This is a genomic window from Serratia proteamaculans, assembly GCF_949794035.1.
GTDB lineage: Bacteria > Pseudomonadota > Gammaproteobacteria > Enterobacterales > Enterobacteriaceae > Serratia > Serratia proteamaculans.
Genome location: NZ_OX461105.1, coordinates 2,400,758 through 2,516,100 on the forward strand (window position 1 = coordinate 2,400,758; position 115,343 = coordinate 2,516,100).

General features: G+C 55.8%; 102 protein-coding genes and 3 pseudogenes (1 of these 105 cut by a window edge). 43 read left to right on the plus strand and 62 right to left on the minus strand.

What is annotated here, in order from left to right; translation table 11 throughout:
* Positions 1-119 precede the first annotated feature (119 nt).
* Positions 120-1,394 (plus strand): tyrosine--tRNA ligase, encoded by a 1,275-nt coding sequence (gene tyrS / locus QOT07_RS11330; RefSeq protein WP_085116600.1) that lies wholly within the window; start codon positions 120-122, stop codon positions 1,392-1,394.
* A gap of 83 nt (positions 1,395-1,477) precedes the next feature.
* On the opposite strand, the gene QOT07_RS11335 is transcribed toward tyrS, so the two are convergent.
* Both QOT07_RS11335 and QOT07_RS11340 read right to left on the minus strand, forming a co-directional pair.
* Positions 1,478-4,624 (minus strand): DUF4214 domain-containing protein, encoded by a 3,147-nt coding sequence (locus QOT07_RS11335; RefSeq protein WP_283603131.1) that lies wholly within the window; start codon positions 4,622-4,624, stop codon positions 1,478-1,480.
* A gap of 69 nt (positions 4,625-4,693) precedes the next feature.
* Positions 4,694-7,771 carry an autotransporter outer membrane beta-barrel domain-containing protein gene (locus QOT07_RS11340; protein ID WP_283603132.1) on the minus strand — a complete coding sequence of 1,026 codons (3,078 nt, stop codon included), beginning with the start codon at positions 7,769-7,771 and terminating at the stop codon, positions 4,694-4,696.
* Positions 7,772-8,293: 522 nt separating this feature from the next.
* On the opposite strand from QOT07_RS11340, the gene pdxY reads away from it, so the two are divergent.
* Positions 8,294-9,154: a pyridoxal kinase PdxY gene (gene pdxY / locus QOT07_RS11345; RefSeq protein WP_283603133.1), complete on the plus strand. Its 861-nt coding sequence runs from the start codon at positions 8,294-8,296 to the stop codon at positions 9,152-9,154.
* 51 nt (positions 9,155-9,205) lie between these two features.
* On the opposite strand, the gene gstA is transcribed toward pdxY, so the two are convergent.
* The 5 genes from gstA to QOT07_RS11370 form a co-directional block, all read right to left on the minus strand.
* Positions 9,206-9,811: a glutathione transferase GstA gene (gstA, locus tag QOT07_RS11350; protein ID WP_283603134.1), complete on the minus strand. Its 606-nt coding sequence runs from the start codon at positions 9,809-9,811 to the stop codon at positions 9,206-9,208.
* 92 nt (positions 9,812-9,903) lie between these two features.
* Positions 9,904-10,788: a 4-hydroxy-tetrahydrodipicolinate synthase gene (gene dapA / locus QOT07_RS11355; RefSeq protein ID WP_129934808.1), complete on the minus strand. Its 885-nt coding sequence runs from the start codon at positions 10,786-10,788 to the stop codon at positions 9,904-9,906.
* 197 nt (positions 10,789-10,985) lie between these two features.
* Complete coding sequence (locus QOT07_RS11360) at positions 10,986-12,323, minus strand: IS4 family transposase (RefSeq protein ID WP_219017319.1); 1,338 nt, start codon at positions 12,321-12,323, stop codon at positions 10,986-10,988.
* Between the two features lie 109 nt (positions 12,324-12,432).
* Positions 12,433-12,699: a DUF3811 domain-containing protein gene (gene yjbD / locus QOT07_RS11365; protein ID WP_085116604.1), complete on the minus strand. Its 267-nt coding sequence runs from the start codon at positions 12,697-12,699 to the stop codon at positions 12,433-12,435.
* Between the two features lie 97 nt (positions 12,700-12,796).
* Complete coding sequence (locus tag QOT07_RS11370) at positions 12,797-13,462, minus strand: HD domain-containing protein (protein WP_099061835.1); 666 nt, start codon at positions 13,460-13,462, stop codon at positions 12,797-12,799.
* Positions 13,463-13,695: 233 nt separating this feature from the next.
* Here QOT07_RS11370 and QOT07_RS11375 point away from each other — a divergent pair, with 233 nt between their 5' ends.
* Positions 13,696-14,091 (plus strand): nuclear transport factor 2 family protein, encoded by a 396-nt coding sequence (locus QOT07_RS11375; protein ID WP_099061836.1) that lies wholly within the window; start codon positions 13,696-13,698, stop codon positions 14,089-14,091.
* Here QOT07_RS11375 and QOT07_RS11380 read toward each other — a convergent pair.
* Positions 14,088-14,357 (minus strand): hypothetical protein, encoded by a 270-nt coding sequence (locus QOT07_RS11380; RefSeq protein WP_129934806.1) that lies wholly within the window; start codon positions 14,355-14,357, stop codon positions 14,088-14,090. The two genes, QOT07_RS11375 and QOT07_RS11380, sit on opposite strands and share 4 nt — an antisense overlap.
* A gap of 114 nt (positions 14,358-14,471) precedes the next feature.
* Complete coding sequence (locus QOT07_RS11385; protein ID WP_261417606.1) at positions 14,472-14,849, minus strand: RidA family protein; 378 nt, start codon at positions 14,847-14,849, stop codon at positions 14,472-14,474.
* 143 nt (positions 14,850-14,992) lie between these two features.
* Between QOT07_RS11385 and QOT07_RS11390 the strand changes: the two genes are divergently transcribed.
* Positions 14,993-15,847: an aminoglycoside phosphotransferase family protein gene (locus QOT07_RS11390; protein WP_261417607.1), complete on the plus strand. Its 855-nt coding sequence runs from the start codon at positions 14,993-14,995 to the stop codon at positions 15,845-15,847.
* Here QOT07_RS11390 and QOT07_RS11395 read toward each other — a convergent pair.
* From QOT07_RS11395 to QOT07_RS11405, 3 genes are all read right to left on the minus strand, one after another.
* On the minus strand, positions 15,812-16,312 hold the full coding sequence (locus QOT07_RS11395) for a cupin domain-containing protein (protein ID WP_207977080.1): 501 nt from the start codon (positions 16,310-16,312) through the stop codon (positions 15,812-15,814). The two genes, QOT07_RS11390 and QOT07_RS11395, sit on opposite strands and share 36 nt — an antisense overlap.
* A gap of 70 nt (positions 16,313-16,382) precedes the next feature.
* Positions 16,383-16,862: an MEKHLA domain-containing protein gene (locus tag QOT07_RS11400; protein ID WP_099061841.1), complete on the minus strand. Its 480-nt coding sequence runs from the start codon at positions 16,860-16,862 to the stop codon at positions 16,383-16,385.
* Positions 16,863-16,978: 116 nt separating this feature from the next.
* Entirely contained in the window at positions 16,979-18,160 is a 1,182-nt protein-coding gene (locus tag QOT07_RS11405) for a benzoate/H(+) symporter BenE family transporter (RefSeq protein ID WP_283603136.1), read from the minus strand.
* Positions 18,161-18,273: 113 nt separating this feature from the next.
* On the opposite strand from QOT07_RS11405, the gene QOT07_RS11410 reads away from it, so the two are divergent.
* Positions 18,274-18,837 (plus strand): helix-turn-helix domain-containing protein, encoded by a 564-nt coding sequence (locus tag QOT07_RS11410; RefSeq protein WP_099061843.1) that lies wholly within the window; start codon positions 18,274-18,276, stop codon positions 18,835-18,837.
* A 164-nt stretch (positions 18,838-19,001) separates the two neighbouring features.
* Positions 19,002-21,092, plus strand: a complete 2,091-nt coding sequence (locus tag QOT07_RS11415) for a prolyl oligopeptidase family serine peptidase (protein ID WP_283603137.1) — start codon at positions 19,002-19,004, stop codon at positions 21,090-21,092.
* Between the two features lie 81 nt (positions 21,093-21,173).
* On the opposite strand, the gene dtpA is transcribed toward QOT07_RS11415, so the two are convergent.
* The 5 genes from dtpA to rsxD form a co-directional block, all read right to left on the minus strand.
* Positions 21,174-22,694 carry a dipeptide/tripeptide permease DtpA gene (gene dtpA, locus QOT07_RS11420; protein WP_099061845.1) on the minus strand — a complete coding sequence of 507 codons (1,521 nt, stop codon included), beginning with the start codon at positions 22,692-22,694 and terminating at the stop codon, positions 21,174-21,176.
* Positions 22,695-23,298: 604 nt separating this feature from the next.
* Positions 23,299-23,940 carry an endonuclease III gene (nth, locus tag QOT07_RS11425; protein WP_099061846.1) on the minus strand — a complete coding sequence of 214 codons (642 nt, stop codon included), beginning with the start codon at positions 23,938-23,940 and terminating at the stop codon, positions 23,299-23,301.
* Positions 23,940-24,638: an electron transport complex subunit E gene (locus QOT07_RS11430; RefSeq protein ID WP_099061847.1), complete on the minus strand. Its 699-nt coding sequence runs from the start codon at positions 24,636-24,638 to the stop codon at positions 23,940-23,942. The genes nth and QOT07_RS11430 overlap by 1 nt, the downstream gene beginning before the upstream one ends.
* Positions 24,635-25,264, minus strand: a complete 630-nt coding sequence (rsxG, locus tag QOT07_RS11435; RefSeq protein WP_283604348.1) for an electron transport complex subunit RsxG — start codon at positions 25,262-25,264, stop codon at positions 24,635-24,637. Before rsxG ends, QOT07_RS11430 begins: the two co-directional genes overlap by 4 nt.
* A 9-nt stretch (positions 25,265-25,273) precedes the next feature.
* On the minus strand, positions 25,274-26,359 hold the full coding sequence (rsxD, locus tag QOT07_RS11440; RefSeq protein WP_099061849.1) for an electron transport complex subunit RsxD: 1,086 nt from the start codon (positions 26,357-26,359) through the stop codon (positions 25,274-25,276).
* Between the two features lie 379 nt (positions 26,360-26,738).
* Here rsxD and QOT07_RS11445 point away from each other — a divergent pair, with 379 nt between their 5' ends.
* On the plus strand, positions 26,739-27,632 hold the full coding sequence (locus tag QOT07_RS11445) for a helix-turn-helix domain-containing protein (protein ID WP_099061850.1): 894 nt from the start codon (positions 26,739-26,741) through the stop codon (positions 27,630-27,632).
* Positions 27,633-27,726: 94 nt separating this feature from the next.
* Here QOT07_RS11445 and rsxC read toward each other — a convergent pair whose 3' ends face one another.
* From rsxC to QOT07_RS11475, 6 genes are all read right to left on the minus strand, one after another.
* Positions 27,727-30,183 carry an electron transport complex subunit RsxC gene (gene rsxC, locus QOT07_RS11450; protein WP_283603138.1) on the minus strand — a complete coding sequence of 819 codons (2,457 nt, stop codon included), beginning with the start codon at positions 30,181-30,183 and terminating at the stop codon, positions 27,727-27,729.
* Entirely contained in the window at positions 30,176-30,748 is a 573-nt protein-coding gene (gene rsxB, locus QOT07_RS11455; RefSeq protein ID WP_085116623.1) for an electron transport complex subunit RsxB, read from the minus strand. Before rsxB ends, rsxC begins: the two co-directional genes overlap by 8 nt.
* Positions 30,748-31,329: an electron transport complex subunit RsxA gene (gene rsxA / locus QOT07_RS11460; RefSeq protein ID WP_085116624.1), complete on the minus strand. Its 582-nt coding sequence runs from the start codon at positions 31,327-31,329 to the stop codon at positions 30,748-30,750. Before rsxA ends, rsxB begins: the two co-directional genes overlap by 1 nt.
* 271 nt (positions 31,330-31,600) lie before the next feature.
* A complete protein-coding gene (locus QOT07_RS11465; protein ID WP_099061852.1) occupies positions 31,601-32,041 on the minus strand; it encodes a DUF2569 domain-containing protein in 441 nt (146 codons plus the stop codon).
* Between the two features lie 160 nt (positions 32,042-32,201).
* Complete coding sequence (gene araA / locus QOT07_RS11470) at positions 32,202-33,707, minus strand: L-arabinose isomerase (RefSeq protein WP_099061853.1); 1,506 nt, start codon at positions 33,705-33,707, stop codon at positions 32,202-32,204.
* 165 nt (positions 33,708-33,872) lie between these two features.
* Positions 33,873-35,546 carry a ribulokinase gene (locus QOT07_RS11475; RefSeq protein WP_283603139.1) on the minus strand — a complete coding sequence of 558 codons (1,674 nt, stop codon included), beginning with the start codon at positions 35,544-35,546 and terminating at the stop codon, positions 33,873-33,875.
* A gap of 361 nt (positions 35,547-35,907) precedes the next feature.
* Here QOT07_RS11475 and QOT07_RS11480 point away from each other — a divergent pair, with 361 nt between their 5' ends.
* The 6 genes from QOT07_RS11480 (at position 35,908) to QOT07_RS11505 (ending at position 42,694) form a co-directional block, all read left to right on the plus strand.
* On the plus strand, positions 35,908-36,891 hold the full coding sequence (locus QOT07_RS11480) for an arabinose ABC transporter substrate-binding protein (protein WP_085116628.1): 984 nt from the start codon (positions 35,908-35,910) through the stop codon (positions 36,889-36,891).
* Between the two features lie 60 nt (positions 36,892-36,951).
* Complete coding sequence (araG, locus tag QOT07_RS11485; protein WP_129938031.1) at positions 36,952-38,487, plus strand: L-arabinose ABC transporter ATP-binding protein AraG; 1,536 nt, start codon at positions 36,952-36,954, stop codon at positions 38,485-38,487.
* Between the two features lie 17 nt (positions 38,488-38,504).
* On the plus strand, positions 38,505-39,488 hold the full coding sequence (gene araH / locus QOT07_RS11490) for an L-arabinose ABC transporter permease AraH (RefSeq protein ID WP_112347485.1): 984 nt from the start codon (positions 38,505-38,507) through the stop codon (positions 39,486-39,488).
* A gap of 102 nt (positions 39,489-39,590) precedes the next feature.
* The gene (gene araC, locus QOT07_RS11495) at positions 39,591-40,508 is read left to right on the plus strand and encodes an arabinose operon transcriptional regulator AraC (RefSeq protein ID WP_283603140.1); all 918 of its coding nucleotides are present in this window, start codon (positions 39,591-39,593) and stop codon (positions 40,506-40,508) included.
* A gap of 81 nt (positions 40,509-40,589) precedes the next feature.
* Entirely contained in the window at positions 40,590-41,630 is a 1,041-nt protein-coding gene (locus QOT07_RS11500) for an oxidoreductase (RefSeq protein WP_099061857.1), read from the plus strand.
* A gap of 65 nt (positions 41,631-41,695) precedes the next feature.
* Positions 41,696-42,694 (plus strand): bile acid:sodium symporter family protein, encoded by a 999-nt coding sequence (locus QOT07_RS11505; RefSeq protein WP_261284468.1) that lies wholly within the window; start codon positions 41,696-41,698, stop codon positions 42,692-42,694.
* Between the two features lie 250 nt (positions 42,695-42,944).
* Here QOT07_RS11505 and add read toward each other — a convergent pair whose 3' ends face one another.
* The 9 genes from add to QOT07_RS11550 all read right to left on the minus strand — a co-directional run bounded on the left by add (position 42,945) and on the right by QOT07_RS11550 (position 50,151).
* Positions 42,945-43,943, minus strand: a complete 999-nt coding sequence (gene add, locus QOT07_RS11510) for an adenosine deaminase (protein ID WP_207977059.1) — start codon at positions 43,941-43,943, stop codon at positions 42,945-42,947.
* A gap of 188 nt (positions 43,944-44,131) precedes the next feature.
* Entirely contained in the window at positions 44,132-44,728 is a 597-nt protein-coding gene (locus QOT07_RS11515) for a P-loop nucleotide/nucleoside kinase family protein (RefSeq protein ID WP_283603141.1), read from the minus strand.
* Positions 44,725-45,162 carry a PTS sugar transporter subunit IIA gene (locus tag QOT07_RS11520; protein ID WP_207977234.1) on the minus strand — a complete coding sequence of 146 codons (438 nt, stop codon included), beginning with the start codon at positions 45,160-45,162 and terminating at the stop codon, positions 44,725-44,727. Before QOT07_RS11520 ends, QOT07_RS11515 begins: the two co-directional genes overlap by 4 nt.
* Positions 45,163-45,171: 9 nt before the next feature.
* Positions 45,172-45,441, minus strand: a complete 270-nt coding sequence (locus QOT07_RS11525; RefSeq protein ID WP_219016078.1) for a hypothetical protein — start codon at positions 45,439-45,441, stop codon at positions 45,172-45,174.
* 74 nt (positions 45,442-45,515) lie between these two features.
* Positions 45,516-46,358 carry a class II fructose-bisphosphate aldolase gene (locus QOT07_RS11530; RefSeq protein WP_219016079.1) on the minus strand — a complete coding sequence of 281 codons (843 nt, stop codon included), beginning with the start codon at positions 46,356-46,358 and terminating at the stop codon, positions 45,516-45,518.
* Positions 46,345-47,712: a PTS sugar transporter subunit IIC gene (locus tag QOT07_RS11535; protein ID WP_283603142.1), complete on the minus strand. Its 1,368-nt coding sequence runs from the start codon at positions 47,710-47,712 to the stop codon at positions 46,345-46,347. Before QOT07_RS11535 ends, QOT07_RS11530 begins: the two co-directional genes overlap by 14 nt.
* Positions 47,705-48,019: a PTS sugar transporter subunit IIB gene (locus QOT07_RS11540; protein WP_085116639.1), complete on the minus strand. Its 315-nt coding sequence runs from the start codon at positions 48,017-48,019 to the stop codon at positions 47,705-47,707. The genes QOT07_RS11535 and QOT07_RS11540 overlap by 8 nt, the downstream gene beginning before the upstream one ends.
* A 10-nt stretch (positions 48,020-48,029) precedes the next feature.
* Positions 48,030-49,010, minus strand: coding sequence for a 6-phosphofructokinase (locus tag QOT07_RS11545; protein ID WP_283603143.1), 981 nt, complete (start codon positions 49,008-49,010; stop codon positions 48,030-48,032).
* Between the two features lie 385 nt (positions 49,011-49,395).
* On the minus strand, positions 49,396-50,151 hold the full coding sequence (locus QOT07_RS11550; RefSeq protein ID WP_099061864.1) for a DeoR/GlpR family DNA-binding transcription regulator: 756 nt from the start codon (positions 50,149-50,151) through the stop codon (positions 49,396-49,398).
* 100 nt (positions 50,152-50,251) lie between these two features.
* Between QOT07_RS11550 and QOT07_RS11555 the strand changes: the two genes are divergently transcribed.
* Together QOT07_RS11555 and QOT07_RS11560 are read left to right on the plus strand one after the other, a co-directional pair.
* A complete protein-coding gene (locus QOT07_RS11555; RefSeq protein WP_283603144.1) occupies positions 50,252-50,848 on the plus strand; it encodes an NUDIX domain-containing protein in 597 nt (198 codons plus the stop codon).
* Positions 50,845-51,206: pseudogene (locus tag QOT07_RS11560) on the plus strand (NUDIX hydrolase). Before QOT07_RS11555 ends, QOT07_RS11560 begins: the two are co-directional and overlap by 4 nt.
* A 67-nt stretch (positions 51,207-51,273) precedes the next feature.
* Here QOT07_RS11560 and QOT07_RS11565 read toward each other — a convergent pair.
* Both QOT07_RS11565 and malX read right to left on the minus strand, forming a co-directional pair.
* Positions 51,274-52,455 (minus strand): MalY/PatB family protein, encoded by a 1,182-nt coding sequence (locus tag QOT07_RS11565; protein ID WP_283603145.1) that lies wholly within the window; start codon positions 52,453-52,455, stop codon positions 51,274-51,276.
* A complete protein-coding gene (malX, locus tag QOT07_RS11570) occupies positions 52,448-54,067 on the minus strand; it encodes a maltose/glucose-specific PTS transporter subunit IIBC (RefSeq protein ID WP_085116642.1) in 1,620 nt (539 codons plus the stop codon). Before malX ends, QOT07_RS11565 begins: the two co-directional genes overlap by 8 nt.
* A gap of 225 nt (positions 54,068-54,292) precedes the next feature.
* Here malX and QOT07_RS11575 point away from each other — a divergent pair, with 225 nt between their 5' ends.
* On the plus strand, positions 54,293-55,324 hold the full coding sequence (locus QOT07_RS11575; RefSeq protein WP_099061871.1) for a Mal regulon transcriptional regulator MalI: 1,032 nt from the start codon (positions 54,293-54,295) through the stop codon (positions 55,322-55,324).
* An 8-nt stretch (positions 55,325-55,332) separates the two neighbouring features.
* Here QOT07_RS11575 and QOT07_RS11580 read toward each other — a convergent pair whose 3' ends face one another.
* The gene (locus QOT07_RS11580; RefSeq protein ID WP_198404387.1) at positions 55,333-56,220 is read right to left on the minus strand and encodes a LysR family transcriptional regulator; all 888 of its coding nucleotides are present in this window, start codon (positions 56,218-56,220) and stop codon (positions 55,333-55,335) included.
* Between the two features lie 192 nt (positions 56,221-56,412).
* On the opposite strand from QOT07_RS11580, the gene ampC reads away from it, so the two are divergent.
* On the plus strand, positions 56,413-57,549 hold the full coding sequence (gene ampC / locus QOT07_RS11585; protein WP_099061872.1) for a class C beta-lactamase: 1,137 nt from the start codon (positions 56,413-56,415) through the stop codon (positions 57,547-57,549).
* 9 nt (positions 57,550-57,558) lie between these two features.
* Here ampC and QOT07_RS11590 read toward each other — a convergent pair whose 3' ends face one another.
* Positions 57,559-58,488, minus strand: coding sequence for a LysR family transcriptional regulator (locus tag QOT07_RS11590; RefSeq protein ID WP_283603147.1), 930 nt, complete (start codon positions 58,486-58,488; stop codon positions 57,559-57,561).
* A 102-nt stretch (positions 58,489-58,590) separates the two neighbouring features.
* Here QOT07_RS11590 and QOT07_RS11595 point away from each other — a divergent pair, with 102 nt between their 5' ends.
* A complete protein-coding gene (locus QOT07_RS11595; protein ID WP_283603148.1) occupies positions 58,591-59,748 on the plus strand; it encodes a serine hydrolase domain-containing protein in 1,158 nt (385 codons plus the stop codon).
* A 45-nt stretch (positions 59,749-59,793) separates the two neighbouring features.
* Here QOT07_RS11595 and QOT07_RS11600 read toward each other — a convergent pair whose 3' ends face one another.
* On the minus strand, positions 59,794-61,323 hold the full coding sequence (locus QOT07_RS11600) for a YdgA family protein (RefSeq protein ID WP_283603149.1): 1,530 nt from the start codon (positions 61,321-61,323) through the stop codon (positions 59,794-59,796).
* Between the two features lie 141 nt (positions 61,324-61,464).
* On the minus strand, positions 61,465-62,643 hold the full coding sequence (manA, locus tag QOT07_RS11605; protein WP_099062079.1) for a mannose-6-phosphate isomerase: 1,179 nt from the start codon (positions 62,641-62,643) through the stop codon (positions 61,465-61,467).
* A gap of 465 nt (positions 62,644-63,108) precedes the next feature.
* Here manA and QOT07_RS11610 point away from each other — a divergent pair, with 465 nt between their 5' ends.
* From QOT07_RS11610 to QOT07_RS25900, 4 genes and pseudogenes are all read left to right on the plus strand, one after another.
* Positions 63,109-63,447 carry a hypothetical protein gene (locus QOT07_RS11610; RefSeq protein ID WP_099061876.1) on the plus strand — a complete coding sequence of 113 codons (339 nt, stop codon included), beginning with the start codon at positions 63,109-63,111 and terminating at the stop codon, positions 63,445-63,447.
* Between the two features lie 251 nt (positions 63,448-63,698).
* Positions 63,699-65,096, plus strand: a complete 1,398-nt coding sequence (fumC, locus tag QOT07_RS11615) for a class II fumarate hydratase (RefSeq protein WP_207977028.1) — start codon at positions 63,699-63,701, stop codon at positions 65,094-65,096.
* 59 nt (positions 65,097-65,155) lie between these two features.
* Positions 65,156-65,602, plus strand: a complete 447-nt coding sequence (locus QOT07_RS11620; protein ID WP_283603150.1) for a helix-turn-helix transcriptional regulator — start codon at positions 65,156-65,158, stop codon at positions 65,600-65,602.
* A pseudogene (locus QOT07_RS25900) lies at positions 65,603-65,740 on the plus strand (VOC family protein); the annotation flags it as partial.
* Here QOT07_RS25900 and tus read toward each other — a convergent pair.
* Positions 65,730-66,668 (minus strand): DNA replication terminus site-binding protein, encoded by a 939-nt coding sequence (gene tus, locus QOT07_RS11625; RefSeq protein ID WP_283603151.1) that lies wholly within the window; start codon positions 66,666-66,668, stop codon positions 65,730-65,732. The pseudogene QOT07_RS25900 and the gene tus overlap by 11 nt on opposite strands.
* A gap of 155 nt (positions 66,669-66,823) precedes the next feature.
* On the minus strand, positions 66,824-68,089 hold the full coding sequence (locus QOT07_RS11630; protein WP_219016097.1) for an MFS transporter: 1,266 nt from the start codon (positions 68,087-68,089) through the stop codon (positions 66,824-66,826).
* Between the two features lie 149 nt (positions 68,090-68,238).
* On the opposite strand from QOT07_RS11630, the gene QOT07_RS11635 reads away from it, so the two are divergent.
* The 3 genes from QOT07_RS11635 (at position 68,239) to bioD (ending at position 71,329) form a co-directional block, all read left to right on the plus strand.
* Entirely contained in the window at positions 68,239-69,129 is an 891-nt protein-coding gene (locus QOT07_RS11635) for a LysR family transcriptional regulator (protein ID WP_129934770.1), read from the plus strand.
* A 159-nt stretch (positions 69,130-69,288) separates the two neighbouring features.
* The gene (gene mlc / locus QOT07_RS11640; RefSeq protein WP_099061881.1) at positions 69,289-70,506 is read left to right on the plus strand and encodes a sugar metabolism global transcriptional regulator Mlc; all 1,218 of its coding nucleotides are present in this window, start codon (positions 69,289-69,291) and stop codon (positions 70,504-70,506) included.
* A gap of 151 nt (positions 70,507-70,657) precedes the next feature.
* Positions 70,658-71,329 (plus strand): dethiobiotin synthase, encoded by a 672-nt coding sequence (gene bioD, locus QOT07_RS11645; RefSeq protein ID WP_099061882.1) that lies wholly within the window; start codon positions 70,658-70,660, stop codon positions 71,327-71,329.
* On the opposite strand, the gene clcB is transcribed toward bioD, so the two are convergent.
* Complete coding sequence (gene clcB / locus QOT07_RS11650; RefSeq protein WP_099061883.1) at positions 71,326-72,606, minus strand: voltage-gated ClC-type chloride channel ClcB; 1,281 nt, start codon at positions 72,604-72,606, stop codon at positions 71,326-71,328. The two genes, bioD and clcB, sit on opposite strands and share 4 nt — an antisense overlap.
* Positions 72,607-72,881: 275 nt before the next feature.
* Here clcB and QOT07_RS11655 point away from each other — a divergent pair, with 275 nt between their 5' ends.
* Complete coding sequence (locus QOT07_RS11655) at positions 72,882-74,369, plus strand: MDR family MFS transporter (RefSeq protein WP_283603152.1); 1,488 nt, start codon at positions 72,882-72,884, stop codon at positions 74,367-74,369.
* Positions 74,370-74,405: 36 nt separating this feature from the next.
* Here the strand turns inward: QOT07_RS11655 and QOT07_RS11660 are convergent, their stop codons facing one another.
* Positions 74,406-74,705 carry a DUF1161 domain-containing protein gene (locus QOT07_RS11660; protein ID WP_283603153.1) on the minus strand — a complete coding sequence of 100 codons (300 nt, stop codon included), beginning with the start codon at positions 74,703-74,705 and terminating at the stop codon, positions 74,406-74,408.
* A gap of 89 nt (positions 74,706-74,794) precedes the next feature.
* Positions 74,795-75,163, minus strand: coding sequence for a DUF1283 family protein (locus QOT07_RS11665; protein ID WP_099061886.1), 369 nt, complete (start codon positions 75,161-75,163; stop codon positions 74,795-74,797).
* Between the two features lie 148 nt (positions 75,164-75,311).
* Between QOT07_RS11665 and QOT07_RS11670 the strand changes: the two genes are divergently transcribed.
* Entirely contained in the window at positions 75,312-75,638 is a 327-nt protein-coding gene (locus tag QOT07_RS11670) for a YnfA family protein (RefSeq protein ID WP_099061887.1), read from the plus strand.
* A gap of 34 nt (positions 75,639-75,672) precedes the next feature.
* Here the strand turns inward: QOT07_RS11670 and ydfG are convergent, their stop codons facing one another.
* From ydfG to QOT07_RS11710, 8 genes are all read right to left on the minus strand, one after another.
* On the minus strand, positions 75,673-76,422 hold the full coding sequence (ydfG, locus tag QOT07_RS11675) for a bifunctional NADP-dependent 3-hydroxy acid dehydrogenase/3-hydroxypropionate dehydrogenase YdfG (protein WP_099061888.1): 750 nt from the start codon (positions 76,420-76,422) through the stop codon (positions 75,673-75,675).
* 185 nt (positions 76,423-76,607) lie between these two features.
* Positions 76,608-77,129 carry a GNAT family N-acetyltransferase gene (locus tag QOT07_RS11680; RefSeq protein WP_283603155.1) on the minus strand — a complete coding sequence of 174 codons (522 nt, stop codon included), beginning with the start codon at positions 77,127-77,129 and terminating at the stop codon, positions 76,608-76,610.
* A gap of 97 nt (positions 77,130-77,226) precedes the next feature.
* Positions 77,227-78,669, minus strand: coding sequence for an MFS transporter (locus QOT07_RS11685; RefSeq protein ID WP_283603156.1), 1,443 nt, complete (start codon positions 78,667-78,669; stop codon positions 77,227-77,229).
* 177 nt (positions 78,670-78,846) lie between these two features.
* Positions 78,847-79,926 (minus strand): ABC transporter ATP-binding protein, encoded by a 1,080-nt coding sequence (locus tag QOT07_RS11690; protein WP_207977016.1) that lies wholly within the window; start codon positions 79,924-79,926, stop codon positions 78,847-78,849.
* Complete coding sequence (locus tag QOT07_RS11695; protein WP_283603157.1) at positions 79,926-80,879, minus strand: carbohydrate kinase family protein; 954 nt, start codon at positions 80,877-80,879, stop codon at positions 79,926-79,928. The genes QOT07_RS11690 and QOT07_RS11695 overlap by 1 nt, the downstream gene beginning before the upstream one ends.
* Positions 80,880-80,898: 19 nt before the next feature.
* Positions 80,899-81,738, minus strand: coding sequence for a carbohydrate ABC transporter permease (locus QOT07_RS11700; protein ID WP_085116666.1), 840 nt, complete (start codon positions 81,736-81,738; stop codon positions 80,899-80,901).
* The gene (locus QOT07_RS11705; RefSeq protein WP_283603159.1) at positions 81,728-82,636 is read right to left on the minus strand and encodes a carbohydrate ABC transporter permease; all 909 of its coding nucleotides are present in this window, start codon (positions 82,634-82,636) and stop codon (positions 81,728-81,730) included. Before QOT07_RS11705 ends, QOT07_RS11700 begins: the two co-directional genes overlap by 11 nt.
* Positions 82,637-82,645: 9 nt before the next feature.
* The gene (locus tag QOT07_RS11710) at positions 82,646-83,896 is read right to left on the minus strand and encodes an extracellular solute-binding protein (RefSeq protein ID WP_283603160.1); all 1,251 of its coding nucleotides are present in this window, start codon (positions 83,894-83,896) and stop codon (positions 82,646-82,648) included.
* Positions 83,897-83,996: 100 nt separating this feature from the next.
* Between QOT07_RS11710 and QOT07_RS11715 the strand changes: the two genes are divergently transcribed.
* Positions 83,997-85,169 (plus strand): ROK family transcriptional regulator, encoded by a 1,173-nt coding sequence (locus QOT07_RS11715; protein WP_261417128.1) that lies wholly within the window; start codon positions 83,997-83,999, stop codon positions 85,167-85,169.
* Between the two features lie 117 nt (positions 85,170-85,286).
* Here QOT07_RS11715 and QOT07_RS11720 read toward each other — a convergent pair whose 3' ends face one another.
* Complete coding sequence (locus QOT07_RS11720; protein ID WP_157765413.1) at positions 85,287-85,499, minus strand: hypothetical protein; 213 nt, start codon at positions 85,497-85,499, stop codon at positions 85,287-85,289.
* On the opposite strand from QOT07_RS11720, the gene guaD reads away from it, so the two are divergent.
* The 6 genes and pseudogenes from guaD to QOT07_RS11750 all read left to right on the plus strand — a co-directional run.
* Positions 85,483-86,814, plus strand: coding sequence for a guanine deaminase (guaD, locus tag QOT07_RS11725; protein ID WP_283603163.1), 1,332 nt, complete (start codon positions 85,483-85,485; stop codon positions 86,812-86,814). The two genes, QOT07_RS11720 and guaD, sit on opposite strands and share 17 nt — an antisense overlap.
* On the plus strand, positions 86,811-88,241 hold the full coding sequence (gene xdhA, locus QOT07_RS11730; RefSeq protein WP_283603164.1) for a xanthine dehydrogenase small subunit: 1,431 nt from the start codon (positions 86,811-86,813) through the stop codon (positions 88,239-88,241). The genes guaD and xdhA overlap by 4 nt, the downstream gene beginning before the upstream one ends.
* The gene (gene xdhB / locus QOT07_RS11735) at positions 88,234-90,636 is read left to right on the plus strand and encodes a xanthine dehydrogenase molybdopterin binding subunit (RefSeq protein ID WP_283603165.1); all 2,403 of its coding nucleotides are present in this window, start codon (positions 88,234-88,236) and stop codon (positions 90,634-90,636) included. Before xdhA ends, xdhB begins: the two co-directional genes overlap by 8 nt.
* Positions 90,620-91,387 carry a xanthine dehydrogenase accessory protein XdhC gene (gene xdhC, locus QOT07_RS11740; RefSeq protein ID WP_283603166.1) on the plus strand — a complete coding sequence of 256 codons (768 nt, stop codon included), beginning with the start codon at positions 90,620-90,622 and terminating at the stop codon, positions 91,385-91,387. The genes xdhB and xdhC overlap by 17 nt, the downstream gene beginning before the upstream one ends.
* Positions 91,388-91,886: 499 nt before the next feature.
* Complete coding sequence (locus tag QOT07_RS11745; protein WP_488175596.1) at positions 91,887-92,348, plus strand: hypothetical protein; 462 nt, start codon at positions 91,887-91,889, stop codon at positions 92,346-92,348.
* Positions 92,324-93,196 (plus strand): annotated as a pseudogene (locus tag QOT07_RS11750) (ATP-binding cassette domain-containing protein); the annotation flags it as partial. The gene QOT07_RS11745 and the pseudogene QOT07_RS11750, both read left to right, overlap by 25 nt.
* A gap of 609 nt (positions 93,197-93,805) precedes the next feature.
* Here QOT07_RS11750 and QOT07_RS11755 read toward each other — a convergent pair.
* The 4 genes from QOT07_RS11755 to QOT07_RS11770 are packed head-to-tail and all read right to left on the minus strand — an operon-like array spanning position 93,806 to position 97,172.
* Positions 93,806-94,711, minus strand: a complete 906-nt coding sequence (locus QOT07_RS11755) for a thioesterase domain-containing protein (protein ID WP_283603167.1) — start codon at positions 94,709-94,711, stop codon at positions 93,806-93,808.
* Between the two features lie 6 nt (positions 94,712-94,717).
* The gene (locus QOT07_RS11760) at positions 94,718-95,722 is read right to left on the minus strand and encodes a fumarylacetoacetate hydrolase family protein (RefSeq protein ID WP_283603168.1); all 1,005 of its coding nucleotides are present in this window, start codon (positions 95,720-95,722) and stop codon (positions 94,718-94,720) included.
* Positions 95,719-96,300, minus strand: coding sequence for a VOC family protein (locus QOT07_RS11765; RefSeq protein WP_283603170.1), 582 nt, complete (start codon positions 96,298-96,300; stop codon positions 95,719-95,721). The genes QOT07_RS11760 and QOT07_RS11765 overlap by 4 nt, the downstream gene beginning before the upstream one ends.
* A gap of 26 nt (positions 96,301-96,326) precedes the next feature.
* Positions 96,327-97,172 (minus strand): alpha/beta fold hydrolase, encoded by an 846-nt coding sequence (locus QOT07_RS11770; protein ID WP_283603172.1) that lies wholly within the window; start codon positions 97,170-97,172, stop codon positions 96,327-96,329.
* A gap of 379 nt (positions 97,173-97,551) precedes the next feature.
* Here QOT07_RS11770 and dcp point away from each other — a divergent pair, with 379 nt between their 5' ends.
* Positions 97,552-99,753: a peptidyl-dipeptidase Dcp gene (dcp, locus tag QOT07_RS11775; RefSeq protein ID WP_283603173.1), complete on the plus strand. Its 2,202-nt coding sequence runs from the start codon at positions 97,552-97,554 to the stop codon at positions 99,751-99,753.
* A 168-nt stretch (positions 99,754-99,921) separates the two neighbouring features.
* Complete coding sequence (locus QOT07_RS11780; protein WP_283603174.1) at positions 99,922-101,085, plus strand: serine hydrolase domain-containing protein; 1,164 nt, start codon at positions 99,922-99,924, stop codon at positions 101,083-101,085.
* A 30-nt stretch (positions 101,086-101,115) separates the two neighbouring features.
* On the opposite strand, the gene QOT07_RS11785 is transcribed toward QOT07_RS11780, so the two are convergent.
* The 5 genes from QOT07_RS11785 to QOT07_RS11805 form a co-directional block, all read right to left on the minus strand.
* Complete coding sequence (locus tag QOT07_RS11785) at positions 101,116-102,423, minus strand: MFS transporter (RefSeq protein WP_099061905.1); 1,308 nt, start codon at positions 102,421-102,423, stop codon at positions 101,116-101,118.
* A gap of 145 nt (positions 102,424-102,568) precedes the next feature.
* Positions 102,569-103,204, minus strand: coding sequence for an N-carbamoylsarcosine amidohydrolase (locus tag QOT07_RS11790; protein WP_112347446.1), 636 nt, complete (start codon positions 103,202-103,204; stop codon positions 102,569-102,571).
* A gap of 9 nt (positions 103,205-103,213) precedes the next feature.
* Positions 103,214-103,966 (minus strand): maleate cis-trans isomerase family protein, encoded by a 753-nt coding sequence (locus tag QOT07_RS11795; RefSeq protein ID WP_099061907.1) that lies wholly within the window; start codon positions 103,964-103,966, stop codon positions 103,214-103,216.
* A gap of 16 nt (positions 103,967-103,982) precedes the next feature.
* Positions 103,983-104,777 (minus strand): alpha/beta fold hydrolase, encoded by a 795-nt coding sequence (locus tag QOT07_RS11800; protein ID WP_129934742.1) that lies wholly within the window; start codon positions 104,775-104,777, stop codon positions 103,983-103,985.
* Positions 104,774-105,925 carry an FAD-dependent monooxygenase gene (locus QOT07_RS11805; RefSeq protein ID WP_283603176.1) on the minus strand — a complete coding sequence of 384 codons (1,152 nt, stop codon included), beginning with the start codon at positions 105,923-105,925 and terminating at the stop codon, positions 104,774-104,776. Before QOT07_RS11805 ends, QOT07_RS11800 begins: the two co-directional genes overlap by 4 nt.
* 329 nt (positions 105,926-106,254) lie before the next feature.
* Between QOT07_RS11805 and QOT07_RS11810 the strand changes: the two genes are divergently transcribed.
* From QOT07_RS11810 to QOT07_RS11825, 4 genes are all read left to right on the plus strand, one after another.
* Positions 106,255-107,313, plus strand: coding sequence for a 2,5-dihydroxypyridine 5,6-dioxygenase (locus tag QOT07_RS11810; protein WP_261284509.1), 1,059 nt, complete (start codon positions 106,255-106,257; stop codon positions 107,311-107,313).
* A gap of 66 nt (positions 107,314-107,379) precedes the next feature.
* Entirely contained in the window at positions 107,380-107,853 is a 474-nt protein-coding gene (locus tag QOT07_RS11815) for a MarR family winged helix-turn-helix transcriptional regulator (protein ID WP_099061911.1), read from the plus strand.
* A gap of 85 nt (positions 107,854-107,938) precedes the next feature.
* A complete protein-coding gene (locus tag QOT07_RS11820; protein ID WP_099061912.1) occupies positions 107,939-108,481 on the plus strand; it encodes a (2Fe-2S)-binding protein in 543 nt (180 codons plus the stop codon).
* On the plus strand, positions 108,474-112,049 hold the full coding sequence (locus QOT07_RS11825) for a molybdopterin cofactor-binding domain-containing protein (protein WP_283603178.1): 3,576 nt from the start codon (positions 108,474-108,476) through the stop codon (positions 112,047-112,049). Before QOT07_RS11820 ends, QOT07_RS11825 begins: the two co-directional genes overlap by 8 nt.
* A 22-nt stretch (positions 112,050-112,071) precedes the next feature.
* Here the strand turns inward: QOT07_RS11825 and QOT07_RS11830 are convergent, their stop codons facing one another.
* Entirely contained in the window at positions 112,072-112,953 is an 882-nt protein-coding gene (locus QOT07_RS11830) for a LysR family transcriptional regulator (protein WP_099061914.1), read from the minus strand.
* Between the two features lie 112 nt (positions 112,954-113,065).
* Between QOT07_RS11830 and QOT07_RS11835 the strand changes: the two genes are divergently transcribed.
* The 3 genes from QOT07_RS11835 to QOT07_RS11845 form a co-directional block, all read left to right on the plus strand.
* A complete protein-coding gene (locus QOT07_RS11835) occupies positions 113,066-113,812 on the plus strand; it encodes a sulfite exporter TauE/SafE family protein (RefSeq protein ID WP_283603179.1) in 747 nt (248 codons plus the stop codon).
* 321 nt (positions 113,813-114,133) lie between these two features.
* Positions 114,134-114,505 carry a hypothetical protein gene (locus QOT07_RS11840; protein ID WP_283603180.1) on the plus strand — a complete coding sequence of 124 codons (372 nt, stop codon included), beginning with the start codon at positions 114,134-114,136 and terminating at the stop codon, positions 114,503-114,505.
* Positions 114,506-114,546: 41 nt separating this feature from the next.
* A protein-coding gene (locus QOT07_RS11845; RefSeq protein ID WP_430523274.1) for an HlyD family secretion protein crosses the window boundary here: on the plus strand, positions 114,547-115,343 show its 5' portion. The gene runs 109 nt beyond the window's last position; the window shows 797 of its 906 coding nt (coding positions 1-797); the start codon lies at positions 114,547-114,549; its stop codon lies off the right edge, out of view.

The window sequence follows — 115,343 nt, forward strand, 5'->3', positions numbered from 1 at the left end:
CCGCCTTGATGCAACCCCAATTATTTTGGGTATAGTCGTTATTCTGAATTTAATATTTCGCCAGTGGGCGAAAGGTCGTGTACCGACAAAGGTGCATTCGTTTATACATGGAGTCATTGATGGCAAGCAGCAACTTGATTAAACAACTGCAAGAGCGGGGCCTCGTTGCCCAGGTTACGGATGAAGAAGCGTTAGCAGAGCGACTGGCGCAAGGGCCAATTGCACTGTATTGCGGTTTCGATCCGACCGCTGACAGCTTGCATTTGGGCCATCTGGTTCCTCTGTTGTGCCTGAAGCGCTTCCAGCTCGCCGGGCACAAGCCGGTAGCCTTGGTTGGCGGTGCCACCGGTCTGATTGGTGACCCGAGCTTCAAAGCGGCTGAGCGCAAGTTGAACACCACCGAGACGGTGAATGAGTGGGTGGATAAAATCCGCAAACAGGTTTCTCCGTTCCTCGATTTCGACTGCGGCAGTAACAGCGCAATTGCCGCCAACAACTACGATTGGTTCGGCGGTATGAACGTACTGACCTTCCTGCGTGATATTGGCAAGCATTTCTCCGTCAACCAGATGATCAACAAGGAAGCGGTGAAGCAGCGTCTGAACCGTGACGACTCGGGCATTTCTTTCACCGAGTTCTCCTACAACCTGTTGCAGGGCTATGACTTCTCCGAACTGTACAACCGTCATCAGGTTGAACTGCAGATCGGCGGTTCCGACCAGTGGGGCAATATCACCTCCGGTATCGATCTGACTCGCCGCATGCACCAGCAACAGGTATTTGGCCTGACCGTACCGTTGATCACCAAGGCTGACGGGACCAAATTCGGTAAGACCGAAGGCGGCGCAGTCTGGCTGGCACCAGAAAAAACCAGTCCGTACAAGTTTTACCAGTTCTGGATCAACACGGCCGATGCCGACGTATACCGTTTCCTGAAGTTCTTCACCTTTATGGATCTGGCCGAGATCAACGCGCTGGAAGAAGAAGACAAGAACAGCGGTAAAGCGCCACGCGCCCAGTATGTTCTGGCAGAAGAAGTGACCGGTATGGTACACGGGGCGGAAGGTTTGGCCGCGGCCAAGCGTATCACCCAGAGCCTGTTCTCTGGCGCGCTGCACGAGATGACCGAAGCAGACTTCGCCCAGTTGGCGCAGGACGGCATGCCGACCATCAAGCTCGATGGCGACGCCGATCTGCAACAGGCGCTGGTAAATGCCGAACTGGTGCCTTCCCGTGGCCAGGCGCGCACCATGATCGGTTCCAATGCGGTGACCATCAACGGTGAGAAGCAGTCCAACGCCGAATACAGCTTCAGCGATACCGATCGCCTGTTCGGTCGCTACACGCTGCTGCGCCGCGGCAAAAAGCATTACTGCCTGGTCGATTGGAAGTAAACTCGTCTGTCTGAATGAAAAAGCCCGAGGAGTAATCCCCGGGCTTTTTCATTTTCAGCGGGCTGAGGCCGGTTAGCTGAAGGTTAGGCGAAAATTTCTGAATCGCTTGTATGGCTGGCAACGCCGTTTATTGTTGGCGATTGGTAGTGCAGGCTAAGCGCAGTTTGATAAATATCCAACTCAGCTTTTTGGTTACCCAAGGCAAAAACAATGTCTTGTTCATCGAACGATTGATTGTGATTTTTATCAATAATGACATACAAAGTATGGTCTAATTTTATCGCACCGACCTCAGCGAGTTGACCTTGGCTAGCCCCGTTAGACACGGTTTCCAAAACCTTTGAAAATAGGGTGTTTGCCGTATTTATCTCTGACATATCAATACTACCGAACAGGGTGTTTAAGTCTGCTGGCTTAGTTACGCTACCGTAGACTTGCATGCTTTTGTCGCCTGTTGCAGAAAATACCCACTGCTGGTCATTGTCACCTGCTCGTATTTTCGTCGTATTTGTTAGCGTCAATAAGGAAACCAGGCTATCAACACGGCTATCGGTAAAACTTAGATCTACGGCCGCTTCGAGCGTGCTATTTCCCTGTACCTTGGCCTGATTAATGTGAATAGATGCGCTGCTGAACCCTCCGGGATTCTGTACGTTTCCGACACAAAGTTGATCCCCTGCGAGTTGCGCCTCTATTTCAGAGAATGCAGATGTATCTGTCAGACTCAGTAATGTGTCATAAAAGCTACCGCCACCGGTGCCGCCTTTCTCTGCGGTTAAATTCAGGATTGTGTCCGATGAACGATGATCAACATAAGGAATTGCATTGATGGTTTTTAGTGAGTCACTGAAATCGTGCGAAATAGTCAGGTTGAGCGTATTGAATGTCATGCCATCCAGCTCAATTCTTTGTATATGATTATCCGATCCTGAAAGAATGAGGCTTTTTTCCGTACGATTCCCTTCGGCTATAATAACCAGAGCGCCGGTATAATTCCCTTTGGCCGAAATATCGACAGTGCCTGCATTTAATGTCTTTAACTCAGGTGCAGACAAGCGAATACCAAACCCTTGAAGGTCTGTTCCGGTAGAGTTATTCTGAGCATAGTTCAAATAAATCTTACTGGCTGATGTAACATCGCCATTAAATGCCAAGCTGTAGGGGCTGTAGTCATATGGCATTGGTGCGATGTTTATTACGTGGATTTCACCAGAGTACTCTGAGATAGTAAGACCGAAGTTGCCAGTATAGTTTCCATCAGTGACTGATGCCTGTGTTAGCGTATTCACATTGGCAAACTGTGGATTATAAATGCTTGCTGTTTTATTGGATACGCCAATATCTAAAATTTTTGTCCCTTCGGTTGCAACCAATGTCCCATCAAGATAAATGCTACCGGTTCCTCTAAAGTGTGTTAAGTCTATATATTGGAAACCGAAAAATTGGTCATAGCTACTTTTTATTTCCGCATTAATCGAGCTATCTTGCTGGGTAGTCAGGAGAATATCCTTGGTGATGAAATTTGCAGAAATGGATGTGGTCGTTCTGTCATACCCATTTGTTTTAGCGGTAAACAGGGCGCTTACTTGATTCGCATCGTTATTTTGGCCATTACCGTCCCAATAAAGGCCTTGTTTATTCGAGTTGCTGTTTCCTGGAGAAAACAATAATTGTGTATTTGCTTTGGCGATGTCAGCGTCCGGTTTAACAATGACATCAATATTTCCATTTCCAAGGTTAACGGTTGAACTAGCATGTTGGAGACCTTCATTACTGAGTAATAAAGTAATGTCTTTTCCGTATTTAGTTAAGGAATCTAAAACAATATTGCTGGTGGAGAACTCTCCAGTGAGTGTAACTGAGGTTATTTTACTGAATGAAAGATCAACGCTTTTCTCAGCACTGGCATTCAGAGTGATCTCTGTTATTTTTGATAGTTCTGCATTGGTTAGTTGATGCATTTCGCCGGTGTTTAAAGATCCTGACGGGTTGCCGCCATTCGCTGAAATATCTAAAGATGCTGGGCCAGTGGCATAATTTAATGAGGAGTTAATCTCGCGCTCAAAATTTATGACCAGGTTTTTATCAAGGGGAGTGCTGTGATTATCCAACGGATAATCACCTGCCCGGAAGGCTTCAATGATAAGGTTAGTTGCCTGATATTTATTGTTGCCAGCTTTTAAAAGGATAGCCTGAGACTCTATTTGTGTCAGTTTTTCACCATAAAGATACTGATATACTACATTATAGTTATCTGCCAGGCTAAATTGAGTAGAGTTAGCCAGTACTTTCAATAAATCCAATTCCGTGTTACCACTGGCTAAATACTTACTGTATGTATCCAGCGCAGATGCCGGGACAGTGCTTTTGGCAATGGCCAGGTAGAAGGAGGCCACAACTTCTTGGTATTTCAAATCGGGCATTTCACCAGAAAGGTAGACCTTGGTCGCTTGATTAAAATTCACACTGGCTTGAGAGTTGCTATCGTCATTGCGTATATCATTAATCATTCTGACAACAACATCCCCACGAGTTTCTGTACTGTCATTTAACCCAGTAATATAGTTTGATATATCCTGCGAAGATGGCTCTTTATCAAAGGTATTTTTGAATATGGTCTTTATAAAATCCTCGTTGTTTAAATTATCTAACGAGGGGCGGGTGCTGATGAAGTTTTGAGCAATTTTATCAAGTTTATCGGGGTTATTAATCAAGTCGTTAGCCCAAAAGTTAATTCCGCTTGATACCATTGCGCCGCCAATTACATAATAAATTGCTTGAATATCAGATGCATAAGAGCCATATTCAATGGTTTTGTCGAACGCAGGGTAAAGGGTTGTGATAATGGCCTTTTCCAGGTGAATTTGCTGCTGCAGCAAATTCTGATCTGTACCATTGTAATTTTCTGTTTTATTTATAATGCTTACGGTGATAGAGCCCAGTGTTTTTCCATTTTCAGCGTCTAAAACTAGCGCTGATAATGTAGTGCTATCAGGTTCCGTTCCGGTGATGTTTTTAAAAATATAACTGATTTTCTCGCTATTGTTCAGGCCATCGTAACGATTATGCCCATCATGTGAGTTAATTAATGCGTTGGCGAGCGTGGTGGGGTTGGTTTTATTGCTGTCTAATTGCCTTCCAAAATAATCAAGTGTGGCAATATCGGCTTTTTTGCCTAATGTAGCCAGGTAAATGGCGGAAAAAATATGTTGTTCTTGTAGTAAGCTCATGAAACCCTCTCATCAAAAAAATTATTTTAAAACTATGATTTTCTATGTTTTCATCACTTAAATGGTGTATTACAGCACTTCGCTTATCATATGGTTTTCCGCCGTCAATTGTATAGGAGGGGATTTATAATGAAGACTAACTGCAGTCTGGTAGGGATCTTTGTTACCCAAGGAGAACACAATGTCATTATCATCAAATGACTGATTATGGTTTTTATCTATGATTACATAAAGCGCTTTATCGAGTTTCAACATGCCGACTTCAGAAAGTTGACCTTGGCTTTTTCCTTCAGTTACACTTTCCAGTATTGCACTAAACATGTTTTGCGCAGAGCCAGATTGGCTGGAGTCTAAGGAGTGAAATAGTGTATTCAGGGCACTGCTACCGACAACACTGCCATACACAGCCATTTCTTTATAGCCGCCGGTGCCAAATATCCATTGGTGGTTTTCCGCGCCAACGAGTATTTTGTCTCGATTACCCGGAGCTAAGGTGGTAACCAGGTTGTCGATGCTACTGTCGGCAAAGCGATAAATATCTGCGGCATCATTCCTAGTGTCATCGATAATAGTTGTATTTCCCATCACCTGAAGGTTATCCCCTGAATTTCCGCCAGAAACGAGCAGTTGCTCACCTGATAATTCATCAATGACAGCCTGAAAAGGAGAGTTGTTATTGAGAGACACTAATGTCTGATAAAATGAACTACCACCGGAACCTCCCTTCTCCATATGCAAATTAATAATATGGTCTTGATAGCGGTCGGCAGTAGGTTCTATACCGACATAGTTTAGCGAGTTACTAAAGTCTTCAGAAATAGTCAAATTTAAAGTGTGGGAATGTATGGTGGCTCCATTTATGTTAATATCTGTAATGTTATTATCACCACCGGCCAACCTCAAGGTACCATTCTCACCTCGTGACTCAATGTTAATTGATCTATGATTAACCGTCCCCTGATAATGGGTTGTCAGGCTGAGAGTACCAGCATTGATGTGGTCAGTTTCATTTTCGCCCAGACGCACCGTCAGAGCGATGTCCGATATGGTGCTCTGGGTTGATGGGGCCATTTCGATATGTAATGTGCTGGCTGTACCGGCATCCTCTCGGTAGCGAAGAATATTACTGTCACCATTGCCATATCCATAGCCTTTATGAAAATTAATGACATGTACATTATTTACTGCTCCAGACACAGTTAGCCCGTCCCAACCATTCACCGTACCGGACTGCGTCGCAAGACCGAAATCAAAGACTTTACTGTCTTGGGTTCCTGTCAATAAACCGTCGCGATAAATATTTGTTTTTCCGATATAGTTAGTCAGGTCAAAGGCGGAGAAGTAATTATAACTCCCACTATTTCCGCGTATTTCTGTGGTGGTATCACCATTTTGTTCTGTAATGGTGTAGATTTTTTTAGTAAAAAAGTTAGCTGAAATCAAGTAGTCGCTGTAAATAGAGTATGAGTGATTTGTCTGCGCGGTCAACTTATCGCTGACCATATTTCCTGCGGTGGCTGTCGCATTTCCATTCCAAAATAACAGGCTGTTTCCACTTGATCCGAAAACAAGGTTAAATGTGACATCAGTAATGTCGGCTCCATCTTTTATAAACACCTTCTTGTCAACTATGAAGCTTGTTAAGTCAACTTCTCCTCCAGCGTTTACAATATTTTTTTCATCAAGAATAAGTGTTGGTGAGAGCCATGCTGCAGAAATTGAACTCAATAGTGTTTTATTACTGGCATAATCTCCGATTAGAGTGATTTTATTTATTCCATTTAATTCTGAGAGGTCAAGGGATTTCTGTAAGTCAGCGTTGGCATTTATCGTTATTTCTTTAAGGGATGTTATTTCTGCAGGTGATAACACATGTAATTTATCTGAGTTAATTGTTCCTGTAAGAACGCCACCATTACTGTCTAGCGTCAATATAGCCTTTTCTTTATAACCCAACGCTTCTCCAATACTTGCATTGAATTTCTTCACTAATGAATCGCTCGGAATTTGACCATTATCTAATGGATACTTCCCGCTACGTAGAGAGTCAATGATAAGCAGCGTCGCTTTCAATGGGTCATTCCCACTTTTTAGCAGAATGGCCTTATATACTTGCTCGGAAGTGGAGCCGCCAGCGTTATACAACTCGTTATATATCTGTTTGAAATTACTGGCCTCACTAAATTGAGGTGATTTGGCTAGCATCTTCAACAAGGCTAATTCAGAGTTGCCGCTAGCCAAAAACTTACTATAGGTATCAATAGCTGATGCTGATGCGTCACTTTTCGCGATGCCCAAGTATAACGCGGCGACAGTTTCTTTGTATTGGGCCGTTGGAAGTTGGCCGGCAGCGTAGACATGAGTTGCGCCAAGGAAGGTTTCCTTAGCGTGGGGGTGTGTCGTATCATTTCGAATATCTTCGATCATTCTTGCGACGACTTCGCCGCGACTCTCTGTGTGAGAGCCAAGACCAGCAAGATACTTGGCCAATTCAGCATCGTTAGGGGGCGTTTTGAACGTCAGGTTGAATATTTTTTTAACGAAATCTGCATCACTTAACCCGGCCGTTTTAGGTCTGGTTTCTATGAAGTGCTGGGCGATTTGGCTTAGTGTGCTTTGGCCACTGTATAATGCCTGAGCCCAAAAATTGATGCCCTCAGCGACCATGCTCCCACCAATTACATAATAGATCGCTTGGATATCGGCCGCGGAGGCGTAAACTTCGGGTCCTTGGTTGAAAGCAGGGTAAAGTGTTGCGTTGATGGTATTTTCCAACTGTGTTGCACCCTCTATAAGCTCTGTATTACTCCCGTTATAATCTCGAAATTCGCGCACAAGATTCTGAACCATATAACCTATTGAGTGGCCTTGATTTAGCTCATTTGACCAATGGGCTACCACGTTTCCGGGGGCAGGGGCGCCGGTTATATTTTGGTAAACATAGCTGACCTTTTCCTCATTATTGAGATGTTGATAGCGTGATTGACCATCCAATGCGGCAACGAACGTATTGACCAAGAGAGTTTGATCAACTTTGCCGCCAGATAAAACATCGGCATAAAAAGTCAGTGTGGCGGAGTCTGCTTTTTTCCCCAGACAGGCATAATAAAGAGCGGCAACGTCTTTTTGATATTTAATTTTACTCATGTTACCTCCAGATTTAAGTTGTGATATGCAAGCTATAGATGGCTGAGCGCAAAAAATTCCATTACGATAAAGTGATATAAAATCACCTATTATGACTACTGGTATAGTTGATTTAGTTGATTATTATCGTGCTATGTATTTCATTTATTGATATGTTAATAAGTAAAAGCCAAGCTAATTTATTCAAAGTTGAAATTAAACGTAGCTGCAATGGAGAATTAGTTCAAGTGGATGAAATAGCAAGTATTCTCTAGCTGACTGATAACAATGTATTCTGGGTTTTTGAGAGTCGAATTTTTAGGAAAAGTACCATGGATGTTGCTAAAGTTTGTATGAGCGATTGCAACCGTAACTTTTATTGTTAATAACCTAACTTGTTATTTTTAAAGTTTTTATTGTACTTTATTATTTAAATTCTAACGTTTGGAGTATGATGTGTTCAGTGAACGACTGCACATCTGTGGCGTTTGTTTCGTTTAATTTTCCATGGTCAGGTTTTGGTAAGGTTGCAACCTAATTAAAATGAAAAACATTCTTTCTATTCAATCCCATGTGGTATTTGGCCATGCAGGCAACAGCGCGGCAGAGTTTCCGATGCGCCGCATGGGTGTTAACGTTTGGTCGCTGAATACCGTGCAGTTTTCCAATCATACCCAGTACGGCAAGTGGACCGGTTGCGTGATGCTGGCCAGCCACCTGACGGAGATTGCTCAGGGTATTGCGAATATTGACCAACTGAAGCATTGCGATGCGGTGTTGAGTGGTTATATCGGTTCGCCGGAGCAGGGCAGCCATATCCTGGAGATTGTGCGTCAGGTCAAGCTGGCCAATCCGAACGCCTGGTACTTCTGCGATCCGGTGATGGGTCACCCGGAAAAGGGCTGTATCGTGGCGCCGGGTGTGGCAGAGTTTCACTGTCAGCAGGCGTTGCCGTGCAGTGACATGATTGCCCCCAACCTGCTGGAACTGGAGTTGCTGAGCCAGCGCACCGTGACCAACGTGGAGCAGGCGGTTAGCGCTGCACGCGAGCTGATTGCCAAAGGGCCGAAAGTGGTGCTGGTCAAGCATCTTAGCCGCGCCGGTTACCATCTTGACTGTTTCGAGATGCTGTTGGTTACGGCAGACCAAGCCTGGCACATCAGCCGTCCGCTGGTAGATTTCGGCGAGCGTCAACCGGTCGGTGTCGGTGATCTGACCAGCGGTCTGTTGTTGGTTAATTTGCTGAAGGGCGAGGCGTTAGACAAAGCGCTGGAGCACGTGACGGCGGCGGTGTATGAGGTGATGCTGACGACTCAGGCTATGGGTGAGTATGAATTGCAGGTGGTCGCGGCTCAGGATCGTATTGTGCAGCCGGGCTGTGAGTTTAAGGCGGTAAAACTGTAACTTTGCTGGCAAAGTGCCCCGGCGGCGGATTGTCTCGCCGGGGCGCAGATCTTATTTCAAACCTTCCGCGTTCAAGGTTGCATCTACGGCTGGCCGTGCGGCCACGCGATCAAAATAGGCCGAAAGCTGCGCGCGCTTTTTGATATCAAACTGCAGGGCAATTGCCCAACGCATCACGGTGAACAAATAGGCGTCTGCCACGCTGAACCGGTTTCCCAACAAGAAATGCTGCTTCGCCAGCACCGAGTCCAGATAGTCGAACTGTTTATCCAGCTTTTCCCGCGCGATGGTTTTGTATTCTTCCGGCGTTTTTGGGTTAAACAGCGGGCTGAATCCCTTGTGCAACTCAGTGGCGATATAATTCAGCCATTCAATCGCATGGTAACGCGACAAGGTCCCCGCAGCGGGGATCAGGCCACGGTCCGGCACGCGGTCCGCCAGGTATTGCACAATCGCCACGCCTTCGGTCAACAGGCTGCCATCATCCAGCAGCAGCGCCGGTACTTGTCCTTTAGGGTTGATGGCCAGGTAGTCCGCGCCGCTTTCGGTCTTTTTCAGCGCCAGATCAACCTTTTCCGCTGTGAAATCCAGGCCCGCTTCGCGCAGAACAATATGGGGAGACAGAGAACAGGCACCGGCTTTATAGAACAGTTTCATCGAAAGCTCCTTGATAGTGATGAGTGACAGGCATGCTTAACCTGTGATCCTAGCTCTATAACGTCAAAATTACAGCGGTTTAATCGACAAATTTAACTTATCAGTTCGGCCTGCGGCTGCAACTGCGCCAGGGTATCGGCAATTTGCTGTTGCAACGCCTGCGGCACGGCCTGCATGGGGGAGCGCAACTCGTTGTGGATCAAGCCTTGTTGCGCCAGCGCCGCTTTGACCGGTGCCGGGTTAGGGAAGCTGAACATCTGGTGGATCATCGGCAGCAGGGCATAGAAATTTGCCCGGGCGGCAATCAAATCTCCCTCTGCGACCTGTTGTACCAGCTGTACAAAGCGCTGCGGGTGAATGTGTGCAGAGGCAGAAATTGCGCCGGTGCCGCCCAGGCACAGCGTAGTGAGGATCAGGTTATCTTCACCGGTCAGTACGTCGATGTCACCGTCATTAATCAGCGCCATCATGGTGTCAGGATTACCACTACACTCTTTGATCGCTTTCACTTGCGGGTGACGCGCGATCTGCCGCAGGGTAGCCAGCTCGATCACAATACCGGTGCGTTGCGGAATGTTGTACAGGATCACCGGCACGCTTGAGGCATCGGCAAGCTGGGTGAAGTAGTCCACCAGGCCGCATTGCGATGGGCGAATATAATAAGGGGCAGGGATCAATACGCCGGCGATATCACGCAGCTGGATCGCCTGCTGCATTTGCAAGGTGTCGACCATGTTATTGCCGGACAGGCCCATAACCACCTGATGAGCCGGGGTGACGGCCAACACTGCATCGAGCACTGCCAACTGCTCGTCCTGGCTTAACGCGGCTGCCTCACCGGTAGTGCCACAGACCACCAACCCATCGACGCCAGAGGCGATCAGATGTTGAGCCAGTCGTTGGGTCGCAGGCAGGTCGACGGCGTGATGATTAAATGGGGTAACCAGCGCCACCCAAATACCGGAAAATGAGGCCATAGTAAGTTCCTTCAGTGCGAGCAATAAGAAGCCAGATAAGAAAACAAGCGAGGAGATGATGCGCTGATAATGAATATTCTGCATGAGGCTGTCAATTTACAACCGCTTGATAACATGGTTATTCATGATTAAGTCTTGCAGATGAGTTTGGCTAATAAAAAAGGGAAATAAAAAACCCCGCCTTGGCACAATGCCGTTCACTTAAGTGGTGAGGCATAACGATTCACCGGATAACGGGTTTTTGATATCTTAACCGCCCTCGGCCTTGATGGTCGGGGGCGTTTTGTTATGAACATCGCCTCCAAACTCCCCCTCAGGTGCATCAGCCGTTTCGGTATCGTTCCGGGGGATACCGTATTACCCAGCACTATCAGTTCCGTCGCTATTACCCCAAAAGCAAATTTAAAACTCATCTCCGACGGCGCTCTTTTATACTGTTTTGCCGTCAGCGCCGCTTCCCGCCTGATAAGGTTGTAAGCCAGCAGCAACCCCCACACTTCCTGATGCAGCAACTCCACTTTGCGGCTTCTCAGCACCATCGCATTACTCTGCAGGCTGCTTTTGATATTGCGAAAACCCACTTCGATTTCCCATCGGGAATGATAAAGCTCCGCCACCGCTTTGGCCGGATAACGATCCGCAGGCAATGAAGTCAGCACGGTTTTCTCCACACCGCCGATATCGTAACTGACCGCCCGGGCATACCAGGACTCAGGAAGGGCCGGGTTTTGCTTTCGAGCCTGCGCAGAGACTTTCATTTTTAGCAGACGGTCGCCCGCTCCGTAGCTTTCCTGCACGTCTGCGACCATCCCTTTGCGGGCAGGCAGTAGCCAGTGGCGATTTTCGCCGCCATGGTTCACCCCTGTTAGTAAATCCGCACTAAAAAATAGCTTATCAAACAGGGTGATGGAGTTATCCGGTAACGCCTTAATCAGGTCATGCGCCAACCGGGTCTCGCTACACCGGTAAGGCCCGGTGACCGCATCCAGCAGAACATGACTGCTCAGGTTCATCAACGCCACCAGACGCATCACCGGAAAAGGACTCTGTCGGTCTGTAGAGGTGTTACTGGAACCAAAATGCGCACGAAGTTCCGGTTCATCGGGCGTACGCAGTTGTGCACCGTCGACGGCAAAGAGCTGCAATCCTCTCCAGTCATCTTTGGGATAGCGTTCAGTCCCCCAGGTTCGTGCTGTCTGGCGAAACAGCCATTCAACAGGGGCAGCACCGACACGCTGGCGTGCCTGTGTAATGGCGCTGCGTGCCAGAAGCTGCGTGCCGGCTTCGCCATCGGCACTGAGGTTAAGGCGGCGGACAATATCGGTAATGGGCTCATTACGAAAGAAGGCCATACAAACGACCATCCAGACCACCATGTCCCCGGGCAGGCGGCGGCGTCTGACGGTGGCATGGGTAGACAGAGAAAGGCAATGCTGGAGCCATTCAACAGGAAGATGTTCAGCAAAAATCTGCGCAGAAGGTGGCGGTAACAAAGGCTGGTCGCTAAAACTGAGCAGGTCATCGAGAAGTGGCATAAGAAAACGGCTCCCTGTAATGGAAGCCGTTATATTGCCGCAGATTAAGGATCGGTCAACCGATCCTTAACTGATCGGCATTGCGCCTTGGCAGGGTTTTCTGGCGGTCTTAGCGGGGGCGGCGGGTGCTGTTCATCGAGGCCGTCCAGTTGAAGGTTTCACCGGTGGGCTGGATGCGATTGGCTTTACGCTCGGCTCGGGTGGCTTTTTCAATTTTCGCACGGGCGGCAGTAATGCGTGCCACCACTTCATCTTTGATCTTGTTATTTTCGGCGTTGGTTAATGCACGACCGAGGTTTTTGCGTGCTTTATCCAGCTCGGTTTTAACTTCACGTTGCTCGCTTTCCGTCATGTCTTTCAGCGTCAGTTTTTTCATTGTTGTAGCCTGGTCAGTGAAGATGACAACCAGTGTACAGCAATTAAAGGCCCGAAGATGCCGCTGCCGTAACCTAAATGCCGAGAGAGCCAGCTTGTCACATCTCTTCCTGCAACTCGCTGAGAAAACGCCGCATGCGCTCGGTGCGTTCCAGCGCCATTTTCTTGCCGGTCGCGGTTTGAAAACCTTCCTGCAACTTGAACAGTTTGGTTTCGAAGTGATCCAGACAAAAACGCTTGTCGTCATATTGGCGCTGCTGCGCCAGCGGATCGGCAGCATCGTACAATGCGCTGCGCATACGCCCGCCAATATAGAAACAGCGCGCCACGCCAATCATGCCGATGGCGTCCAGGCGGTCGGCATCCTGAAGTATTTTGGCTTCCAGCGTTTCCGGGGTAATGGCGGCGGAGAAACTGTGGGCCTCGATAGCATGGGCGGTTTTGGCGATCTCCTGCGGCTCCCAGCCCAGTTGCGTCAACATCAGGGTGGCTTTTTCCGCCGCCATGCGTGAGGCCAGATGGCGCTGTGGCGAGTTCTTTTCCACCGCCACACAATCATGTAACAGCACGGCCGCACAGAGCACGCGGCGGTTACCGCCTTCCTGCTGGCTGATAGTGTGAGTATTTTTCCACACGCGGTGCAAATGAGCCACGTCATGTGAGCCGTCATCGGAATCGAGAGTCAGTGGCAACAGTGCCTGGGCCAATTCCTGATGAGGTGAAAACGGCTGCAGCAATTCCTGCGCCAGGGTTGAAAAATGCACGCTATGCTCCTTATGGGTGGCAAACCTAAAATCATAGCAGCCGACGATGAGGCGGTTATGACAGATCTGTAAAAGGATTGTTTACTGTATTGCAACAGACTATTGTCGTAATCGCGGTTTTTATACCGGAATAAGCAACCTAGAATGTTCCTATTCCGGTCATCCCCGCTTGGTGTAAGCCTGTGTCCGTGGGGTTGGCCGGAGTATCCCGCTTATGCAACTGGAGAAAAGCCATGTCAACGAATCTTGAAATCGTACGCGCTACCTATGAAGGCGGCAGTGCCGAAGAGAATGGCCGCAACCTGCTGGCGGCATTGGCGCCAGACGCGCAATGGACCGAAGCCGCAGGCTTTCCCTACGCCGGCACCTATATTGGCCCAGAGGCGATCTTCAAAAATGTTCATCAGCGCCTGGGAACGGAATGGCAGGGTTATCGCGCCGAAGTCGATCACTTCTATGATGCCGGTGAGAACGTCATCGCCCAGGGCTTCTACCATGGCACCTATGGCGCGACCGGCAAATCATTCACCGCATCCTTTGCACATATTTATCAGTTGCGCGCCGGAAAAATCATCAAGTTTGTGCAAATCGTTGACAGTGCAAAAGTGCTGGAAGCCATGCAGGGCTAAAGGCCGCTGTGTTTGCCAAATTTGCGATCGTACTCCCGTCGGTAAGCGCGTGCCTTGTTGCGATCGCGGATCCACAAATAGCCGCATACCAGTGCGACAGCGCCTGAAAAGGTAATGTTGCGCATATCCCGGTCATAAAAAAACACCAGCACCGCGTCCATCGCCGCGATAAAGGCAATCCACTTGTACATATGGGATTGCCGTCGCGTGGCGGCGTTGAGGCGCTTTAACTGTCTGGCTTCGTGCATAACCGGCTTTTGTTGCATAACGTCTCGTCGGTAATAAATTTCTTAGGATAAATTAACAGAAGTCTCCTGAAGGTGGTAAAGACAAACGTGCGCCGGGTCGGTTTTCATAGGGCGGGCTATAGCGCCCTTATCTTATAACGCCAGGACGGCTTCGATCTCAACGCTGACCTGCGGTGAGAACAATGCGCTGACCGCGACCAGTGAACAGGCCGGTAGCGCCCCATCAAAATAATCAAACAGCACCGGTCGTATGGCCTGCAGATCGTCGATATCGGTTAAAAACACCGTTATTTTAATCAGCGCCTTGAGATTGGTCCCTTCGTCGGCGGCGATAGTCGCCAACTGCTCAAGAATCGCCTGCGCCTGTTGTGCCGTGCTTTGCCCCTGAGCCTCAGTGGCAAATGCCGTCAGTCCGGAAATATACAGCGTATCGCCATGGCGCACCGCATGGACATAGGGCCCGCCCGGCGTCGGCAACTGCGGATAATTAATGCGCTTCAATGATGTCATGGTAAAAACCCCGAGAGATTAATTAAAAAAGTAAACAAACTTGGTTAGGATGGAGTAGTGAACATCGGAAGTACGCTGAGACTTATTGCTTTTAAATAATATCACTAACATTCATTTATAACTGTGAAGGACGTTTCAGGGTAATGAATCAGACCTTAATTCCCTATATGCAACGCTGGCAGTTGCAACCCGACGGCCCGGCATTTGAAACTCACAGCAGCCTGCTGATGCCGGTACGCTATCAGGGGGTCGCCGCCATGCTGAAAATTGCCCGCGAACAGGAAGAGAAGTTCGGCGGACTACTGATGTGCTGGTGGCAGGGCGAAGGCGCTGCGCGAGTGCTGGCCTGGCATGACGACGGTATTTTGCTGGAGCGCGCGCAAGGTGGCCTCTCACTGCCGCAGATGGTGCGAGACGGCGACGATCGGCAGGCGACGGCGATCCTGTGTCAGGTGATTGCCCGTCTGCATGCGCCGCGCGCTCAGCCTTTGCCGGAGCTGATCCCTTTAGATCAGTGGTTTAACTCGTTGTGGCCGGCGGCGCAGGCGCACGGCGGCATGCTGCGTCTCAGTGCCACGGTGGCGGCGGAGCTGCTGACCAGTCCGCGTGAACTGAGCGTGCTGCATGGCGACATTCACCATGACAACGTGTTGGACTTCGGCGAGCGCGGCTGGTTGGTGATCGACCCTAAACGTCTGTATGGCGAACGCGCCTTCGACTACGCCAATATCTTCTGTAACCCCAATTACGGTATTGCTACCGACCCCGATATTTTTCTCCGCCGGGTAGAGCAGGTCTGCCAACTGGCCGGGCTGGATCGCCAGCGTCTGCTGCAGTGGATCCTCGCCTGGGCCGGGTTGTCCGCGGCCTGGTTTATGGAGGATGGAGAGGCAGCGGATATCGATTTCCGTGTCGCAGAACAGGCCGCACGCGCGTTGGACCTCCCGCTACCGGAAGGGGACTCAGGGTTCATCCTGCCAATAATCGAGCGAGGCTGAAGGACGTTGCACATAGCGCACCGGTTCACCCTCATGCAGCGCCGTCGCCTGAAACTTGCCTGAGTCCGGGTACTCCACCAGTTCTGGCTGTTCGCGGGTGCTGATGGAGAGGTATTTCAACGGCGCGTCCGAACTGTTGATGATCTGATGTGGGTATTCCGGCCCCGGCGGGATAAAAATCATGTCACCGCTTTTAATTGGCAGGTGTTCGCCAGCCACCCGTAAAGTGCCAGTTCCCTCCAGTACGATAAACATTTCTTCCTGTGCATAGTGAAAGTGATAAGGGCAGGAACGCATGCCCGGTGCCACGATATCGATGGAAGCCCCCAGCTTGCTGGCGGCAGTGCCGGTACCCAAACGGGCACCTATGCTGTCATACAGCGGCGGGCGGGAATCGTGCGTTTTTTCAACCTGTTCGAAGTTACGGATCAGGCGCTGGGCAAGCAGCGCGGCAGGGTCATTCATGACTATCCTCGTGACATTGTCACTTAATCGTTAACAATGGCGAAACCGGCAGCAGCACGGCCTCCAGCCTTTATCGATTTGCATGTTCCGGGTGGTTATACCAGCCCGGTCGGCGTTTGGGTTGTGGCCAGAACAGCGCGGCCTGACCTCCATTTGGGATCTGCCACACCTCGCAATCATAAATAGTAAAGGTGTCACCGAATTTATCGACGCGCAGGCCGCGATAGCCTTGAGCAATACCTTGCCGAGTCACCGTATCCAGTAATTGCTGGCGCTCTGCGCGGTCCGCCGGGGATGCACTTAACCGCGAAGGCAACGCGATAAACTCATCGAAGGAATAGCCAAAGCACTGCTGAGCACAGTGGTTGGCATAGATAAACACCGGGTCACCGCCGCCGGTGTGAGCCAGCAGGCTGTAGGGGGCCTGCTGATGTAGCCAGGGGAAGCGTTCGGCGGTAGCCGCCTGTGGGCCGGGCAGGCCTTCGCCAGTCCAGTGTTGGTACGCGACATCTATCTGTTGAATCAGGTCAATCTGCGCGGAAGATGGCATAAAGGCTCCCTTAACGGTCCCGAGGGGCAACAATCGTTCCCCCTCTCAGTTAAGCAGAAGATCGCCGAAGGGGGAACATATTGCCGGGTGAACCGAGACTTAAACACAGTTTGGGGCTATTTTGCCCGCTGCGGCAGCGACAGGATGATATGAGCAACCGCACCGCCAATAATCCCCCAAAAGGCAGAGCCGACGCCGAACAGCGTCACGCCGGACGCGGTGATCAGGAAGGCGATCAGCGCGGCGTCGCGCTGTTTTTCATCCTGCAGTGCGCGTTGCAGACTACCGGCGATAGTGCCCAGCAGGGCCAGCCCGGCAATGGTGTGGATCAAGGCGACGGGTAATGCACTGAACAACATACCGATAACGCCGCCGAACACGCCGGCCAGCAGATAAAATACCCCGGCGGCGACGGCGGCCATATAGCGGCGTTGTGGATTGAGATGCACGTCCGGCCCCATACAGATAGCCGCGGTGATGGCGGCGATACACACCGAGAACCCACCGAACGGCGCCAGCAAGAGTGCTGTCAGCGCCGTCCAGCTAATCAGTGGCGAAGTCGGGACGTTGTAGCCGGCCGCCTTTAGCGTGGCGATGCCGGGGGCGTTTTGTGACGCCATGGTGACCACAAAGAACGGCACGCCAATGCCCAGCAGTGTCGACCAGCTAAAGTGGGGCGTAATAAATTCCGGCATGGCGAACGCCAGCGGTTGCGGTGAAAGATGAATATTGCCCTGCAGTGCCGCAATCGCCAGCCCGACCAGCAGCGTCAGCACAATCGCATAACGCGCCAGATAGCGCCGTGTCATCAGATACACCAGGCCCATTCCGGCACTGAGCACGAAATTGACCTGCAGCGAGGCAAAAGCATCCAGGCCAAAGCGCAGCAGGATCCCCGCCAGCATCGCTGCCGAAATGGCCTGCGGAATATAATCCATCAGCCGGGCGAACAGCCCGGTTACGCCGCATAGCAGGATCAGCCCGGAGGCGAAGATGAATACGCCAATCGCTTCGTTAATCGGCGTGCCGGGCAGGCTGGTGGCCAGCAGGGCGGCACCGGGGGTCGACCAGGCCGTCAGAATGGGCGTACGGTAATACAGCGACAGCCCGAGCGAGGTAATGCCCATCCCCAGCCCTAACATGCTCAACCAGCCGCCGATCTGCAACGGCGTGGCGCCGGCCGCGGCGGCAGCCTGAAAGATAATCGCGGCAGAACTGGTGTAGCCGACCAATACCGCAACAAAGCCAGCCATGACGGCAGACAGGGACAGATGACGTAAAGAGATAGCAGGGCGCATGGCACACTCCGGCAACGGTTGTGCGTTATAACGCACGATGAACGGCGAGCATAGCACCGTGCGTTATAGCGCACAAGTGGCTATAATCAGCCGCACTATCAGGGGAGAAAAACATGCAGGAATTGTCTGGCCATCTGGCACAAACGCTTCGATCGCTGCGCATGCAGCGCGGCTGGAGCCTGGCGCAGGCGGCCGAAAACACCGGTGTCAGCAAGGCGATGCTGGGGCAGATCGAACGGGGGGAGTCCAGCCCGACGGTGGCTACCTTGTGGAAAATCGCTACCGGTTTTAACGTGGCTTTTTCTGCCTTTCTGGAGATCTCGCCGCTGCAACAGCAGGCCACACTGCATCGCTATGGCGATGCTCCGGTGTTCAATCAATACAATGCCGATATGCGGGTGGTGCCGTTGTTCCCATTCGATCGGCAACTGGGTTTTGACCTGTTCGTTATCGATCTGGCGCCGGGCGCGCTAAGCGAATCTTCGGCCCACGAGCCGGGCGTGATTGAGCATGTGATTGTCATCAGCGGTGAGCTGGAACTGGCGGTAGACGGCGAGTGGCACCACCTGACCCACGGTGAGGCGATGCGCTTTCAGGCCGATCGGCCCCATGCCTACCGTAATGCCAGTCAACAGACGGTGCGCATTCACGATTTGATTCACTACCCTAAATTCTGACTCAACGGCATTGGCGCAGGCTTTGACTCCGCCTCACCAAACGCCTACCTTATTGAAAATGATTCTTATTAACTATCAAAGGGAGCTTGATTTTGCCAATCACCCACCGCAATCGACGCCAGTTTCTTAAACTCAGCGCACAAACCGCAGGAGCCGTATTCGCAATGACTTCATTACCTAACAGTATCCGCCTGGCGATGGCGGCAGAAGGCGGCGCCAGCGCCACCGATGAATTTTTATGGCTGGAAGAGCTGCAGGGCAAGGCCGCACAGGCGTGGATCAAGCAGGAAAATCAGCGGACCACCGCGCGTTTCGCTCAGGGCGAAGGCTTCCGGCAGGTAGAAAAGCAGGTGCTGGATATTCTGAATAAAGACAGCCAAATCCCGTGGGTCGCCAAGCGCGGCGATTACTATTACAACTTCTGGCAGGATCAAACCAACCCACGTGGCTTATGGCGACGCACCACGCTGCAGGAGTACCGCAAAGCCAAACCAGCCTGGGAAACCGTGCTGGATATAGACGCGTTGGGTAAGGCCGAGGGCAAAGACTGGGTGTTCCATGGTTCGCAGTCACTGGCACCGGAATACCGCTATTGTCTGCTGGAGTTGTCGCCGGATGGCGGTGACGCGACGGAGATCCGCGAGTTTGATCTGGTCAGCAAGCAGTTCGTCAAAGATGGCTTTGTGCTACCGGTGGCGAAAAGCCAGGCTTCGTGGATCGATAAGGACACGCTGTTTATCGCGACTGATTTCGGCGCAGGTTCGATGACTCAGTCCGGCTATGCGCGCATAGCCAAACGCTGGCGGCGTGGTACACCGCTGAGTGCCGCTCAGACGCTGTATGAGGCGCAACCGCAGGATATGACGGTGTTTGCTTATCATGACCAGACGCCGGGCTTTGAACGCAACTACGTGGGACGCAGTCTGGATTTTTACCGCCGTGAAACCTATCTGCTGAATGAGCAAGATCAACAAGTCAAAATCGACATTCCCGCCGATGCCGAGTTCAGCACGCACCGGGAGTGGATATTGATTAAACCGAGCAGCGACTGGGAGGTGGGGGGAACTCATTATCCTTCAGGCTCACTGCTGGCCGCCCATTTTGACGATTATCTGGCGGGTAAGCGTGAGCTGACGGTGTTATTTACTCCGACGGCCCAGGCGGCCCTGAGTGGCTACAGCGGCACGCGTGACCATCTGATCCTCAGCATCATGGACAATGTGGTCAACCGGCTGGAAGTGCTGACGCCGCAGGGCAAAAGCTGGCAGCGTAAGCCATTGGGTAACCCGGGGGCGATCAGCACTATTTCTGCCGGTGGCGTCGATGACGAAACCAACGATTATTTCCTGACGCTCAGTGGGTTCCTGCAACCGACCTCGCTGTACCTGGGTAATCTCGACGGCGGTGAGGCGGAATTGCTCAAGCAGGGGCCGCAGGACTTTGACGCCAGCGGCTATCAGGTCAGTCAGCACTTCACGGAGTCTAAAGACGGGACGCGCGTGCCGTATTTCCAAATCTCGGCCAAGGGCATTAAGCTGGATGGCAGTAATCCCACGCTGCTGTACGGCTATGGCGGATTCGAGGTGTCGTTGTTACCGGGGTATATGGGAGCCAAGGCACCGGCCTGGCTGGAGCGCGGCGGGGTGTATGTGGTGGCCAATATCCGCGGCGGTGGTGAGTATGGCCCAGCCTGGCACCAGGCGGCGCTTAAGCAAAACCGTCATCGTGCCTATGAAGACTTTGCTGCCGTGGCGCAGGATCTGATCACCCGTAAAGTGACATCGTCACAACATCTGGGGGCGCGGGGTGGCAGCAACGGCGGCTTGTTGGTGGGCAATATGCTGACGCTGTACCCGCAGCTTTTCGGCTGCATCGTCTGTGAAGTGCCGTTACTGGACATGCAGCGTTATACCCAGCTTTCTGCCGGTGCTTCCTGGATTGCCGAATACGGCGACCCAGGCAAAGCGGAAGAGTGGGCGTACATCAAAACCTTCTCGCCGTATCACAACATCAAAGCGGGCGTATCCTACCCGCCGGTGCTGTTTTACACCGCCACCAGTGACGATCGGGTCAATCCGTCGCACGCCCGTAAAATGGCGGCACGCATGCAGCAGATGGGCTATCCGCAGGCCTACTTCTATGAGAATACCGAGGGCGGACACAGCGCCGCAGCGGACAAGAAACAGGCCGCGTTCCACGGTGCACTGGTCAGTGAGTTTATGTGGGTCAATCTGAGCGTTAAATCCACCGCCTGAGCCACGTGGGTATGACGTAAAAAAGCCTGGGCACATTAATGCCCCGGCTTTCTTTTACCTGTCTGAAACCCTTGTCAGCGATCAGTTGGCGATAGCGGCCGCCTGAGCTTTCTTCTCGGTATCTTCTGCGGTGTCCAGCGTCATGCGATACAGCTTCGGTGCAGTCAGCATCATCAGGATGGCGATCACGGCGGTGGCGATACCGATCTGCATAAACACGTGGCTGTAGATAGCCAGTGAAGCGTGCGCATCGTTGATGTTGGCAGGCACGGCAGTCAGCCCCGCGACCTTACCGGCAATCAGCGCAGCAGCAGCCGTGGTCAGGAACCAGGACCCCATGATAAAGCCCATCAGGCGTTGTGGCACCAGTTGCGCGACCATTGCCAGACCCAGACCGGAGATCATCAGCTCGCCGATACTCTGCAGTGCATAACTCAGGATTAGCCAGTTAACCGAAACGATGCCCTGTTCATTGGCGAAGCTGGCACCCCATGGCAATACCAGGAAAGCGCCGGAGCACAGGATCATACCGAAAGCGAACTTGTGTGGCATCGGCAGACGGTCACCCATCTTGTTATACAGTGCTGCCAGAATCGGGCTGGCCAGCATGATCCAGAACGGGTTCAACGCCTGATACTGCTCAGGTTCGAATGCCAGGCCCAGGATGTTGTGCTCAACGTTATGGATAGCGAAGAAGTTCAGTGAGGTTGGCATCTGGGCGTACAGCACGAAGAACACCACTGCTTCCAGCATCAGCAGGAAAGCAACGATCATCTTGCGGCGTGCCGCACCGTGCAGAGCAAAGGCTTCCTTGGCGAACACGATCACGATACCGATGGAAATAAGCGCCAGCGCCCAGCGAGCTACCACCTGGTTGTGCAACAACCAGCTTGAAAGGGCGACCAGCGCAACCACGCCAACCAGCACCATCAGCAGTTTCTGCACTTGCAGCGGTTTAAAGTCAGGCTTGGAACCGTGATTCTTCACCCACTTGTGGCAAACCATAAAGTTGACCAGGGTGATCAGCATGCCCACCACGCTCAGTGAGAACGCGACGCTCCAGCCATATTTCACTGCCAGCCAAGGCGTGGCCAACATCGACAGGAAAGACCCGATATTGACGGACATATAGTACATGGTGAATGCACCGTCCAAACGCGGATCGTCTTTCTCGTAGCAGGTTGACAGCAGGGAGGACGGGTTGGCTTTGAACAGACCACTACCCACGGCGATGGTCGCCATCCCCAGATACACCCAGAAAATTTCATGGCCGGAGTAGGCCACCATGGCATAACCGACGGCCAGCACCAGCGCACCCAGCACGATCACGCGCTTGGAGCCCAGCACTTTATCGCCGAGCCAGCCGCCGATGGCAACGAAGCCATACACCAGCGCACTGAAGGAGGAGAACAGGGTAATGGAGTCGGCTTCGCTCAGGCCAAGCATCTTGACCAGATAAACCGCCATGATGCCTTGCAGGCCGTAATAACCAAAACGTTCCCAGAGCTCGATGGAGAAGATCAGGTAAAACGCCTTAGGCTGTTTGAAGGCGTTGAGACTGACGCTTTCAGGATGTTCGCTGTTGTTGTTTGCAGTTGACACTGGTACCTCTGATTTTTCACTGCCCCGACTCAGAAAGACGGGAAATTGCAAAAGGTGATGCAGGACTGCATCCTTCTGCGTTGTTATAGGATGGGATGACGGCGGTTAATGTTCACTATCTTTGTCAACGAGGCAAGACGTTTGTCATATCCTGTTACATATAACGCTCGTGAAGTGAAACGACCATGTTACAAATGTTATGCAGCATTAACTTTCGACTTTGTTTGCTTTGCCGAGTTTTTGTTTTGATTAAAAGGGATACAGAATTTAAACAGTGAGATATTCTGCTGTAATGACTTTTAATGGTTCATATCAATAGGTGTGGTGAATAATCCATTGGATTGTTGTGCATATGGCGGCTTTTGTAAAATTATAGAAATTTGAGAAAACGGCCCTGACGGTTGTGACGACAATGTGATCGTCAAAACGTGAGGTTTACCGCAATTTTTGACTAATTTTTCGCTTGAAAATAAGCGAGAAGTGAGTTTTTCACTGAAACCCGTGGAAACACCAAGGTTACTGCTGCTTGATATCACATTTCCGATAAAAAATAGGTCAGTGCGGTGGGGACCCGAAACGGGGTGCTGCGTTGCACCCATCGGGTTCAGGCGTCGGGATAAACTTTCTCTTTAAACTCGCAGAGGTCTTCAATCATGCAGGAACCGCAGCGGGGTTTACGCGCGATGCAGGTATAGCGGCCGTGCAAGATCAACCAGTGGTGGCAGTCGACCTTGAATTCGGCCGGCACCACCTTCAGCAGTTTCTCCTCCACCAGATCGACGTTCTTGCCCGGTGCGAAATTCGTGCGGTTACAGACGCGGAAGATATGGGTATCGACGGCAATGGTTGGCCAGCCGAAAGCGGTATTGAGCACCACATTGGCGGTTTTGCGGCCAACGCCGGGCAGGGCCTCCAGCGCAGCGCGGTCTTCCGGCACCTCGCCGTCGTGCAGTTCCAACAGCATACGGCAGGTTTTGATCACGTTCTCGGCCTTGCTGTTAAACAGGCCGATGGTCTTGATGTAGCCTTTAACGCCGTCGACGCCCAGTGCCAGCATGGCGGCCGGCGTATTGGCCACCGGATAAAGCTTGGCGGTAGCCTTGTTGACGCTGACATCGGTCGCCTGTGCAGAAAGCAGCACGGAGATCAGCAGCTCAAACGGCGTGGTATACACCAGCTCGGTGGTCGGGTGCGGATCGTTATCACGCAGGCGGGTAAGAATTTCCAACCGTTTTTGCTTGTTCATTACGCTTTCTCTGCCTGTCCTTGTCCCTGCGCCGGTTCAGCCCGTAACGCCCTGGCCGTGCGCGCTTTCATCCTTTCATCAATCAGGTATTTTACCGCCAACAGCAGACCCAGGCCAATAAAGGCCCCCGGTGGCAGCATTGCCAGCAGGAAAGGGCTGTCGAAGTGAACCACCTCAATACGCAGTACCTTGGCCCAACTGCCCAGCAGCATGTCGGCCCCGTCGAACAGGGTGCCGTTGCCCAGCAGTTCGCGCATTGCACCCAGCGTCACCATCACGCCGGTGGCGCCCAGACCAATAGCCAGGCCATCCAGAGCGGACAGGCCGACCGGTTTTTTAGAGGCCACCGCTTCGGCGCGACCGACCACGATGCAGTTGGTGACGATCAGCGGGATAAAGATCCCCAACGACTGATAAAGGCCGAAGGCATAGGCATTGATTAACATTTGCACGATGCTCACCGCAGCCGCGATGATCATCACGTATATCGGGATGCGCACTTCATTCGGCACCCAGCGGCGCACCGCAGATATCGAGGTATTGGTCAGTATCAAGACCAGCGTGGTCGCCAGCCCCAGACCGAGGGCGTTAGTGACGGTGGAGGTGACGGCCAGCAGCGGACACATCCCCAGCAGTTGCACCAGCGCGGAGTTGTTCTTCCACAGCCCCTGGACAATCAGATCTTTGGCTTCACTCATTCGCTGGCTCCACAGGCAGGTAAGCTATCAAGTTTAGGCGGCAGCGTTTCCATATACAATGTCGTACGCCGAACGGCGTTGACCACGGCGCGCGGTGTGATGGTCGCGCCGGTGAATTGGTCGAACATACCGCCGTCTTTCTTCACCGCCCAACGTTTATCGTCCGGGCCGTCGATCTTTTTGCCGCTGAAGAACGAGATCCAGTTCGAGATACGCAGTTCAATTTTATCGCCCAGCCCCGGGGTTTCGTGATGTGAGACGACCCGGGTACCCAGCACGTTACCGTTGAAATCGGCACCAACCAGCAACTGAATGGCGCCGGAGTAACCGTCCGGTGCGGTGGTTTCCAGTGCGGCTGCGGTGGGTTGACCGTTTTTGCGTGCCAGATACAAACGGTGCGGCGAGCCATTGCCCAATGCCGGATCGCTGACCAGGAAACACTCGGTCTGCATGTTGTTGTCGTAGTGTTCCGGTGGCACCACCTGATCAAGCAGCGTTTTTTGTTGTAACGCCGCCTGATGGGCGATGGTGTTCTGCGTCAGGCTATGAACTACCGCAGTCAGGCCGGTGGTCACGGCGGCAAATACCGCAAGCGTGGTGCCATGCTTTCTCATTGAATTTAGCATCATGGCTCCTTAGCGATGGCCATACACGCGGGGCTGCGTGTAGTGGTCGATGAGCGGAACGGTAATGTTGGCCAGCAATACCGCGAAGGCCACGCCATCCGGATAACCGCCGTAAACGCGAATCAGCCACACCAGCACGCCCACCAATGCGCCGTAAATCAGGCGACCTTTCGGGGTGGTGGAGGCGCTGACCGGGTCGGTGGCGATAAAGAACGCACCCAGCATGCTGGCGCCGGAGAACAGGTGGATCAGCGGCGAGGCCTGCTGCGCCGGATCAAGCCACCAGGCCAAACCTGAGCACAGGGCGATGGCCGCCAGCATACTGAACGGGATCTGCCAGTGGATCAGGCGACGGCCCAGCATAAACAGGCCACCGGCCAGGAAGCCCAGGTTAACCCATTGCCAGCCGATACCGGCCAATGCACCACCGAACAGCGGTTGTTGCAGTACCTGCTCAACGCTATGGCCGCTGCGCAGGCCGGTTTTGAAGCCGTCCAGCGGGGTGGCCTGGCTGATGCCGTCGATGCCCATTTGCAGTTCATGGATGGTGGCACCCTGACCGGTATGACCGCTGAAAATGGCCAGCAGGGTATCCTGGAACGACAGCGCGGTGGCGCGCAGCTCATCCGGCGGCAACCAACTGGTCATCTGCACCGGGAAGGCGATCAGCAACACCACGTAACCGACCATCGCCGGGTTGAACGGGTTTTGCCCGAGACCACCGTACAGCTGTTTGGCGATGACGATGGCAAAGAAGGTGCCGATGACAATCATCCACCAGGGGGCCAGCGGCGGCAGGCTGATCCCCAGCAGCAGGGCGGTCAGCAGGGCGGAGTTATCCGCCAGTCGGGTCCGTACCGGCAGCTTGCGTAGCGCAAGGATAGTGCCTTCTGCCAACAGGGCGACGATCATTGCCAGCGCGGTCTGAACCAGCGTGCCATAGCCAAAAAACCATACCTGCGCAGCGATACCGGGAATGCAGGCCAACATCACCCACAGCATGATACGGCTGGTGCTTTGCTGGTTATGGGTGAAGGGGGAGCTGGCGATGTGCAAGCCTTTGGCGGCTGTGGGTTGTACCGGCCTGAACTTCATAGAATAACTGTACCTATCTTTGCCGGACATCGGCAGGTTCAACGCGCCTCTCAGCGGAGACGCAGGAAAAATTATAGCGCTGCATTCTACCTGAATCACCGCAAGGGTAATACGTCTTAATGGTAGGGTTATTAGCCTTATAGCACGGGGTGTACGCTGTGGTTTGAGCGTCATATGGCGCGATCGGATTTTTTTTGCTGATAAAATCGGGTTAGTTTGGTGATGCAGCTGTAAACTGTCGGCATTAACTCCCGGCGCATAACGATAACCGCTGGATTAACATGGTATTTTTGGTTCGTTTTTTCGCACAAAATAACAACTTTTACATAATCTATGTGGGTTATTATCCCGAGTATTATTGAGTTAGTGAATGTAAATAATGACAAATGAAGATGTCTTTTTTATTGAAGAATTGATTGAATGGGTTGAGATACATCTGGAAACACGGCCAAACCTGGATGAAGTCGCGCGCATTTCCGGCTACTCCAAATGGCACCTGCAACGCAAGTTCAAACGTATCACCGGTATTCAGCTCGCCACCTATATTCGCTCACGTATCCTGACGCGTGCCGCAGTGGCGTTGCGTATTACCCACCGTTCCATCATCGATATTTCAGACGAACTGGGCTTCGATTCCCAACAAACCTTCACTCGCATGTTCAAACAGCGTTTCGACACCACGCCTAACCGTTACCGTTCGATGGAAAGGTGGGACGTGAAGAATTTGATGCCGCGTTTCAGTTTTGATGCCAACTTTGCGGCCGATTACTACCCAGAGATCAAACGCCTGACGCTGCCCGATATGCAGCTTGTGGGTTACTCGCGGCAGTTGGATTTTGCCGGAGAGACGGAGATTGAACATTCGTCCTGTATGGCGATGAAGGACGAGATCTTTACCGATTTTTTCCGTGGGTTGAATGTGGATTGCCGCCGGGTGTACAGCATCCATTCTGTCCGTAATCGGGGAGGTAACGAATGTTCGGCGACTCATATCATGGCGGTGGATCCTGAGAACAAAAAGGATATTCTGTCGGGCTACCAGATCGACGATATTCCCATTGCCGGGCGTGAATATATCTCTATCAATCATTTGGGGACTGCCAAAGAATGCTCGCAGTTCTTTGCCTATCTGAGTACTCATGTGATGCCGGGGTTGCGTCATGAAGTACAGGGGAGCGTGGAGATGGAAATTATTCAAACCAAGGAATGGAATCAGGACTCGAAGATGCGCCAGATTGACGTTGATTACACCTACCTGATTTCTATCGATTAGTAGGCTGCGTCCCTCAAATGACCCCAGCGGTGCTGACTTATCATTGAGGGACACAACCTGTGCCGCCTTGCTTCCTGCAAGGCTTCTGCATTAATTACTCTTTATCCGTATCCGCCGTGGTCAGGCTTTGTGCCGCTTTTTTGGCTTTGACGCGGGCGATGGCTGCCGCCACTGCCGCCTTGCGCGGATCTTCTTCCGTTACCGCCGCGGGTGGCTCGGCCGGGGTTTCCACCGCCGTCTGCTGTGCGGCTTTCTTGGCTTTTGCGCGGGCAATGGCTGCTGCCACTGCCGCCTTGCGCGGATCTTCTTCCGTTACCGCCGCTGGTGACTCGGCCGGAGTGTCCACCGTCGCCGCCTGCTGTGCGGCTTTCTTGGCTTTAGCGCGGGCAATGGCTGCTGCCACTGCGGCCTTGCGCGGATCTTCTTCCGTTACCGCCGCGGGTGACTCGGCCGGAGTTTCCACCGTAGTCGCCTGTTGCGCGGCTTTCTTGGCTTTGACGCGCGCCAATGCTGCCGCCACTGCCGCCTTGCGCGGATCTTCTTCCGTTACCGCCGCTGGTGACTCGGCCGGAGTGTCCGCCGTCGCCGTCTGCTGTGCGGCTTTCTTGGCTTTAGCGCGGGCAATGGCTGCTGCCACTGCCGCCTTGCGCGGGTCTTCTTCCGTTACCGCCGCTGGTGGCTCGGCCGGAGTGTCCGTCGCCGCCTGTTGCGCGGCTTTCTTGGCTTTGACGCGCGCCAATGCTGCGGCCACTGCCGCCTTGCGTGGATCTTCTTCCGTTACCGCCGCTGGTGACTCGGCCGGAGTATCATTCGTAGTCGTTTGTTGTGCGGCTTTCTTGGCTTTGACGCGTGCCAGTGCAGCGGCCACCGCCGCTTTGCGTGGATCTTCATCTTCGCTAGCCGATGCCGTTACCGGTGCTACAGCAGTTTCCTGCTGTGCACGTCGTTCACGCGCCTGTGCCTTGCGGGCCTCGCGGGCAGCGATCATCTCGCTGTTGTCCGGTGCATCGCCGCTGATGGTGCCGGTCGCCGGTGCTGTGTTTTTACTGCGAACCCGAGCGAGGGCGGCCTGAACGGCATCCTGATCGCCATCGGTCAGCTTGACCGCCGCTTTCTTATGGCGCTCTTCACGCGCCAGTTTTTCACGTTCCAGGCGCGCCAGTTTGGCTTCGTAACGTGCCTTGGCTTCGGCGGTGCGAGCGGCTTCCTGATCGATGGCTTTGATCTCGGCCTTTTCCTGGCGGTAGTACTGCACCAGCGGGATATTGCTCGGGCAGACAAAGGCGCAGGCACCACATTCAATGCAGTCAAACAGATTGTGATTGCGGGCTTTCTCGTGCTCTTCGCCGCGGCTGAACCAGTAAAGCTGTTGCGGTAACAGGCCTGCCGGGCAGGCGTCAACGCACAAACCACAGCGAATACAGGACTGCTCCGGCTCCTGCGGTGCCATTTCGCTGACCGACGGTGCCAGAATACAGTTGCTGATCTTGACGATCGGTACGTTGAGTGCGGGCAGGGTAAAGCCCATCAGCGGGCCACCCATCACCACCATTTGCTGAGCCTGCGGCTGGAAACCGGCAAATTTCAACAGGTGCTGTACCGGCGTGCCGATGCGCGCCCACAGGTTGCCCGGTTGGCTGAGGGCCTCACCGGTCAGGGTCACCACGCGCTCGATCAAGGGTTCGCCGTCGACAATCGCGCGCTTAATGGCAAAGGCGGTGCCGACGTTCTGCATCAGCACACCGATAGCGGAGGAGTGCTTGCCGTGCGGGACTTCTTTACCGGTCAGGATCTTGGTGAGCTGCTTGGCGCCGCCAGAAGGGTATTTGGTCGGAACCACCCGCAGAGCGATGCCGGGCTGGTCGCGCAGTGCCAGTTTCAAGGCGGCGATCGCTTCGGGTTTATTGTCCTCGATGCCAATCAGCGTGACCTTGGGTTGCAGCAGGTGGCGCAGGATCTGCGTACCTTCAATGACTTGATCGGCATGTTCCTGCATCAAACGGTCATCGGCAGTGATATATGGCTCGCATTCTGCGGCGTTGAGGATCAGGGTTTCCACCCCGTTCATGCCGCCCTGCAGCTTGCTGGCGGTCGGGAAACCGGCACCGCCCAGTCCAGCGATGCCGGCCTGATGAATACGTTGGATCAACTCGCTGGTGGCCAGTTGACGGTAGTCTGCCACCGGTGCACGCTCGCACCAGCGGTCTTCGCCGTCTGGCTGAATGATCACGCACAGTTCCGCCAACCCGGAAGGGTGAGCGGTGATATGCGGTGTGATGGCGCTGACAGTTCCTGAAGTCGGTGCGTGCACCGGTACGGTACGGCCCCGACCGACGGTCAGCGGCTGGCCTTTCAGCACCGGGTCGCCGACCTTGACGCACAGTTCGCCTTCCGGGCCCAAATGCTGTTGCAGTGGGATCACAAAAATATCGGGCAGTGGGGCGGTACGCAACGGCACGCCGCTGGACAGGGTTTTCATTTCCGGCGGATGGATCCCGCCGTCGAAATCCCAAATCCGGTCTTTTTTGAAGGCGGCGAACAGATTAAGCATGTTGCTCCACGTGGATCACTTGCACCGGGATCGTCTTCATGTCCCACTTCCAGTTGGCGGTAGTGGTGGCGACCGGTCTCATTTCAATACAGTCGGTAGGGCACGGCGCAACGCACAGGTCGCAGCCGGTACAAAGGTCGGTAATGACGGTGTGCATGGCGCGGGTAGCCCCGACGATGGCGTCCACCGGGCAGGCCTGAATGCACTTGGTGCAGCCAATGCAGTTGGCTTCGTCAATGTAGGCCACCTGGCGCACCGGTTCGACGACGGCTTCGCTGCCCAGGGGTTGCGGCTCGACGTTGAGCAATTCGGCCAGCTTCAGCATCACCTGCTCGCCACCCGGCGCGCATTTGTTGATCATCTCACCGTTGGCGACCGCTTCGGCATAAGGACGACAGCCGGGATAGCCGCACTGGCCACACTGGCTCTGCGGCAGGATCTCGTCGATCTGCTCGGCCACCGGATCTTCTTCTACTTCAAAACGGCGTGCGGCAAAGCCCAGCACCAGCCCGAACAGCAGTCCAAGGGCACTTAACGCAGCAATCGCAATCCATAACGCGGTCATTAGAATTTCACCAGCCCGGTAAAGCCCATAAAGGCCAGCGACATCAGCCCGGCGGTGATCAGCGCGATGGAAGAACCGCGGAAGGGTGCAGGCACGTCGGCAACCGCCAGACGTTCACGGATCGCGGCGAACAGCACCATCACCAGCGAGAAGCCCGCGGCGGCGCTGAAGCCATATACCGCAGACTGCAGGAAATTGTAGCCCAGGTTGACGTTAAGCAACGCAACGCCGAGCACCGCACAGTTGGTGGTGATCAGCGGCAGGAAAATGCCCAGCAGGCGATACAGCGCCGGGCTGGTTTTGCGGACCACCATCTCGGTGAATTGCACCACCACGGCGATCACCAGAATAAATGACAGCGTGCGCAGATACACCAGATCCAACGGAACCAGAATAAAGGTATTGATCACCCAGGCGCTGACGGAGGCCATCGTCATCACGAAAGTGGTGGCCATTCCCATACCAATGGCACTTTCCAGCTTCTTGGAAACGCCGAGGAACGGGCACAGGCCAAGGAACTTCACCAGGACGAAGTTATTCACCAGTACGGTGCCGACAAACAGGAGCAGGTATTCGGTCATTGCGATGCCTAAAAAAATAAAAGCCGCCTATTATCGGGAATTGGCGGCCTGATCACAACATAGGGAAAGCAGGGTTATTGCCCTTTTTGCCACTTTTTGCCCATTTTTGTTGAATATTTACACAACCAGGCCCTATGAATTTCAAATCGCAGCTAGGCGCCCAGCTCACTCATCCCCAGGCGCTTACTTAAGTAAGTAACTGGGGTGAGCGAGTGCAGGTAACAACGCTGCGGTTTGAAAGGCGACGGGCCATATTTATGTACAACGTGGTTTAGTTCTCGGTGAAGGTGCCTTTGACTCGCTTGGAACGCTTCATATAGGGCACCAATAATGCCGCCATCAACAGTGGCCAGCCGAGACTGCGTACCGCCAATTCATCCGGCACCGGCGCAAAGGCAAAGGCTTTCACCGCCAGCAGCACGGTAATCAACAGCCACAGCAGGAACAATTTGGGGAACCGTTGTGCGCGGTGGCAGAACAACCACAGCAGCCACAGGGTAAAGCACCACATCGCCAGGGTGGTCAGCACCGAGAAATACCACTGCATGCTAAACGCCTGGGCGTTGGTGAGCAGATATTCGCGCGATTCCGGTACGAAAATCGCCATGCCATACAGGAGCAGCATCAGACTGGCGCTAAGCAGGGTGACAATCAGATAGGCCATCGGGGCCAGCAACCAACCGCCAATACGGGTGTATTCAGCTTGAGACATAAACGGCTTCCTGGGTAAGACATGATCCAATGTGACAGCCGCATAGCTTAGCGGGTAATGCAGGCTTCGTCATCAATATCAAACGGATGGTCGGACTCAGGCGGGGGGGTGCAGCACGTTTGGCTACCGACAGCCCAATGTGCTGCCGGTAGCCGGCCGATTAACGGCGGTTAAGTTGATAGTAGGCTTCGTTCCAGCGCAGCTCGTTTTTGAACGACGGCAGGGTGGTATCCTGATCGATTAACAAGAACTCGATGTTATGCATTTCGGCATACAGCCGCAGCATATCGGCATCCAGCGCCTGCGAGAACACCGTATGGTGCGCGCCGCCTGCCAGGATCCAGGCTTCGGCCGCAGTCGCCAGGGTGGGTTGGGCCCGCCAGATGGCACGGGCCACCGGCAATTTGGGCAGCGGATGCGGCTGTTCCACGGTATCCACCTGATTGACCAGCAGGCGGAAGCGATCCCCCATGTCGATCAGGCTGGCATTGACGGCCGGACCGGCAGGTGTCGAGAAAATCAGTCGCGCCGGGTCGGCCTTGCCGCCGATACCGAGCGGTTGAATATCCAGCAGCGGCCTGGATTCTTTGGCGATCGACGGGCAGACCTCCAGCATGTGCGAGCCGACCACCAGATCGTTACCCGGCTGGAAATGATAGGTGTAATCCTCCATAAACGAGGTCCCGCCGTGCAACCCACCGGCCATCACTTTCAGGATGCGCAGTAACGCTGCGGTTTTCCAGTCGCCTTCGCCGCCAAAGCCGTAGCCTTGCTGCATCAGGCGTTGCACTGCCAGCCCCGGCAATTGCTTCATGCCGTGCAAGTCTTCAAAGTTGGTGGTGAAGGCCTGAAAGTGACCCTGTTCGAGGAAACGTTTCATCCCCAGTTCGATGCGCGCCGCGTCAATCAGGTTTTCACGTTTTGCGCCGTTGATTTTCGCCGCGTCGCTCAGCACATAGCTGGCTTCATACTCTTCAATCAGCGTATCCACATCGCCACGGCTAACTTCATTGATCACGCTGACCAGGTCGCCGATGCCATAGGCATTGACCGAGTAGCCGAACTGGATCTGTGCGCCAACCTTATCGCCATCGGTCACCGCAACCTCACGCATGTTGTCGCCAAAACGTGCCACTTTCAGTTGCTGACTGGCCTGCTTGGCGGTGGCGACTCGCATCCATTGGGCAATGCGTCGGTGTGCCTCGGGATCCTGCCAGTGGCCGGCAATCACGCTGTGCTGTTGACGCATACGGGCGCCGATAAAGCCGAACTCACGGCCGCCGTGGGCGGTCTGGTTGAGGTTCATAAAGTCCATATCCATGCTGTCCCATGGCACCTGGGCGTTGAACTGGGTATGGAACTGCAGCAGCGGCTTGTGGAGCACGGAGAGCCCGGCGATCCACATTTTTGCCGGTGAGAAGGTGTGCAGCCAGGCCAGAATGCCAACGCACTGTGGCTGATAGTTGGCGTCACGGCACAGGGCGGTGATTTCATCCGGCGTGGTGACCAGCGGTTTCAGCACCAGTTTTACCGGTAACCCGGCTTCGCGGTTGAGGCTTTCCACCACCTGTTCGGCGTGCGCCTTGACCTGCTGCAGGGTTTGCGGGCCGTACAGGTGCTGGCTGCCGATGGCGAACCAGACTTCGCGCTGCTTGAATGCGTCCATTAAAAACTCCTGAATTGTGTATTGGGACTTGACTTGCTGAACCGCTGATTAGGATCGATACCCAAATAATTGGAGTTGCATCGCGGCGGCAACCAAGCGCATCCCCGGGAGCGTACAAGTAGTACGTAACCGGGGGCAGCGCCGGAAGCCAACAAAGATGCAGCTTCAAGTATGCAGGGTATAGCGCGGCTCGGCGGCCTGGCACCACTGTTGATAGCGTTGGTAAAGCTGTTGGTAGCGAGCGACGTGTTGCGGGCTCGGTTGCAGGGTGCGTTCGATACCGCAGGCCATCTGGCGCTGGGCTTCGGGCACGCTGCCAAATTGACCGGCGGCCACGGCGGCGAAGATCGCTGCACCCAGCGCGCAGCACTGATCGGAAGCAACGATTTGCAGCGGCCGGTTCATGACGTCGGCGCAGACCTGCATGATCGCTGGTGATTTACGCGCAATACCGCCCAGCGTCAGCACGTTATCGACCGGAATATCCTGCTGTTCAAAGCACTCCATAATCGCGCGGGCACCAAAGGCGGTGGCGGCGATAAATCCGCCGAACAGCGTCGGCGCATCGGTACCGAGGTTCAGATCGGCGATCACGCCTTTCAGCCTCTGGTTGGCGTAGGGGGTGCGGCGGCCGTTAAACCAGTCCAGCACCACCGGCAGATGATCCAGTGACGGGTTTTCAGCCCAGGATGCGGTTAGCGCCGCCAGCAGGCCGGCTTCAATCTGTTGTAGCTGGGCTTGCAGTTCAGGCTGATTTTTCGCGGCTTCGCGCAGTGGCCAGCTCAGCAGGCGGCTGAACCAGGCGTACATATCGCCAAAGGCCGACTGGCCTGCTTCCATGCCGATCATTCCCGGCACCACGCTGCCATCGACCTGACCGCAGATCCCCTCGATGGCGCGTCCGTCCACCCGCTGACGATCGGCGATCAGAATGTCGCAGGTGGAGGTACCAATCACCTTCACCAGAGTGTAAGGCTGGGCACCGGCACCGACGGCACCCATATGGCAGTCGAAAGCGCCGCCGGACAGCACCACCGTGGCGGGGAGCCCGAACCGTGTCGCCCATTCGGCGCTCAGGGTGCCTACCGGCAGGTCGGCGGTGTGGCAGTCCTCAAACAGCGGCCAGGGCAGATGTTCAACCAAGAGCGGATCGAGTGCGGCAAAAAACGCCTTCGGCGGCAGGCCACCCCAGTCCGGGTGCCACAGGGTTTTGTGGCCGACGCTACAGCGCCCGCGTTTTAACTGATGCGGCGCGCAGGTACCGGACAGCAGCGCCGGTACCCAATCGCAGAGTTCAACCCAGGAGGCGGCGGCCTGACGGACTTCGGCGTCCTGGCGCGTGACGTGCAGGATCTTGGCCCAGAACCACTCAGAGGAGTAAACGCCGCCGATATAGCGGGAATAGTCGGGGAATTCGCCGCTGCGGCACAGCCGGTTGATGGCGTCTGCCTCTTCAATGGCGGTGTGATCCTTCCACAGCACAAACATGGCATTCGGGTTGTCGGCAAACTCCGGGCGCAGTGCCAACACCTGGCCTTGCTCGTCGATCGGCGCCGGCGTGGAGCCAGTGGAGTCAACGCCGATACCAATCACCTGTAGCCGCTGCTGCGGTGACATGCGTTGTACCAGACTGACGATCGCCTGTTCCATGGCTTCAATGTAGTCGAGCGGATGGTGGCGGAAACGGTTCTCCGCCGCATTGCAGAATTCGCCGCGTTGCCAGCGGGGGTAATAGACCACTTCGGTATCCAGCTCAGTACCCTTATGGCAATCGACCGCCAATACCCGCACCGAGTCGCTACCGAAGTCCAGTCCCAGGGCAATAGCACCTGCCGTCATGATGTTGACTCCTGATGTGTTAATACGCTGTGACAACCATAGGAGCCGAAGCGCGGTGCAGGTGAGGAGCCGTTAGCTGGAAGTATGCACTTTTCTGCTTCCCGCAGTGGTTTTGTGACGGCTGTCATAAGTTATCGCTTGGCGGAATTCGCTAAATATATGCACATATCAGCTGTATTCCACGGATGTGATAGCGCTCTACATTTCAGTAACAAATACCCGCTAAAACTTATGCCGTCTTACCCCCGTTGTGGATGAATGCCGCGAGATAAGCGCCACACCGACAACGGATACCCTAATGATAACGTTTTCACCGCGAGCGGGTTTCGTCGCCACAGAGAACAAAATAGCGGAGAGCATCATGCATAAATTCACTAAGACGCTGGCGACACTGGGGCTGGCGGCCGTTATGTCACATTCAGCTATCGCCGAGACCATGAAGCTGGGTTTTTTGGTCAAGCAACCGGAGGAACCCTGGTTCCAGACCGAATGGAAGTTTGCCGACAAGGCCGGTAAGGATCTCGGTTTTGAAGTGATTAAAATCGCCGTGCCGGACGGGGAGAAAACCCTCAATGCCATCGACAGCCTGGCAGCCAGCGGGGCCAAGGGTTTTGTTATCTGCACGCCGGATCCGAAACTCGGCTCGGCGATTGTCGCCAAGGCGCGCAGTTACAACCTGAAAGTGATCGCCGTGGATGATCAGTTTGTCACTGCCAAGGGCAAGCCTATGGACAGCGTGCCGTTAGTGATGATGGCCGCCACCAAAATCGGTGAACGTCAGGGCCAGGAACTGTGGAAAGAACAGAACAAGCGTGGCTGGAAATTACCGGAAACCGCGGTGATGGCGATTACCGCCGATGAACTGGACACTGCCCGTCGCCGCACCGGTGGCTCGATTGCCGCGCTGAAAGCGGCCGGCTTCCCGGAAAAGCAGATTTATCGGGTACCGACCAAGTCTAACGATATCCCTGGGGCGTTTGACGCTGCCAACTCGATGCTGGTGCAGCATCCTGAAGTGAAAAACTGGCTGATTGTCGGCATGAACGACAACACCGTACTGGGTGGCGTACGCGCTACCGAAGGCCAGGGCTTCAAGGCACCGAACGTGATCGGCATCGGTATCAACGGGGTGGATGCCGTCAGCGAGCTTTCCAAAGCGCAGGCCACCGGTTTCTACGGGTCGCTGCTGCCAAGCCCGGATATCCATGGTTACAAGAGCATCCAGATGCTGCATGACTGGGTCGAAAAGGGCGTAGAACCGCAGAAATTTACCGAAGTGACCGACGTGGTGCTGATCACCCGCGACAACTTTAAGACCGAACTGCAGAAAAAAGGCCTGATGTAATTAGCGAGCCGCCCACAGCAGGTTGTCGGGCGGCATTTTTAACTGCTGGAGGAGTGCACTATGACCGCCGCACTGCCATATTTGGCGTTTAAAGGCATCGGTAAAACCTTCCCGGGCGTGAAGGCGCTGGATGACATCAGCTTTAGCTGTCAGGCCGGGCAGATCCACGCCCTGATGGGGGAAAACGGTGCCGGGAAATCCACGCTGCTGAAAATTCTCAGCGGTAACTACGCGCCGACCCAGGGGGAAATTCAGTTACAGGGGCGATCGGTGCAGTTCGCCAACACCACCGATGCGTTGAATGCCGGGGTGGCGATTATCTATCAGGAACTGCATCTGGTGCCGGAAATGACGGTGGCGGAGAACATTTATCTTGGCCAACTGCCGACCAAACGCGGGCTGGTGGATCGCAAACTGCTGCGCTACGAATCCCGATTACAGTTGGAACATCTTGGGCTGGATATTGATCCGGATACGCCGCTGAAATACCTGTCGATCGGCCAGTGGCAAATGGTGGAAATCGCCAAGGCGCTGGCGCGTAACGCCAAGGTGATTGCCTTTGACGAACCGACCAGTTCGCTGTCCGCCAGAGAGATTGAGCAATTGTTCCGGGTGATCCGTGAATTGCGCGCCGAAGGGCGGGTGATCCTGTATGTCTCGCACCGTATGGAGGAAATCTTTGCCCTCAGCGACGCCATCACCGTGTTTAAAGATGGTCGCTACGTGCGCACCTTTGACGATATGCAACAGGTGGATAACGCGCAGTTGGTGCAGGCGATGGTCGGGCGTGACCTGGGGGACGTGTATGGCTATCAACCGCGTGAGCTGGGGCCGGTACGTCTGGCGCTGGAAGGGCTGAAGGCGCCGGGGGTCAAAACGGCGATCGACCTGAGCGTGCGGGCCGGCGAAATCGTCGGACTGTTCGGCCTGGTCGGTGCCGGGCGCAGTGAGCTGATGAAGGGCATCTTTGGTGCCACCCGAATCAGTGCCGGTCAACTGGTGCTGGATGGACAAGCCATTGCTATTCGTTCACCGATTGACGCTATCCGCGCCGGTATCATGCTATGCCCGGAGGATCGCAAGGCGGACGGCATCATCCCAGTGCATTCGGTACGCGACAACATCAACATCAGCGCACGGCGTAACAGCATTCGTGCCGGTTGCCTGATCAACAACGGTTGGGAGGCCAGCAATGCCGAGCATCATATCCGTGCATTGAATATCAAAACGCCGAGTGCTGAGCAGTTAATTATGAATTTGTCCGGCGGCAACCAGCAGAAGGCCATTCTGGGCCGCTGGCTGTCGGAAGAGATGAAAGTGATCCTGTTGGATGAACCGACACGCGGCATTGACGTCGGTGCCAAGCATGAAATCTACCACGTGATTTACCAACTGGCGCAGCGGGGCATTGCCGTGCTGTTTGCCTCCAGTGACTTGCCCGAAGTGCTGGGATTGGCGGACCGCATCCTGGTGATGCGTGAAGGCGCGCTGTCCGGCGAATTACACCATGACGAGGCCAGCGAGGAAAAAGCCCTCAGCCTGGCGATGCTGCGCACCCCTGATATAGCCCCTGATGCCGCTGCGGCGGTGGCCTGATGGTGAAGGAGAAAGAGATGTCGACCATAACGACCCATTCTGTGAAAAAACGCAGCGGCCTGGGGCTGGCGCGAATTTGGGACAGCTACGGCATGCTGGTGGTGTTCGCGGTGCTGTTTATCGCCTGCGTGCTGTTTGTGCCCAACTTTGGTTCTTTTATCAATATGAAAGGGCTGGGGCTGGCGATCTCCATGTCCGGCATGGTGGCCTGCGGCATGCTGTTTTGCCTGGCCTCCGGGGACTTTGATCTGTCGGTCGCCTCGGTGATTGCCTGCGCCGGGGTGACGACGGCGGTAGTGATCAACATGACCGAAAGCCTGTGGATCGGCGTGGCGGCTGGTCTGTTACTGGGCATGGTTTCCGGACTGATTAACGGCTTTGTTATCGCCCGGCTGAAAATCAACGCGCTAATCACCACCCTGGCCACCATGCAGATTTTCCGCGGGCTGGCCTACATTATCTCCGACGGTAAAGCGGTGGGGATTGAGGACGAACGCTTCTTCGCACTGGGTTACGCCAACTGGCTGGGGCTGCCGGCACCGATCTGGATCACCGTCGCCTGTCTGATCCTGTTCGGTTTCCTGCTCAATAAAACCACCTTTGGCCGCAATACGCTGGCGATTGGCGGTAACGAAGAGGCTTCGCGGCTGGCCGGGGTGCCGGTAGTGCGCACCAAAATCGTGATCTTTATGCTGTCCGGGCTGGTTTCCGCTGCCGCCGGCATCATTCTGGCTTCGCGCATGACCAGCGGCCAGCCGATGACCTCAATCGGCTATGAGCTGATCGTGATCTCCGCCTGCGTGCTGGGTGGGGTGTCATTGAAGGGCGGCATCGGCAAAATCTCCTACGTGATCGCCGGTATCCTGATCCTGGGCACGGTGGAAAACGCCATGAACCTGCTGAATATCTCGCCGTTCTCACAGTATGTGGTGCGCGGTGTGATCCTGCTGGCCGCGGTAATTTTCGACCGTTACAAACAGCAGGCTAAACGCAGCGTTTAAATTGCCAGCCCTGCTCACAGTTCTGTTATCGGCCCGGGCAGTAATCCGCCGGGCCGCTAAGCTAGGATTGATATCCAAGCTATAAGATTGCCGGGAGGACCGATGTATCATCGCATGGCACAGGAACCGCAACCGAACCCGCTGTTGCCGGGTTACACCTTTAACGCTTATCTGGTGGCGGGGCTGACGCCGATCATGGCGGATGGCCCGCTGGATTTCTTTATCGATCGCCCCGGCGGCATGAAGGGCTATATTCTCAACCTGACCATCAAGGGCCAGGGCAAGGTGTTTGACGGTGAAGATACCCTTTACTGTAATCCGGGCGATCTGCTGCTGTTTCCGCCCAAGGCGGCGCATTACTATGGCCGTTCACCGGACAGCGACTGTTGGTATCACCGTTGGGTGTATTTCCGTCCGCGCGCCTACTGGGCCGACTGGCTGGAATGGCACAGCAAAACCCATGAGGTGGGGCGGCTGACTCTGCCAAACAATAACCTGCTGCTGGAGTTTGACCGGCTGTTTGCCAATATCGAACAGACCCAGCGTTCCGGCCGCCGCTTTGCCGAAGAGTTGGGGATGAACCTGCTGGAACGACTGCTGTTGCGCGCGATGGAGGAAGATCCGCTCAGCCCACAGAAAATCATGGATCCGCGGGTGATCGAAGCCTGCCAGTTTATTACCGGCAATCTGGCCGGCGAGTTGCGAATTGACGAGGTGGCACGCCATGTCTGCCTGTCGCCATCGCGGTTGGCGCATCTGTTCCGTGAGCAGGTGGGCATCAATATTCTGCGTTGGCGAGAAGACCAGCGGGTGATCCGCGCCAAGCTGCTGTTACAGACCACACAGGAGTCGATCGCCACTATCGGCCGGGTGGTGGGCTATGACGATCAGCTCTACTTTTCCCGGGTGTTCCGCAAGCGGGTGGGTGTCAGCCCGAGTGATTTCCGGCGCCGCAGCCTGGAGATAAATTATCCCGCCAGAAATCAGCGCGATCAGCCTTATATGACGGTCACCAATTAACATTAAATTTACTTCTTGTTCCTGCCTGCGTCATGGTGTCAAATCTGATGGGTCTATTGCGAGCCAGTAAGAGGAAACACCATGGCAGAAAAAATTCGGGTTGGGCTGGTCGGTTACGGCTATGCCAGCAAAACCTTTCATGCGCCGCTGATTGTCGGCACCCCAGGCGTAGAGCTGGCTGCCGTTTCCAGCAGTGATGCCGGTAAAGTGCACGCCGACTGGCCGTCGATGACGGTGGTCAGCGATCCGCAGGCGCTGTTTAACGACCCCTCTATCGATCTGATCGTCATTCCTACCCCCAACGATACCCACTTCCCGCTGGCACAACAGGCAATGGCCGCCGGTAAGCACGTGGTGGTGGACAAACCGTTTACCGTGACGTTGTCACAGGCTCAGGAGTTGAAACACCAGGCGGAGCAGAGCGGCAAGCTGTTGTCGGTATTCCACAACCGTCGCTGGGACAGTGATTTCCTGACGCTCAAGGCGCTGCTGAAAGAAGGCGTGCTCGGCGAGGTGGTTTACTTCGAGTCTCATTTCGATCGCTTCCGGCCGGAGGTGCGTCAGCGCTGGCGTGAGCTGGGCGGCGCGGGCAGCGGGATTTGGTACGATTTGGGGCCGCACCTGATCGATCAGGCGTTGCAATTGTTCGGCAAGCCGGAAACGCTGTTTGTCGATTTGGGCGAACTGCGTCCGGGCGCACAGTCGGTCGACTATTTCCACGCGGTGCTTAACTACGGTCAACGTCGGGTGGTGCTGCATGGCACGGTGTTGGCGGCGGCAGAAACCGCGCGTTATATCGTGCATGGCACCCAGGGCAGCTTTATCAAATTTGGCCTGGATCCGCAGGAAGACCGGTTGAAGGCAGGTGAGCGCCTGCCGCAGGCTGACTGGGGTTACGACATGCGCGACGGTGTGGTGACGTTGTCACGTGATGGCGTGCTGGCGGAAAAACCGCTGCTGAGTATTCCGGGCAATTATCCCGCTTATTACGCGGCAATCCGCGATGCGATTAACGGTGAGGGTGAAAACCCGGTGCCGGCCGCCGATGCCATCCAGGTGATGGAATTGATCGAGCTGGGCATTGAGTCTGCCAAACAGCAAAAGGCGCTGCCGGTAGCCTGACCGCCAGGCTGCTTATCCGGGTTCGGCTGACCGAACCCGCCTAACTTCTCGAGGTATCCGGATCCATGTCCTGGTTGCAACGTCTGCGCATTGATAAATTTTTGCTGGTCTTGATTCTGGTGGTGATCGTCGCCTCGGTTTTCCCCTGTGAAGGGGTATGGAAAACCTTCTTTGATCGCCTGACCACTGCCGCCATCGCGCTGTTGTTCTTTATGCATGGCGCCAAGTTGTCGCGTGAGGCGATTATCGCCGGGATGGGCCACTGGAAGCTGCATCTGGTGGTGTTTCTCAGCACCTTTGCCTTGTTCCCGCTGCTGGGGCTGGCGATGAATCTGATGGTGCCGGGGCTGATGACACCGACGGTGTATATGGGTTTCCTCTACCTGTGTGCGCTGCCGGCGACGGTTCAGTCGGCCATTGCCTTTACCTCGGCGGCGGGCGGTAACGTGGCGGCAGCGGTTTGCAGTGCTTCGGCATCCAGCATTCTCGGCGTTTTCCTCTCGCCGTTGCTGGTGGGCGCGCTGATGCATACTCAGGGTGGCGATACTGATGTATTGCACGCCATTGGTTCGATCATTTTGAAACTGATGGTACCGTTTGTGGTGGGGCATTTGGCAAGGCCGTTGATCGGTAAATGGGTCGATCGCCACCGCAAGCTGATTAATCTCACTGACCGGTCATCGATTCTGCTGGTGGTGTATACCGCCTTTAGCGCCGCGGTGGTCGAAGGCATCTGGCACAAGATTGACGGTTGGTCGCTGCTGACTATTTTGGTGATGTCATTGGTGTTACTGACGGTGGTGCTGATTATCAATACCTATGCTGCACGTTGGCTGGGATTCAATACCGCGGATGAGATCACCATTGTGTTCTGCGGTTCGAAAAAGAGCCTGGCGAACGGCATTCCGATGGCTAACGTGCTGTTCCCGGTGGCGGCGGTGGGTGCAATGGTGCTGCCATTGATGATATTCCATCAGGTACAGTTGATGGTGTGCGCCGTGCTGGCCCAGCGCTATGCGCGCAAAACCGCCAAACAACGCGCAGAAGTGCTGACGGCAAAGTAAAAAATGGGCGCGGTATTATTGTTTCCAGTGAACTGAGTAACTCGTTATTAGGGAGAGCGTGCCGAAGGGGTCGTAGCGGCTTTAGCTGCCGACCAATTTGCCGGGAGCAAATTGGAACGACTTTCAGTCGGCCCGGAGGGTGGGACACACGGATGTGTCCCATAATAGCCCCTCGGTGCGCTAGGCCCGGGTATCTCGACCTTCAAGACAACGTTAATGGGCGCTAAATCGCGCCCATTATTCAATGCAATCAGCCGCGAACTTTATCGCGCAAAGCCTGTTTTTCCTGCTCGCTGAGGAACGCCATTTTCAGGCCGTTTTCCTGAGCGGTGCGGATCTCCGCCGGTGTCAGCCCGGCCTGTGGTGCTGCCACCCGGTATTCGTGTTCAATTTCGATACCCTGAACAGCCGGATCGTCGGTGTTGATCGACGCCATGACGCCGTGGCGCAGGAACTTCGCCAGCGGATGCTGTGCCAGAGAAGGCACGGTGCTGGTCTGAATGTTGGACGTCAGGCAGGACTCGATGCCAATGCCGTGCTCCGCCAGGAAGTCCATCAACGCCGGATCTTCAATCGCTTTCACCCCGTGGCCAATACGCTCGGCGCCCAGCTCGCGGATTGCCTGCCAGATGCTTTCCGGACCGGCTGCTTCGCCTGCGTGTACGGTGATGCGTAATCCGGCGTCACGGGCGCGGTTGAAGTGGTTGAGGAACAGGCCACCTGGGAAGCCCAGTTCGTCACCGGCCAGATCCAGCGCGGTGATGCCATCGCGGTGTGCCAGCAGGCCTTCCAGCTCTTGCAAACAGGCCGCTTCGCCGAAGGTGCGGCTCATGATGCCGATCAGGCGCACATCAATGCCAAAATCACGGGAGCCGGAACGAATGCCATCAATCACCGCTTCCACCACTCCAGCCACCGGCAACTGGTGCTTCATCGCCATGTAATACGGCGAGAAACGCAGTTCGGCATAGTGCAGACCGGCGTTGGCCGCATCCTCGACGTTTTCGTAAGCTACGCGGCGGCAGGCTTCCAGGTCGCCCAGCACGGCGACGCCCCAGTCCAGCTTTTGTAAAAAGCTGACCAGATCCGGTTCGGCATGGGTAATTTGCACGTGTGGACGCAGCGCTTCCAGTTCGTCGGCAGGCAGGGCAAGGTTAAACTGACGGCCCAGATCGAGAATGGTTTGCGCACGGATGTTGCCGTCGAGGTGACGGTGGATGTCGGTCAGCGGTAGGCGGGAGTCAATCATGATGTGCACTCGTTAGTTTGTTGTAGGTAAAGTGCAGATCAGTATAAAAACAAAATGATGAAAATTGCCATTTCGTTGCATAAAAAAGTGATGAAAATCACATTAATTGCGGGTGGTGCCGCATTTTCAGGCGAGTGCGGGAGAGAAATACCCCCGCGACCTGGCAGGCAAACGGCGGCCAAACCTCATCAACCCACCCTCAGTTTAGTGATATTTTCATCGTCGTTATCGGCTACGCCGTGCAGTGCCAGCCAATCTGCAATCTTGCCGATCTCCAGCGGCAGTGCTTGATCAACGCGGATCACCGGACCAATGGCCATCGGCATGGCGCGTTCGGCCAGCGCCCGCAGCTCAGGCAAGTATTCTGCGCCGGGATGGCCAGCAGAGCGCTGGCCAATACGGGCAGCATAGCGATCGGTCGCCAGTTCAGCGGAGATCTGGTTCCACACCTCCAAAACCTGGACCACGCCCGCTTCGCGCAGATATTGACGCAACAGTTCTCTGGGCTGAAAGCCGAACCAGGCATCGATAATGTAGATACAGCGCGACGGAGCCTGCGCCACCGTCGACCAGACCGCCTGATAGGCGGCGTAGCCAAGCCGACGGTTAAGCTCACGATCCACGTTGTCCAATCGGGCCATAAAAGGCTCTTTGATGCCGTCGAGGCTCAGATAAGGCAAACCAAAGTGCTGCGCCAGCGCACGGGCGAGGGTGCTCTTGCCAGAAGCCGGAATGCCATTAACCAAAATAACGGTTTTACCACCGTTGTCAGTGAGCACAGTCATAGGATTTCTACCACCTCTTGCCACAGTTTGGCGGCGCGCAGCTTATCGAGCCGTTGTTTATTATCGAGCAACTCGACAATCGCCCGGATACCTTCTTCAATATGTCGGTTGCTGTCCGTCGCGCCGAACAGGATGACGATGTCAGCCTTTTCACTGTCCTGAAAGGTAATCGGCTGCTCCAGCAATACCATACTGAAGCAATTTTTGATCACGCCACACTCAGGCCGCGCATGGGGGATGGCAATACCCTCGTCAAACACATAATAAGCACCATGGGCCAGCGTATTGCTGATCACCGCCTGATAATAGGAGGGGTGAATATAGCCGTTATCGACCAAAGGCTGCGCCGCCAGCTCAATCACTTTTTTCCAGTCCGTTTCCTGCACGCCGACCTGTATTGCGCCGGCCTCGATCAACAGTTGTTTAATGGTCATCATGTTCCCTCAAAGAGACTTCCTGATAATATTGCGCAGCTCGTCAATCTTGATAAAAACCGTATCGATATGTTGGCGATGGTTTTTATTTTTGGCATAAATCTTTAATGCTCGATTATAGGTCAGCATTAAGGTTTTATGTATTTCGCTATTGGTCGGCGTGGCCGCCAACTGCTGCTCCAATACGCTTATTTCGGCTGATATATCATTGGCTTCAGCATCATTTTGCACATCGGGCGCGGCCTTTTTATTTCGCTTCAATTTCATAAAATCAAGCATAATATTCTCCAGCCCCGACGGGCGCCGGGGCACCAGGGTTGTAGGGTTATATTAAAAAGAAAACGGGGCAGTAATTATTTAAACAGGCCGATCTTTTCCGTTAATACCTGGGTGACGGCATTATTGGCGGGGATCAGGAATTTGCGCACGCTGTCATTCACCTTACCCTTTTCAAATGTCTGCATGCAACGACCGACCCATTGCACGTTCATCTCGGTACCGACGTTGACCTTCTCAATGCCGCCGGCCACCGCGCGTCGCATATCCTCATCGCTGACCCCGGTACCGCCGTGCAGCACCAGTGGGGTTTGGGTGGCTTCGGTGATTTCCGCCAGGCGCTGGTGCTGAATATGTGCCTTGCCGGTGTACATGCCGTGAACGGTACCGACCGAAACGGCCAGCATGTCGACTCCGGTTTCATCGACAAAGCGTTTGGCGTCTTCCACCGTGGTAAAGGTGATGTCTTCTTCCGCCACGGCCTTGCCGTCTTCCGAGCCACCGATGGCGCCCAATTCGGCCTCAACCGACACATTGCGCTGGCGTGCAATGTCGATCACCTTGCGGGTATTGGCGATGTTCTCGTCCATTTCCAGGTGTGAACCGTCATACATCACCGAACTGAAACCGGCGTCGATCGCGGTAACGATAGAGGCGATGTCTGCACAGTGATCCAGGTGCAGGCAGGTTGGCACCTGTTCGCTTTCTGCCAGTGAGCGCACCGAATCAACCAGCAGCTTGTAGCCCAGATACTCGGCGGTGCCGGTCGAAATCTGGATCATCAGCGGGCTGTGGGTGTCCTTGGCCGCTTTGAAGAAGGCCGGCAGCATTTCCAGGCAGTGGAGATTGAATGATCCAATTGCCTTGAAGTCACGCGCTTTGGCCACGGACAACAGCTCGTTGAAATTATAGAGTTTCATGGACTTTTTCCTCATGGTGTTTGGTTGATTTACCGTTAACAAACCACGCAATCAGCGTGACGAAGACGATGAACAGGGCGATGAACAGCCAGTTGCCCTGAAAGGCATGGCCCATCACCAGACCGCTACTGATGACGTCGGAGTCGCTGAAGGTCACGCCGACAAAGCCGTAGCTCTCCAGCATCGGCACCAGAATGGCCGGCAGGAAGGTGATAAACAGGCCGTGGACCACGCCGCCGATCATGGCGCCGCGGCGACCACCAAGCGCATTGCCGAAGATGCCTGCGGTACCGCCGGCGAAGAAGTTGGTCAACAGACCGGGCAGGATCATCGCCAGACCGAACATAGGGAAAACGATCATGCCGATGATGGAGCCGAGGGTGGTGGCCAGGAAACCGACGATCACTGCGTTAGGGGCGTAGGGGAACAGCACCGGGCAGTCCAGCGCCGGTTTGGCGTCCGGCACGATGCGCATGGCGATACCGCGAAAGGCGGGGACCAGTTCGTTAAGCAGCAGGCGCACGCCGCTGTAGAGAATAAAGACTCCGGCGACAAACTGAATGGCCTGCATAAAGGAGTACATCAGGTAGTTCATACCGCCAGCATATTGGGCAATATATTGCGGACCGGCCGCCAGCGCGGGGATCAGATACATCGGGATCATCACCACCGCCATCGACAGGTAGGTATCCTGCAGGAACTTGAAGTTGTCGGGCAGCTCCAGATCTTCGGTTGAGCGGGAACCTTTACCAACCACCTTGGCGACTGCCGCCTGAACCAGATAGCCAATGGTGCAAAAGTGCCCCAGCGCCACCTCATCCGACCCGGTGATTTTGCGCACCACCGGTTGGGCCAATGCCGGCATTAACACCGCCATTACGCCGCCAAAGATGCCGCCGGTCAGGATCAGCGGCAGGCCGGTTAGGCCAGCCTTGTAGCCGATCACCGCCCCGATGGTGGCCATCCACAGCAATGCCTGGCCGGTCAGGAAGATGTACTTGAACGGGGTGATACGGGCAATGATGATATTCACCGCGAAAATCACCATCAGGGTCATCGCCACTTCCGAGCCCAGCTCACGGTTGGCCAGGCCGGCAATGGCGGCGACGTCGGTGATGTAGCCGGTCATGCCGAAGCTGTGAGTGAAAATGCTGTTCAGGTAGGTCAGGGCACCGACAATAATGTTGATGCCTGCCATCATGATCAGAAAGCCCAACAGGGTTTTAAAGGTGCCCTCGGCCACTTTCCCGGTGGATTTTTTCTGCAGTATTAGCCCCAGCATGGCGATAAAGGCGATCAGGATCGAAGCCTGACCGAGCAGGTCTTTGACAATAAAGTCAATCAGACTATTCATGGTGGTTTTCCTTCATGTCGCGCTCTTTTAAAAAGGCCACAATCTTTTGCTCAATTTCCACTTTATCGGTGAGCCGGTGGAGAATAATTACCCGTTTCTTTTCCTCTTCGCTGGCATCAGCATTTAAAATATCGGCGAAGGTTTTTTGGGTGAGAATAATATCTGATTTAAAGGCGCTGGCCTCAGAGATAGTGGTGTGATCAATGTCTGCCTCAATCTCTAATTTTTTCAGCACCGCTCTTGCGCTCATTTCGATGGCAAAGCTGGAGCCGAGGCCACAGCCACATACGCACAGTATTTTAAGCATGGGTATCTCCTCAGATTATATTTAATTGCCTGGCGAGTTTGTAATGGTGTCCTTCGGTATCAATCAATCGTTTTTGCATGCTGATTAAATCAATCGGAATGGGTTGGTTGCTGGCATTAATAATAATGGCTTTGTTTTTCATGCCGGAATGAATACAACGAACCACTTCGCTGGCCATAATGGTTCCCTGATAAATCTCTTCACAGGTAGGATCGCCATTGCGCAAACCATAACCCATAATGGTTTTACGGATGCGTACACCAATTTTTGGTTCAAGCTGTTTAATCATGGTATCAATGGCACCCTGAAAGCCGGGCGAATATTCTTTGGTATATCCCTCGGAACATAAAATAATGACGCTATTTTGTTGTTCCAGCCGCTGGGATATTTTCTCTGCCAACTGGCTTAAGGCATGTTGGCATTCCGGGATCAGGGCAAAGTCGGCATTGGATTTGATCGCCGTCTGCAGCGTCAGCTCCCCGCAGTAGCCGCCCAACAGTTCAATCATAAACACGCGTCCGGGCAGGGCGCGCCCGGTGTTGCGCAGCTTGGAGACCTCTTTGATCACCTGCTCGCAGGCGGTGGAAAAGCCAATGCTGTAATGGCTGCCAAACACATCATTGTCGATGGTCATGCCCACGCCAAAACAGTTAACGCCAAATTCGCTGAGGGTATTTAAAAACTGCAGCGAACCGTCGCCACCGGCCATAATAAGCACCTCAATGTGTAAGGTTTTAAGCTGCTTGCTGATGGTTTCATATTCACCGGACACCAATTTCTTGGCCGTGCGGCCGGAAGACATTATCGGCATCGATGAAATAGAGTAATCAACCAGGTCGCGCTGACTGACAGATTGATGTTGATTAGCCAATAATCCGGGTATTCCGCCGTTAAACAGAACGATATCGGCCTGCGCCAGTCTGGCGACCTGGAAAATAAAGTTATTGATGCCGGTGACGTCGCCGCCGCTTATTACCACACCGATTTTCATATACTGGCCTCCAATCTGTTCCGTGGAGCTCATTGTCATTTTTGGCATCGCTAAAATTTGCAGGCGACATCACAAAACACTCACAAATATTTCCGTGATTGACCTTGACAGACTGGCGATAGGTAATGTTTTTGAGAAGTAGATCTCATTTTAATTTAAGCGCCTCAGCAGCGTTAAAACGACTATTTATTAATAATCATAATGTTACATCTATATTGCCGTGGGATTATTAGTAAGGGGGGAAATGATTGGCTGGGAGGAAATAAGTTTAACGAAGTGTGATTTCTCTCGCATTTTTATCCGATTCGCGGAGATTAATCGTAATAAATACGCGGAGAAGATTAATAACCGCGTATTTATTACGTTATTTAATTCAGGATACCACTCAGGCTTTGATAACGGTCAACCCGGCCTGTTCCAGTGGGGCCGTTAGCGCGGCGTCGGTCGAACGTTCGACAATAATACTCTGCGCCAGCGTGATATCGCCAATCGCATACTGCGAGGCGGCATTCAACTTGGCGGCAGAGGCCAACACCACGGTTTCGGCTGCCCGCGCCGCCAGAGCGCGCTTGATGTAGGCCTCTTCCAGATCGCCGGTGCTCAGGCCGGCGGTCGGGTGCACGCCGGTCACGCCCATAAAGTAGAGGTCGGCGCGGATGTGCGACATGGCTTCCACCGCTGCCGCGCCCACGCTGACGATCGAGTGTTTGTACAGCCGCCCACCGATCAGAATGACTTCCACTTTGGGGTGCTCAACCAGGCCAACCGCCACGCTGGGGCTGTGGGTGACGATAGTGGCCTCCAGCGTGGCGGGAAGCTGTTTCACCAATTCGGCGGAGGTGGTACCGCCGTCGATGATCACCACCTGACCGGGTGCGATCATTGCCGCTGCGGCTTTGGCAATGGCGCGCTTGGCGGCAGATTCCTGCCCGTTTCTTTCGGCGAAGGTGGCAATCGCCGGAGAGACCGGCAGCGCGCCACCGTGCACCCGTTGCAATAGGCCTTCACTGTCCAGCTCGCGCAAGTCACGCCGCAGGGTATCCTCGGACAACCCGAACATCTCGCTGAGCTGTTTGGCCAGCACCTGTCCGTCCTGGGCCAGTTTTTCCAGAATGATTTTTTTACGTTGGCTGGTGAGCATGACGTTCTCCCGTTAAATTTATTCTGCACGAAATATCTTGATCATACACGAAGCTGCACGATAGTATCGCTTTCCTTTCCTGGTTGTGGAGTTGACCAACATGATCGCCACTAAAGATCGGGTTCGTATTATCGAAACCCGGGTGCTGTCCGATGACTGGTATCTGCTGAAAAAAACCACCTTTGATTTTTTACGTCGCGATGGCGTCTGGCAGCGGCAAAGCCGTGAAACCTACGATCGCGGCGACGGTGCTACCATTTTGCTGTTTAACCGCCAGGCGCAAACGGTGGTGCTGACGCGCCAGTTTCGCTTCCCGGTGTTCGTCAACGGTCACGACGGCATGCTGATCGAGGCCGCCGCCGGTCTGTTGGACAACGCTTCGCCTGAAGAGCGTATCCGTGCGGAAGCGGAGGAAGAAACCGGCTATAGGGTGCAAAACGTGCAAAAGGTATTTGAAGCTTATATGAGCCCCGGTTCCGTTACCGAGAAGCTGCACTTCTTTGTCGGCGAGTATCATGCCGCCGGGCGGGTCAGCGACGGCGGTGGGGTGGAAGCGGAGGGCGAAGATCTCGAGGTGATTGAACTGCCGCTGGCGGAGGCGCTGAGCGCCATTGTTCAGGGGAGTATTGTCGATGCCAAAACCATCATGCTGTTGCAGTTTGTCGCCCTGAATCACACCCTGGAGAATGCGCTATGAAAGCTCAACTGATATTAATTGCCGGCCCTTACCGCAGCGGTACCGATGGCGATGCACAGCGCATTGCCGATAACCTGCAACGTCTGGAGCAGGCGGCGCTTGAGGTGTACCAACGCGGGCATGTACCGGTGATTGGCGAATGGCTGGCGTTACCGCTGGCGGCAGCGGCAGGCTCAACCCGCCATGGCGATGCCATTAGCGAGGAATACCTCTATCCGGTGGCCCATCGGCTGATTGCCCAGTGTCAGGCGGTGTATCGCATTGAGGGGGTGTCGGCGGGGCCGATAACGACGTACGCCTGGCTCATGAGCGCGGCCTGACGGTTTATCAGCGTCTCGCAGAGATCCCACAGGTTTAAGCCTTAGAGGTGACGTAGCAAAGGTGAAATAGGCCCTCTCCTGGTGAGAGGGCTTGAGGTGAACAGACTAAGCTGGGCCCAGCACAAATTTCAGTCCGTTAATCAACTTGTCCATACCGGCCTCAACCTTGCTGCGCGGGCAGCCGACGTTCAGCCGCAGGAAGCCACGGCCTTCTTCGCCGTAGGTGAAGCCCGGCATGATGGCAACCTTCTCCCGCTCGATCAGCACCTGTTGTAACTGACGGTCGTCAATGCCCAGCGGGCGCAGATCGATCCAGGCCAGGTAAGTGGCCTGTGGCGGTTGCCAATTCAGTATCGGGAACGCCTGATTCAACCGCTCGGCAACGTAGGTCAGGTTGTCCTGCAGGTAGTCGCGCAGTGCGTCCAGCCAGGGCTCGCCGTGGCGATAAGCGGCAATATGCGCGACAACCGCCAGTACTGCCGGAGAAGACAACCCGTCGCGGGCCTTAAGTTGCTGAGTGTAGGCCTCACGCGCGGCATCATCGCTGATAAACCCGTAGGCCCCGGTCAACGCCGGGATATTGAAGGTTTTGGAACCTGAGGTCAGCAGTGCCCAGGGCGTGGTGGCAACCTGGCTCCAGGGCGTATGACGTTGCTCACCCCAGACCATATCCATATGGATCTCATCGCTGATCACCCGCACGTCGTGGCGTTCGCACAGCTCGGCCATTTGCTGCAATTCTTCCGCACGCCATACCTTGCCGGTCGGGTTGTGCGGGCTGCACAGCAGCAGAATTTTGGTTTGCGGCCGCGCCAGTAACGCCTCCAGGTGGGCCATATCGCACTGCCAGTCGTTGCCGTCCTTGTGCAGTGGGCAGGCCAGCAGTTGGCGTTGATTACCGAGGATCACCTTATAAAAAGCGTCATAGGCCGGGGTGTGGGTGACGACGTATTCACCCGGTGCCGACCACAGGCGGATCAATTGCGCCACCATGTAAATCACCGACGGGCCATAGACCGCCATATGGGTGTCGATGGGGATATTGAAGCGCTGTTGATACCAGTGGCGCACCGCGCCGAGAAAATCCTCATGCTGCCAGCGGCTGTAACCCAGCACACCATGCTGCAGGCGCTGTTGCAGCGCCTCGAGAATGCAGGGCGCGGTGGCGAAATCCATATCGGAAATGGTGAACGGCAGCAGGTCATCGTGGCCAAAACGGTCAGCGATGTAATCCCATTGCGTGCACCAGGTACCGTGCCGATCGACCGGGGTGGAAAAATCAAACATTTGACGCTCCCTGCAGGGCCGCAGCAGGAAGCGCTGCCGCTATCAGTGAGTCTAATTCATCTTTCACCGATTGCACCTGCGGGCCGATCACCACCTGAAGATTGTGCTCATTGAGGTGCACCACGCCAATGGCGCGATTGGCCTTCAGCGCCGCGTCATCCACCTTGCTCATGTCGTCGACCGACAGGCGCAGACGGGTGATGCAGTTATCCAACGAAACAATATTCTCACTGCCGCCCAGCGCCGCCAGAATGGCCGGAACGTTATAGCCGGATTTGCCGACCGGGCCAACGGGTGCGCTCTGGCTGGCGGTGGTTTCGCTTTCGCGGCCCGGCGTTTTGATATTAAAGCGCTGAATGGAGAAGCGGAAAATGGCGTAGTAGGCGGCGAACCAGATGCCGGCGACGATCGGCACCAGATACCACTTGGTGGCGGTACCGTGCAGAATACCGAATACCACGAAGTCGATGATATTGCCGTCGGTGTTGCCGATGGTCACGCCCAGCAGGGCCATCACGGTGAAGCCCAACCCGGTGAGGACCGCGTGAATGAGATACAGGAACGGTGCGACAAACAGGAACAGGAACTCGATCGGTTCGGTGGTGCCGCCGACCACGCAGGCCACTACGCCGGAGATCAGCAGGCCTTTAATTTTATGGCGATTTTCCGGCTTGGCACAGTGATACATGGCTAACGCCGCGCCCGGCAGACCACCCAGGAAGGCCGGCATCTTGCCCTGTGACAGGAAGCGGGTGGCGCTTTCGGCAAAGCCGGTGGTGGTTGGGCAGGAAAGCTGCGCCTGGAAGATGGTCAACGCACCGCTCACGGTATGGCCGCAGACGTCCAGCGTGCCGCCCGCCTCGGTAAAGCGGATCAGCGCCACCAGAATATGCTGCAAGCCGAAGGGTAACAGCAGGCGTTCGCCAGTACCGAACAGCATCGGCCCAAAGGCACCAGCGCTGTTGATCACCCAGCCCAGCCCGGTAATACCGGCGGCAAACCAGGGCCAAATCAATGGGATCACCAGGCCACACAAACCCAGTATCACGGTAGTGACGATCGGCACAAAGCGGGTGCCACCGAAGAACGCCAGCGCATCCGGCAGACGGATGGTGTGGAAACGCTCGTGCAATTTATAAACGATGATACCGACGATCACCGCACCCAGAATACCGGTATCAATCGATTGAATACCGAGGATATTTTGGATGTTGTTGGCTTTCAGCACCAGCGGATCGGTGGTGGGTAAAATGCCGGTGGTGGTCAGGTAGAAGTTGGTGGCCAGGTTCAGTACCGCAAAGCCGACAAAGCCGGAGAACGCGGCGACGCCCTTGTTTTCACGCGCCATACCCAGCGGAATGGCAATGGCGAACATCACCGGCAGGAAGCTAAAGGCAAAGGAGCCGATCTTGCTCATCCAGGTGAACAGCAACTGGAAGGCAGGGTGGCCGATAAACGGCAGCAGGGTGATGACATCCCGGCTGCTCAGTGAACTGCCGATACCCAGCATGATGCCGCAGAACGACAGCAAGGCGACGGGCAGCATAAATGTTTTGCCCAGGCTCTGGAAAAACTCCCAGAGCGTGATTTTTTGTTTTTTAGGTGCTGGCATAACCGGCGGCTCCTGGCGGAAAAACGTGCGAAAGTGGTGTGTACCCCTGTTAGGTAAAAATAAGATAAAACGTTTTACCTACTAAAAATGCGCCACTAATCACAATTCCGACGCGCACTTTGCGGTGACAATGACGAGACCAGTAAAACGTTTTACTGACCAAACAGATTCGGTATACCATTTGCTGCAAGATGCAGAATGCCCAGGATCGGGCTCGCAGAGGTCATGACCATCAAAAAGATCACCATTACCGATGTCGCGCAGCAGGCCGGTGTTTCGGTCACCACCGTTTCGCTGGTGCTGAGTGGCAAAGGGCGTATTTCACCCACTACCGTGGCGCGGGTGAACCACGCCATTGAACGCCTGGGCTACGTACGCAACCGTCAGGCGGCGACGCTGCGCGGTGGGGCGTCGGGCGTGATTGGCCTGATCCTGCGTGATATCTGCGAGCCGTTTTATGCGGAAATGACCGCCGGGCTGAGCGAGGTATTGGAGGCGCACGGCAAAGTGTTGTTCCTGACCCAAAGCGGTCGCGACGGCAAGGGGCTGATGCGCTGTTTTGATACGCTGCTGGAGCATGGGGTTGACGGTATGGTGCTGGCGGGTGGCATACGCTCGGCCGAGGGGCTGAAGGAGAAGGCCGCAGAGCAGGGCGTGCCACTGGTGTGCGCTGCACGCTCGAATGGCCTGGAAGGGGTCGATGTGGTGCGGCCGGACAATATGCAGGCCGCCAAGATGGCCACCGAATTCCTGATCAAGCGCGGCCACAGCCAAATTGCCTATCTGGGCGGGCAAAGCAGCTCCTTAACCCGTGCCGAACGGCTGGGAGGTTTTTGTGCCACGCTGGTGCAGTATGGCCTGCCTTTTCGCTCCGACTGGATTGTCGAGTGTGACTGTCATCAGCGGGCGGCGGCAGAAGCAGCGGAAAACCTGCTACGGCAACACCCGAACATCAGCGCACTGGTCTGCCATAAGGCGTCGGTGGCGTTGGGCGCCTACTTTGGCATCGTGCGCAGCGGGCGCAGTATCGGTTCGGAAGGCGTCGACACTTACTACGGTCAGCAGGTGGCGCTGATTGGTTTTGGCGATGTGCCTGAGGCCGAACTGACCGAACCGCCGCTGACGCTGGTTTCCAGCTCGGCACGAGAAGTGGGGCGCAGCGCCGCCTCACGCTTGCTACAGCGGATCGCCGACGCCGAGTTACCGCCGCAAAACGTGATTCTGCCGCCGGTGTTGATCAAGCGTGGCTCGGCCTGATCTCAATCTCATTGTTGTTCATCCTCGACCTGTTGCTGGATCCAGCTGACAAACACTTTCATCGCCGGCGTCATATCGCGTGATTTCAGGTGGGTCAGCCAGTAGCCGCCAAGGTCGGCTTCTGCGCTGAAGGGGCGCTGTAACAGGCCTACCCGCAGCTCGCGGGCAAACATACGTGCCGGAGCCAGCGCCACACCACCGCTGTGGATTGCCCCTTCTACCATCAGCCGGGAAGAGTCGAACACCGGGCCGTTAATCCGCCACGGCGTCACCTGCGCAGCGGCAAACCAGCGTTCCCACTCGTCCTTGCGGTAGCTGCGCATCAGCAGTTGGTGTTGCAGATCCTGCGGCGTGTGAAGTTGCTCTGCCACTTGCGGTGGGCACAGCACCGTCAGCGGGGCGTCAAACAGTTTGAGGTTGTGGGTCGCGGGCCACCGGCCTTCACCGAAGCGGATAGCGAAGTCCATTCCGTCGGCCGACAGGTTAACCAGGTTATTATTGGTTAACACCCGCAGATCGATAAACGGATGTGACTCTCTGAACGCCGCCAGCCGGGGCATCAGCCAACCGACGGCAAAGGTGCCGACTACCGCCACCGTCAACACCTCATGGAAATGCCCGCCTTCGAACTGTTGCAGTACCGACTCAATGCGGTCGAAAGCGTCGGTCAATATCGGCAGCAGCGCCTGTCCTTCCTCGGTCAGATCCAGCCCGCGCGGCAAGCGACGGAACAGCTGAATACCCAACTGTTGTTCGAGTGTACGCACCTGCTGGCTGACCGCGGCCTGGGTGACGCTCAGTTCCAGCCCGGCGCGGGTAAAGTTCAGGTGACGGGCGGAGGATTCAAACGCCCGCAGGGCATTAAGCGGCAGTCGGTTGCGCATAGAGTTAGCCATAAGTTTTTCTTTATGCTGGCTGAAATTCTTATCGCTTGTCAACCTCAGGCGAAACCCCGATATTTAGCCCAGCTGTTGCGGAATTAACGCAGTCAGAAAAGGAATAACACCGTTACCCAAGGATATCTTCGTGTCGAATGGCAATAAAATCTTTTACCATCGGCCGATACCCTGCAACCCAAGAGCTTTCACATGACCAAAATAAATCGCTTGGCGGCCGCGTTGCTGGCCGCAATGATCCTGCCGGCTGGCCATGCCGCCGATAAGGCCGACATCGACGCCATTATTCAACCCCTGATGCAGAAATATGGCGTACCGGGCATGGCCATCGCCGTGTCGGTGGACGGCAAGCAGCAGTTTTATCACTATGGTGTGGCGTCCAAACAGACCGGCAAGCCGATCACCAACCAGACCTTGTTTGAAATTGGTTCATTGAGCAAAACCTTCACTGCCACATTGGCTGCCTATGCACAGAATGAGGGCAAATTGTCGTTCGCCGAACCGGCCAGTCATTACCTGCCGGAACTGCGCGGCAGCGCCTTTGACCACGTCAGCCTGCTGAACCTGGCCACGCATACCTCTGGTCTGCCGTTGTTTGTTCCGGACCAGGTGACCAACGACGCGCAACTGATGGCCTATTACCGGCAGTGGCAGCCAACGCATGCGGTAGGCAGCTACCGGGTTTACTCCAACCTGGGTGTCGGCATGCTGGGGATGATCACCGCCAAAAGCCTGAACCAACCCTTTGCTCAGGCGATGGAAACACAGTTGCTGCCAGGGCTGGGCATGAACCACAGCTACGTGAATGTTCCGGCCGGGCAGATGGAAAATTACGCCCAGGGTTACAACAAGCAAGACCAGCCGGTGCGAGTGACTCCGGGCCCGCTGGACGCAGAAGCCTACGGTATTAAGTCCAATGCCCAGGATCTGATCCGTTACCTGGAAGCCAACATGCAGGTGGCCAAGGTGGGGGATAAGTGGCGCAAGGCACTGGCCGCGACCCATACCGGTTATTTCCAGGCGGGGGTCTTTACTCAGGATCTGATGTGGGAAAGCTATGCTTATCCGGTGGCATTGGCCAAGCTGACGGAAGGCAACAACGCCGGAATGATCATGAATGGCACGCCGGCCACCACCATCACGCCGCCGCTACAGCAGCAGACGGCCGCCTGGTTCAATAAAACCGGCTCAACCGGCGGGTTCTCCACCTACGCGGTATTTATTCCGTCGCAAAAAATTGCCGTGGTGATGCTGGCCAATAAATGGTTCCCGAATGACGACCGGGTCGCGGCCAGTTACCGGATCGTGCAGGCGTTGGATAAACCTTAACGCTGAAGCTCAGGGCGCCATACTGGCGTCCTGAGTGCGGTTCTGTTGCGACCGTTTTTCCCGCATAAAATCAATGAATACCCGCAGTTTGAGCGGCATATGCCGACTGGCCGGAAAGTAGATGAAAAAACCGGGGAAATCACCGCTGTACTCCGCCAGTAATTCGACCAGTTGCCCGCTGCTTAGCTCACGTTGCACCGTGTTGGCAAAACGTTGGGTCATGCCCAATCCCATCAAAGCGGCGTCTTTAATCAGCCGGTCTTCGTTAAATATCAGGCTGCCGCTCACCTCCAGCGTGAGCTGCCCGCCATCCTGCCTGAAATACCAGGGCTCAAACTTGCCGCTGCCGGGGAAACGGTAACGCAGGCAGTTGTGGTCGCTCAGCGCCTGCGGCGTCAGTGGCGTGCCGTGCTGCGCCAAATAGCCGGGAGTGGCGATAATCACCCGCCGCTGGTCGCGGTCGATCGGCACCGCAATCATGTCTTTCTGTAGCATGGCTCGCATGCGAATACCGGCATCGAAACTGTCCAACACCAGATCGGAAAAGTGGTCGTCGGTAAACAGCTCAAGCTGTACCTCGGGGTAGCGCGCCTGAAACTCCGCCAGATAGGGCATCACCAGCAGTGAGGCGGCCAACTGCGGCAGGGTAATGCGCAGCAGGCCGGAAGGGCGACCGTGCAGGGTGCGTACATCGTCTGCGGCCACCTCGATCTGTCCCATGGCGGGCGCCACCCGTTGGTAAAAAAGACGCCCCTCATCGCTTAGCCGCACCGACCGGCTGGTACGGTTGAACAGCCGTACCCCAAGCCGGGTTTCCAATGCCTGAATGTTTTGCGACACCGCCGGAGGGGTGACACCCAACTGATTAGCTGCCTGGGTAAAGCTGCCCAAGCGGGCGACGGCTTCGAAAAACGGCAGTAATTGCAATAGTGAACTCATCTATCAGTAACCCCTGCTTAATGATTCGTTAAGTAACCGGGTATTTAATTTTATAATAATCGCTTTAGACTGATTTTATACCCCCTCAGAGAGCATCAAATCATGTCGATACCGAATCAGTCATTAGCAGAACGAGTACAGGCGGTCAGCCGTCAGGCGATTGCCGAACAACGCATCGTCGGCAGCGTGGTGCTGGTGGCGCAGCAAGGTAAGGTGATTTACGCCGAAGCCAGCGGCTACGCAGATCGAGAACTACAGCGGCCGATGCGACGTGAAACCCAGTTCCGGCTGTCTTCGGTGTCCAAGCCCTACATCACGCTGGCGGCGATGCGCATGGTCGAACAACAAAAGCTGGGGCTGGATGATGCCGTCAGCCGTTGGCTGCCCTGGTTCACGCCTGCGCTGGCCGATGGCCGCCAGCCAGAGATTAAAATCCGTCATTTGCTCAGCCACACCGCCGGGCTGGATTATCGTTTTAATCAACCCGCGGACGGGCCGTATCAGCGGTTGGGCATTCAAGACGGTATGACGTTGTCGCCACTGACGCTGGAGCAAAATTTGCGACTGTTGGCTCAGGCTGATCTGTTGGTGGCACCCGGCAGCGAATTCAATTATTCGCTGGCGATTGATGTGTTGGGGGCGGTATTGGAGCAGGCGGCTGGCGAGCCGTTGCCACTGTTGTTCGAACGCTGGGTCGCGCAACCCTTGGGGCTGAGTAATACCGGGTTTTACACCGCGGATGCCGACAACCTGGCGACGGCTTATCACGACAGCGCCGCCCGGCCGGAGCCGATCCACGACGGCATGCATCTGACGCTGCCGGAAGGTTTTGGTTTTGACATTGAATTGTCGCCATCACGTGCGCTTGATCCGCTGGCTTATGCTTCTGGCGGTGCCGGTATGGTCGGCGATGCTGATGACGTGCTGCGCCTGGTAGAAACCTTGCGCGGTGGTGAAGAGGGGATTTTACAACCGGCCAGCGTGGCGCTGATGCGTCAGCCGCATGTCGGTGCCGAAGCTGAAACCCAGGGGCCGGGCTGGGGCTTTGGTTTTGGCGGCGCGGTGCTGGTGGATGCACAACTGGCGATGACGCCACAGCATAATGGCACCCTGCAGTGGGGCGGTGTGTATGGACACAGTTGGTTTTACGATCCGCAGGCGGCATTAAGTGTGGTGGCGCTGACCAATACGGCGTTTGAAGGTATGAGCGGGCAGTATCCGCAGCAGATCCGCGATGCGGTGTACGGGAACCAGGAATAAAACAGGGGCCCGACCAAGCGGGCCCCAAGGCTGTGATGCTGAGAATTACTGGGCTGGTACCGGTGCAGGAACGGCGTCCTGTGCCGGTGCGCCTTCTGCTGCTGGTGCACCCAGCAGGCCAAAGGTACCGATGAACTCTTGCAGCGACATCTTGTTGCCGTTCAGATCAACCTGATTGTCAGCGTAATGGAAGCTGCTGCCGATCACCCCGTCCTTCAAGGTGGTCAGTTTGAACATCTGCCCCATGGCGGCCAGACCCTGCACCTGCTGCTGGGCCAGTTTCTGTGCTTCTTCCGCGCTGTAACCCTGCAGTAAAGCTGTTTGCGAAGTGGTTTCGGTCGCCATCGCCACTGGAATGCTCAGATTGGCGTCCAGTTTTTTCACTGAACGGGCAATCAGTTGATCCGGTGATTCGGCAGGGGAACCGGCCTGCGCAGGATCGGTCAGATCCAGACTCAGGGTAAAGGTACTTTCACCCTTGCTGTTTTTCCAGCTCAGCGGTGCAACGCTGATGCTAGGGTTGCCCTTCAACAGCAGCGGCAGGTTCTGCAGCAGGATGTCGGTGGTTTGCTGCTGGTAGGCCACAGGATCCATAGTTTGCGCCTGTTGCAGCATTTGCATCGCCTGCTGGTTATAGCGGTCAGCAAACTCTTTCAGCGATTTGGCGTCCAGTTTGTCGATTTTCAGCGACAGCTTGCCGGAACCGAAATCGCTGTTCTGGATCTTCAGCGCATCCATGGTGTAGTCGATTTGGCCGTTCAGGTTAGCGTCTTTCTCACCGAATTGGCTCGCCAGCTTAAAGCCGTCCAGCGTCAGGGTCTCTTTACCGTCAACGGCAACCTTGATCTGTTTCAGTTCCATATTCTGGTTACCCAGGCTGAGATCGAACTGACCGGCATGGGTCTGGCTCTTCAGCGTAGCGCCCAGCAACTGAACCTGCTCGGTCTGACCAAACTGGTTCGGGCCGCTGATCACTGCGCTGTCGCTGCTGGCGTCCAGGGTGATGGCTTTCATATCGCGTGAGACATCGGCATTGATGGTCGCACCGCTGAATTTCAGCGCTGACTTGTCCTTCTGGTATTCCAGCGGGATCACGTCAATGGCAGATGAGGTATCACCACTGTAGGAAATACGGGATTCGGCGGTGAACAGCGACTTGCCTTTGGTGATATCAAACAGGCCTTTGGTCGCCGGGGTGTTTTCCAGTTCGGTATGCACCGACGCCATGCTTGGCAGCAGGTTGAATTTTTTCAGTTGGGCAAACGGGAAGGGACCGTGGTCGATGGTTTCCATAAACGCCACTTCATCACCGGCTTTCAGCGGAGCCTCGTCGGTGGTGACGCTGCCGTCGGCGCGCAGCACATAGCGAATTTTACTGCTGAAAATACCGCGCTGGTAATTTTCATAACCCAGCTTAACCCCGGCTTTTGGCAGATAGACTTTCAGCTGGCTGTTGGCGTTATCAACCACTTCACCCATCCGTTGTTCGATCAGTTTGCCGGTGTACCAGGAAGCCCCGGTCCATGCTGCGCCAAGAACCACAATGACGCTAACAGCGACTAACGATTTTTTCATAGTTCTGTTCATCCTTATTAAGCCATCTGTCTCGAACAGATGGATGGGCAAATTTGGGCCAATAAAAAAACGCCCGTAGGCGTTTAATTGTGAAGGTAAGCCACTCTTTCAGCAACCAATTTGCGGAAATTTACCGAGTGTTTACGACAACAGGTTATAAACACGAGCGATTCGACCGCTGCCACTGACGTTAACCGGCGATTCGAACGCGCCGATAAAGCAGGATTCACCCGGCTTGAGCACCAGTTGCTGATCCTGTTTGGTTAGCACCGCTTCACCGTCAACGCAGAACACGATGGCCGCGCTGTTTTGCGCCAGCGCCTGGGGAGCAGCGGAAAGGTCATGCAGTGAGAAGGCGAAATCTTCGACCGGGATTGGGAAGAACAGCTCGTCACCGCGTTTTTGCGGCTGGGTCAGCAGGCCGGATGCCGGTTGCGGACGGAACTGCAGATTGGCCAGCAATTCTGGAATATCGATGAATTTTGGCGTCAGGCCGGCACGCAGCACGTTGTCCGAGTTGGCCATCACTTCCAGCGCCACGCCTTTCAGGTAGGCATGTGGGGTTTCGGCATACAGGAACATCGCTTCGCCCGGCTTGAGCTGTACCACGTTCAGCAGCAGCGGTGAGAACAGGCCGCTGTCTTCCGGGTAGAAGCCGGCGATAAAGCGGATAGTGTCCCAGGTTTCGCCCTGTTGATTATTCAGCGCGGCTTTCAGTACCCCAAGCGCCAGCGATTTCTGTTCACCGCTCATCGCCAGCAGGCTGGCAAACAGGGACGACAGGTGGCTGATATCCGGCTGTTGCAGGAATGCGGCGATATCATGATGGGCACCGGCAATCGGCTGCAGCAGGGAAACAATGTCGGACAGTTCGCGGAAGCCGTTCATCGCCAGGAAAGGCGTCAGGGCGAACACCAGCTCCGGTTTGTGATTCGGATCTTTATAATTGCGCTCGGCGGCGTCCAGCGGAATACCGGCGGCATTTTCTTTGGCGAAGCCTGTTTCGGCGGCGGATTTACTTGGATGCACCTGAATGGACAGCGGCTGGTCGGCACACAGCACTTTGAACAGGAACGGCAACTCACCAAAGCGACTGGCAACTTCGGCACCCAATTGTTTAGGCTGATCTTCATCAATGACATCGCGCAACGAGCGCAAAGTGCCGTCGGCACCGGCCACGCGGGAGCTGCTTTTCGGATGAGCGCCCATCCACAGTTCGGCCATCGGCTGCCCTTGCGGGTTAGCAATGCCATACAGCTGGGTTAACGCGTCGTGACTGCCCCATGCATAGTTTTGCACTGCGTTGGTCATTTTTTGCATCTTGATAAACATCCTTTGCATTCCCGTCGAGGCGACGGTCAGTATCTGACAGTGAGTAAAACCTTGTGCGGCTTATCCTACACGCGAACCTTGGCGTAAAAACGGGGCGCGATCAAACAAGTAGCGTTCCGCAAGGCCGGCAAAGTATAGCGTGATAGCCACCCCGGTCACAATTCGGACGTCGGTTGGCAAAGCGGTGGGGGTGGATAAAAAAACACCGTTCCTTTTTGCGGGCAAATATATTTTTCGGCGTAAATGCAGACGTTGGCATTTTAGTCTGCTTCCTCAATTTCTATTTCAAACTGTGTTTTTTGAAGTGAATTATTACCGGCAGAATATATCTCTCATCATAATTATTGGGTTTGTATTGGCAATCACACAACTAGCTAAATTTAATGGGCAGCGTCGCTATACAGTGCAGGCAAATAAACTCACTGATTAAATTTTGCTAAATTAGAGGCGCTGATGAAAAAACTGCTACTGGTTCTGATGCTGTGCACTTCCGCAGCCCATTCGGCCGTCGTGGTCACCCATGCTTATGGTTATGGCGTTGCCCGGCCGGTGGTGGTCGCTCCAAGACCGGTGATCGTCGCGCCACGCCCGGTCGTGGTGGTGGCTCAGCCCGTGGTGGTTACACCGGCACCGGTGGTGGTCACTGCTGCCCCGGTAGCTCATCCTGTTGCCGCCGTTGCCGGTGCCGTCGGTGCGGGGGTGTATCGCCACAACGAGCGTCAGGACGCCTATGATGAAATCAATCATCTGCAGGACCAAAGAATTAACGCTTATAATCAACACCACCCTTAATCTGCGGGTTGAGAATAAATAATCGGAGCGCCAGACGGCGCTTTTTTATTGCTGATATTTACCTGCCGGGCTGAGAGAACCGACCCCAAAACAATATCCGTACAATAAGCCAGACAATGTTGAAAAAATGCTGTGAAGTAACTCTCTTAATGCGAATAGTTATTATGTCACTATACTGGTTGGGTGTGCCGGCGGGCTTGAGCGCGTTGGCGTAATCGTACATTTTTAGGAATTGTACTAAGGAGATCGTGATGGCAGCCGTTCGTATTGAAAAAGACTCTATGGGACCGATTGAAGTGCCGGCCGATCGGCTATGGGGGGCGCAAACCCAGCGTTCACTGGAGCACTTTCGCATCTCTTCCGAAAAGATGCCGACCGCCCTGATCCATGCGCTGGCGTTGACCAAACGCGCTGCGGCCAGCGTGAATATGGATCTGGGCCTGCTGCCCGCCGAACGTGCCAACGCCATCATCAGCGCTGCCGATGAAGTGCTGGCGGATCAACATACCAATGAATTCCCGTTGTCGATTTGGCAAACCGGCTCCGGCACCCAGACCAACATGAACATGAATGAAGTGCTGGCCAACCGCGCCAGTGAGCTGTTGGGCGGCGTGCGGGGGGAAGAGCGACGGGTGCACCCGAACGACGACGTCAACAAGAGCCAAAGCTCCAACGATGTGTTCCCGACCGCGATGCACGTAGCCGCGGTAATTGCAGTGCGTGAGCATTTGATCCCCGAACTGAAAGTGCTGCATAAAACCCTGAGCGACAAAGCAGAAGCCTACCGCGATATCGTCAAAATTGGCCGCACCCATTTGCAGGATGCAACGCCGCTGACCCTCGGCCAGGAGATTTCCGGCTGGGCGGCGATGCTGGCGCATAACCTGCAGCACATTGAGGCCAGTATCCCGCACATTTGTGAACTGGCCTTGGGCGGGACTGCCGTGGGCACCGGGCTGAATACTCATCCGGAATACGCGGTTCGCGTTGCCAGGGCGCTGGCTGACCTGACGAAACAGCCGTTCGTCACCGCCCCCAACAAATTTGAAGCGCTGGCGACCTGTGATGCGCTGGTGCATGGCCACGGCGCGCTGAAAGGGCTGGCGGCGTCGTTGATGAAAATTGCCAACGACGTGCGCTGGTTGTCCTCCGGCCCGCGTTGCGGCATCGGTGAAATCTCGATCCCGGAAAACGAACCGGGCAGCTCGATCATGCCGGGCAAGGTCAACCCAACCCAGTGCGAAGCGATGACCATGCTGTGCGCGCAGGTGCTGGGCAATGACGTGGCGGTGAATATCGGCGGGGCTTCCGGCAACTTTGAGTTGAACGTATTCCGCCCGATGGTGATCCACAACTATTTGCAATCTATCCGCCTGCTGGCCGACGGCATGCAGGGCTTTAATGAGCACTGTGCGGTGGGTATCGAACCTAATCGGGACCGCATCAGCCAGTTGCTGAATGAATCCTTGATGCTGGTTACCGCGCTGAATACCCACATCGGTTATGACAAAGCGGCAGAAATCGCCAAGAAAGCGCACAAGGAAGGGCTGACGCTGAAAGGCTCTGCGCTGAAGTTGGGCTACCTGACCGAAGAGGAGTTCGATCTGTGGGTGCGCCCGGAAGACATGGTCGGCAGCATGAAGAAGTAATTGATTGAGTCAGAAGCATAAGGCTTACTGAGGTAAGCCTTTTTTGTGGAAAAAATTCAATGTCACGTACCGCGCGTTTACTCGATTTAATGCAGATCCTGCGGCGGCATCGCTACCATGCGCTGGCGAAAATCGCCGACGTTCTGCCTGCGGCGCTGCGCGATGAATTGGAGGCCAGCACGCTGCTGATTGGCCCGGTGGATCTGGTGAAGGTGGCGGACGAGACTCTGGTGCTGATCCGCGAGGTGATCCGCCAGGAACGCAAACTGGCGGTGGATTATTGCGATCGTGACGGTAACCCCAGCGAACGTATTCTCTGGCCCTTTGCTCTGGGCTATTTTGAACAGGCGCGGATGCTGGTTGCCTGGTGTGAGCTGCGCCAGTCATTTCGCCATTTCCGTCTCGACCGTATTTGTCTGGCGACGCCGTTGGCGCAGCGTTATCCGCGTGGCCGCCGTTCGCTGATGAAAGAGTGGCACGAGACTCAGGGCATTCCGCCGCAGTAGGTAGACGCGCTCTATCAGCAGTGGCGCGAACAAGGGCTGGAGATGATTCAGCCGCCAGTGACGCTGGACTTCGGCTATAGCTTCGTCGCCTGCGATCCGGATGGTCATCGTCTGCGGGTGTACTGCCTCAGCGAGTAGGAGCGTCGGTATACAGATGCAACCGCTTGACCAGCAGCCGCAGCGGCCTGGCGTCCGGTTTGTATTTATGTTTCACCGCCGAGGCGTCGTAATTGAGCAATTCGCCAATCTTCGGCACCTGGGCACCGTTTTCCACCTGACACAGGGCAATCAGCGGCAGCGGGCAGGGGTGTTGCACCTGCTTTTGCTGCGGTTGATACCAAACCCGGGCGATGGGTTGCACTTTTACCGGTCGTTTGATTTTTAGCACCGCCTGCTGGGGCAGACGGCTGACGTCGTCGATCTCACGGCTGACCAGTTCGGCCCATTGTTCGCGATTATGGGGCGGTACCGCGCGTCCGGCCTTCAGGCTCTTTTCCAATTGCGCCAGAATATCGTCGCGTTTCACGTTCTTGATGATGTGCTTATTGGCCCAGCCGAAACGCACCGAATCCGGATTGGTCAGAACGGTGAGGGTACGATAGGCGCTGAGGGTGATCAGGCCATGCAGGTGGGTGTGGACGAAGTCAAAACGCTGCTCCGGTGCCAGGCCAGAGTCGATGGTGATAATCTGCTCCAGTTCGGCCTTCAGCCGGTTAATCAGGGCAATTTGCTGCTGCAACTCAGAGTATTCCGTTGCTTCCACCGCCAGGCAAATCACACCGGGCAGGCGTAACGCCGCCTTACTGCTGATGTTGTGCTTGTTGTGATGGATAAACAGCCGCTGATAGTGCTCCAACGCCAGTTCGCGCGCGGCCAGGCCCAGATGTTGCTCGACGGCAATCTGCGCTACGGCATCGTGCTCTTTACCTTTCTCGATTTCGGGCAGGCTGAATACCCGCCCAGCCAGCAAGCGCAGCGGCAGGATCTGCTGATGCAGGCTTGCCAGCGCCTGTTCAAGCTCGCTAAAGCAAGCATTCATCCTGCTGATTAAACCGTATTTATCCATCACTCGCTCCTATTTTAGTTACAACATACAATAAGAGACCCACAAACGAAAGGGCAACATTAGCAACGGTGTGGGTGGGGATACCGAGCGGTCCAGGCCTGACAGAGGGATTAAGGCCACCGCAGGCACCCATTGGGGCGGCGGTGGGCCAGAGATTAAACGCGTGCCGCTTCCGGCAGTTTCTTCAGGTAATGCACCACCAACAGGGCCAGCAACAACATCACGCTGATAAAGGCCACCACGCCATTCCAGCCAAAACTGTGCCAGAACACGCCGCCGAGGGTACCGGCGACGCTGGAGCCCACGTAGTAGCAGAACAGATAAAGCGAAGATGCCTGACCCTTGGCCCGACGTGCACGCCGGCCAATCCAGCTGCTGGCAACCGAATGGGCGGCAAAGAAACCGGCGGTAAACAGCATCATACCGATGAAAATAACCGCTACCGGTGCCAGTGCGGTAATCAGGATCCCGATCAACATAATCAGGGTTGACGCCAACAGCACCGGCCCGCGGCCAAAACGGGAGGTCATGGCACCGGCTTTCGGCGAGCTGTAAGAACCGGTCAGATACACCACCGACAGCAGGCCAACTATCGCCTGGCTGAGGTGATAAGGATCTGCCAGCAGGCGGTAGCCAATATAGTTGAACATAGTGACAAAACTGCCCATCAGCAGGAAACCTTCGGCAAACAGCAGCGGTAAGCCTTTGTCGTGCCAATGCAGCCGGAAGTTAATCAGCAGGGTACGCGGGCGCAACGAACTGGCGCGAAAATGCTTTGATTCGGGCAAGATGCGCCAAAACATGCAGGCCGCGGCCAACGCGAACAGGCCGATCACCGCCAGCGAAACCCGCCAGGAGAAGAAGTCGGTCAGTACCCCAGTCACCAGACGACCGCTCATGCCGCCGATGGAATTACCGCTGATATACAGCCCCATCGAAAAGGCGACAAAGCTGGGATGGATCTCTTCGCTCAGGTAAGTCATACCGACGGCGGCGACGCCGCTCAGCGAGAGCCCTATCAGCGCGCGCATCAGCAAGATACCTTGCCAACTGGTCATAAAGGCGCAAATCAGGGTGCAGATTGCCGCCAGCAGCAACGCTACCACCATCACCGATTTGCGGCCGATGGCGTCGGACAGCGGGCCGGTAAACATCAGGCCAATCGCCAATAGCCCGGTGGACACCGACAGCGACAGGCTACTTTCCGCCGGAGAGATGCCGAAGTCCTGTGACAAAACCGGCAGGATCGGCTGCACGCAATACAACAAGGCGAAAGTGGCCAACCCGGCAGAGAACAACGCCAGGGTGACGCGCATAAACTGCGGCGTTCCGCGTTCGATGTAGGGAAGTTTATTCAGGGTGGAACGTTGAGTTTTTGGCGCAGCAGCCGCATCGTCATTGGCGGCCAGCGTCGACGGCATATTGGCCGCAGAACGCACAGGGGTTGTCACAGTTTTTCCTTACCGAACTTGGCGTGATTTAAACAAGCACATCTTTGGTTAACAAAATCATAGGGAGAGGGCAGTTTTTTGTCTAATATATTAATAATTCAAATTAAGACGTTTAAAGTATGAATATCGAATTGAGGCATCTGCGTTATTTCATTGCCGTGGCAGAAGAGCTGCATTTTGGCCGCGCCGCGGAACGCCTGCGGATTTCCCAGCCGCCGCTCAGTCAGCAGATCCAGGCGCTGGAGGAAATGGTCGGCGCACGCCTGCTGGCGCGTAACAACCGCAATGTCAGCCTGACGCAGGCGGGGGAAATGTTCCTGAAAGAGGCCTATCAGGTGCTCGATCAGGTCGGCCGCGCGGCGGAGAAAGCGGCGCGGCTGGAACGTGGTGAGGTGGGTGAGTTGACCATAGGCTTCACCTCTTCGGCTCCCTTTATCAGCGTGGTGTCGCGCAGTTTGCGTGCTTTTCGCCAACAGCACCCACAGGTGCATATCAAAATGCGCGAAGTGAACACCAAGCAGCAGATCGAACCCTTACTCAATGGCAGTCTGGATCTGGGGGTGATGCGTAATACCCGCTTGCCGGACGCCTTAAAGCATCAACTGTTACTGTGCGAGCCGTTGGTGGCGGTGGTACCGGAAGGACACCCGCTAACCCATGTGGCGCCGGGCACGCTGCGTTTCCAACATCTGGCGGAAGAACCCTTTGTGTTTTTCTCACGCGAGGTGGGCACCGCGCTGCATGACGAGATCTTGTCGCTGCTGGCCAAAGCAGGGATCACTCCCTATATCACCCAGGAGGTGGGCGAGGCGATGACCATCATTGGCCTGGTGTCTTCCGGGCTGGGTATCTCGATTCTGCCGGCGTCTTTTGCCCGGGTTAAAATCGACGGTGTGCAATATTTACCGCTGGCGGAACCAGAGGCGATGACTGAAGTTTGGCTGGTTCATCATCGTCAACGGCCCCTGACCGCCGCGGCCAAATCCTTGATGGCATTACTGTTGCCCTGAACGCTGAACTGGGTAAATAAAACACAATCCGCAGTGAAAGTGGGGTGAATTTGTGCAGCAAATCACATAACGAATCAAATAGTTGACGCTGTATTACAAAAGCCCCACCATAGCCGATAGTCTTTATTTAGAAGCGCGAAAAATAGTAGGAGCAGGTTTGTGATTGCTGTTGGGCAGCCTGGGCATATCGATCAAATCAAGCAAACAAATGCAGGGGCAGTTTATCGGTTAATCGATCAACTGGGCCCAATTTCGCGCATCGAACTGTCAAAACGCGCTCAGCTCGCCCCCGCCAGTATCACCAAAATCGTACGCGAACTGCTGGAAGCCCATCTGGTTAAAGAAACCGAATTTCAGGAAGTCGGCAGTCGCGGTCGTCCGGCGGTTGGGCTGGTACTGGACACCGAAGCCTGGCACTACCTTTCCGCCCGCATCAGCCGTGGCACCATTACGCTGGCGCTGCGCGATATCAGCAGCAAACTGGTGGTGGAAGAGTTGTTGCCACTGGCCGCCGAACATCCCGATCCGCTGTTAAAACGCATTCTCGCTGAAGTCGACCAGTTCTTTATCCGTCATCAAAGCAAGCTGGAACGGTTAACGGCGATCGCCATTACGCTGCCGGGCATGGTCGACGCGATTTCCGGCGTAGTACACCGCATGCCGTTTTACGATGTAGAAGACATGCCATTAGGGCCTGCGCTGGAAACGCGCACCGGGCTGCCGGTTTATTTACAACACGACATCAGCGCCTGGACCATGGCCGAAGCGTTATACGGTGCTTCACGCGGCAGCCAGAACGTGATCCAGGTGGTGATCGACCACAACGTCGGCGCCGGGGTGATCACCGGTGGCAGGGTGTTGCACGCTGGTAGCCACAGCGTGGTTGAGATTGGTCATACGCAGGTTGATCCTTACGGTAAACGCTGTTACTGCGGCAATCACGGCTGTCTGGAAACCGTCGCCAGTATCGAAAATATTCTGGAAATCGCCCAGCAACGTCTCGGCACCTCAATGAGTTCCAGTCTGCACGGTGCGCCACTGACGGTTGAGTCACTGTGTGATGCGGCGCTGGCGGGCGACCAACTGGCTAAAGACATTATTCTGGGAGTGGGCCACAGCGTAGGCCGTATCCTGGCGATAATGGTCAATCTGTTCAATCCGGAAAAAATCCTGGTCGGTTCCCCGCTGAACCGGGCGGCAGAAATTCTGCATCCGGCCATTGCCTCCTGTATTAGCCAGCAGTCACTACCTGCCTACAGCGAGAAGGTCCAGGTGGAGTCCACGCAGTTCTTCAATAAAGGCACCATGCCCGGCGCGGCACTGGTGAAAGAAGCGTTATACAACGGCTCTCTGCTGGTACAGTTGCTGCAGGGCTAGCACCAATCAGCAATTCTTATCGTTTAACGACAAAAGGTTGAGCTACCTCAAGCCCCGTCCTCCTTGCATCCTCTAGACTTTTCCCGTTCGTCTCTTTCGCCGTATTTTCGGCGATATTTTGGTTAACGGTGCATCTCGGGGCAATTCATTCATGTTATCGCGTTTATTTGTTACAGGTACGGATACCGATGTCGGTAAAACCGTGGTTTCCCGCGCTTTATTACAGGCGCTGGCCGCGCAGGGCCGTTCTGTGGCCGGCTACAAGCCTGTTGCAGCACGCTGTCAGGAAACCAGCGAAGGCCTTCGCAATAAAGACGCTTTGGTTTTACAGGCATCCTCAACCCTGCCGCTGTCGTATCAGGAAATTAATCCCATCACCTGTCTGGAAGAAGTGTTTCACGCGCAACCCACCGACGATATCGACTACGGTGTGATGAGCAGTGGGCTGCAGCATTTGTCCGCCAAGGTCGATACCGTGGTGGTTGAGGGGAGCGGCGGCTGGCGCGTGCTGATGAACGATATGCGGCCTTACGCCGAATGGGTGATTCAGGAGCAACTGCCGGTGGTTTTGGTGGTGGGGATCAAACTGGGTTGTGTCAGCCACGCCCTGTTAACTGCGCAGGCGATCATTAATGATGGCTTACCTTTGCTAGGCTGGGTCGCTAACCGCATCAATCCGGGGCTGGCGCACTACGCTGAAACTATCGATGCGTTGCAGCAGCGTATTCCCGCGCCACTGCTGGGTGAAATCCCTTATTTGCCACGCGCCGAACAGCGTGAACTGGCGCGTTATCTGGATATTTCTCCGCTGCTAAACCGTTAGGCATTGTGATAGACCGACACCGAACGCAAGCCGCGCGATACGGTGGTGGCGATCACACAGGCCAGCAGAATGCCTGGCAGCAGGGTATATTCACCGGTCATTTCGAACACCATCAGCGCAGCCATAATGGGCGCGTGGGTGGTGGCCGCCAACAGCGTAGCCATGCCGGTTAACGCCATCAGAATCGGTACCGCACTGCCCAGCTCCGGCCAGATGGCACAGAGTTGCCCAACCACCGAACCCAGTGCCGCCCCGACAAACAGCGTTGGCGTGAACACACCGCCGGGCGCCCCGGAACCGCTACTGGCGAGTACTGCCAGCAACTTGCAGATCAGAATCGCGCCAACCAGCAATACGCCGGGGGGCGCACTGAGCAGCGACTGCACCACGCTGTAGCCATTGCCCCACACCTCAGGAAACAGCAGCGAAAGCAGCCCGACAATCAGCCCACCCAACGCCAATTGCAGCGGCGGTTTTAGCCGTAGCGAGCGGAATGCGCGACCGGAAGAGGACATGGCCCACAGGAACAACGGCCCACAGACGCCGGCTAAAACGCCGAGTAGCGCCATCAGCAGATATTGCACCGGCCAGGGCGCGGGCAGGGGTTCCACCAGATACAGCGGCGCCTGACCACCGTTAAGTAAATTGGTCACCAGCAGGGCGCTGACGGCAGCAATCACCACTGGGCCGAGTGAGGCCAGCATCAGGGTGCCAAACAGAATTTCAGCGATAAACAGGCTACCCGCCAGCGGTGCATGGTAGGCGCTGGCCATACCGGCAGCGGCACCGCAGGCCACCCACAGCTTCCACTCTTTCTCATGGGTGAAGCGCTGGGCAAAGACTGACCCCACTAAGGCTGCCAGCAGGATCATCGCCCCTTCGCGTCCGATAGCGCTGCCGCTGGAGACCACCAGCAGCGAGGCCAGACATTTCACCAGGCTGGCGCTGACGTCCAGTCGCCCATCACCGGTTTCTATCGCTTCCATGTAGTCGGTTGGGGCAACCTGCCGCTGGTGCTGATAACGCTGATAAACCCACAGCAGCAAACCCGCCGCCAATCCGCCTAACGCCGGGGTTAACGCTCTGCGCCAGCCCGGCATTGCCGCGGCTGCAGCCACCAGGCTGCCATCTTCGTGGTCGAGCAGTAACCATTCCAGCCCGAGCATCGCACGGTGAAACAGCCAAACCACCAACGCAGCGGCAATACCAAGAAAGATGGCGATAAACAGGCGGCGCAGCAGGGCGCGATAATGGTGCAGGTGGACCAATCGTTTCATGCGTCAGTAAAATCTTGAGAAAAATGAAAGGGTCGCTGAACATTGTGCTTGTCACCCCAACCGAAGGCCAGAGAATCTTTCCAGATTCGCCGACCGGCTCGTGGTTTGTCCGTCGTGGCGAGCCATGGAGTGGTTTATTTGTTACGCTGTCACCTTCTGTTCAAATGGTGCGTTTATCGCCAGTCAAAACAGGGAACCAGACACCGGTAACGGCAACCTTCAATTCGGCTGGTATAATTTAAAGCAAATAAGAATCCATGGTTTGTAATAACGCAATGACAAATAACGACACACCTGCTCTGATCGCCCATCGTCCCTTAATCCTGATTGCCTGCATGCTGGCGATGTTTATGTCCGCCATCGAGGCGACCATTGTCGCCACGGCGATGCCAACCATCATTGGCGATCTCGGCGGCTTTTCCCTGCTCGGTTGGGTGTTCGCGGTTTATCTGTTGGCGCAGGCCATCACCATTCCAATCTATGGCCGGTTGGCGGATCTGCTGGGCCGCAAACGGGTATTTTTCTTTGGCGCGTCGCTGTTTTTGCTGGGATCGATACTGTGCGGTTTCTCCCCCAATATGTACTGGCTGATTGGTTTTCGGCTGCTGCAGGGGCTGGGTGCCGGAGCGATTATGCCGACAGCCACCACCATTATTGGTGATATCTATAGTCCTACTGAGCGCCCTAAGGTAATGGGCTATATTTCCAGCGTCTGGGGCGTGTCGGCGATTATCGGGCCATTGCTGGGGGCGTTTATCGTTCAGCATTTGCCCTGGGCACTGGTGTTCTGGGTCAATTTGCCGATCGGGCTGCTGGCGATGTTTTTCCTCGCGCGTTATCTTCCCTCCAGCCGACAAGTGCGTAAACACGCGCTGGATCTGGCGGGTACCGCCTGGCTGACGCTGTTTGTTACCGCGCTGCTGTTGTCGCTGCTGCAGGCAGAAAATCTCGGTTGGTGGGTAGTGCCGCTATTGGCGTTGGCGGCCGTCTCGCTGATGTTGCTGGTCCGCCAGGAACGGCGTGCACCGGAGCCGCTGTTCCCGCTGGCGCTGTGGCAAAGTCGGGTGATTGTGGCTGGCAATATTGGTGGGCTGGTGATTGGTGCGGCGATGATGGGCATCAGTGCCTTCCTGCCGACCTTTATTCAGGGCGTGATGGGCGGAACGCCGCTAGAGGCCGGTACCACACTGGCGCTGATGTCGATTGGTTGGCCGTTGGCCAGCACCTTCAGCGGTCGGTTGATGCTGATGACCTCTTACCGCACCACGGCGCTGCTGGGGGCATTGCTACTGTTGGCCGGTGGCCTGATTCTGTTACTGCTGCAGCCGACCGGCGGTTTATTGTGGGGACGGGTAGCCGCCTTTATGGTCGGTGCCGGTATGGGGCTGTGCAACACCACGTTTCTGGTTTCGGTGCAGAATGCCGCTCACCACAGCATCCGTGGCATTGCCACCGCCTGTACGGTATTTACCCGCATGATGGGTTCGGCCATCGGTACCGCCATTTTGGGCGCGACATTGAACATCAATCTGCAAATTCGCTTGCCGCAAACGGCCGATCCGGTACAGCAACTGATGGAACCGGCAGCGCGTAGCGCAATGGCACCAGAAATCCTGACCGAGATGACGCAGCAGGTTGCCGCTTCTTTGCATTGGGTATTTTTGGTTTCTGCACTGTTGTCATTGCTGGCGTTGGCGGCAGCAATGCTGATCCCCGCGCGGCATCGACCACAGGGTGAGGGTGAAGAGGCGGAGCAGGCGTAAAAAAGGAAAGGGCGCACAGAGCGCCCTGAACAACAATTATTGCGAGGTTTTCGTATCCTGGCTGGTGCCGGTCTGTGCCGCGTCACCATTGTCATCGCCGTTGGCAAGGCGAGTATAAACAATCTTCTGCGTGTCGTTTTCGCAGTGGCCAACCACCAGCCCACCGGCCTGTTGGGCCTGATCGTTAGGCACGATATCCAGCTTGAAGCCAGATTCCGGCACGCCGTTTTTGACAATTTTCTGCGAAATGTCTGCCTGCACGCTTTCGCACGAGGCCAGGGCGGCCAGTGGCGCAGCGGCCACCAGCAGTGCACCCAAGATAAGCGCTTTTTTCATCAATTCGTCCTTATTTGAAAATGAGCATCCTTTGTCAGGATAGCAGCAACGGCGGCGCAGGGTAACGGCCACCGCGGGCTGCGACAAGATTAAGGATTAATCTGACGACCGGTCTGGCGATCCAGACATTTGCGGGTGTTTGGCTCCCAGTAAGCGTTCACGTTCAGGCTGTCGTCGCAACGATCTTCGCTGTCAATGGCCTTGTCTACCTTGTCGAACTCTTTCTCTACGCGGGTATTAACCTTATTACGCAGGGATTTGGTATCGTTGAACTGCTGTTTGCTCTGGCGGGCCGCTTCGGTACTCATGGCGCCGCTGTTGCTGCCATCGACGGTCACGCAGGTGCTGCCCTGTGTGCAGCTGGCGGCCAGTGCCGGAGCCTGCCAGGCACCCATCAGCATCAGCATGGCGACCGGCAGCATCCCGCGCAGCAGTCGTTGAGTCGAAAGTGTTTTCATCGTTTCATCCTTATGAGTTAGTGTTGCCTGATAACGGCAACACTGGCTTTGACTTGCCCGCAGGCGTGTTGATAAATATACCATCACGGCCTTGGACTGCACCAGTCAAGCACTGCCTCGTTTAGTTTACAGAGAGAAAGTTTCCCCCATGTTAAAGACCACTCTGCTATTTTTCGCCACCGCACTGGCCGAAATCATCGGCTGTTTCTTACCCTACCTGTGGCTGAAGAAAAGCGCCAGCGCCTGGCTATTACTGCCTGCGGCGTTCAGCCTAATGCTGTTTGTCTGGCTGTTAACACTGCATCCGGCAGCCAGCGGGCGAGTTTATGCGGCCTATGGCGGGGTCTATGTGGCGACGGCGTTATTGTGGCTGCGAGTCGTGGACGGGGTTAAGTTATCGGCACTGGACTGGCTGGGGGCGGGTGTGGCGTTAACCGGCATGCTGATTATCGTTTCCGGCTGGCGCGCGGCCTGAAAACGACGGCAGGGGCAACCCCTGCCGCACAGGATCAAGACTCGCGGTGGATGTTCAGCCCGGCAAAGGACTGGCTGACCGGCATGATTTCCAGCGAGTTAATGTTGACGTGGCCCGGCAGGGTCGCGACCCAGAACACCGATTCGGCGATATCTTCTGGCGTCAGTGCGTTAGCACCGTCGTAGACCTTATCCACCTTGCCGTCGTCGCCCTTGAAGCGCACGTTAGAAAACTCAGTACCGCCCACCAGACCCGGCTCAATGTCGGTAACCCGGATGCGAGTGCCGTGCAGATCGGCACGCAGGCCCAGGCTGAACTGCTTGACGAAGGCCTTGGTCGCACCATAGACGTTGCCGCCGGCATACGGCCAGTTGGCCGCGACCGAACCGATGTTGATCACATGGCCAATGTTGCGTTCGACCATGTCCGGCAGCAGGGCGCGAGTCATGTTCACCAGGCCTTTGGCGTTGGTGTCGATCATGGTTTCCCAGTCTTCGGCGTTGGCTTTGTGGGCGGGTTCCATGCCCAGTGCCAGCCCGGCGTTGTTCACCAGTACGTCAATGTGGCGCAGTGCCGTCGGCAGTTCATCAATCACCTGTTGAATGGCCGCGCGATTACGCACGTCGAGACGGACAATATGCAGTGCCTCGCCCAATTCGTCTTTCAATTCTTCCAGGCGTTCCATACGACGGCCGGAGGCAATCACCTGATGACCTTCGCGGATAAAGCGTCGTGTAATGGCCTCACCAAAACCGGATGTGGCGCCCGTAACAAAAATGATCATGTTGCTGTTCCTCAACTGTTTTTAACCTGGATGCTATTAGCATTAGCATAAACCTACTTCAAGTGGCAGTGGTTATCGGCATCCACGTTGAAAAACCGCCATCGCTGCTGCCAGACGGGCGGTTTTCGGTCAATTATTTAGGGGGAAAGCCAAGGCGGGCCAGACAGGCAGGCCCGCGGGAATGTTTATAGCTGCGGAGGGATGTGATACACCACACAGTCGTATTTGGTGTTTTCGCGGCGGCCGGCTACTTTGCCGCCCAGAGATTCGGCGATATGTCGGCTTGGGGTGTTCTGTTCGGCTACCGGGTAGATAAAGTGCCGCGGATGGTAGCGTTCACTGGCCCACACCGCCATGGCGTGAACAATTTCACGGCCATAGCCTTTGCCGTGCAGGTTTTCTTTCACCCAGATGCCCAGTTCTGGCGTGGTGTTATACAAATCGTGCACGCCACCCATGCCGACAAACTGTTTGGTATCGCGCATCCGGGCGATGTAAATCATTTCCTCGCCTTCGCGGATCAGCGGCAGCCAGGTTTGCCAAACGTTAGCAAATGCCTCCGGCGACTCCTCGGGCTCAAAGGTCATATAGCGCGTCAAGGTAGGGGTGATCGCCTGGTAGACATCGTCGGCGTCTGCTGCGGTAAATGGGGCAATCAACAACCGGTCGGTGTTAACGCGGCACTGAGAAAGGTCACTGTGAATCATTATTATTACCTCGCTTTTCAGGCCAAAACGGCAAAAAATCCGCACCGGTGAAACGGGGCGGATCATCGATATTACGTTGATTGGCGGCAGATGCGACTTATTTCTGCAATCGTTGAGGTGAGTGCGCTGCCGGGGCTGCGGCGGGTTTCCTTTGGCGTACCTCGCTGCCGGCGTTGGTGTCCAGGGTAAAGCAGTCGATCACCGCCAGCAGGGCAATCACGCCGATGACCACAAACGCCCACTGGAAATCGACCAAGGGGATGCGTTCGCCCGATTGCGGCATCAGCATCTCCGCCAACCGCAGCGCCAGCGCACCAATGGCGATCCCCAGCCCGCTGCCCATTTGCTGCGACACATTGAACAGGGTGTTGGCACCGTTCATCTGCGGCTGCGGCACCTCGGAAAAGGCCAGCGTATTGAGCGCGGTAAACTGCATGGAGCGCGTCAGCCCGCTGACGAACAGCAGCGCCAGAATCAGCCAGATCGGGGTCTGTGGCGTCAACAGTGCACAGGCGAAAATGGTAATGGCGTTCAACAAGCCGTTCACTACCAGCGTGGTTCGAAAGCGAAAACGGTAAAGCACCGCCGAGGTAAACGGCTTCATCACCAGATTACCGGCGAATACCGCCAGCACCAGCAGCCCGGCGTCAAAAGCGTTCAGACCAAACCCGATCTGAAACAGCAATGGCAGCAGGAAGGGCACGGCACCAATGGCGATACGAAACAGCGTGCCACCCCAAATAGTGACGGCGTAACTTTTTATCCGCATCGCCCACAGATTGATCAGTGGGTGGGCGGTACGTTTGGCATGCCGAACCGCCAGCGTGCCTAACGCCAGGCTGCCGGCAATGCACAGCGCCGGCACCAACCAGGACAGTTGCGGATGATTGATCAAGTCCAGGCCGAACATCAGACCGAAGCAGGCGATGCCGGTCAGCACGAAGCCGAGGGCGTCAAAGGGCACGCCTTTTTGTGGTGCTTCCTGCGGGATCAGCCGCCAGGCCAGCCACAGTGCGGCGATACCCAAAGGCACATTGAGAATAAAAATCCAGTGCCACGAGGCATAGGTAGTAATAAAACCGCCGACCGGCGGGCCGAGGATCGGTGCCACCAGCCCCGGCCAGGTAATGGTGGCGATGGCTTTGATCAGATCCGGCTTGGCGGTGTTACGCAGCACCACCAGGCGGCCGACCGGCACCATCAGTGCGCCACCGAAGCCTTGCAAAATACGGGCGGCGGTGAAGGTGGGCAGGTTAACGCTGGCGGCGCACAGCACCGATGCCAGGGTAAAAATCAGCACCGCCGCGGCGAAGATATTGCGGGCGCCGAAGCGGTTGGCGATCCAGCCGCTGGCGGGAATAAACACCGTCAGCGTCAGAATGTAGGCCGAGATGCCAATGTTCATGTCCACCGGCCGCACGCCGAAGGCCGCCGCCATCTGCGGCATGGCGGTAACAATCACCGTACCGTCGAGGTTTTCCATAAAGAAGGCGCCCGCCACCAGCAGCGGTAGCGCGCTGGCGCGTGAAAGCAAGCTCATGACAGAGCGCACCGGGCGGAGCACAAACAGAATGCAGGCATGACAGAAACCCCGTTTCAAAAATGTTAACGCTGGCAGAGTTTTGGAGCATAGCGCATCACACAGAGGTTAAAAAGAGGTTAAGGGAGTGATTATTAGCGGGCGCACTGATGGCGCCCGCTGGGGTGTTTACCGGCTTCAATTCTCACTCAGTCGTTGCCCCGTTGCGGCATCGAACAGGTGGATGGCCTCCGTGTTAGGCGCCAGCCACAGCGGCTGACCGCTCTCGGCATTAACCCGTCCGCTGAGTTGCACATGCAGGGGGTAACCGCCCCAGGTCAGGTGCAGCAGGCTGACATCGCCGGTGATCTCCATCAGGCGCAAAGTGGCGGCCGGTTGTTCACTGACGTCGACCAAATGGAAATCGTGCGGCCGTAGCCCGAGGATCACCGGGCTGCCGGGCGTCGCCAATCGCCATTTGGCGGGCAGCGGCAACCACAGTTCACCGCAGGTCACGCCGGGCCGATCGTCGCGCGGCGTGACGATACCCTCCAACAGATTCATTGGCGGTGAACCGATAAAACGCGCCACAAAGGTGTTGGCGGGCGCATCGTAGATCTCCAGCGGCTTGCCCTGTTGTACGATATTGCCGTCTTTCATCACCACGATTTGGTCGGCCAGCGTCATCGCTTCAATCTGGTCGTGGGTGACGTACACCGTGGTGGTCTTGAACTGTTGATGCAGCGATTTGATCTCGGCGCGCAGCTCCATCCGCAGTTGGGCGTCAAGGTTGGACAGCGGCTCATCGAATAAAAAGACTTTCGGGTTGCGCACCATGGCGCGGCCCATCGCCACCCGCTGGCGCTGGCCGCCGGACAGCTCTTTCGGATAGCGTTGTAAAAGATGGTCGATCGCCAGAATACGCGCGGCCTGCAGTACTTTGCTTTGCTGCTCGCTTTTGGCAACCTTCATCACCTGCATATGAAACGCCATATTTTCCGCCACCGTCAGGTGCGGGTAGAGCGCGTAGCTCTGGAACACCATGGCAATATCGCGATCGGCCGGATCCAGATCGTTGATCTTTTGTTTATCCAGCAGTATCGCACCTTCGGTCAGCGTATCCAGCCCGGCCAGCAAGCGCAGCAGCGTGGACTTGCCGCAGCCGGACGGGCCGACCAGCACGGTAAAACTGCCGTCGGGGATAGTTAAATCCAACGGGTTCAGCACCCGCTGTTTGCCGTAGTATTTGGCCACTTTTACCAGTTCGACACTAGCCATCAGACCATTTCTCCGGCGCAGGTTTTCAGGGTATTCCAGTCCAGATATTGGCGTGGCGAACTGCTGATGGCGTGGCTGGCGGCACGAATGCCCCAGCGCAGCGCCACTGCGGCCGAATGGCCGTGCAGGCAGGCCGTCAGAAAACCGGCGTTAAAACTGTCGCCCGCACCAATGGTATCGACCACCTTGATCGGATGTGCTGCCGCCTGCAACTGCCGTTCGCCACACCACAAGCGTGCGCCGTCCGGGCCGCATTTCACTACGCAGGCCGCATCGGCCGGCTGTTGCCGGTTCAGGGTACGGGCGGCGGTATACAGATCCTGATGGCCCGCCATGCCGCAGGTCTCCACTTCATTCAACAACAGCAGGTCGCAGAATGGCAGCCAGTCGGCGATCTGCCCGCGCAGCGCATCGCTCCAGCCCTGTGGCGGCCAGCCGGTATCGACCGCAATGCGGTAGCCGCGCTGACGTAGGGTTTGCAGCAACGCCGGATATTCTGCCAACAAGGCGGTGCACAGGAAGGTGCCGCACAGCAAAATAGTGTCGCCATTACCGGCGAACAGTGGGATCTGATGCAGTACGTCGTCCTGGCTCAGGCGGGTAATATGGCCCTGGTTGCTGAAAAAGGTGCGCTCGTTGTCGGGATGGGTCACGCCGAAGGTCAGCGAGGTTTCGCAACTGTAGGTCGGCCAGTACAGCGAGCTCTCCGGGAACAGCTGCGCCAGCCAGGGGCTGAAGTAGTCATTGCCCTGATTGGCCACCAGCCGATAGGGGGTTTCCAGCGCCGCCAGCGCCAGCGCGCAGTTGCCGGCCGAGCCGCCGGGGCGCAGTTCGCTGTGATCCAGCATTGCCTCGGTGCCTTTTTGCGGCCACTGTTGCAGGGTGCTCATGATCACGTCGACGTTGATATTGCCCACCACGTACAGCGTGGGCCGGGTGTTGGTACTCATCATGTTAATTTCCCTGAATAAATTAGCCCTTGCTGCCGCCGCTGGTTAAACCGCTAACCAGCGTTTTTTGCAGCCAGATGGCAATGAAAAGCGGCGGAATGGCAGCCAGAATGCCGACGGCGGCGATCAGCCCGTCATCGGTGGCGCGCCCGGCGGTGAAACCGGCGATGGTCACCGGCAGCGTCTGCGCCTGAATATTGCTGGTGAACAGCAGCGCGTAGAAAAATTCGTCCCAGGCCAGCAGCCAGCCAAACAGCGCCGAGGCCCCCAGCGCCGGCTTGGCCAACGGCAGCGTAATACGTAACAGCACCTGCCACTGACGTAACCCATCCAGCCGCGCCGCCTGTTCAATATCGATCGGCAGGGCGTCGAACTGGTTTTTCAGCATCCAGGTGAGGAACGGCAGGATCAGCGAGCAGTAGACCAGCACCAGGCCGATATGGGTGTTCAGCAACGCCAACTGCTGCAGGATAAAATACAGCGGCAGCACGAAGGCCACCGGTGGCACCATGTAAATCGCCAGGCTGGCAAACAGCCAACCGTCGCGGCCGGGATAGCGCGAGAAGCTGAACGCCGCCGGGATCGCCAGCAACAACGAAATCAGCGTAGCGCCGCAGGCCACCAGCAGGCTGTTGAACAGCGCGTGCAGGAACAAGGCACCCGGCTGGCCGGGCTGCAAAGACAGCAGGCTGCCGTAGCGCGAAAAGTCCCAGTGGCGCGGCAACCATTCCAGCGGCACCCGGGTGAGATCGGCCGAGGAACTGACGCTCATCAGAAACAACCACAACATCGGCGCGAGGATCGACACGGCCAGCAGCAGCGCAGCGCCGTAGCGCAATATCAGGCGGATTTTACGCTTCATCGGCGAGGCTCCTTCTGCGCTGGCGGAACAGCATCATCATGTACAGTGCGATCAACAGGCCGCACAGCAGGGTCATCAACACCGCATAGGCCGCGCCGCTGCCGGCCCGCAAATAGCTGAACGACTCCTGATAAACGAAGAAGCTGAGGGTCTTGGTGCTGTCCATCGGCCCGCCGCGTGTCATGACGTAAATGATGTCGAACACCTTGAAGGCGTCAATGGTGCGCAGCACCAACGCCACCGCCAGCGGAGCCAGAATGGCGGGCAGGGTGATGGCACGGAAGCGCCGCCAGGCGGAAGCACCGTCCAGTCGGGCGGCTTCATACAGGTCGTCCGGGATCGATTGCAACGCCGCCAGCGTCAGCAGGGTGATCAGCGGGTAGTTCTTCCAGATGTCCGCCAGCATGACTGCGTTAAGCGCCGAGGCCGGGTCACCCAGCCAACTGCGGTAGTGGTCAATCACCCCGAGCTGGGTCAACAGCGCGTTGATGCTGCCGTAATCCGGGTTGAAATTCAGCCGCCACATCGTGGCATTGACGATGGTGGGAAGCGCCCAGGGCAAAATCACCAGCACCCGTAGCACATTACGGCCGTGGAATTTCTGGTTAAGCAGCAGCGCCACCAGTACGCCGATCACCCCTTCGAACGCCACCGAAACCAGGGTGAAATACAGCGTGCGCCACAGCGCGGCCTGAAAATCCGGGTCGGTCAGGGCATAGATAAAGTTATCCGCGCCAACCCAGGCCGGCGTTATGTCGTTACCCACCAGTGCTGCGTCGGTAAAGCTCAGCCACAGGGTTCGGCCCAGCGGCCAGGCGGTTAACAGCAGCATCATCAGCAGCATGGGTGCCAGCAGCACCCATGCCTGACGCCGCTCACGTTGAGGTAAAGTGAGCATGATCATCGCTTAACGCAACCGTGCAGCGCTTTGGGTCGCGGCATCCAGCCCGGCCTGTGGCGTGACCTTGCCCTGCAGGATCTGCTGCAAGTCCTGCTGCAAGCCGTTGGACAACCGGGAGTAATCGGCGGTTTCAGGGCGCGACAGCATCACGTTCAGCGACTGCTTGGCGGCGGCGATCAGCGGTTCCTGACCTTTCTGCACCGCCGGGTCGTCGTAGGACGACTTCCAGATCGGCAGGCTCAGCTTGGCGTATTTGTCCTGCACCGGCTGCGAGGTCATGTAGCTGATGTACTGCCAGGCCTGATCGGGGTGGGCGCTGGCCTTGGCGATACCCAGCCCCATGGAGCCGTTCACCGCAGAAACCTGGCCCGCTACCGATCCCGGAGCCGGGACGATACCGACGTCACCGGCCACTTTACTCTGCTTCGGATCGTTGGCCATGTTGTACATGTAGGTCCAGTTGAGCGCGAAGGCCGCATCGCCGTTGGAGAATACCTTACGCACGTCCTCTTCCAGATACTCGCGGGAGTTCGGGTTGGTCAGCCCCTTATCCAGCGAGGCTTTCATATAGTCGACGGCCTGCAGAGAACCCGGGCTGGAGAAGGTGATTTTGCCCTGTTGGATAAACTGGCCCTTATAGGCGGATACCAGCGTGGTGTAGTCGCAAACCAGCGCCTCGGCCTGTGACCAGCTCCACACCAGCGGATATTTGACCACGTTTTTCTGCTTGAGAATTTCAGCCTGCTGCGCCAGTTCCTGCCAGGTTTGCGGCGGGGCGGTTATCCCGGCCTTGGCCAGCATGGCTTTGTTGTAATACAGGTATTTGGTGTCGAGGATCCACGGCATGCCCCAGCGCTTGTCCTTGTAGGTGACGGTGGTCATGGCACCGGCAAAGATCTTGCTGCTGTCGTCGGTGCTGATGCGCGAGGTGACATCTTGTAGCAGGCCGAATTTGGTGAATTCTGCCGGCCAGATGGCGTCGAACAGCACCACATCGTAGCCGTTGCTGCCAGCGCCGCGCGCCGCGACGATTTTATCGTGCAGCGCTTCGTAAGGGACAAATTCCAGGTTAACGGTGATATCCGGGTGCTGTTTGCTAAAATCCGCGGTCATGGCACGGATATCGTTTTCGCTGTAGGCCGCCTGGGTCATAAACAACGCGTTGATTTGCGTCGGGGCGGCATAGGCGGATGACAGGCTAAACGCCAGGGCAGACAGGGTACAAGCTGCCGTAGCGGCGAGGGTGTGGCTTTTCATTGTGCGTTCTCCGGTGTTAAAAAGATTCTTAAATCAATTTGATTGCTTTATTGGAGGGCACCATACTGCAAAGACGATTTCCCTTTCTGCATAGGCAGTTATGACGACTTCCGGCACTAACCTTGAACATGCTCGTGCACACAACCGGCGCGTAGTGATAGAGGCTATCCGTCTGCACGGTGAACTGACCCGTGCCGAAATTGCCCGGCTGACCTCACTGACGCCGCAAACCGTTTCAAACATCGCAACAGAACTGGAACAGGCCGGCATTCTCTCCTCGCACCTGCCGCGTCGTGCCGGCGGGCGAGGTCAACCGGCCACGCCGTTGACCCTGAATCCTGACAGTGCGTATTCCATCGGCATCCATCTGGATCATCAGTCACTACTGCTTATCGTGGTTGATTTGTCAGGCAGCGTTCGTTTCCACCGGCTGATTATGGTGCAAAAGCCGCAACCTGCTGCCACCTTGAAACTGATTTGTGATGTACTGCAAGAAATGCGCCAGCAGCCGGATCTGAGCTGGAGAAAAATGCTGGGCATTGGCGTGGTGATGCCGGGGCCGTTCGGCGTGGAGGGGATTTCATCCGTGGGGCCGACCACCCTCAACGGCTGGGAAAATATCGATGTGGTGGCCGAACTTAACGCGCAGAGTGGCCTGCCGGTAACGCTGGAGAACGATGCCACCGTCGCGGCTATCGGCGAACGTCTGCACGGTGTCGCCAGGCAGCTTAATTCATTTATTTATTTGTACCTTGGCACCGGTCTGGGGGCGGGGATTTTCACCGACGGCCGAATTTATACCGGCCATGCGCACAATGCTGGTGAAATCGGCCACATGATTGTGCAACCGGGTGGGCGGGCCTGCTACTGCGGCAATCAGGGCTGCCTGGAACGTTATGTCTCACTGCAGGCGGCTTACGAAAGCTGCGGGCTGGATCCGATGCACGCCATGCCGCAGGACTTGCTGGCATTACCGCAGCCGAAGATTGACGCCTGGCTGGATTCGGCGGTACCGGCGTTACGCCAGGCCATCAACATTATCGAATGCATGTTTGACGCTGAAGCGGTGATTATTGGCGGCTTGATGCCAGAAAGCCTGGTAGAGCAGCTGATCAAACGATTAGCGCCGTTGCACCGCTCGGTGCGCAGCAAATACCTCGACGGCCTGCGGGTGCGACTGGGCACCACCGGTGCGGATACCGCCGCATTAGGTGCGGCAGCGTTACCACTGTTTGATGAGTTCAACCCGCGTTATGAAGTGTTATTGAAGTAATCACTTTCATCCCCCGATTTCTATTGTTGCCCGTTATTGGTGCAGGCTCATAATTAACCCAACACAAGCAAACGGTTGCTATTTAAAGGCAACCGTTTGCTTATTTTCCGCTTATTTTTATTGATTCAGATTATTGTGCGAGTGATTTTTATCTGGTTGTTTTTTAACGAAAACAAGCATTAAAAAACCAACTGGCACGCCGCTTGCTATCCTTAAATCAACACCTGCGATCGATAAAAAGACCGCCATAGTTCCCCCGGCTGAATTCACTCCGCCGGGTGCTGTGCGCTGGTCGGTAGAGAAGGAAAGCAAAATGAGCATGTCATTCACCACGGCGATCCGTGGCAATTTTTTTGATATTGCTGCCTGCGTGGATCAGCCGCAGCAGTTAGAGCAACATCTGCGACATATTCCGGACGGATTACTGCTGCTCAATGAAGGCACCATTGTCTGGTTTGGCCCCTGGCAGCAGGGTGAGGCGTTGTTACCGCCGGGGTTTGAGGTCACTCATTATCAGGACAAACTGATCGTGCCGGGCTTTATCGACAGCCATATTCATTATCCGCAAACCGAAATGATCGGCGCCTATGGCGATCGGCTGCTGGCGTGGCTGAAGCATTACACCTTTCCGACGGAAAGCCAGTTCTGCTGCGAGCAGCACTCCGACAAGATGTCGGCTTTCTTTCTGCAACAGCTGTTAAGCAACGGCACCACCACGGCGCTGGTGTTTGGCACCGTACACCCGCAGTCGGTTGAAGCGCTGTTCAGTCAGGCCGCGGCGCTGAATATGCGCCTGATCGCCGGTAAGGTGATGATGGACCGCCATGCGCCGGACGAACTGCTGGAAACCCCGGAGCAGAGCTACCGCCAGACACGCAAACTGATCGAACGCTGGCACGGAAAGCAACGGCTGAGCTATGCCATTACGCCGCGTTTTGCGCCGACCAGCACCCCGGCGTTGTTGGCTCAGGTACAGCGGCTGCGTGAAGAGTTTCCGGATGCCTATCTGCACACCCACCTGAGCGAGAACCAGGAAGAAATCGCCTGGGTGAAGGAACTGTTCCCGGACAGTCGCAGTTACCTGGATGTTTATCATCAGTATGGGCTGACCGGTGAGAGAAGCGTGTTCGCTCACTGCCTGCATCTGGAAGAGCAAGAGTGGGACTGCCTGTGCCAGACCCGCTCGGCGATCGCTTTTTGCCCGACTTCCAACCTGTTCCTCGGCAGCGGGTTGTTCAACCTGCAAAAAGCCTGGCAGAAGCAGGTCAAACTGGGCATCGGTACCGACGTGGGCGCCGGTACCACCTTCAATATGCTGCAAACCCTGGGTGAGGCTTACAAGGTCGGTCAGTTGCAACGCTACCAGCTCTCGGCCTGTGAGGCCTTCTACCACGCGACGCTGGGTGGGGCACGTGCGCTGTCGCTGGATGACAAAATCGGCAACTTTGAGGTCGGCAAAGAGGCGGACTTCGTGGTGCTGGATCCGGCGGTGTCGCCGTTGCAAAAGCTGCGCCATGAAAACAGCCATGCACTGACAGAACAGCTGTTTGTATTGATGACGCTGGGCGACGACCGCAACGTTTACCGAACCTACGTCGACGGCAAAGTGGTGTATCGACCGGCTACCCAGCAGGAGGCCGCATGATCCAGTTTCTGCTTAATCAAACGCTGAAAAATGAGCGCGCGATCGACCCTAATACCACGGTGCTGAACTACCTGCGCCGCGATCTCGGCCGCTGCGGCACCAAAGAAGGCTGCGCTTCCGGTGACTGTGGTGCTTGCACCGTGGTGCTGGCGGAGCCGGACGGTGAACAATTGCGCTACCGCAGCGTTAACGCCTGTCTGACGTTTGTCAGTGCGCTGCACGGCAAGCAGTTGATCACCGTAGAGGACCTGAAGCAGCAGGGGAAATTGCACAGCGTGCAGCAGGCGATGGTCGACTGCCACGGCTCACAGTGCGGTTTTTGCACCCCAGGATTCGTGATGTCGATGTTCTGCCTGCAAAAGAACGGCGCGGCCTATCAACGTGAACAGGCGCAGCAAGCACTGGCCGGTAATCTGTGCCGTTGCACGGACTATCGGCCTATTTTGGCGGCGGCGCAGCAGGCGTGCGATAACAAAACGCCAGACAGCTTCGATCACCACCAACAGCAAACGCTGCAACGCCTGCAGGCTATCCCTGCGGCCACGCCGTTAGCGGCGGCAGGTAAGCGCTGTTTGCAGCCGCAAACCCTGGAGGAGCTGGCGACGCTGTATCAACAGCATCCGCAGGCCAAGCTGTTGGCCGGGGGTACCGATCTGGCGCTGGAAGTCACCCAGCGTCATCAGGATTTACCCTTGATGATCGCCATTGGCCAGATAGCGGCGTTAAAGCAGGTGAGTCGACAGGACGACCGTCTGATCCTGGGTGCCGGCGCCGCGTTGAGCGACCTTTACCCGCTATTGGCCGATTACCACCCGGCCTTTGGCGAACTGCTGGCGCGTTTTGCTTCGCAGCAAATCCGCAATCAGGGCACGCTGGGGGGCAATATCGCCAACGCCTCACCGATTGGTGACGGTGCGCCGCTGCTGCTGGCGTTGGATGCACGGCTGATCTTGCGCCGTGGCGCTACGCAGCGTGAGCTGCCGCTGAATGACTTTTTCATCGACTATCGGCAGACCGCGTTGCAGCCGGGGGAGTTTATTGAAAGCATCGTGCTGCCGGCCACCGCGCCTGCAGATTTCCGCGCCTGGAAAGTGTCCAAGCGGCTGGAGGATGATATTTCTGCAGTATGCGGGGCCTTTAACCTGACCCTTGAACAGGGGATTATTCGTGATGCCCGGCTGGCGTTTGGTGGCATGGCCGCGACGCCGAAACGCGCCAGGCTGTGCGAACAGCAATTGGTGGGGCAGCCGTGGCGGCGGGCGACGGTTGAACTTGCGGTTCAGGCGCTGGCGCAAGACTTTACGCCGCTGAGCGATTTTCGTGCCAGTAGCGCTTATCGTCTGCTGGTGGCGCAAAACCTGCTGCGCCGCTATTTCATTGCGCTGACCGCACCGCAACTGGCGATCGAGGTGACGGCTCATGAGTAATAGCAAACGCACCGAATATACCCAGCAGCAGTTGGCCGAACGTTTCCGACAAGCGCTAACCAGCGGTGTTGGCCGTAGCCGTAAACACGAAAGCGCCGACAAGCACGTCAGCGGTGAAGCGCAATACATTGACGACCGGCTGGAGTTTCCCAATCAGTTGCATCTGGCGGCCAGGCTGAGCGATCGGGCGCATGCGCGCATCGAAAAGCTGGATCTGTCGGCCTGTTACGATTTTCCCGGCGTGGTGCGAGTGATCACCTGGCAGGACGTCCCGGGCGAACTGGATATTGCCCCGTTAACTCATGGCGATCCGCTGCTGGCGAAGGATGAGGTGGAATACGCCGGGCAGGTGATTGCGGTGGTGGCGGCGGAGGATCCGGAAATCGCCTGGCGTGCCGCGCAGGCCATTAAAGTGAGTTATCAAGATCTGCCGGCACAGTTGGACGTCACTCAATCGCTGCGGGAAGGTTTCGTGGTGCAGGAAGCGCATCATCATCAGCGTGGTGACGCCGAGGGGGCGCTGGCGCAGGCTTTGCATCGCATTCAGGGGGAGCTGCACGTCGGTGGCCAGGAGCATTTTTATCTGGAAACCCAGATTGCCTCGGTAATGCCGGCCGAAGACGGCGGCATGCTGGTGTACTCATCGACCCAAAACCCCACTGAAATTCAGAAGCTGGTGGCCTCGGTGCTCAATCTGCCGATGCACAAGGTCACCATTGACACGCGGCGCATGGGCGGAGGCTTTGGCGGCAAAGAAACTCAGGCTGCCGGCCCGGCGTGCCTGTGTGCCGTGGTGGCACATCTCACCGGACGCCCGGTCAAAATGCGCCTTAACCGCCGTGACGACATGCTGATTACCGGTAAGCGCCACCCGTTTTATATTCAGTACGATATCGGCTTTGACGACGACGGGCTGCTGAACGGGGTCAAAATCAGTCTGGCCGGTAACTGCGGTTACTCGCTCGATCTTTCCGGTTCGATTGTCGATCGCGCCATGTTCCACGCCGATAATGCCTATTTCCTGCAAGATGTCTTGATAACCGGCCACCGCTGTAAAACCCATATTGCCTCTAACACCGCGTATCGTGGCTTTGGCGGACCGCAGGGCATGATGGCGATTGAGCAGATCATGGACCATATCGCGCGCTATTTGGCGCTCGATCCGCTGGCGGTGCGCAAAACCAATTATTACGGTAAAGATCAGCGTAACGTCACCCATTACCATCAGCCGGTGGAACAGAACCTGCTGCAGGAAATCACCGCCGAACTGGAGCACAGTGCGGATTATCAGGCGCGGCGTCAGGCCATTGTGCAGTTCAACGCGCAAAACCCGATCCTGAAGAAAGGGCTGGCGCTGACGCCGGTCAAGTTCGGCATTTCCTTTACCGCCGGTTTCCTCAACCAGGCGGGAGCGCTGGTACTGATTTACACCGACGGCAGTATTCAGCTCAACCACGGCGGCACCGAGATGGGCCAGGGGTTGAACACCAAGGTGGCGCAGATTGTCGCCGAAGTGTTCCAGGTGGAAATCGAGCGCATCCAGATCACCGCCACCGATACCGGCAAGGTGCCGAACACCTCGCCGACGGCGGCGTCGTCCGGCACCGACCTGAACGGCAAGGCGGCGGAAAATGCCGCTCTGATCATTAAGCAACGGCTGATCGACATGCTGGTTAAGCAGCATCAGGTGAGCGCCGGGCAGATCGTTTTCAGTAATGGGCAGGTCAGGGTCGGTGAGCGTTACTTCAGCTTTGAACAGGTGGTTGAGCAGGCCTATTTCAATCAAATTTCCCTCGCCAGCACCGGTTACTACCGCACGCCGAAGATCTTTTATGACCGTGACAAGGCCAGCGGCCACCCGTTCTATTACTTCGCTTACGGCGCGGCCTGCGCTGAGGTGTTGATCGACACCCTGACCGGCGAATACAAACTGCTACGCGCCGACATTCTGCATGACGTGGGTGACTCGCTGAATCCGGCCATCGACATCGGTCAGGTGGAGGGCGGTTTTGTGCAGGGCATGGGCTGGCTGACCAGCGAAGAGCTGGTGTGGGATCAACAGGGCAAGTTGCTGACTCATGGCCCGGCCAGCTACAAAATTCCGGCGATTGGCGACGTCCCGGCGGATCTGCGCGTCACGCTGCTGGAGAACCGCAAAAACCCCGAGGACACGGTATTTCGTTCCAAAGCGGTGGGTGAGCCGCCGTTTATGTTGGGCATCTCGGTCTGGTGTGCGATCAAGGATGCGGTGGCCAGCCTGGCAAACTACCGTCTGCAACCCAATATTGATGCCCCGGCGACACCGGAGCGGGTGCTGTGGGGCGTGCAGCAGATGTTAGCCAGTGACATTGTCACTGAATTGACTGGGGAGAACGGCGATGGACGAGTGGATTGAGGTTCTGGCCGACTTGCGACGGCGCGGAGAGCCCTGCGTACTGGTGACGCTGGTCGATGAGCTGGGTTCCACGCCGCGCAATCGTGGTACCAAAATGCTGGTGACCGCCGAACGGGCGGTGAATACCATTGGCGGTGGGCATCTGGAGTTTCAGGCGCTGGCGATTGCCCGTGAGATGCTGGAACAACAGGCGGTCACGCTGCGGCTGGAACGTTTCCCGTTGGCGGCACGGCTGGGGCAGTGCTGTGGCGGTACCACCAGTGTGCTGTTCGAACCCCTGATCCCGCCGCGCCCGCAAATCGCCCTGTTTGGCGCCGGGCATGTGGGGCGGGCGCTGGTGCATATCCTCGCCACGTTGCCATGCCGGATACGCTGGGTTGATGGCCGCGCTGCGGAGTTCCCGGCGGTTATCCCGGCCGGGGTGCAACAAGACGTCTGCGAAGAACCGCTGGAGATCGTCGACGCCATGCCGCCTGGCAGCTATTTCATCGTCATGACCCACGACCACGCGCTGGATCTGGCGCTGGCGGAGCGTATTCTACGCCGTGGCGATGCCGGATATTTTGGTCTGATCGGCTCGCTGACCAAGCGTAAACGCTTCGACTATAAGCTCGGCCAGCGCGGCATCAGCGAAGCGGCGATTGCCGGCATGCGCTGCCCGCTGGGGTTACCGGACGTTAAAGGCAAACTGCCGGCCGAGATCGCGGTAGCCGTCGCCGGGGAGATCATTGCCTGCTACGGGCGGGAATAACGTTATGATGGACGGGATACTAAATAAGGGTGGTGTGAAAATCAATTGCGTTAATTCTAGCAGTCAAGAAATTAATAAGAATTGGTTATTGTAGTTGGAATATGTATGGATATTGATTTTTAGTACCGTAATAGGAATGATGTTGAAATTAAAAGGAATATTCATACGTTATAAATATTGGGTTTCTACGCAGTCGACGTACTAGATGGATGACATGGTTATTTTATTGAGGTTAATATCCCTCCAACTTCAATATGATTACTCAGTTAGTTGGCTTTTAATTGGTTTCGATATCATTTGCATTTTAAAACCCGGAAGTTGTAACCAAAAAGTATTACTAAAGTCATTGCATTGAAATAATGGGTGGTATAGGGTTTGAGAGACATTAGCGGTAATAATAGACTTAAATAATTCACAAGATGAATGCTTACTTCTATTTCACTGTTTAATATTTTAAAGGCAAGGTAGGGTTGAACATAATCGCTGGGAAATGGATTTTATGCGAAATGTATTTAGGCAGGAGTCCGCTGAATATCAGCGTACTAAATGGGCAGGGAAGGCACTATTGATTGCAGGAATGCCACCATGGTTTTTTGGCGTCATTTCACTATTATTTATTATTATAACCATCTCGTTATTGATATTAAGTAGCTATACAAGGCGAATTAATGTTTATGGTGAGATCGCTACATCCCCCCGTTCCGTAAATATTTTCTCTCCACAGCAAGGTTTCATTTCGGAGCGTTTTGTCAAAGTTGGTGAGGTAGTAAAAAAAGGCCAGCGACTCTATCAAATTGATGTCAGTCGAGTAACAAACTCTGGTAAGGTAAGCGTCAATACTCGATTGGCCTTAGAGAACCAATTAAACCATATAGACAGTATTATTCTAAAATTGCAGGGTAATAAGCGAATGACGCTTAAGAACTTGCGCGCTGCGATCAGGTTGTTATTCTGTGGTTAGGTGCAGCTATGGTGATTGATAATCAAATGATATTAGGGATGTACGTGGCTTTCAATGCCTATCGAGGTCAATTTTCTGACCGTGCGGGTAGCCTTATAGACATGGTGATCCAACTACGCATGCTTAGCTTGCATAATGAAAGGGTTGCGGACATCGTTTTATCCTTGCCGGAAAAACAAATGCCTAACCGTGATATTTTCGCCAAAGGAAAAGCGGTGGATATTCAGGTGCGAAATATTCGGTATCAATACGACCGATTAGCTAAGCCGATACTTGATGATTTTAATCTTAAAATAGCGGCAGGAGAAAGCGTAGCGTTCGTTGGCGCATCCGGGATAGGAAAAACCACACTAATGAAGCTGATGTGTGGGCTATTGGTTCCGGATGAAGGTGCTATTTTGGTTGATGGGCTTGACATCAATAATATCGGTGTAAATAATTACCGACAATGTATTTCATGTATATTACAAGACGATAAATTGTTGGCGGCTTCAATCATAGAAAATATTTCCGGATTTGATTCGGAAGTTGACATTAAACGTGTGGAGGCTTGCGCACGACGTTGTAATATACATGATGATATTCAGAAAATGCCAATGGGTTATGAAACCTTGGTAGGTGAGTTAGGCGGGAGCTTATCAGGTGGGCAAAAACAGCGATTGTTGATCGCGAGAGCTTTATACCGTAGACCAAGCATATTGTTTATGGATGAGGCGACTAGTCATCTGGACCTGGATAATGAAGAGAAAATAAACAATGCTATTGCACAATTGAATATTACCAGAATTATTATCGCACACAGGCCTTCGACAATTTCCTCAGCCGATAGAATAATTTCACTGGATTGATTTTTTTTGGGTTTCTGTGTTAATTAACAGGCAAAACAAGCAGGGATGTTTAAAGTGAAAAAAATAATTATTGGTTACATAAAAATATTCGTTTTATTCTTTGTTTTACAATTTACATTTGGTAGCGGTTATATCACGAGAGCATTGATTTACTCTCTTTTTAGCTCAATGATTTATCTGATTTTAAGAAAGTTGATATTGAATTTCTTAAACAAAAGGAATATACCATGAAAGCATTGAATAATGATTTTTTTAAATTAATCTCTGGAAGATATGAGGATGCTATGGTTTCCGCATTGAGTATTGTGGAAGGACTTCTTAGTACGGCTGTTCAATAGTTATAAAATATAGTTTGGGGTTATTATCCAAGATGAATGATTTATCCATTGAATATATTAAAACTTCTTTTGTTTTTTTTGTCACTCAATTGATTTCTGGCAGTGGGTTTACGATGAAAGCCATCATCTATTCGTTGCTAGGAGCCGCAGTGTTAATTTTTATCTTAAAAGTAATTTCATTTTTCGCAAAAAAGGAGAAGGGAAGTGAGAGAATTAACAAAAAATGAGTTGTTGATGATTTCAGGTGCAGATGCTGATCGTTAAACCATTGTTATTGTGGGTAATCTTGCCGGTGACTTAGTGGGAGCTGCCACGAGGTTACCAAATGGCAGCATTTATGGGTCTGCAATTGGTGGGTTTGAGAGTCGAAAAGATTCAGGTAGCATTGTACAACGCTGTAGTGACGTTTCTTCAGAGTGGCAGAAGAGGGTAAGCTGCTATCAATTATGACAGCATGCGCAAATGGTTCATTTTGCTGTGTGGCTAATGCTGCCATATGGATGGCCAATTGACCGCCTAACGACCAACCAGCGATGACGGCCGAGGTGCGTTCGTCTTGCGGTATGGCGGCCAAATGGGTGGCAACCAACTGTTGTAGAGTGAATGATATGCCGCCATTGGATGCCGCTAACCCTGGGCTGGCGATGGTTCGGATGTTGGCGTAGGGTGCTAACTGTCGCATTAATCCGACGTATTGATTAACCTGCCCCCCTGCGCCATGCACTAAATACAGCGTAGGCAGCGAGGGGTGATTTATATTTCCAGATATCATCGACAGTACTGACGGGCAATTTTGATGGATGCGTTCGGCAAGAAAGCTGAGCTGTGGGTAACCAAGAATTTCCGCTAGCGTCAATTCTACGCTTAAACAGTGTTTGATTTCCCCCAGAAAGGTAATACCAGACAATGAACTGCCGCCATTAGCAAAGAAATTGGTGTGGGGATCTATCTGATCCGGTGCGCAACTCAGCGTTTCCGCCAGCAGCGTTTGCAAATGCCATATCTCTGCCGTGATAGCGGGAGAGCTAAGATCACGATTAAACTGTCGTGGTTCGGCGATTGTGGATAACAACAAGCGATCCAACTTCCCATTGCGTGATAGCGGCAAGCAGACCGGATCGCGGTGGCCGTTGCCGGGGAGATCATTGCCTGCTACGGCCAGCGCTAGCCAGGTCACCGTGATTTATTGTTGAAGGATCACCACTTTTTGGTCGATGGCACCAAACACGGAATGTCCGTCGGCATCGAACACCTCAATCCGCACCTGGTCACCCTGTACCAGATAGGGCTGCCGCTGGCTTTCATCTACACCACTCAGCGCCTGACGCACCCGGGCTTCGGTAATGCAGGCGCTGCCGGATGCCGGATCGGCATTGCTGATGGTGCCTGCCCCCACGATGCTGCCAGCCGCCAAAGCGCGGGTGCAGGCAAGGTGTGCAATAAGCTGCCCGAAATTAAACGCCGTATCATCACCGGCGTCCGGAGCGCCAAACCATTTTCCATTCAGACTGACGTGCACCGGCAAATGCAACATGGCGTCCCGCCAGTTCGCGCCGAGCGTCGCGGGCGTCACGGCAACCGGGGCAAAACTGGTTGCAGGCTTGCTCTGGTAGAAACCGAAACCCCGGGCCAGTTCGTCGGGGATCAGACCGCGGAGAGAGACGTCATTGAGCAACACCACTAGCGCGATACACTCCAGCGCCTGCTCGGGCGTCACCCCGAGAGGGACGTCAGTGGTTATCACGGCGATCTCTGCTTCAAAATCAATATCCAGCTCATCATCAGTGGCTTCGATCGGCGCGGTTGCTTTTAACATCACGTCCGAACCGCCCTGATAAACCAGCGGCTTCTCTTCATATTGCGGAGGGATAGGTTCATTTCGCCATTGATACATCAGTTTGGCGTGGTGGCGATAAACGGACCCATCAACCCACTGATAGGCGCGGGGTAGCGGTGCCAGGCAGCTTGAGGCATTGAAGAGGTCGCCAGTGTCCCAGCCGCTTGCAGCCACCTGCATCAGCTGTGGTGCGATAGCCGACCAGTTATCTAACGCTTCCTGCAGGGTGCGGGCAATAGCGGGCACGGCAATGCAACGCGAAAGATCGGGAGAGACCAGCATCAATTCACCGTCCCGGCGGCCGTTTTCGCGTGTGGCCAAACGTAATTGCGCAGCCAGAGTGACGCTCATGATTTCCCCTCAGCCTGGGCCTGGCGTCGTGATTGTTCTCGGGTCCAAATCGCCAACTCCTGATGCGCCGTGCGGGCAAAGCCTTCCACGGTTTCGGCCGCCGCCACTTCGGTGGTCAATTCCAGACGAAACCCGTTCGGATCGAAGAAGTAAATGGATTCAAGATAACCGTCGTGATCGGTAACCCCAATCACCGCAATACCCTGTGCGAGTAACCGTTGATGCATGCTGTCCAGATCGGCGCGGTTATCCAGTTTCAAGGCAATATGGTTAACCCACTCGGGGGTATTTGGGCTGGGTTGTGCCGCTATCCCGTCACCCAGATCGAAGAAGGCGATATGCGAATCATCTTTCATGCGGAAAAAGATATGCACATACGGGCAGTATTCGCCGGTGCTGGGGACATGGTCGTTTTTAATAACATGGACCAGCGGCAAGCCGAGAATATCTTCATAGAAATGTCGGGTTTCCTCTGCGTCCCGGCAGCGCCAGGCAAAATGGTGCAGCCGACGGATCGGCCTGGCAGGGGCGTCGGTTTTAACCGCCGGTTTTTTAGACGATGGAAAATCAGTGTGCATGATGTAAACCTCCAGCAGAGTCGCTGCTACTTAGTTTGTTTGCGCAAGAAACGCTCGATGGCACCCGCCAGATAAAGCGGGATTTCCTGCATTGGGTAGTGTCCACAGCCTTCGAGCAGTTCCGTCTCCACATTGACGAACCACTTCAGACAGGTGTTATCCATCATCGGCAGTGTCTGCGCCGGATCGTGCTGGCCGATCAGTAACAGCAAGGGAACCGTGCAGCCGTAAGTTTCGATGGAACAATCTTCCAGCGCCCAGCTACGGAGGTAGGCTTCAAATACCGCTGGGGCACAGGCCGCGCGCGACTGTTGAACGGTATCGCTGACCCAGCGGCGAGGCAGCCGGTGATGAGTGGAAAAATCAATCAGAGAATGGCGGCAGGTATCATCCTCGACCGCCTGCTCGAAGATGCGCCAAACCTGCTGTTCTACGTCCAGCCCGCTGGCCGGAACGGGTGTCAGGCCCACCGCACTGCGTACTCGCTCAGAGTGTCTGGCCGCAATGATCTGCGCAATTTTCCCCCCCATGGAATGTCCGACGACGTCGAAGCGATGCCAACCCAGGCTATCCATCAGGTTGACCACGTCAGCGACCATTTCATTGGTGGTGTAGCTGCCGGCTATGTCGCGTGACTGGCCGTAGCCACGAAAATCCACAAACACATAAGTGAAGGCCTCGGTGTCCAGATAGGGGAACATCGGCTGATAGACGTTATGGTCACCAAACCAACCCGGCAGCATCACCACGCATCGGGTGCCCTGACCGATTATCCTGGCACTAAGTAAGGGGGTTTCATTCGTGGTCCTGTTTTCCTGACGATGCGAATGTCCCCCCAAAATCTGTTCATTAGGTTGAGGTGTTGTAGCCATGAAATATCCATCTCCTGATTTAAATAGCCGCACGTTTTAAGCTGGTGCGAATTTGGTCATGTGCATGACGCGTTTTCAGAATTATTTGAGGGTGACGCTACCTGTGGATTTGATATTGGTATGCGGTTAAGTCGGGTTATTTCGATGAATGATTAGTCGGTTGAATAAGGCTAATGCGCCGCTAATAAAGCGTCTATAGGCGAGTTTGGGATGAACCGTTATATAAAACCGGACAATCAACGGCCTGTTGTCGAGGCCGGTTAGCTTCTAATCACTTGTTTTTGCTCAATCTGCCAACTGCGCCTAAGCTAGGATGTGACTCAAGGGGAGATGAGCTCTCCGCGACCTTATTCTGTGAACATGGAGGAGTTTCGATTTGATGCGTTTATCGACATTGGTGTTGGCGATCGGCATGGCGCTGGGCTCGCAGGCACAGGCAGAAGAAACCCAACCGCACGCGGATCATAGCGCGTTGCCAAGTGGCCAGGCAAAGGAGGCTAACGTGACCGGTGAAGCCAACCAACACAACAATAAAAAGAATGAAAACCCGTTCTTCTATCAAAGTCGTCTGCCATTCCAGGCACCGCCGTTCAATCTGATCAAAGAAAGTGATTATGCCCCGGCGATCGACGCCGGTATCAAGCAGAAGCTGGAAGAGGTGGAGAAGATCGCCAACAACCCGGCCAAGCCTGACTTTAAAAATACCTTCGTGGCGCTGGAACAAAGCGGCGCGATGCTGTCGCGGGTGATGAATGTGTTTGGCGCCATGACCTCGGCCAACACCAGTGACGCGTTGCAAAAGTTGGACGAGCAAAGCTCACCGAAGCTGGCGGCGTTGGATGATGCCATCATGCTCAACAGCAAGCTGTTTGCCCGTATCAAGGCCGTTCATCAGCAGCTCGACACGCTGAAGCTGGATGCGGAATCCCGTCGCCTGGTTGAAGTGACCTATAAGAACTTCGAACTGGCGGGGGCTAATCTGTCCGACGCCGATAAAACCAAGCTGAAGGCGCTGAACCAGGAAGCAGCAACGCTGAGCACCCAGTTCTCCAACAAATTGCTGGCGGCGACCAAAGAGGGTGCACTGGTGATCACCGAACAAGGGAAGCTGGACGGCCTGTCGGAAGGCGAACTGGCGGCGGCGGCTCAGGCGGCCGGTGAACGCAAGCTGGATAAACAGTGGCTGCTGGTGTTGCAAAACACCACCCAGCAACCGGAATTGCAGAGCCTGAAAAACCGCGAGACGCGTAAAGCCCTGTTTGATGCCTCGTGGAACCGCGCAGAAAAGGGCGACGCTAACGACACTCGCCAGACCATTGCGCGGCTGGCTAAAATTCGTGCCGAGCAGGCCAAACTGCTGGGCTTCCCAAATTACGCGGCCTGGAAGTTGCAAAACCAGATGGCCAAAACCCCGGATGCCGCGCTGAGCTTTATGCGCGATATCGTCCCGGCGGCTACCGCGCGTGCCGAACGTGAGGCCAAAGACATTCAGGCGGTGATTGACCAGCAAAAAGGCGGCTTCAAGGTTGAAGCCTGGGACTGGCAGTTCTACGCCGAACAGGTACGCAAAGCCAAATACGACCTGGATGAGTCACAGATCAAACCTTACTTTGAGCTGGATAACGTGCTGAACAACGGCGTGTTCTATGCCGCCAACCTGCTGTACGGTATCAGTTTCAAAGAGCGCAAGGACATCCCGGTTTATCAGCCGGACGTACGGGTTTATGAGGTGTTCGATAAAGACGGCAAATCACTGGCGCTGTTCTATACCGACTTCTTTAAGCGCGACAACAAGGGCGGTGGCGCCTGGATGAGCAACTTTGTCGAGCAGTCGAAGTTGAAAGGCACCAAGCCGGTGATTTACAACGTCGCCAACTTTACCAAACCGGCACCGGGCCAGCCTGCACTGTTGTCGTACGATGATGTGATCACCATGTTCCACGAGTTTGGCCATGCGCTGCACGGCATGTTCGCCGATCAGGAATATCCAAGCCTGTCCGGTACCAATACTGCGCGTGACTTTGTTGAGTTCCCATCACAGTTCAACGAACACTGGGCCAGCGATCCCAAGGTCTTTGCGCACTACGCCAAGCATTACAAAACCGGTGAAGCCATGCCGCAAGAGCTGGTCGACAAAATCAAAAAGGCCGACAAGTTCAACAAAGGCTATGACATGACCGAACTGCTGTCTGCGGCGCTGTTGGACATGCACTGGCATATGTTGAGTGCCGACCAACCGCAGCAGGACGTGGACAAGTTCGAGGCCGAATCGCTGATGAAAGATAAAATCGATCTCAGCTATGTGCCACCGCGCTATCGCTCCAGCTACTTTAAGCATATCTGGGGTAACGGCTATGCGGCCGGTTACTACGCCTATCTGTGGACCGAAATGCTGGCGGATGATGCCTTCCAGTGGTTCAGCGAACATGGCGGCCTGACCGCGGAGAACGGCCAGCGATTCCGCAATATGATCCTGTCGCGCGGCAACAGTCAGGACCTGGAAAAACTGTATATCGACTGGCGCGGCAAAGCGCCAAGCATTGAACCTATGCTGATTAACCGGGGCTTGAAAGACCAGTAATACGCCACGACGTTAACCAAAATGACCACCAAGGACGCAAGCTTGCTTGCGTCCTTTTTTCATTCCACGGGGACATGGGCGGTGTGATGGTTTATCATGCGCCGATTATTTTTTGGCCCGTGAGCAATGAAGATAAGAATCCTCCTAACGCGCTGTTTTGCTTTGATTATGCCATTGCTGCTTTCAGCCTGTGGCACGCTGTCGCGCATGCCGACCGATACATCACCGTTGGAAAGCCGGCGTTTGGCGTGCAGTGCTGACCTGCAAGCCGAGGTCGACAGCCTGGCACGGCCGATAGTCGACAGCGGGCAGACGCCGGGATTGGTGGTGGGCGTATTGACGGCAGACGGGCAGGCGCGCACCTATGGTTACGGCGTGACCGATGCGCAGCAGCGCTATCCGGTTAACGGCAACACGCTGTTTGCCGTGGGGTCGGTCAGCAAGGGATTTATTGCCGAAGTCACGGTGGTGTTGGTCAACAAGGGCGTGCTGCATTGGGACGATACGTTGGCAACCTTACTGCCGCCCGGCACCTTGCTCAGCAAGGATGCGGCCAACATTACCCTGCTGCAGTTGGTGACCCATACCTCGGGCCTGCCGCGTCAGATGATGACGCCGGAGATGCTGGGGGCCTTTGTCCGCTATCTGTTTACCGGCGATAATTTTTATGGCTCGCTGGATACGCCAAAAGTCCTCGACGACCTGGCGCAGTTTGCGGCCCCGGCCGTTGAAGCCCCACGCTATTCCAATCTGGGCTATGCGCTGCTGGATTACATCCTGCAACGGCGCACCGGTAAAACCGTCGATCGTCTGACCACGGAAAACATCCTCCAGCCGTTGGGGCTGACCCACACCAGTTACGATGCACAGCAGTTGCCGGGTTATGCGCAACGGGCCATTGGCCATGCCGGCGATCAGCCCAAGTTTATTCGGCGCGGGCAGCCGGTGCCCGACTGGCAGTTTTCTTCCTATATGATTGGCGCCGCCGGGTTATATACCGACGCCGACGATCTGCTGCGCTATGCGCAGGCACATTTCGTCCCTACCGGTTCGGCGGCACTGGATCAGGCGCTGAAAGACTCGCTGACCGTGCATTTTGCGCGCAGTAAAGAGGCGGCGGCCATCGCCTGGGTGGTTGACGACGTGGGTTCGCAGCAAATTACCTATCAGGTGGGGTTTATCGGCGGCTATTCCAGCTATATCGGCCTGGATCTGCGCCATAAAACGGCGGTGGTGGTGCTGCAAAACAGCTTCAACTGGAGCAATAATATTGGTCATCGTTTGCTGCAACGCATGGGCGAGGCGGCGGACGGGCATTTCACCTGCCAATAAGTCGGGCCCCGCGAACGGAGCCCAACATCCTCAGCGGTTAACCACCTTGGCCGGCAGCGCGACCACCAGCAGGGAACTGATCAACAGGCAACCGGCGAACGCCCAGAGTGCGCCACCGCTTTTACCGGTCAGATCCAGCGCCAGCCCCATCAGCGAGTTACTCACCAACCCGGCGATATTGGCCAACGAGCAGGCCAGTGCGAAGCCGGTTGCCGCCGCCGTTCCCCGCAGGAAGGTGGCGGGCAGGCTGAAGAACACCGGTACCGCCCCGATGATCGCCGCCTGGGCGACAGAGAACAACAGCACCGTGGCGATCACGTTATGGGTGAAGAAGGTGCTACCGGCCATCGCCATCGCGCCGACAATAAACGGCACTATGATATGCCAGCGTCGCTCACGCATACGATCAGAACTGGTGCCGATCAACAGCATCCCCAGCAGGGCGGCGACGCTCGGCAGCGCGGTCAGCATACCTATGGTGGTAATGTCGGTCACTCCGGCGGTTTTGATAAAGGTCGGCATCCAGAACCCCATCGCATAGGCGCTAAGCAGGATCGAGAAGTCAATGCCGCCCAGCATCCAGACCTTGAGATTAAAGAAGCCGTCGCGGAAGCTGTGTTTACTGTGACCGGCCTCGGCGTCGTCTTGCGCCAGATCCTCGGCAATCCGCTGTTTCTCTTCGTCGGATAACCATTTGGCCTGGCGGAAATTGTTCGGCAACACCCAGAAAGTCAGTACCCCCAGCAGCACGCTGGGGATGCCCTCCAGCAGGAACAACCATTGCCAGCCATGCAGCCCGTGGCGCATATCAAAGTGCCCCATGATCCAGCCGGAAATCGGGCCACCCAGCACGCTCGACAGCGGCAGGCCAATCATAAACAGCGCAATAATGCGGCCGCGACGGTAGGTCGGGAACCACAGCGTCAGGTAATACAGCACGCCGGGCAGGAAACCGGCTTCCGCCACGCCGAGCAGAAAACGGATGATGTAAAACTGGTTAGGGGTGGTGACGAACATGGTGCAGGCGGAAAGCAGGCCCCAGGTGATCATGATGCGGGCAATCCACACCTTGGCACCGACCCGTTGCAGGATCAGGTTGCTCGGTACCTCAAACAGGATATAGCCGACAAAAAACAGCCCGGCTCCCAGACCGAAGGCCGCCTCGCTCAATTGCAGTTGATCGGCCATCTGCAGCTTGGCCAGCCCGACGTTGATGCGGTCGAGATAGGCGGCCAGATAGCACAGACAGAGGAACGGGATCAGCTTCCAGGTGATTTTGCGGTACAGAAGCGATTCTGCGCCCGCTTTCCCGGTTAACGGGGTTTCAACAATGGCCATGATGATGTCTCCAGGTGGTGCATGGTGGCCTCCGGAGGAGGAGCGTTGTGTGTTTGCTTGGAAGCCGCCTTGTATCGGGCGGTCACCTGAGGCGCTTGCCGCGCCTTCTTTATTTTTCAGCACTCCGTGCAGGTGAAACTCTGGATTACAGCCGGTTCAGATAATCAATTGCCTCCCGTTTGGCCACGACGTCGCCGTATTTACTGTCGATGTCGAACAGGTTGGCCTCATGCGGACCAGGGTGACGATCGCCCACGCATTCACGTACCACGATGGTGCGAAAGCCGTGCTGTACCGCATCCACAGCGCTGGCGCGGATACACCCGCTGGTGGAACAGCCGACCAGCAGCAAAGTATCGACGCCGAGCGCCACCAGCATGGGGGCCAGCGAGGTACCGAAAAAGGCGCTGGCATACTGCTTGGTCAACACCACTTCCGTGGCTCGCGGGGCCACCTGGGGACAGAACGCCGCCAGCGGATTCCCCTCCACCATGTCCTTCATAACCGGTGCTTTTTTCACCCAGATGCCGCCATCGGCAAAATGCCCTGCATGATAGCGGATATTGGTGTGGATCACCGGAATTCCCACCTGGCGCGCGGTTGTCAGCAGTGCCACGCTTTCTTCGACCGCACTGACCACGCCGGGAGCGAACAACGGCGCGCCTTCGGTGGTGTAACCCTGCATAAAGTCGACCACCAACAGGGCCGGGCGCAGACCGAAGCCGATGCGGTTACCCCAGACGCCGTGGTAGTTATCGGTAAGCGAGTGCTCGGCTGCCATTTTGCCTCCTTAATAAGCACCGGACAGCAGGGCGCCGGCACCGGGAACGATCGGCTCCAGTTCCAGTGCCGTCAGCATGGCGTAGGTGGTGGCGATGGCGGCGGTCAGCACCGGCTTGCCGGTTTGCGCCTCAACGGTAGCGACCGCCGGTAATGACGGCATCTGCACGCAGGCAGACAGCACGATGGCGTCGACACCGCTCAGATCCATTTCGGCAACTATGCCCGGCAGTTTGGCCGGATCATGACGGCCGACCGCCAGATTGTCGGCGATCTCCAGCGCGCGCCACACCTTGACCTCAATGCCTTCGTGCTCGATATAGTCCACCACCATTTGGGTCAGTGGCTTCATGTAGGGGGCAACCAGCGCAATGCGTTTGGCACCCAGCACCTTCAGGCCGTTGACCAACGCACCGGCGCTGCTGATCACCGGGGCAGCGGCGTTGTTGTCCTGGGTAACCTGCGCCAAGCGGGCCTGGGACTCGCGGTGATAGCCCAAACCCATCGACATGATCGCCACCAGGCAGGCATAGCCCAGCACATCAACCTGGGCGTCGGACAGCTCCAGTGCGCAGCGGTCTGATTCGGCGTCCATTGCTGCCAGTTCCGCCTTGCTGACGTGTTTCATGCGCATGCGGCTGGAGTGAAAGGTAAAGCGCTCCGGACGGATCAACTGGCGTGCCGTCAGCATCGCCGGGATCTCGGTTTCCATCGTGGTGTTGGAACTGGGCACGATCTGGCCGATACGGTAATTTTTACTCATGACAAAGGCTCCTTAATTAATCCAGAAAATCGCCCAGGGCGTGGAAGAAACCGTCAAAGTCGTCCCACGGGATCATATGGCCGGCTTTTTCAACCTGTACCAGGGTGATTTCCGGTTGCAACTGGCGGATCTCCGCTGCGTCCTCCGGTTGGATCACACCGCCAAGGCCTGCAATCATCAGCAGCGTCGGCATGCTCAGTGAGGGGTAATCGCGATGACTGTCGACCTGATGAAAATCTTCATAGGCGCGTTGGATCGCCGGTTCGTAGCAGGTGTGCAGCCATTCGGCTCGCAGTTGGCGCTGCTGTTCGCTCCAGCTCGGGCAGTAGGCGCGCATCTGTTCGGCGTCCATTCCCTGCAGCGACTGGCGGATCGAATCTACATACCAGGGCCATTTGCCCGGATATTCACGACGGCCGGGGCCGGAAACCGGTGGATCGACCAATACCAACCGGCGCACGCCAGCCGGTTGCAACGCAGCGGCGCGCAGGGCAAAGCGCGCGCCCATCGAATGGCCGAGCAGGGCATAGTTTTCCAGCTTTAATGCGGCGGCGAAGGCGTTGACGTCCTCGGCGCAGGTTTCGGCGTCATAGGCCAGGTCCGGCCCGCTGGCGGACAGACCGCGACCGCGCACGTCCAGCACATAGGTGTCGTAGCGCTCGGCCAGGCGTTCGGCAACGAAGCCCCAGGTGATCGCCGGGCTGGTGATACCGGGGATCAGGATCAGTACCGGCCCCTGGCCACCGTAGCGCAGGTAGTGCTGGCGGATGCCGTTGGCCTGCACGTTGGCGCCATACAGAAAATGGCTCATGCGGCGTTCTCCGACTTCAGCGTCTGCGCGTACAGGTCATAGCCGTAGACCCAGGCCGGATCTTCCTGAGTACGCAGGAAGGTGTTGGCATTGGAGACCGCCTGGACGCGGGAGGCGCGCTCTTTGCGGTTGGCTTCATACAGTTGGAAAGCGGTGCGGTAGTCGGTCAAACCGGTCTCCTGCAGACAGCGCGCCAGCATGGCCGCATCTTCGATCGCCATCGCCGCGCCTTGCGCCATGTGCGGTTTCATCGGGTGGCAGGCGTCGCCCAGCAACACCATGCGGCCTTCGCTCCATAACGGCAGCGGTTTACGGTTTAACAGCGGCCATTTGGTGACCTGTTCGCTGGATTCGATCAGCGCTTGCACAATCGGGTGATAGCCGGCAAAGGTTTCGTACATTTCTTCGCGGCTGCTGTCGATAAAGCTGCCCTGGAAATCCCAGGCCGGGTGGGGCACGCCGCTGACGTAATAGTACTCGTCGCGTTTTTGGGTGGTGTAATAGACCATCAGGTGGCGATCTGCCGACCACCATTTCACGCAGTCTTCAAAACTCAGGTTGTATTTGGCCAGTTTTTCTCCGCGGATCAACGCGCGGTGGGCGACCCAGCCGCTGTAGGTGGGCGCTTCTGCACCCAGCAGGTGTTCGCGAATGCGTGAGTTGATGCCGTCGGCGCCAATCACGATATCGGCGTGGGCCTGGGTGCCATCGGCAAAGTTCAGCACCACTTCGTTGTCACGCTCCTCAATCTTGCTCAGGCACTTGCCAAAATGCACGCTGCCCGGTTGCAGGGCGGCCATCTGCAACGCCTGCAAATCGCCCCGGTGCACCGTCACGTAAGCCGCACCGTACTCTTTGTGGGCAAAGGCCCCCAGCTCAATGCGCGACAGATAGTCACCGCTTTCGGCGTCGCGGCTGAACCAGAAGTCCGGGTGCGAGGCCATTTGCTCCAGCGGCTGCTCGATGCCGAGACGGCGGAAAATCTTCAGGACGTTCGGCCCCATATGGATACCGGCCCCCAGGCGTGAAAACACCGGGCTCTGTTCGTACAGGTCGACGGTAAAGCCGGCTTTCTGCAGCAGACCGGCGGCGGCAGCGCCACCCAGACCGGCACCGACCACGGCAATGCGTTGTTGTTTGCTCATCATTTTTCCCCTGACTGTTTGGTTTTTTACCTGTCATCCGCAATGATGCCGGACGATTGATTTATAGTGTATGCGCTAAATAACGCAAAGTTGCACAAGTGTTAATTTAGATCTGGCTCACGCTAATTAACCGGCCATTGCTGTTAAACTCATGTTAATCACAGGATGCGTAGGGCTTAAAATAGGATTTGCTTATGGGTGGCTCCGCGGCCTTGCTTCCTGTTCGATTTTCGGCTTAGATAATTAAAAGAGTGTGGTCACTTTAATTTGTACAAAATAACCTCACCGACGCCAGGCGTGTCGGCCAACCCTTAGCGAGACAGGAGATACACATGGCGGTCAATGATAGTCAGTTGGTTCAACTGTTCGAGCAGGTGCTTACGCTGTCGAAGGTTGATGCTTCGCAAAGCGTGGCGATCCTGAAAAGTCACTATTCCGATGCGCGTACGGTGCGCGCTGCCACCGATGCGGCACTGCGTCTGGGCGCCAAGGTTTACGCGGTCGAACTGCCGTCATTTAACCATCCGCGCGCAATGGGCAATGACATGACGGCTTACTGTGGCGATACGGCGTTGACCGGTAACCACGCAGCACAACGTGCACTGGAGGCGGCCGATCTGATTGTCGACACCATGATGCTGCTGCACTCGCCGGAGCAGGAGCAGATCCTGAAAACCGGCACGCGCATTCTGCTGGCCGTCGAACCTCCGGAGGTGTTGGCACGCATGTTGCCTAATGCAGAGGACAAAGCGCGAGTGTTGGCGGCGGCGGCGGTGCTGGAGCAGGCAAAGCTGATGCAGGTGAAGTCTGCCGCCGGCAGCGATTTCCGTGCGCCGTTGGGGCAATATCCGACGGTGACCGAATACGGCTATGCCGACGAACCGGGGCGCTGGGATCACTGGCCGAGCGGCTTCCTGTTCACCTGGCCGAATGAAGAACAGGCCGAAGGGGTGCTGGTACTGGAGGTGGGCGATATCCTGCTGCCGTTCAAGAGCTATGCCCGTGAACGCATTACGCTGGAGATCGACAAAGGCTTTGTGACGCGCATTCACGGCGGCTTTGAGGCGGAATACCTGCGGGAGTACATGAAGTATTTCAACGATCCGGAAGTGTACGGCATCTCGCATATCGGCTGGGGCTTGCAGCCGCGTGCGCAGTGGACGGCGATGGGGTTGCACGACAAAAACGACGGGATGTGTATGGATGCGCGCGCCTTCTACGGCAATTTCCTGTTCTCCACCGGGCCGAATACCGAAGTCGGCGGCACGCGCAAAACGCCGTGCCATATGGATATCGCGCTGCGCCACTGCGACATCAGCCTGGATGGCACCACGGTGGTGGCCGATGGCGAAGTGGTGGCACCGGCCGCGTCGCGGGTCAGCCAGGGTTAACCTTGCTGCTAAACGCGGGGGTTTGTACTATTCTCGGTGGTTTCCATAGATGGTGAGAGTAACGCAATGACGCCCCCCGAATACCCGGCTGCAGATAACGGCAAGACCGAAAATTATCACTTTACTGAACAAGTCGGGCACCTGCTGCGTAAGGTTTATCAGCGCCACGTGGCGATTTTCCAGCAAAACGTGGGTGATTCGCAACTGACCGCCGTGCAGTTTATTACCCTGTGCGCAGTGCGCGACATGGGCCCAAGTTCGTTGACCGAGCTGGTGCAGGTGACGGCGGTCGATCAGGCCACCATTCGCGGTATTGTCGAGCGTCTCAAGGCGCGTGACCTGATCACCGTGATGCCGGATCCGATCGACCGACGCAAAGTGGTGGTTGGGCTGACCGATACCGGTGCCGCGCTGCTGGCAGAAACGGTGCCGCACGCGGCGACGATCACAGAATTAACTTTCGGTACGCTGAATCCGGCCGAACGTATAGCACTGATGTTCCTGCTCAATAAAATGCTGGAAGACCAGCCGCCCGGCTGATTCGCCACCCGCAACTGCGGTTGTCTGGTGAGTGCGGCGGTGGCGAGGTCACGGCCGACAAAATAACCAGAGCGGAGACGCGATAATGGCGATAGCTGAAGTGCAATTGCCCAGGGAAGGTGCGGTAAAAACACTGACGGAGCATCCGCTGATGCTGTCAGTCAACGGCGAAAATATTCATATCCAAGTCATGGCGGATACCCCTCTGCTATTGGTACTGCGAAACGATCTGGCGCTCAACGGCCCGAAATACGGCTGCGGTCTCGGTGAATGCGGGGCCTGCACCGTGTTGGTAGACGGCATCGCCGCACGCTCTTGTGTGATCCCGGCGCTGGGTATGACCGGCCGCGCGGTGACCACGCTGGAAGGGCTGGGCGATCGTGACCATCTGCACCCGGTGCAACGGGCCTTTATAGAAGAACAGGCCGCGCAGTGCGGCTACTGCCTGAATGGCATGATCATGACCACCAAAGCCCTGTTGGATCGCAATCCGTCGCCCAGCGACCGCGAAATCCGCCAGGCGCTGTCCGGCAACCTGTGCCGCTGCGGCACCCATATCGAAATCCTACGTGCGGTTCAGCGTGCTATCATTCTTTGCCGCAGTGAGGAAACCTCGCCCCATGACTGACACCCATTCCTCATTACCGAGCCAGGCCGAATTATTGCAGCGTCATGGCACGTTGCTGATTATCGATCAGATCCAGCCGCCGCCGGGTCTGGTGCCGAAAGGTCAGACGCCGAGCCTGAAACCCAAAGAGCCAGGGCTGTTTATCGCCATTTGCGACAGCGGTGAGGTTTACGCCTTCAACGGTCATGTTGATCTCGGCACCGGTGTGCGCACCGCGCTGGGGCAAATCGTCGCCGAAGAACTTTACTTGCGCATGGAACAGGTTCGCATGGTGTTGGGCGATACCGAAAGCACGCCAAATCAGGGCGCGACCATCGCCAGCGCCACGCTACAGATTTCTGCCGTGCCGCTGCGTAACGCGGCGGCCGAGGCACGGCGCTGGCTGCTGCAACAGGCCGCGCAGCACTTTGGCGTGACGGTTGAACAACTGACGTTGAATGACGGCAGGATTGTCGGCCCACAGGGACAAGCGCTGAGCTACGGCGAACTGGTCACCGGTGTGCATGTTGAACTGTCGATCTCCGGCGATGCACCGCTCAAGCCGCAGGCCGAATATCGCCTGGTTGGTACCAGCACCGCGCGTGTCGATATCCCGGCCAAGGCCACCGGCGAATCTACCTATGTGCACGACATGCGGTTGCCGAACATGCTGCATGGCCGCGTGGTGCGGCCCCCCTATGCCGGTTATGACAGCGGCGAGTTTGTCGGCACCAGCCTGCTGGCGGTGGACGAGCAGTCCATCGCCCATATTCCCGGCATCGTCAAACTGGTGGTGATCGGGGATTTTATCGGCATTGTCGCCGAGCGCGAAGAACAGGCGATCAAGGCGGCGCAGGCGCTGCAGGTGAGCTGGAAGGACTGGCGGCGTAACCTGCCGCAGATGACCGACGTGGCGCAGGCGCTGCGTGATAACCCGCATTCGACACGGGTGGTGCATGACACCGGCAACGTAGATACGGCATTGGCTGCTGCCGATCGGCGCTTTACCCGCAGTTACCTGTGGCCGTATCAACTGCACGCCTCGTTCGGCCCGTCTTGTGCGCTGGCGGACTACCAGCCGCAGCAGTTACAGGTTTGGTCAGGCAGCCAGAACCCGCATCTGCTGCGTGCCGATCTCGCCTGGCTGCTGGAATACCCAGAAGAACAGATCGAAATTATCCGCATGGAGGCGGCGGGCTGCTATGGCCGCAACTGTGCCGATGATGTCTGTGCCGATGCGGCGTTACTGTCGCGTGCGGTTGGCCGCCCGGTGCGGGTGCAGCTCACCCGCGAGCAGGAACACCTGTGGGAACCCAAGGGCACCGCACAACTGATGGAAGTGGATGGTGGGTTGGACGCCGCCGGTCATCCGGTGGCCTATGATTTTCGCACTTATTACCCGTCCAACGGCGCCCCCACGCTGGCGTTGTTGCTGACCGGGATGGTTGAACCGGTGCCGGTGGCCTATGAGATGGGGGATCGCACCTCGGTGCCGCCTTACGAATACCCGGAGCTGCGCGTCAGCATTGAGGATATGGCGCCAATCGTTCGTGCCTCCTGGATGCGTGGCGTGTCGGCACTGCCGAATACCTTCGCGCACGAGTCCTATATTGATGAGCTGGCCACCGCGGCCGGTGTGGATCCGCTCGAATACCGACTACGTTATATCAAGGATCAGCGGGCCACCGAACTGATGCTCAGCACCGCCGAACGTGCAGGCTGGACGCCGCATACCGAACCGATGCAAACCCCGGCGGAAGATGGGGTGCTGCGCGGGCGTGGTTTTGCCTATGCGCGCTATATTCACAGCAAATTCCCCGGTTTTGGTGCCGCCTGGGCGGCCTGGGTCGCCGATGTGGCGATCGACAAGGCCAGCGGCGAAGTGGCGGTGACGCGTATTGTGGTCGGACACGATGCCGGCATGATGGTCAACCCGGACGGTGTACGTCACCAGATCCACGGCAACGTGATCCAGTCGACCAGCCGGGTGTTGAAAGAGCGGGTGACTTTCGAAAAATCGACCATTTCCAGCAAGGAATGGGGGGCTTACCCGATCCTGACTTTCCCTGAGGTACCGGAAGTTGACGTGGTGATGATGCCACGGCCCTACGATCCCCCGCTGGGGGCCGGGGAGTCCGCATCGGTACCCAGCGCGGCAGCCATTGCCAACGCGGTGTTTGACGCCACCGGCATTCGTTTCCGCGAGTTGCCGATCACTTCCGACCGGCTGCGCGAGGCCCTGAACGGCCCGGATAGCGCCCGGCAGGAAGCTGCGCCAGCGGTCAAACCCAGGCGCAGTAAATGGTGGTTTGGCGGTGCGGCCGGTATTTTTGGCGCGGTGTTGGGCGTAGCGGCTACGGCACTGCCGTGGCGTGCCGAAATTGCCCCGGTGGCCACTGCGGGAGCGGGTACCTGGTCGGCCGCCACCCTGGAACGGGGTCGTCAACTGGCCGCCGTCGGGGATTGCGCGGTGTGCCACACCGCCTCGGAAGGGGCAACCAACGCCGGGGGGCTGGCGATGGCAACGCCGTTCGGCACCCTGTACAGCACCAATATCACGCCGGATGTGGAGACCGGTATCGGCAACTGGTCGTTTACCGCCTTTGACCGGGCAATGCGTCAGGGCATCAGCCGTGACGGTCATAATCTGTACCCGGCATTTCCTTATACGTCCTTCAGCAAGATGACCGACGGCGACATGCAGGCGTTGTATGCCTATATGATGTCGCAGCCGGCGGTGGCGCAGAGTAATCCGGCTAATCAGATGCGTTTTCCGTTTAATGTCCGCCCGCTGATGGCCGGTTGGAATGCGCTGTTTCTGCGCCAGGGCGAATTCCAGCCGGATCCTGCGCAAACGGCACAGTGGAACCGGGGTTCTTATCTGGTCAATGGTTTGGGGCACTGTGCGGCTTGCCATTCGCCGCGTAACCTGATGGGAGCGGAAAAGGGCGGCGCCAGCTTCCTGGCCGGGGCGATGGTGGATGGCTGGGAGGCGCCGGCGTTAAACCAACTGGCCACGGCGGACCAACCCTGGAATGAAGAGCAACTGTTCCAGTACCTGAGCAGCGGCCATTCTACCGATCACGGCGTCGCGACCGGGCCAATGGGCCCGGTGGTCAGCGAACTGGCTACCTTGCCGGAATCTGACGTGCGGGCGATGGCCAACTACCTGATATCTTTGAGCAGTCCGGTTCCATTGAACGTGCAGCCGCAGGTCAAGCTGGCCACCAATCTGCAACCCACCCTGGGTCAGCAGACCGGTGAACGGCTGTTTCAGGGCGCCTGTCAGGCCTGTCACAGTGCCGCCAGCGGCGGACCGCAGCTGTTTGGCGTCAGCCCGGATCTGGCCAATAACACCAATATTTTCAGTGAGCGACCGGATAACCTGATCAACGTGATCCTGCAGGGCATTGCCAAACCGGCCACCGCCGAGCTGGGCTTTATGCCGGGCTTTAAGGACAGTTTCTCCGATCGGCAGGTGGCAGATCTGGTGAATTATCTGCGTCAGCGTTATGCGGGTGATAAGCCAGCCTGGCGTGAGGTCGAAGCGCAGGTAGCCAGACTGCGTGCCAATCCGGGTAGCCATTAACTATTATGGTTAGAAAGCGCTGCTAATGCGGTTGCAGGAAAGCAACGAGCCGCTGTGCCGGTAGCGATAACTGGGCCAACTGACGCACTACGATAGACAGCTGTCGCGTGGCCCAGGCATCGTCCAACGCGATAATCCTGACTTGCATGCCCGGCCGTTGCCGGGCGATCTCTTCCGGTACCACGGCGATACCGGCACCGCGCGTTACCATCCGACACACCACTTCAAAGCTTCCTGCCCGTGCGCGTAAACGCATCGGGCTACCGTTGCGTACGGCGTGTTGTGCCAAATGTTGCTGCAGTGCGCTGTTGTCACTCAAGCCAATAAAGTCATAGGCCAGCGTTTCGCTAAAACTGACACTGGCGCGGTCGGCTAATGGGTGATCGACCGGTAGCGCCAGCACCAGGCGATCCTGGCGGAACGGGTAGCTTTCCAGTCCGCGCAGGTCGGCATGGTTGGCGACAATGCCGATATCCGCAGTCTGATCGAGGATCGACTGGCTGATTGCCGTGCTGGGCTGTTCTTCCAGCACAATATCCGTCTGTGGGTGAAGCAGCAGATAGTCGGCCAGCAACTCCGGTAGAAAGGTGCTGGCGGCGACGGTATTGGCGAGGATACGTAAATGACAGGCGCTGCCCGGGGAAAACTCGGCCATATCGCCCCGTAGCCGTTCACTTTGCTGTAACAGCAGACGGGCATGGCCCAGCAGGCGTTCACCGGCCAGGGTAGTTTGTACCCCCCGTGCGCCCCGAGCCAAAAGTTGAACACCGGCCTGTTGCTCCAACCCACGAATGCGCGCACTGGCTGATGCCAGCGACAGGCAGGCGCGATCGGCCCCGGCGGTGATGCTGCCGGCTTCCGCCACGGCGACAAACAACCGCAGGTCGGTAAAATCGAAATGCATCGGCTTCTCCTACGTGTTTGCCACAGGCTGGCTCAGTGATTGCCGCATTGTGCGACAGGCAAGGGCTGCAGACAATCCATCCACTAAGGGATAATGATGGAAGGATAGACCTATGTCGTTGACGCTACCCGAAATTTTAGCCTTGCTCGGCATCTTTATGCTGGCGGGCACGGTAAAAGGGGTGATTGGACTGGGGCTGCCGACGGTGTCTATGGGGTTGCTCAGCCTGCTGATGCCCCCAGGGCAGGCAGCGGCGCTGCTGTTGGTGCCGTCGCTGGTGACTAATTTCTGGCAGTTGTTCACCGGGCCGGACGTCCGCGCACTTTGCCGCAGGTTGTGGCCAATGATGGCCTGTGTCGCATTGGGGACATTGCCGACCACGGGCACTCTGACCGCCGGTAATAACCCGCTGGCACCGCTGGCGTTGGGAGTCTGTCTGGTGGTCTACGCGTTGTTGGGCTTTAGCCGTTTTCAGTGGCAAATATCACCAGCGGTTGAACGCGGGTTGGGGCCTCTGTGTGGTGTGCTGACCGGGTTGATTACCGGTGCTACCGGGGTATTTGTGATCCCGGCAGTACCTTATTTAAATGCATTGGGATTGGCACGTGACGATCTGGTGCAGGCATTGGGACTGTCATTCACCGTTTCGACATTGGCACTCGCCGCCGGGCTGGCGTGGCAGCATGCATTGCCGGGGGCGTTGCTGGGCACGTCTTCATTGGCATTGGTTCCTGCACTTGTGGGGATGTGGTTGGGTGGCGTGCTGCGTAGACACTGTCGCCCGGCAGTATTTCGCCGCTGTTTCTTTATCGGATTATTGGCTCTGGGGATTGAAATATTGTGGCAGGGAGTTAATTGACTTCGAGTAAATGGTTTTAATTTAGTTGGAGACTTGCCAGTATATATTGGTGGTGCAGTTAACTGCTTCGTGTAATTTATTGTTTTTAGTCGCGGTGATTATATTGGCGTAAATGGCTTTATATATTGACATGGCGGCGGCGCATGTTTATATCTATGTCTGATGTATGCGGTTCTATGATAGAGTTTAAATATGAACATTATAAATAAGGGAATATTATGAGAGCGCTAGCGAAAACCGAAATTATGATGATTGACATTGCAGTCAGTTAATCAATTGGTGCGCTGAATGCTTGTTTGAGTAGTGGAAATGGTTCGAAAAATGCGTCAAGAAGTAACTCTGGCAGCTATACTGACGGCACCTGCAATTGGTAATAAATATATATATCACCTTAGTATAATGCGGCTGTGCCAGATATTGGCATGGTCGCATATTAATGTTGAATTGGTACCTTTTATGAAGACGTTTTGGTCGGCTTTTATTATGGTTGCTCTTTCCGTTGGGCTATCTCGTAATTTGTTTTTTATTGTGGGTCTTAGCCAATATAGCGGTCTGTTCAGAATCAATATCCCTTGTGAAGTGGCCAAGTGGATGATTTATTTTTTCGTGCTGTTAGGGACAATGACTTTTATGAAGTTAATATATACCTCGGCGCGAAGATTTGTCCGTAAATGGAAGCGTCGCGGTCAGTAAGCTGATTATCGACCTATAATGCCGATAAAGGTTAACCCCCAATGACAGGACATCCCCCCCAGCTTTACCGCGAGGGTTATTTTGCCGCTCAGGCCACCAGGGCCGAGGGTGAAGTGATTATCCCCGCCAACCTCAGTTTAACCGCCTATGCCTGGGTCAGCATTCTGCTGGTGCTGGCCATCATGCTATTTCTGATACTGGGTGAATATACCCGCAAAGCGCGGCTGGAGGGGGTGGTGATGCCGTCCAGCGGATTGATCAAGGTGGTGGCGCGCAGCGCCGGGCAGGTCACCGAACGGCTGGTAGCGGAGGGGGCGGCGGTCAAGGCCGGGCAGGCGCTGTATCGGCTCAGCGGCGAATATTTCAATGGGCAGGGTATCGGTACTCTGGCCTCGGTTTCTGATTCATTAAATCGCCAATATCGGATGCTGGAACATCAGCGTGCTCAAGAGCTGGCGACCCGTGTCCTGCAACAAACCGGCGTGCGCCAGCGCATCGCGCAGCTCAATCAGGAGTTGGCCAGCACAGAGGCGGCAATGGTGCTGGTTCAGCAGCAGGCGCAACTGGCCCAGTCGCTGATGGGGCGTTACCGCAAGCTGATCGCCAAAGGCTATGTCTCAGAGCTTGAATTCCAGCAGCAGCAAATGGCGCTGGCGAAGGCGCAGGAAAAGGTTGAACTGCAGCGGCAGGCGCAGGTACGGCTACAACGCGAGCTGGCCGCGGCGGCGTCAGAGCTGAGAACCCTGGAACAGCAGCAGCAGGCACGTGACGCCGAACTTGAACGCCAGTTACTGGGCATTAAACAGCAACAAATCGAACTGGGTGGCCAGCGCGATCA

Bases quoted from the DNA above. Each gene is read 5' to 3' on its own strand.
- tyrS (WP_085116600.1), top strand. From the start codon at position 120: ATGGCAAGCAGCAACTTGATTAAACAACTGCAAGAGCGGGGCCTCGTT.
- QOT07_RS11335 (WP_283603131.1), bottom strand. From the start codon at position 4,624: ATGAGCTTACTACAAGAACAACATATTTTTTCCGCCATTTACCTGGCT.
- QOT07_RS11340 (WP_283603132.1), bottom strand. From the start codon at position 7,771: ATGAGTAAAATTAAATATCAAAAAGACGTTGCCGCTCTTTATTATGCC.
- pdxY (WP_283603133.1), top strand. From the start codon at position 8,294: ATGAAAAACATTCTTTCTATTCAATCCCATGTGGTATTTGGCCATGCA.
- gstA (WP_283603134.1), bottom strand. From the start codon at position 9,811: ATGAAACTGTTCTATAAAGCCGGTGCCTGTTCTCTGTCTCCCCATATT.
- dapA (WP_129934808.1), bottom strand. From the start codon at position 10,788: ATGGCCTCATTTTCCGGTATTTGGGTGGCGCTGGTTACCCCATTTAAT.
- QOT07_RS11360 (WP_219017319.1), bottom strand. From the start codon at position 12,323: ATGCCACTTCTCGATGACCTGCTCAGTTTTAGCGACCAGCCTTTGTTA.
- yjbD (WP_085116604.1), bottom strand. From the start codon at position 12,699: ATGAAAAAACTGACGCTGAAAGACATGACGGAAAGCGAGCAACGTGAA.
- QOT07_RS11375 (WP_099061836.1), top strand. From the start codon at position 13,696: ATGTCAACGAATCTTGAAATCGTACGCGCTACCTATGAAGGCGGCAGT.
- QOT07_RS11380 (WP_129934806.1), bottom strand. From the start codon at position 14,357: ATGCAACAAAAGCCGGTTATGCACGAAGCCAGACAGTTAAAGCGCCTC.
- QOT07_RS11385 (WP_261417606.1), bottom strand. From the start codon at position 14,849: ATGACATCATTGAAGCGCATTAATTATCCGCAGTTGCCGACGCCGGGC.
- QOT07_RS11390 (WP_261417607.1), top strand. From the start codon at position 14,993: ATGAATCAGACCTTAATTCCCTATATGCAACGCTGGCAGTTGCAACCC.
- QOT07_RS11395 (WP_207977080.1), bottom strand. From the start codon at position 16,312: ATGAATGACCCTGCCGCGCTGCTTGCCCAGCGCCTGATCCGTAACTTC.
- QOT07_RS11400 (WP_099061841.1), bottom strand. From the start codon at position 16,862: ATGCCATCTTCCGCGCAGATTGACCTGATTCAACAGATAGATGTCGCG.
- QOT07_RS11405 (WP_283603136.1), bottom strand. From the start codon at position 18,160: ATGCGCCCTGCTATCTCTTTACGTCATCTGTCCCTGTCTGCCGTCATG.
- QOT07_RS11410 (WP_099061843.1), top strand. From the start codon at position 18,274: ATGCAGGAATTGTCTGGCCATCTGGCACAAACGCTTCGATCGCTGCGC.
- QOT07_RS11415 (WP_283603137.1), top strand. From the start codon at position 19,002: ATGACTTCATTACCTAACAGTATCCGCCTGGCGATGGCGGCAGAAGGC.
- nth (WP_099061846.1), bottom strand. From the start codon at position 23,940: ATGAACAAGCAAAAACGGTTGGAAATTCTTACCCGCCTGCGTGATAAC.
- QOT07_RS11430 (WP_099061847.1), bottom strand. From the start codon at position 24,638: ATGAGTGAAGCCAAAGATCTGATTGTCCAGGGGCTGTGGAAGAACAAC.
- rsxG (WP_283604348.1), bottom strand. From the start codon at position 25,264: ATGCTAAATTCAATGAGAAAGCATGGCACCACGCTTGCGGTATTTGCC.
- rsxD (WP_099061849.1), bottom strand. From the start codon at position 26,359: ATGAAGTTCAGGCCGGTACAACCCACAGCCGCCAAAGGCTTGCACATC.
- QOT07_RS11445 (WP_099061850.1), top strand. From the start codon at position 26,739: ATGACAAATGAAGATGTCTTTTTTATTGAAGAATTGATTGAATGGGTT.
- rsxC (WP_283603138.1), bottom strand. From the start codon at position 30,183: ATGCTTAATCTGTTCGCCGCCTTCAAAAAAGACCGGATTTGGGATTTC.
- rsxB (WP_085116623.1), bottom strand. From the start codon at position 30,748: ATGACCGCGTTATGGATTGCGATTGCTGCGTTAAGTGCCCTTGGACTG.
- rsxA (WP_085116624.1), bottom strand. From the start codon at position 31,329: ATGACCGAATACCTGCTCCTGTTTGTCGGCACCGTACTGGTGAATAAC.
- QOT07_RS11465 (WP_099061852.1), bottom strand. From the start codon at position 32,041: ATGTCTCAAGCTGAATACACCCGTATTGGCGGTTGGTTGCTGGCCCCG.
- araA (WP_099061853.1), bottom strand. From the start codon at position 33,707: ATGGACGCATTCAAGCAGCGCGAAGTCTGGTTCGCCATCGGCAGCCAG.
- QOT07_RS11475 (WP_283603139.1), bottom strand. From the start codon at position 35,546: ATGACGGCAGGTGCTATTGCCCTGGGACTGGACTTCGGTAGCGACTCG.
- QOT07_RS11480 (WP_085116628.1), top strand. From the start codon at position 35,908: ATGCATAAATTCACTAAGACGCTGGCGACACTGGGGCTGGCGGCCGTT.
- araG (WP_129938031.1), top strand. From the start codon at position 36,952: ATGACCGCCGCACTGCCATATTTGGCGTTTAAAGGCATCGGTAAAACC.
- araH (WP_112347485.1), top strand. From the start codon at position 38,505: ATGTCGACCATAACGACCCATTCTGTGAAAAAACGCAGCGGCCTGGGG.
- araC (WP_283603140.1), top strand. From the start codon at position 39,591: ATGTATCATCGCATGGCACAGGAACCGCAACCGAACCCGCTGTTGCCG.
- QOT07_RS11500 (WP_099061857.1), top strand. From the start codon at position 40,590: ATGGCAGAAAAAATTCGGGTTGGGCTGGTCGGTTACGGCTATGCCAGC.
- QOT07_RS11505 (WP_261284468.1), top strand. From the start codon at position 41,696: ATGTCCTGGTTGCAACGTCTGCGCATTGATAAATTTTTGCTGGTCTTG.
- add (WP_207977059.1), bottom strand. From the start codon at position 43,943: ATGATTGACTCCCGCCTACCGCTGACCGACATCCACCGTCACCTCGAC.
- QOT07_RS11515 (WP_283603141.1), bottom strand. From the start codon at position 44,728: ATGACTGTGCTCACTGACAACGGTGGTAAAACCGTTATTTTGGTTAAT.
- QOT07_RS11520 (WP_207977234.1), bottom strand. From the start codon at position 45,162: ATGACCATTAAACAACTGTTGATCGAGGCCGGCGCAATACAGGTCGGC.
- QOT07_RS11525 (WP_219016078.1), bottom strand. From the start codon at position 45,441: ATGCTTGATTTTATGAAATTGAAGCGAAATAAAAAGGCCGCGCCCGAT.
- QOT07_RS11530 (WP_219016079.1), bottom strand. From the start codon at position 46,358: ATGAAACTCTATAATTTCAACGAGCTGTTGTCCGTGGCCAAAGCGCGT.
- QOT07_RS11535 (WP_283603142.1), bottom strand. From the start codon at position 47,712: ATGAATAGTCTGATTGACTTTATTGTCAAAGACCTGCTCGGTCAGGCT.
- QOT07_RS11540 (WP_085116639.1), bottom strand. From the start codon at position 48,019: ATGCTTAAAATACTGTGCGTATGTGGCTGTGGCCTCGGCTCCAGCTTT.
- QOT07_RS11545 (WP_283603143.1), bottom strand. From the start codon at position 49,010: ATGAAAATCGGTGTGGTAATAAGCGGCGGCGACGTCACCGGCATCAAT.
- QOT07_RS11550 (WP_099061864.1), bottom strand. From the start codon at position 50,151: ATGCTCACCAGCCAACGTAAAAAAATCATTCTGGAAAAACTGGCCCAG.
- QOT07_RS11555 (WP_283603144.1), top strand. From the start codon at position 50,252: ATGATCGCCACTAAAGATCGGGTTCGTATTATCGAAACCCGGGTGCTG.
- QOT07_RS11565 (WP_283603145.1), bottom strand. From the start codon at position 52,455: ATGTTTGATTTTTCCACCCCGGTCGATCGGCACGGTACCTGGTGCACG.
- malX (WP_085116642.1), bottom strand. From the start codon at position 54,067: ATGCCAGCACCTAAAAAACAAAAAATCACGCTCTGGGAGTTTTTCCAG.
- QOT07_RS11575 (WP_099061871.1), top strand. From the start codon at position 54,293: ATGACCATCAAAAAGATCACCATTACCGATGTCGCGCAGCAGGCCGGT.
- QOT07_RS11580 (WP_198404387.1), bottom strand. From the start codon at position 56,220: ATGGCTAACTCTATGCGCAACCGACTGCCGCTTAATGCCCTGCGGGCG.
- ampC (WP_099061872.1), top strand. From the start codon at position 56,413: ATGACCAAAATAAATCGCTTGGCGGCCGCGTTGCTGGCCGCAATGATC.
- QOT07_RS11590 (WP_283603147.1), bottom strand. From the start codon at position 58,488: ATGAGTTCACTATTGCAATTACTGCCGTTTTTCGAAGCCGTCGCCCGC.
- QOT07_RS11595 (WP_283603148.1), top strand. From the start codon at position 58,591: ATGTCGATACCGAATCAGTCATTAGCAGAACGAGTACAGGCGGTCAGC.
- QOT07_RS11600 (WP_283603149.1), bottom strand. From the start codon at position 61,323: ATGAAAAAATCGTTAGTCGCTGTTAGCGTCATTGTGGTTCTTGGCGCA.
- manA (WP_099062079.1), bottom strand. From the start codon at position 62,643: ATGCAAAAAATGACCAACGCAGTGCAAAACTATGCATGGGGCAGTCAC.
- QOT07_RS11610 (WP_099061876.1), top strand. From the start codon at position 63,109: ATGAAAAAACTGCTACTGGTTCTGATGCTGTGCACTTCCGCAGCCCAT.
- fumC (WP_207977028.1), top strand. From the start codon at position 63,699: ATGGCAGCCGTTCGTATTGAAAAAGACTCTATGGGACCGATTGAAGTG.
- QOT07_RS11620 (WP_283603150.1), top strand. From the start codon at position 65,156: ATGTCACGTACCGCGCGTTTACTCGATTTAATGCAGATCCTGCGGCGG.
- tus (WP_283603151.1), bottom strand. From the start codon at position 66,668: ATGGATAAATACGGTTTAATCAGCAGGATGAATGCTTGCTTTAGCGAG.
- QOT07_RS11630 (WP_219016097.1), bottom strand. From the start codon at position 68,089: ATGCCGTCGACGCTGGCCGCCAATGACGATGCGGCTGCTGCGCCAAAA.
- QOT07_RS11635 (WP_129934770.1), top strand. From the start codon at position 68,239: ATGAATATCGAATTGAGGCATCTGCGTTATTTCATTGCCGTGGCAGAA.
- bioD (WP_099061882.1), top strand. From the start codon at position 70,658: ATGTTATCGCGTTTATTTGTTACAGGTACGGATACCGATGTCGGTAAA.
- clcB (WP_099061883.1), bottom strand. From the start codon at position 72,606: ATGAAACGATTGGTCCACCTGCACCATTATCGCGCCCTGCTGCGCCGC.
- QOT07_RS11655 (WP_283603152.1), top strand. From the start codon at position 72,882: ATGACAAATAACGACACACCTGCTCTGATCGCCCATCGTCCCTTAATC.
- QOT07_RS11660 (WP_283603153.1), bottom strand. From the start codon at position 74,705: ATGAAAAAAGCGCTTATCTTGGGTGCACTGCTGGTGGCCGCTGCGCCA.
- QOT07_RS11665 (WP_099061886.1), bottom strand. From the start codon at position 75,163: ATGAAAACACTTTCGACTCAACGACTGCTGCGCGGGATGCTGCCGGTC.
- QOT07_RS11670 (WP_099061887.1), top strand. From the start codon at position 75,312: ATGTTAAAGACCACTCTGCTATTTTTCGCCACCGCACTGGCCGAAATC.
- ydfG (WP_099061888.1), bottom strand. From the start codon at position 76,422: ATGATCATTTTTGTTACGGGCGCCACATCCGGTTTTGGTGAGGCCATT.
- QOT07_RS11680 (WP_283603155.1), bottom strand. From the start codon at position 77,129: ATGATTCACAGTGACCTTTCTCAGTGCCGCGTTAACACCGACCGGTTG.
- QOT07_RS11685 (WP_283603156.1), bottom strand. From the start codon at position 78,669: ATGAGCTTGCTTTCACGCGCCAGCGCGCTACCGCTGCTGGTGGCGGGC.
- QOT07_RS11690 (WP_207977016.1), bottom strand. From the start codon at position 79,926: ATGGCTAGTGTCGAACTGGTAAAAGTGGCCAAATACTACGGCAAACAG.
- QOT07_RS11695 (WP_283603157.1), bottom strand. From the start codon at position 80,879: ATGATGAGTACCAACACCCGGCCCACGCTGTACGTGGTGGGCAATATC.
- QOT07_RS11700 (WP_085116666.1), bottom strand. From the start codon at position 81,738: ATGAAGCGTAAAATCCGCCTGATATTGCGCTACGGCGCTGCGCTGCTG.
- QOT07_RS11705 (WP_283603159.1), bottom strand. From the start codon at position 82,636: ATGCTCACTTTACCTCAACGTGAGCGGCGTCAGGCATGGGTGCTGCTG.
- QOT07_RS11710 (WP_283603160.1), bottom strand. From the start codon at position 83,896: ATGAAAAGCCACACCCTCGCCGCTACGGCAGCTTGTACCCTGTCTGCC.
- QOT07_RS11715 (WP_261417128.1), top strand. From the start codon at position 83,997: ATGACGACTTCCGGCACTAACCTTGAACATGCTCGTGCACACAACCGG.
- guaD (WP_283603163.1), top strand. From the start codon at position 85,483: ATGAGCATGTCATTCACCACGGCGATCCGTGGCAATTTTTTTGATATT.
- xdhA (WP_283603164.1), top strand. From the start codon at position 86,811: ATGATCCAGTTTCTGCTTAATCAAACGCTGAAAAATGAGCGCGCGATC.
- xdhB (WP_283603165.1), top strand. From the start codon at position 88,234: ATGAGTAATAGCAAACGCACCGAATATACCCAGCAGCAGTTGGCCGAA.
- xdhC (WP_283603166.1), top strand. From the start codon at position 90,620: ATGGACGAGTGGATTGAGGTTCTGGCCGACTTGCGACGGCGCGGAGAG.
- QOT07_RS11745 (WP_488175596.1), top strand. From the start codon at position 91,887: ATGCGAAATGTATTTAGGCAGGAGTCCGCTGAATATCAGCGTACTAAA.
- QOT07_RS11760 (WP_283603168.1), bottom strand. From the start codon at position 95,722: ATGAGCGTCACTCTGGCTGCGCAATTACGTTTGGCCACACGCGAAAAC.
- QOT07_RS11765 (WP_283603170.1), bottom strand. From the start codon at position 96,300: ATGCACACTGATTTTCCATCGTCTAAAAAACCGGCGGTTAAAACCGAC.
- QOT07_RS11770 (WP_283603172.1), bottom strand. From the start codon at position 97,172: ATGGCTACAACACCTCAACCTAATGAACAGATTTTGGGGGGACATTCG.
- dcp (WP_283603173.1), top strand. From the start codon at position 97,552: ATGCGTTTATCGACATTGGTGTTGGCGATCGGCATGGCGCTGGGCTCG.
- QOT07_RS11780 (WP_283603174.1), top strand. From the start codon at position 99,922: ATGCCATTGCTGCTTTCAGCCTGTGGCACGCTGTCGCGCATGCCGACC.
- QOT07_RS11785 (WP_099061905.1), bottom strand. From the start codon at position 102,423: ATGGCCATTGTTGAAACCCCGTTAACCGGGAAAGCGGGCGCAGAATCG.
- QOT07_RS11790 (WP_112347446.1), bottom strand. From the start codon at position 103,204: ATGGCAGCCGAGCACTCGCTTACCGATAACTACCACGGCGTCTGGGGT.
- QOT07_RS11795 (WP_099061907.1), bottom strand. From the start codon at position 103,966: ATGAGTAAAAATTACCGTATCGGCCAGATCGTGCCCAGTTCCAACACC.
- QOT07_RS11800 (WP_129934742.1), bottom strand. From the start codon at position 104,777: ATGAGCCATTTTCTGTATGGCGCCAACGTGCAGGCCAACGGCATCCGC.
- QOT07_RS11805 (WP_283603176.1), bottom strand. From the start codon at position 105,925: ATGATGAGCAAACAACAACGCATTGCCGTGGTCGGTGCCGGTCTGGGT.
- QOT07_RS11810 (WP_261284509.1), top strand. From the start codon at position 106,255: ATGGCGGTCAATGATAGTCAGTTGGTTCAACTGTTCGAGCAGGTGCTT.
- QOT07_RS11815 (WP_099061911.1), top strand. From the start codon at position 107,380: ATGACGCCCCCCGAATACCCGGCTGCAGATAACGGCAAGACCGAAAAT.
- QOT07_RS11820 (WP_099061912.1), top strand. From the start codon at position 107,939: ATGGCGATAGCTGAAGTGCAATTGCCCAGGGAAGGTGCGGTAAAAACA.
- QOT07_RS11825 (WP_283603178.1), top strand. From the start codon at position 108,474: ATGACTGACACCCATTCCTCATTACCGAGCCAGGCCGAATTATTGCAG.
- QOT07_RS11830 (WP_099061914.1), bottom strand. From the start codon at position 112,953: ATGCATTTCGATTTTACCGACCTGCGGTTGTTTGTCGCCGTGGCGGAA.
- QOT07_RS11835 (WP_283603179.1), top strand. From the start codon at position 113,066: ATGTCGTTGACGCTACCCGAAATTTTAGCCTTGCTCGGCATCTTTATG.
- QOT07_RS11840 (WP_283603180.1), top strand. From the start codon at position 114,134: ATGCGTCAAGAAGTAACTCTGGCAGCTATACTGACGGCACCTGCAATT.